This is a genomic window from Seongchinamella unica, assembly GCF_004354085.1.
Taxonomy (GTDB): domain Bacteria; phylum Pseudomonadota; class Gammaproteobacteria; order Pseudomonadales; family Halieaceae; genus Halioglobus; species Halioglobus unicus.
On record NZ_SMSE01000002.1, the window covers coordinates 172503 to 287845 of the forward strand.

A 115343-nucleotide genomic window follows, 5' to 3' on the forward strand; every position below is an offset into this window, starting at 1 on the left:
TATCGCTATTTGAAATCGGGGGCGCATCGGTAATCTCCAGTCTGGACCTGGATGGGGTGTTATCAGGTTATGCCGGTTTAGCTTACTGACTCATAAGGGCGAGCGCTACCACTTGAGCTGACAGGGATTCCGCTGAGGCCGGGGGCCATCGGCGTGGCCCAGTTCCTCCCGCTCCGGTTTGCCCGGCTGATCCAAGTGTCTATACTGCACATTGGTTTCACAATCCTGCAACACAAATCCTGGAGGGAACGATGAAAACCACGATGACAGCACTGCTGGCTGCTCTTTGCCTGTCCCTGACCGCGTTCGCCGAGGACGACAGTCACATGGAGAAGGCAAAGGAAGCGACCGGTGAGGCGTGGGAGAGCACCAAAGAAGCGTCCGGCGAGGCCTGGGAGGCGACCAAGGAAGGCACTGAAAAAGCCTGGGACGCTACCAAGGAAACCAGCGGAGAAGCCTGGGAGGCGACCAAGGAAGGCAGTGAAAAAGCCTGGGAGGCAACCAAGGAGGGGAGTGAAAAGGCCTGGGAAGCAACCAGGGAAGGCAGCGAAAAAGCCTGGGAGGCGACCAAGGAGGTTGTGGATCCCGAGTAATCGAGGCGTCAATACGCTGGTGCAGCTCGCCCTGACCAGCCGGTCCACGATGCACTGGCGCCCAAACCGTGGCCAGGACATTGTTGCCAGCTACAGGATCGGCGAAGATCGCATGGTATTTATCCTGCCGGCAGGCACAAAAGAGATACGCCAAACTCACGATAGCCTGTAAATGACTGCCGGCTATCGCCGGCAGCGGTCAGCGCGCAATAATGTCTTCGGCCAGTTTGCCGATGCCTGCAACCGGGTCCCGGCCCAGGGCGAACAGGGGCACGATCAATCGCGATACCCCGAGGTCCTCAAAGGCCTGTACCGCTTCCCGGCCACCCTTGTTGGTCCACATGGAAGTGATCTCAATACTTGCATAGTCGCGACCGGCAGCCTCGCAGGCCGCTTTCAGCGGATCCAGCATGGGTGCCAGGCCCTCCGCGTCGTTGGTCGGCGCGAACCAGCCGTCGCCCAGCCTGGCAATGCGTTCGAAGGCTTTGCCTTTGGAACCGCCCACAATGATGGGGACACCGCCTGCCTGCACCGGCAGGGGGTAGCTCTGGAAACCGGACCAGTTCAGAAACTCGCTCTGGTGCTCAACCACCTCGCCGGACCAGACTTTGCGCATGGCGGTCACGTAGTCGTCGTAGCGGGCACCGCGGCGCTCAAAGGGAACACCCATGGCGTCGAATTCCTCTTTCAGCCAGCCAATGCCGGCCCCCAGCATGAAACGTCCCCCCGAGAGCACGTCGAGGCTGGCGGCCTGCTTTGCCAGCAGCAGGGGGTTGGACTGGGAGAGAATGTTGACGCCGGTGCCCAGGCGCACGGTTTTGGTATGGGCTGCCACCGCGGTCAGGGCGATCAGCGGGTCCAGGAAGGGGTTGTCCGAGCCGCCGCCCATCTTGCCGTCCCTGCTGTAAGGGTACCTGGACTCGTACTCCACCGGCACCATGACATGCTCGAAGGTCCACAGGGACTCGAAGCCCAGTGACTCGGCGTACTGGGCCAGGCCCACCAGTTTGTCCAGGGACTCCATGCCAACGTTGATCGGTATCAGGCCCAGTTTCATGATGATGCTCCTGTTGCTGGTTATCCGCCAGAGACGCGGTTTCCGGTCGAGGTGGGGTATCATGCTATGCCGACGTGCGGAAATAAACCGCTGTCTACCAGGAGCCTTGTCGTTGCAAAAGTCAGTCAGACACATCGTGGATTTTGATCGGCCTGTCCGCCCCCACAGCGACAGCATGAAATGGAACCGCTACGCAGGCAGCGGGCCGGAAGTGCTGCCCGCCTGGGTGGCAGACATGGATTTTCTGACCCCTGCGCCGGTCCGGGATGCGGTGCAACAGCGCTTGCAGGGCGCGCCACTGGGTTACGCCGAAGCCCCCCAGGCATTGTTGGAGGTGTTCCGCGCACGTATGCAGCGACTGTACGGCTGGCAGGTCGAGCAGGAGTGGGTTGTTGTTATCCCCGGTGTGGTGCCGGGATTATTCGGTGCGGTACGCACAGCGGGTAATGCCGGTGACGCAGTCATTACCCAAACGCCGAACTACCATCATTTTTTTGGTGCGGCGGAATTCTCCGCCCAGCAGCTGTTGCCGCTGCCGAATCATCTGCAGGGCGGCCGCTGGGAAATGGACTTTGACCAGCTGCCGCAGCTGGCGGGGCAGGGCGCCCGCAGCTTTTTATTGTGTAACCCCCACAACCCGCTGGGGCGTGTGTTGACCCGGCGAGAGCTATCGCAGGTGGCGGAGTTCTGTTTACAACAGAACCTGCTGATCTGCTCCGATGAAATCCACGCGGAACTTATCCTCGATGAGGACAAGCAACACATACCGCTGGCGAGCCTCGCGCCCGAGGTGGCGGCGAAAACCATTACCCTGGTGTCCCCGAGCAAGGCCTTCAACCTCCCGGGCATTGGCGCCTTTGCCCTGGCGGTCATTCCCGACGCGTCGATTCGCGGAACCTTTGCCCAGCGTATTTACGGGCTTGCCGCCCATCCCGGCGCCCTGTCCTACGCCGCGGCCCTGGCGGCCTGGCGCGATTGCGATGACTGGCTGGGCCAGTTGCTGCAGTACCTGCGCGGCAATCGTGATGTACTGGAGCAGCGCATTGGCGCCATGACGGGTATCTCCATGGCCCATGTCGAGGCGACCTATCTGGCCTGGCTGGATGTGTCAGCGCTGGAACTGGAAAACCCGTTCCAGCATTTCCTTGCCCACGGGGTTGCCCTCTCAGATGGAACACCGATGGGCGACCGTAACTTCCTGCGCCTCAATTTTGGCACCACGCGAGCCAACCTGGAGCAGATTCTCTCGCGGATGGAGCGGGCCCTGGGTGCCGGCTAGCGCGTGGTCCGGGCCCTGCAGCCAGTAACTACTTGGGTGGCATGCGAATGCCGCCGTCCAGGCGAATCACCTCGGCGTTCAGATAGGGATTGGTGATGCACTCCATGACCGCGAAAGCGAGTTCCTCGCCGGTGCCGAGGCGCTTGGGAAACAATACCGACTGGCCCAGGTGTGCTTTGAAGGCCTCGGCGTGCTCTCCTTCACCGTAAATGGGTGTATCAATCAGGCCGGGAGCAATGGTGTTCACCCGCACACCGACCGCACTCAGGTCGCGGGCCACAGGCAGGGTCATGCCCACCACCCCACCCTTGGACGCAGAGTACGCGGCCTGGCCGATCTGCCCGTCAAATGCCGCTGCGGACGCCATATTGACAATGGCACCACGACAGCCGTCCTCGTCCAGCGGCGCCTGCTTGGCCATGGCGGCGGCAGCGCGGCTTAGCACGTTGAAGGTACCAATCAGGTTGACGTTAATCACGAAGCTGAACTTGTCCAGGTCCAGTGGAACATTGCTGCGATCGATCGTGCGTCCGGGAGCGCCCAGGCCGGCGGAGTTTACGCAGGCGCGCAGCGGGGCAAGCGCCACCGCAGCTGCGACTGCGGCATCGGCGTCTTCAGTTTTGGTGACATCACAGCGGACAAAAACACCGCCAATCTCATCGGCGATCTGCTTGCCTTTTTCCTCGTTGAGATCGGCGATGACCACCCTGGAACCAGCCGCTGCCAGTTGGCGGGCGGTGGCTTCGCCGATACCTGAGGCGCCGCCGGTAACGATAGATGAACTGTTTTCCAGGTTCATGCGTGGCATTGTTGTTTTCCTTTTTGATGGGCTTTACAAACGGTTAGGCATGGTCGACCAGGGCTTGCGGAGTGTCAACAAGGTGCCGGTTCAAACTGTGTTACCAAGGTGTCACCACATGAGGTCATCGGGTATTTCGTAGTCCTTGTACCAGTCCTTCTCTTCCTCGTTGAGCTCCGGTTCACTGGAGTCGGTGCAGTCGATGACCCGGCTGCTGTCCCGCTCGGCAATTTTCTCTGCCACCGGCCAGGGCACAATCTCGTATTTATCGCCCTGTTTGACGATAGCGAGTCTTCCCGCAGACAGTTGCTTCTGTTCCATGGGGGACACGTAGACTTTCTTGACCTTCTTGCCATCGGTGAAGTTAAAGCCTATGTCACCCTTACCGGTGGCCAGCTTGTTGGTTTCAATCAGCTGTTTGATCTGCGCGTTGATCGCCTTGCGCTCGGCCTTGCTGTTCCTGGCCTGGTTGAGTGCCCGATCGCGCTCGGCCTTTTCCGCCAGAGCCTGGCGCGCCGCTGCCTTGGCCTCGTTCACCAGTTCTACCCCGGAGCTGCGAGCCACCCGGGCCTGTTTGCGTTTTTCCTTTTCCATCTGCCGGGCCTTCTTTTCGTCGGTGAGCCCCGCTTTCAGCAGCTGATCCTTCAGTGAACCGACCATGTGATCCTCCTCTGCTGCGCCGGCGGTTCCGGCGCTTTTCATGCCGAGCATTAAGATATTTCCGCGAGCGGCTGTCAATTCCATGTTCTGTCCACCCGTCGCGGTGCAGCTTGCTCACGGTAGATTCCAATTTGGAACAATAGTATGGTGCCGGGTGTTGTACCGTTTATTGCCAGAAGAGAACAAGAACGATGATTAAAGTCCACGGTGTTTCAGCATCTCCCTTTGTGCGCAAGGTCCTGGCCGTTATGGCTATCAAGGACCTGCCTTTCGAACACATTCCACAAATGCCCTTTACCGACGACGCGGAGTTTCGCAGGATCAGCCCGCTGGGTAAGGTACCGGCGCTGGAGGATGGTGACCTGGTGGTCAACGACTCCAAGGTGATTTGCCAGTACCTTGAGGATGCCTACCCACAACCGCCGGTATACCCGACAGACTACCGGGAGAAGTCCAGGGCCCGTTGGTACGAGGAACTTGGGGGGACCCGGGTCGCGGAGTTTGCCGCGGGCATCTTCTTCCAACGATTCCTGCGGCCAGTGATGCTCAAGCAGGAGACCGATGAGGCACTGGTGGAAAGCCTGATCAACGACAAGTTGCCGCCGATGCTTGACTACCTGGAGTCACAGGTACCGGTGGACGGTTTTATGTTCGGTGATCTCGGTGTCGCCGACATTGCCCTGGCCAGTCCCTTTGTCAATGCCAGCTATGCTGGTTATAAAGTCGATGCCGAGCGCTGGCCCGGGTTTGCCGGTTTTTATCGTCGCGTTGTCGAGCATCCGGTTATGGCGCCCTTGCTGGCGGCCGATATAAAAGCGCTTGGGCTTTCGCGCTGAGGCCCTGCCCCGGCATGGCAGTAAGGACCGACTCAGTAGGCGCAACCGCTCGTCGGTAGCCCCGGCTGGGAAGAAATGCTCGAAGACAACAGGCTCGCCATGTATGCCGATGCCGGCTGAGTGGGCGTCCCGCTATCGTTCCGGATAGCTGGAAAAAACCTGCCTAACCTTGCTTTCCGGTTTTTACTTTCGGCTTTGCCGCCGGCTTGCTTTGGGCGTTGGCGGCGGTTTTTGCCCTGGCCGGCGCTGTTGCCCTGGTTTTCGCCTTCGCCCCGGCGCCGGTTTTGGGTTTCGCTTTAGCCTTAGCCTTAGCCTTAGCCTTAGCCTTAGCCTTAGCCTTAGCCTTAGCCTTGGTTTTGGTTTTGGGCCTGGTGTTGGCTTTCGCTTGAGTCCGGCCACGGCTCGTGCCGGCGCCGGTGGCATGTTTTTTCGCTGGCTTTGCCTTGATGCCAGCCGCATCCTCCAGCTCTTGCAGCGACTCTTCCATGTAATCGATCATTCGCTGAATATGGGGCAGTGAGCGACGGCAGGCAATGATGCCGAAATCGACGCTCTCGGCGTAGGTTACCAGGGTGATGTTCATGGCCATGCCGTCAGTGACAATCGACAGAGGATAGGATCCGTCCAGGCGGGCACCATTCCAGTACATGGTCTCGCGGATACCGGGCACATTGGAAATCGCCACATTATAGGGGGGCAGCTTGGACATCATGCCCAGCGGTGCGAGGATGGCAGCGGGGCTTTGCACGATCAGGAAGAACAGCTCTATTTCCCTGGGAGTCATTTCGGCGTAAAAGTCCTTGCTCACCTGTACCGAAGCCTTGATCCGCTCGAACCGCTCGATGGGATCATCGATGTTGGTTGCCAGGTCGGCGCTGATGGCAGCCACGGCGTTGCCTGAATCCACGTCTCCCGGCTGGCGCAGGGAAACCGGCACCATCGCTTTCAGAGGCGCTTGCGGCAGTTCTGCATGTACCTGCAGGTAGGTACGCAGGGCGCCTGAGCACATGGCCAGCACGGCGTCATTAAAGGTGCCGTCAAAGGCTTTGGCAACGGCCTTGATGCGCGCGAATGGCCAGGACTGGGCAACAAAGCGCCGCGCCCCGTCAATGGGCGCGTTCAGCGCGCTGCGCGGGACCCTCATGTGGGGCAGGGCCATGCCATTACCGCGGCCGACCAGGGTTCCGGCAAAGGTTTTCACCGCATTAAAGACGTGGGCGCCGCTGTCGATACTCAGTTTGAACATATCCGAGACGGAGCGCAGTTCAGAGGTGGTGTGCTCGGGTCTCTTTCCCATTTTGAGCCCCGCCTTGTACTGTTCCCACAGGTGCAGGGACAGGGGCGACTCTTCCAGCACGTGGTTCGGGTCGGCCGAAAGCATGACCCTGGAAACGTGGATCGAGCGTGCGCCGTCAACAGCAGCGTGGTGAGTCTTGTTGTACACAGCGAACTGCCGGTTGGGCAGGCCCTCGATCAGGTGCATTTCCCACAGAGGCCGGCTTCTTTCCAGCAGGGTTCCGTGCAGGCGGGAGACAAGGGTGAACAGTTCCCGGTAGCGTCCCGGAGCCGGCAGGGCGGAATGGCGGATATGGTAGTCCAGGTCCAGGGCAGGGTCAGGTTCCCAGTAGGTGTTGCCGACCAGGCCCAGGGGGCCGGTTTTGAGCCGGTCGCCGAAGGGAGGCAGCATGGTGTCGACGTTGCGCATACTGTCGGCAAGGCCGTGCAGGAACTCCTTCTCGTTGGCCCCGGGGGGCAGGGTATACAGGCTGACGCCGCCGACATGCATGGGCGTTTCCCGGTTTTCGCTCAACAGGAAAGCCTTGTCGACCATGTTCAATTTTTTCATTATTGTTCTCCCTCCATCACACGCAGTCTAGCCTGAAAGCCGACGTTTTGCCCGGCTATTAATGGGGCATGAAGCGAAAAATGTTCGTTGAGTTCCCGTTGGCTGCGATGCTATCGTCCTCCGCCAGCAGGTTAACAACGACAAGCATAAGTAACAGGAGTGGAATATGCCTACCCATCTTTTCGATCTCAGCGGCAAGATAGCACTGGTGACTGGCGCCAGCCGGGGCATTGGTGAAGAAATTGCCAAATTGCTGGCGGAGCAGGGTGCCCATGTGATTGTTTCCAGTCGCAAGATCGACGACTGCCAGGCGGTGGCTGACGCTATCACTGCCGCGGGAAACAGCGCCGAGGCATTTGCCTGCCACGTGGGTAATATGGAGGATATCACCGCTATATTTGCCCATATCGCGAGCACCCACGGCAAGCTCGATATCCTGGTGAATAACGCCGCCACCAACCCCTATTTCGGCCATATACTCGATACCGATCTGGGTGCCTACAACAAGACCGTTGACGTGAATATTCGTGGATACTTTTTCATGTCTATCGAGGCGGGCAAGATGATGCGCGAGCAGGGGGGCGGTAGCATTGTCAACACCGCTTCTGTCAACGCATTGCAGCCGGGCCCCATGCAGGGTATTTACTCCATTTCCAAGGCAGCCGTTGTCAATATGACGAAAAGTTTTGCCAAGGAGTGTGGGCCACTGGGTATCCGGGTCAATGCCTTGCTGCCCGGTTTGACCAAGACCAAATTTGCCGGCGCACTGTTCAGTAACGACGATATCTACCAGGCCGCGATCCAGGGCATTCCGCTGGGGCGGCATGCGGAGCCCCGGGAAATGGCCGGTACGGTTTTGTACCTGGTCTCCGACGCCAGCAGCTACACTAACGGGGAATGCATCGTCGTTGACGGCGGTCTCACGATTTAAATCAGCCGCCGGGGGCTCAGTCGACCAGACCCTGGTCCGCGAGGTCTTTCATAAAAGAAGCAATGAAGGCGCTGCGCATGGCCGCGACATCGCTGCCGTCCTCCATGCCTGAATTAACCTGCCAGAGCCGCTTTTCAGAACTGATCTCATAGAGCTTGGCGGTCAGGTGGACGGACTTGTGCTCGGCCCAGAAATCTGCGGACTGGCCCACCTGGTACGGTACACCGTAAACCCGGCCGCTACCGTAGTAATCCCGGCCGTAAATCGGGGCCCAGGCGTAATACTTGCGTCCGGGATGCAGTACCGCAGTTTCATCGCGTCCGGCAAACAGGGTGATCAGCACGGTATCCACCTCCGCCTCGGCCGCCATCGTGATGACATCCTCCCGGGTGATGTCGGTGCCACCCTTCAGGGGATAGCTCGCTACTGCATGCACGCCATGTTTTATCAGCGCCCCGGTAAACTCCTCCTCAAAAGCACGCCGGCCTTCGGCATTGTTGGCCATGGCGAGCACCAGTACACCCTGCAGGTCCCGGGTGTGGATTTCCTGGTTCACCCAGGATTTTTCGACGGTAGCGCTATTGCTGCAGCCGAACAGCAGGGCAAGAAAAAACGTGAGTGAGACGGTTGTCGCTCTGATGGGGACTCCTTCGGAGGCAGGCGAGGTCATGGGCTGTCCACTTTACGGCAATCCGGCCGTTTGGCAACCGTCGTCCAGCCAGGCCGCGTAACCGGACTGGTAGCTCGGATAAAGCAGTTGATAGCCTGATGACCTCAGTGCAGTATTTTTACACCGCTTGTGACTGATCGCCGTATCGGTGCCAGGCACCTGTGGGAGCGGTGTGATTCCCAGCCGCTGCGCCAGCCACGCCTCCACTTCATGGGCCGGGCAGGGACAGTCATCCACGCCGTTATAAATTGTCTCCAGCGGCTTTCCCGACTGCTCCCGGAACAGCAGGTGGGCCAAAAATCCGGCGCAGTCATCACGGTGGATTCGATTGGTATAGCGCACCGGCGTGGCCGGGCTTATCAGACCCTGCCTGATCTTTTTCACCAGCCTGCCTTCGGTAGCACCGTAAATGCCACCGCAACGGACGATAGTGGCCGGATGGCTTGCGTTCAGCAACTGTTGTTCAGCGTCGATGATGGCAACAGCGCGTCGGTCCGTGGTGCTCAGCGGTGCTGATTCGTCGATCCAGGCACCTGCCGTTTCTGCGTACACGCGGGTGCTGGACACCATGAAGCTGCGTCTGGGCCGGTGTGTGCCCAGGCCGTCCAGCAGGTTTTGCGTGGCGTCGGCGAACCCCCGCTGGTAGCCGTCAATATCCCTCGATACGGGGGTCAGTGTGGTTAGCACGTAGTCGGGCGCCAGCGCCTCTGCGAACCCCAGGCTGCCCGCCACAGTGTAGTCTCCCGGGTGCCAGATAACTCCGCTGTCATCTGCATCCGGGTGTCTGCGCAGGGCATGAATTTCCCAGTCCGACTCCAGCAGAAGCGGCGCAAGCCGGTGACCAATATCGCCGAAGCCGATAATCAGCAGGCGTGGATCAGGCATGACGGGAACCGATGCAGGCCAGTACCAGCGCCCAGAACTCGGCGAAGTCATTGACGACCACGTCGGGCTTGTAGGGATAGTGCTCGTTACCCGGGAAGATAGTGTTCAGCCACGGCAGGTCCCATTGGGCGCCATTGAAAAAAACGCTCGTTGCGCCGGCGTTTTTAGCCGCAATCGTATCGGTGGTGGAGTCTCCCACGTACCAGATGGTCCCATCCATTTCGTATCCCAGGTCTTCCACCGCTTTTTGTAACTGGTCCGGGTGCGGCTTTCTTCGCGGCGTGTCGTCGCCGCAGACCGAGGTGTGAAAATAGCCAGACCAGTTTTCGCCATCGACGTTGGACAATTCCTGGAGAAAGAATTCCCGGTCGCGGTTGGTGATAATTCCCAGTGGCATATTCAACGCCACCAGTGCTTCCAGCAGTCTCCTGACCCTGGGCTCGAAGGGAAGGGCTTTGCCGAAGTATTTTCGATAGTGCCGGTTGAAGGCCCTGTGGGCGATGCGCTTGGCCTCGTTGTCCTCGCCAAACAGTACTTCGAATATATCCGTGCGAGAGATTTTGCGGTCGGCCTTGACCCTGGGATGCAGTCGTTGTCGCTCTCGCACATAGTCTACCAGGCGCTGGTCTTCCGGTGACTTGGACGCCTCGGCCTTCACCAGGCGGTCCACCAGTCCCAGTTGGGCCAGTTCCGGCAGCAGGTCGTCTACCGCGTGATACATGGCATCCAGGGTATCCACCAGGGTCGCGTGCCAGTCGAAAAGGATCAATTGCGGCGGCGTCAGGTTGGCCACGGCGGGATGCCAGTCGGGTTCGACGTGGGGTGGTAAGGGTTCGCGCGGAGGCCGCCTTTGCGGTCGCGCCTGTCCGGTGACGCGGTCCGGTGCGGCCCGTGCCAGTGCATCGAGCAACTGTTCAAAATCATCGACCACAGCCTGTGGCCGCCCACCCCGGTTGTCGCCGGCGCTGAAGGTCTGCTTGAGTTCAGGTGGTGACAACAGGCCGGCGTTGTAGAAGACCGGGGTAAGTCCCGCCGCCCCGGCGGTGATCATGTCGGTAACGCTGTCTCCCACGTACCAGACCTCCGGTCCGGGGTCGACGCCGAGTTGTGCGCAGGCGTAGAGCAGCATATCCGGCGCCGGTTTATGGCGTCCTGCCTCGTCGCCACAGCAACTGGTGGCAAACAACGTCGGCCAGGCGCCATCGTCAAGGCGGCAGATTTCGTTGTCAAAAAATTCCCGACTGCGATTGGTGGCAACCCCCAGGGGGATGCCCAGTGTATTCAGGTATCGCAGGTAGTCGGATATGCCTTCCTGGTAGGGATAGACCTCTCCGTAGAACTTGCGATAACTTTCATTGTAGGCGCGGTGCGCGATTGACCGCGCCTCTTCGTCATCGGCAAACAGGGCGTCAAATATCTCCGTTCGGGAAATGCGCCGCTCCGCCAGGACCCTGGGGTGCAGTTTGCGGAAAATCCGGATGTAGCGAATCAGCTTTTCGTCGTCACGGCTGCTTGCTTCCGCTTCGGGTACCAGACGGTCTATCAGTCCCAGTTCTTCCAGTTGCGGCAACATATCCTCGATTGCCTGGTACATTGCATCCAGGGTATTGACCAGGGTACCGTGCCAGTCGAACAGGATGGCGCGGGGAGGGAGGAGTGGCCGGCTAGCTTCCAGTGTTGCCATAGCGCTCGACGAAGGCTGCGCACAGCCTGATTTTTTCCAGCGATTTTGCCAGGTAGCGAGGACCGGACTCGTAGTTGGCAATGACCGGTGAGAAAACTGCCGCCACCGACGCCGCGTCCGCTTCGCTGCAGAAGCTGTCGAAGTATCGGGGAGCCTGCCCCTTCTGCCAGGTGGGGATCCTGGCGATGACAGCGTCGAAATTGTCCTGCATCCACTGCCACATGGCCTGTTGGTGCTCTGGGATATCCATCTGCCCGGAAATGATATAGCCGAATTCGTTGACCGCCACGTCCGGTGACAGGATGGCGGCTCGCAGTTTTGCTGCGACCACCGGGTCCTCGCTGCGCGCCAGGGCCTGGAGGTGTCGCTCCCTCAGGGTCACGTTTTGCTGCTCGAGAAACTGCTTCCATAGCAGGTCGGTAAACGGTTTGCCCAATGTCTCGACACCGGCCAGCAGGGCGATATAGGCATAGTTGGCATCAATACGCTCGGGGTGAATCTGCTCATCGTCGCCGAAACCGGTGTAGCGTTTCGCCAGTCCGGTAAGTTCCTCTAGCAGGGCTTCATCCCTGGCTCTCAGGGCGAGGGTGGACACCATGAACATGCGGTACTGGTTCTGGTCCGGGGTCAGGGCATCCAGTGCATCGAGTTGCGCAAGCCGGGGTCGGTACCACTCGGCGAGCAGGGTGCGCAGTAGCTGTTGTTGTTCCGGCGTGGAACCGTGGTCCAGCAGGGTGTAGATAGTGTCCCGGGGCCGGATGGAGACCCGCCATGAATCAGATCCGGCGATCACCGGCGCGGCTGCGAGAAAGTCATCCATTGTCATGTTGCCAGCGGAGACCGCCGATATCACACTGCCGGCCACCGAAATCTGTTCATGAGTACTGAGCTCGTCAAAGCGTTGCAGTAATGCCTGCCACTGTTCGCCGGGCAGGTTGAAGCGGTAATAGCTGGAGCCGTTGCTGTTGGGCAGCACTGCCTCGGGGCAGCGTTCAGTGATCAGGCTGACGTTCTGGCTGGCACCCTGGGCGATAAAGCATTGTTGTTTGGGACCTGCGTCAGTGAACAGGGTGACGCAGGCCGGTATGGTCCAGCTCTGGTCGGGAGAACCGCGGGACCCCAGCGGTAGATAGCGTTGCTGAGACATGGACAACTGCGGACCATCAATCCCGCAGTCCAGGGCCATGGTGAGCTCGGGTACCCCCGCCTGTTCAATAAAACTGCGGAACGCTTCCTGTAGTACAGCGCCGTCTGCCTGGGGATTTGCCTCGGTGATCGCGGTAATGAAGTCTTTCGCAGTGGTGTTTTTCCAGGCGTATTTTTTCATGTAACGACGGATGCCGCGACGCAGGTTCTCGCGACCGAGAAACTCCTCGAACATGGCCAGTACGCCGCCGCCCTTGGCATAGGTGATTCCATCGTAAGCGGCGCCAATGTCCTCGTGATGGATAATGGGTTCGCGTATGCGCCTGGCGCTGGCCAGGCTGTCTTCGTTCATTGCCCAGGCGGAGCCATTGAACAGCGCGTCCAGGTAGTGACCATCGGGATATAGCTCATCCAGGGTGATGTGGGCATGCCAGGTGGCAAAGGATTCCTTCAACCACAGGTCGTCCCACCATGCCGGTGTGACCAGGTTGCCGAACCACTGATGTGACAGCTCATGAGCGTGAGTGTTGAAATAATTGTACTTATCAAATACTGAAGCGGACTCATCCAGCAGGATCAACTGTTCCCGGTAGGTGATAGCCCCGGCGTTTTCCATGGCGCCACTGGCAAAATCTGGAATAGCGATGACATCCAGTTTGGCGTAGGGGTAGGCCGTATCAAAATAATCCTCCATCGCCGTGAGAATGTCAGCGGTGTGTTCAAGGGCGTAGTGGATCTCCTCGCCTCTCCCGCGGGTGGTGATGCCACGGAGTGGGATCTCCCGTTCCCTGACCGCGGTTTCCGGAATCGACTCCCATTCGACGACGTCAAAGGGACCTACAGCGAATGCCACCAGATAGGAGGGCAGGGGTTTGGTGGTGGCGAAGGTCAGGGTTTTCCAGCCGTCACCTTTGACCTGTTCTGCAATCTGCGGCGTGTTGGCTATACCAATCTGGTCCTCTGGTATGGTCAACTGCACATCAAAGGGGACCTTGAAACCCGGCTGGTCAAAGGCCGGAAATGCCAACCGCGCAGAGGTGGCCTCAAACTGGGTGAACGCATAGGCGAGCTCGCCCTTGTCTACCCGGTACAGTCCTTCAAGCCGGGTATTGAAGGGTGCCCGGTAAGAGAAGGACAGGCTCAGCTCTCCCGCCGGCAACGCCTGCTCGGCAGTCAGGTTCACCACCCCGCCCTCGGTCAGCTGCTTCCAGTCCAGGTTTATCGTCCTGCCGTCGTCCAACAGGGCTTTCGCCTCACTGATCTCAAGGTCCCGCCCATGCAGGTAAAGGGTCCTGGTCGCATGCTGCAGTGAGGCCCTGATTCTCGCCTCTCCGGAGAAGGCCTCCCGCCGCGGGTCGACGGTCAGCTGCAGGCTGTAATTCAGCGGGGCGGCGTTGGCCGGCAACAGGCCATCGGGCACAGGCTCTTCGATCACCCCGCTGGTATGGGCAACCGTCGATACTGCAGCGGGTTGTATGGCCGTCCTGTCGGACTCGTCAACACCGCAGGCGGTAACTGCGAACAGCAACGCGGTGCCGAAAGCGCTCGCCATAGTCTTGATTTGCATGGGGCTATCCCTGGCAGGCTATTTGTTGGTCTTGTAAATGCAGCGCGGGCAAGTCATGGCTTGCCCGCGCTCCGGCGGGAAGAAGTATAGGCCAGTCAGGGACAATTTTCTGCTGTATTTCCCTGCAAACTATCAGGGAATATCTGCCCTGCAGGCCTAGTAGCCCCTGCCGAACACCTGGGTCCAGTAGGTGCCGTAATCGCTGCTGGCGTTGTAGTAGCGAGCCGTACCCATCTCGTCGAAAGATGGGTTCATCAGATTGGCACAGTGCCCGTCGCTGTCGATCCACCCCTGTAACACGGTGCCTACCGAACTGTATCCGGCGGCTATGTTCTCGCCCAGGGCGCTCCAGTTGTAGCCTGCAGCGGTTGCCCTGTTGCCAAGGTCAGATCCATCGGAGCCCGTGTGACTGAAAAAATTATTGTTGGCCATGTCGGCGGAGTGGGCACGGGCGGCAGTCTCCAGCTTGCAGTTCCATGCCAGTGGCGGGGCGGGAGAGAACACGCCGCGTGAGCCACAGTCCCTGGTGCCGGCGCGGAAATCATTGACTGAATCGAGCATCGACTGCGCTTCCGTGGATACCGCGCAGGCGCCAGCGGAACCCCCCGGGCCGCTGTTGTCCACGGGGTCGCAGCTATCGCCAATGCCGTCATTGTCGCGATCTGCCTGGCTGGGGTTATAGTCGTCGGGACAATTGTCGGTTGGCGAGTTTACACCGTCGTTGTCCGGGTCGAGATTATTGAAGCTGTCGCAGGCATCGCCAATGCCGTCGCCGTCACTGTCGGCCTGGGAAGGATTGGATATGCTGGGACAGTTGTCCCCGGCGTTGCTGACGTAACCTTCGGGCTGTTCAATATCGGCGATCGAGTCGGCGGCATCACCAAAGCCGTCGGCATCCGCATCGCGGTAGTAGGTGGTGGTGCTGAACCCTTCGTCGGTCAGGCCGTCACAATCGTTGTCTGTGGCATCGAACTGTTCAGGGGCGCCGGGGAATATGTCGCTGTTGTTATCGTCGCAATCACCGGCCTCGGTCGTGTAACCCGGCAGCGGTTCCAGCGACGACATGCTCCCGGTTTCGACACCGTAACCGTCGCCATCCACGTCGCGGAAATAGGTAAGCAACTGCTCGTCAATGTTTCCGTCGCAGTTATTGTCCCTGTTGTCAGCGACTTCCGGTGCGTCGGGATGTTGCCCGGCATCGTTGTCGTTACAGTCGAGATTATTTCTGACGAAGCCGCCGGGTTTGCGCCGGGACATGCGGGATACCGCGGGATCACCGAAGCCGTCGCCGTCGATATCCCGGTAGTAGGTCTCATCGACGAAGCCCTCATCAATGCGACCGTTGCAGTTGTTGTCCACACCGTCTTCCAGTTCGCTGGTCCATGGGTGGATGTCGGCGCTGTCGTCATTGCAATCGAGGTTATTAATCACGTAGCCGTCAGGTTGGCTGGCGGCAAGGAGCGAGTCATTGGCACTGCCATAGTCATCGCCATCCCGGTCGGCATACCAGGTCCTGGTACTGTTGGCCGGTTCAAACTCGGCAGCGAGCGGTATGTCGCCGTCGAACTGCTGGTACTGCTCGGCAAGTGGCGCTATGGTCGCCAGGCAGACGCTGGTGGGGGAGGGGGTGCACAGGCCGGTCCAGCGCACGAAACGATAGCCCGGTGCGGGGAGGGCGGTAAAGGTGTCAGTGGTCGATTGGGTGATCTCAAAGGCGCATTCAGCCTGGTCACAGTCCAGGCTCCCGGAGCCGGAAATGATCTCGCCCGTGGCGTCCGTGTTGACAATGAGGCGACAACTGGCCAGCAGGATCACGCTCAGGCACAGCCCCATCATTCGCGGAGCCTGCTTTACCTGCCAGTTCTTTTCCTTGCTGGTTATCACCACCAATCTTCCGGACCTGCTTCTCAGTTTCGCCACTATTGAAGTGCAAGACCGGCAGCTGCTCCATTGTTTTTACGACTTTTCTCCAGTTTTCTTCTCGAAACTGTGACCGCAGTGGAAAAAATGAGCAAGATTCGCGACGCCTGACCGGACGATCGCCCGCCGACAGCCCCCACTGCTGGTAATAGCCCGTGCGGCCGACGGCCAGCCTTGCAGCTCGATGCCGAGGTCTGTCAGCCGAGGTAGCCGGAGGTCATTTCCTCGGCGGTCTGCCACAGTTTTTTCGCCATGGCAGTATTGGTCATGTGATGTGGGCCGCTGACGATGACCGGGTTGCAGTCTTCAAAGTAAGCGCCTGATACGCCGGCCAGGGCGGGGTTGGTCGCCACGTAAAGTTGGGTGGCTGACCCCTGGGCAGGAGACTTGGCGATGAGTCCACCCAGCAGTTCAAAGGCACGGCGCACCACCAGCGGCGCGGTGCGCGCGATACTGGTCTTTACCAGTCCGGGGTGGATGGCATTGCTGGTAACGCCGGTGCCTTCCAGTCGCTGGGCCAGTTCCAGTGAGAACAGGGCATTGGCGAGTTTGGAGCGGCCGTAGGCTTCGCTCGCATCAAAGGCTTTTTCCCCCCTCAGGTTGTCGAAGTCGATGCCTTCCGGTGGCGCCTGGCGATAGCCCGAGCGACTGCTGACGTGGACCACCCGCCCCTGTCCACGCGCCATCATCGGCGGTAGCAGGTGATTCAGCAGCACGAAGTGACCCAGGAAGTTGACCATAAACATTTTTTCAATACCGTTGATCAACTGCAGGTCACCAAAGGTGTTGATGCCGGCATTGAGCACCACCATGTCAGGTGTGACACCCAGGGCAGACACTGCCGAGGCGCAGTCCACCGCAGACTGGAAATCCGCGAGTTCCAGCGCCAGTGGTGTGGTTTCGCCGGCTACGCTGGCACAGGCGGTTTCGGCCTTTGCCAGTGTTCGTCCGGTGCCCAGTACATGGGCGCCGCGCAATGCCAGTACGCGCATGGTCTCGAAGCCCAGGCCGGAATTGCAGCCGGTGACCAGTGCCACCTTGCCACTGAGGTCCAGGCCCGCAGTCACTTCCTCCCCGGTGGACTCTGCGCCAAAGTTGCTTACCGGCAGGCTGCGGTCGATACTGACTTGGTAGGTGTCGCCGCCACACGCGGAAAGCGTGCCGGCTGCACCGAGTGCGGCAGTGGAGGCTAACATCTGGCGGCGGGTCATTGGCATGGCGTAGTGCTCCGGTCGCAACTTTCAGGGCATGTTGGTATGGCTGCCGGGACTGCACTGCAGGCTGGCGGCAAGCGCATCCTCATTATAGCGGCGTTACCGTCACTGCCACGCCATTCACTGCAGCGTTGCCGGACAGGGCGTCGAGGTACTGCTCATCGGTGACATCGTTGCAACTGACGCCCGGTCGCCGGCTCGCTTCCGTCAGGCGGACTCCCGGCCGCTGGTGGCCATAGCCATGGGGCAGGCTGACCACGCCCGGCATCATGTCGGCAGAAGCCTCGGCGATTGCTTCCACAGAGCCGACCCGTGAGCTGAGCGCTACCTGGGCGCCCTCCGTGATGTTCAATTGTTCCATGTCGGCAGGGTTCATCATCAGCGTGCAGCGGTCGCGGCCTTTCACCAGCCGGTGATAATTGTGCATCCAGGAATTATTGGAGCGCACGTGGCGCCGGCCTATCAGGCGCAGCGCTTGAGCGCCATCCTGGTCGAACTCCCGGCGCAGGCGCTGCAGGTCGGCCAGTGGCTCGGGGGTATTGCAGCGGATGATTTTGTCCCTGGTGGCCAGGCGTTCCGGCAACTGCGATTGCAAGGGTCCCAGGTCCAGGCCTGAGGGATATTCCCTGAGCATTGCCAGTGACAGGCCCCGTTCGGCCCAGGGACCGTGCCGAAGCCCCATGTCGACGATCTCGGCCGGTGGCGCCGACGGCTGCTCTGGCAGGTCCAGCAGCCGTTCCAGCCGCTTCCCCAACTCGGTGAATATCTCCCAGTCATGCAGGCTGCCCTCGGGTTTATCGAATACCGGCGGGTTGTAACGGGCGGTGTTCCGGATTGCCAGCACATGGAAGGACAAATCGTAATGGTCGTGCTCCAGGGGCGAGGTGGGCGGCAGGATAATGTCTGCGTGGCGTGTGGTTTCGTTGATGTAGGGGTCCAGCGAAACCATGAAATCAAGGGTCGGCAGCGCCTCGTCCAGCCGCCTGCCGTTAGGGGTGGACAGCACCGGGTTGCCAGCCCCGGTAAATAGTACCCTGATCTGCCCGTCACCCGGAGTCATGATCTCCTCGGCCAGCGCGCTGGCAGGTAACTCGCGGTCGAATTCCGGCAGTGAACGCACCCGACTATGGTGCCTGCCGAATCCGCCCGGACCGCTGCTGGCCACGGTGTCCACAGCGGGGGTGGTGAACAGGCTGCCACCGGGCTTGTCCAGATTTCCGGTAGCGATATTGATCAGCTGGCTCAGCCACTGGCACAGGGCGCCATAGGCCTGGGTAGATATCCCCATGCGCCCGTAACAGATGCCCCGCTCGGCCGCGGCCAGCTCCCGGGCTATCTCGCGTGTGCTGTGGGCGCTGATACCGGTATGGGGCTCGGCGTACTCCGGGGTGAAATCGCTAATGCTGGCAGCGACCTCATCGAGGCCATGGGTAAAGGCCGTGAGGTGGCCCGGGTCCACGAGGTCCTCGGCGAACAGGGTATTGAGAATGGCCAGCAGGAACAGGGCATCCGTTCCCGGCCGGATAAAGTGATGCTGGTCCGCCAGTTGCGCGGTCTCGCTGCGGCGCGGGTCTACGACCACCAGTTTGCCACCCCGGGCCCGCAGGGCTTTCAGTCGCTTTTTAACATCGGGTACGGTCCAGATACTGCCGTTGGAGGCCAGGGGGTTGGCTCCCAGCATCAGAAAGTAGTCGGTGTTATCCACGTCGGGGATGGGCAGCAGTAATTTGTGCCCGTAGAGCCACAGGCCCACCAGGTGGTGCGGTAACTGGTCGACGCTGGTGGCTGAAAAACGGTTATTGGTGCGGATGTGCCGGAACAGGTTGCCCTGGTGCGTCAACATGCCGTAGTTGTGTACGCTGGGGTTGCCCAGGTAAACCCCCACCGAGTGCACGCCGTGATCGCCAATGCTTTGGGCCAGTGCCGCGGCGGTGGTATCCAGCGCCTCCTCCCAATCGATCTCCTGCCACCGGGTGCTGCCGTCTTCGGCAACGACTTTCTTGACCGGACTGCGCAGACGGTCGGGGTCCTCGTGAATGTCCCGCAGGGCGACGGCTTTGGGGCAGATATGACCGCGGCTGAGCGGGTCGTTGCTGTCCCCCTTGATGGAGACGATTTCCGCGCCATCGGTTTCGATGACCAGTCCGCAGATTGCCTCGCAAAGGTGACAGGCTCGATAGTGGGTTTGGCTCGACATGGTGGTTCCCAATTCTGATGATTAACTGACGGTTAGCCTGCTTCGGCAATATCCAGCGTGTTCTGCAGCTCGCGCTTGACGAACTTGCCACTGGCGTTGCGGGGCAGGGGCGTATCCAGAATCCAGATGTAGCGTGGAATCTTGAATGCGGCGAGCTTGTCAGCGCAGAAGTCCCGGATCTCCCCCGCGCTCAGTGCCAGCCCTTCAACTGGCACGACCGCCGCCCCCACTTCCTCTCCCAGGCGTTCGTCGGGTACCGAGAATACAGCGGCCTCGGCAACCGCGTCATGCTTGAAAATGGCGACCTCGACTTCGGTACAGTAGATGTTTTCGCCGCCTCGCAGCACCATGTCCTTGGCCCTGTCCACCAGGTGGACGAAATTGTCCTCATCGACGAAACCGATGTCGCCGGTGTGCAGCCAGCCATCGACAATGGTTTCGGCCGTGGCTTCCGGGCGGTTGAGGTAACCCTTGATGATTTGCGGGCCTTTCAGGCAGATCTCCCCGGTTTCCCCCGTGGGCAGTGTGTTGCCCTCGGCGTCGACGGCCTTGACGTCGAATACTGGCAGTATTCGCCCGGCGGCGCTGGGTTTGTCGTTGAGAAAAATCCCCCAACTGCTTGCCGCTATTCCGCAGGTTTCGGTCAGGCCGTAACCCTGGGCTGGCAGGGTGGCCCCACCGCGGCGCATGACCTTCTCTGTCAGGTCGGCATGCACTGGCGCGCCACCGCCTCCCAGTATGCGCAAGGAAGATGTGTCCCGTTGGGCGAACTCCGGGTGGTTGATGATTTCCCGGCTCATAACCGGAACGCCGGAGAAATTGGTGATTTTTTCCTCCTCGATAATACGCAGTGCGTCACCGGCATCCCATTTGTACATGTGCACCAGTTTACCGCCGGTAATGGTGAACACGTGGGCGACGGCATTGTTGGCGGTGACGTGAAACAGCGGGGTGGCGATAATAGCAGCCGGTTGTGGCTGTGACTTGCCGACAGGATTTGTGGGCTCCTTGCCTTCGATCATAGCCTGGGCATTGATCTGGCTGAGGGTGGCAAACAGGGCGCTGAAGACGTTGTTGACGCAGCCCCGGTGGGTCAGTTGCGCGCCCTTGGGCCTACCTGTGGTTCCAGAGGTGTAAAAAATACACGCGTCATCCTCAGGATCGACAGCGACCTCCGGAATGGAGGGCTCTGACTGCAGTACCGCTGACCAGGGCGTTGCCCACTCGGGCACCGTATCGGTTCTTACCGCGACCGCCCGCACCTCGGGCAGCGCCTTGCGAACCTCCGCAAAGCGTTCGAGTCGCTCCCTGTCGCAGATGATCATGCGTACCGCTGAATCCTGCAGGCCATATTCCAGTTCGTCGGCCACCCACCAGGCGTTAATCCCGACACTGACAGCACCGATACTGGCAAGTGCCCAGTAGGTGAGCAACCATTCGGGGTAGTTACGCATGGCGATCGCGACCCGGTCATGCTGGCCGATGCCGTTCGCGGTGAGCCAGCCTGCGATTCTGGCGACCTGCTCGTGGGCCTCCCGGTATGTCCAGCGTTCGTCCTGGTAAATCAGGTAGTCCTTGTCGCCATGGCTGGCCGTGCCCAGCCACATATCCCGCAGCGAAGGCGGTGCCAGCGCCCAGGTTTTCAGGGTCTGGCCGGCGACTTCCGTTTCGCGAATTTCGAACATTTCGCCGGGGGCGGTCATCTGGCTGATGACCTGTGCAAGTTGCTGGTACATGCTGAGGTTCTCTTTACTCATTATGATTCTGCTGAAGAGCATAGGCGACCTTCGACCAGATCGCGAGCGGTATCGATTGTGCAAAACGCCCCCTTTAGTGTCAAAATGGTCCCCACTCCCGTTCTGCCGTCGCCAGCTGTGCCACAGTTCGGGCGCTAACAGCCAGGTGGGACCGATCATAGAGGGGCAGGCCCGTTGGATTCCCTGCGCCGCAACCAGGTTGAGGAAACGTGTATATGGCAGTCGTCACGAAATTGCAGCTGAAGCGCTCGCTGCGCAGCGCCGCTAGCTACCAGGAGTGGCTGGATGCGGCGCAGGCCTACGACCGTTATACCGGTCAGGACCTCTGGCGCAAGAAGGACTACAGCAGCCAGTATGACTATGTCTCCATTCGCATCCGGCTCGACCGCCTGCGCGGGCTCAAAGCCAGGCACGATACCCGTGGCATGCTGTTCACCCTGAACGAGGGAATTCATGGCAACATGGGCGGCATGGGCAGGGCCGGCCTTTACAGCCGCGCCAGGTGCGGCACCAAGCATCTCATCGAGGATTACATCGACGAAATCGTGCACACGCTCGAATACCTGGCCCAGGAGGACAGTTCAGGCATCAGCCCCGAGGAAAAGCTGGACTTTTTCCGGCGCGCAAGCCACTGCTTCGGCCACTCGGCTTTTATGATGAGTGGGTCGGGATCACTGCTGTTTTTCCATGTCGGGGTGGTCAAGGCCCTGGCGGAAGCTGAATTGCTGCCCAGTGTCATGTCCGGATCCAGCGGCGGTGCCATTGTCGGCAGCATGGTGTGCAGTCACCGTGACGAGGATCTTCCCGGCCTGCTGAACTCCGGGTATTTTCTTGACCGGGTGCCCGAGTCCTCAGGCAAGCAGGGGGTTGCCGATGTCGGTGAACTGGAAGAGAGTATTTCCGCCTTTATTCCGGATCTCACTTTTGAACAGGCCTTTGCCCTCACTGGCCGGGCGATGAATGTGTCCATCGCTCCGGCGGAAACCCACCAGACGTCCCGCCTGCTGAACGCCACCACGTCACCGAGCGTGTTGATTCGCAGTGCGGTCATGGCCTCGGCGGCAGTGCCGGGTATTTTCCCGCCGGTAACCCTGCAGGCCCTGGACAGCCATGGTGAACGCAAGAGTTACCTGCCTTCGCGCAAGTGGGTGGACGGCTCAGTCAGCGATGACATGCCCGCCAAGCGTCTGGCGAGACTTTATGGGGTCAATCACTACATCGTCAGCCAGACCAATCCCCATGTGCTGCCTTTTGTCACCGACGGGCATCGTAAAAACACGCCCATGGGCCTGATCGAAAATGCCGCCCGGCGTTCCGCCCGTGAATGGTTCAATGCCATGACCCTGATTCTCGATCGTGCCGACAGGAAAAACGGCACCGTGACCCAGGCTACCAGCCTGATGCGCTCGGTGATCAATCAGGACTATGTTGGCGACATCAACATCCTGCCCGACTACAAGCTATTCAACCCACTGACAATTCTGAATTTCCCCAGTGAAAAGCAGATTGACAAGCTGATTGCGTCTGGCGAGCGCTGCACCTGGCCCAAGCTGGAGATGATCCGCCAGCAGACCCGAATCAGTCGTAAGTTGCGCGACATATTGCAGCGCTATGAGGACGTACCCGTGGTTTAGCCGACACGTCCGGCATACCAATTGGCCGTAAGCGGAGGAAACAGCATGTCAGTACAACATCGGCTTGAACTGGTTGGGGCACCAGCCTCTCCCTACACCCAGAAGATGCTCGCGCTGCTGCGTTATCGCCATATCCCCTATGCGGTAAGTTGGGGGCAGCCAGGCGAATTCTGCGAAAGCCGCGGTATCGCCAAGCCCCGGCCCGTTCTGATGCCCACCTTCCTGCTGGAAGAGGCGGGGGGCGGTGTCGAGGCTGTGTGCGATTCAACGCCCATCATCCGCCGGCTGGAAGATATGTTCACCGGTCGCTCGGTGCTGCCTGCTGACCCGGCACTGGCTTTTGTAGACTATCTCATTGAGGATTTTGCCGACGAGTGGTGTACCCGGTACATGTTCCACTACCGTTGGCATCGGCAGCGCGACGCCGAGAACGCGGGCACCCTGTTGCCACTGGGCATGGACGTTTCCCTGGCCTCAGAGACCCTGCAACAGGCCAGGCGCTTTATCACTGACCGCCAGGTTGGACGGCTGTACGTGGTCGGATCCAGCGACATCACCGCGCCGGTGATCGAAGCCAGCTACCGTCGCTTTCTACAGGCGATGGAAAGTCACCTGCAGAGTCAGCAGTTCATGCTCGGGGCGCGGCCCGGTGCGGGGGACTTCGGCCTGTTCGGCCAGCTCAGTCAACTGGTTGGCTTTGATCCCACCCCGAGGGAAATCGCCCGGGAAGTTGCGCCGCGAGTTGTGGCCTGGGTGGACCTGATGCAGGACCAGAGCGGTCACCAGCCGGATGACAGTCAGTGGCTCCCGCTGCAGGAGCAACCGGCGTCGCTGCGCAGCCTGCTGGTCGAGATCGGCCGGGTATACGCCCCCGCCCAGTTGCTCAATGCCCGCGCCGTTGAGGCAGGTGAAAAGACCTGGGCGGGCGAAATCGATGGCGCCCTGTGGACACAGCAGACCTTTCCTTACCAGGCCAAGTGCCTGAAATGGACCAATGAACGCTACCGGGCACTGGGTGCGGGTGACCGCAGTCGGGTAGATTCCCTGTTGGCGGGAACCGGGGTAGAGAGCATGCTGGTACAATCCTGAGCCTTTACCCGCACCGAGGAATCACTGCATGACCGCACGGCCCGTTTGCAATCGTATTACCGAGATGACCGGCACCGACTACCCGATTATCCAGGCCCCGATGGGCTGGATTGCCCGGGCGCAACTGGCGTCGGCGGTCAGTAACGGCGGTGGCCTGGGTATTATCGAGACCTCCTCCGGCGAGCTCGACAATATCAAGGCGGAAGTCGCCAGAATGCGGGAACTCACTGACAAGCCCTTTGGCATGAATGTGGCGCTGTCTTACGTCAAGGGCAGTAACATCATTGATTTTGTTATTGAGCAGGGCATCAAGTTTGTCACCACATCCTCGGGCAGTCCCGGGGTGTGTACCGAGGCCTTCCAGGCGGCGGGCATCAAGGTGTTTCATGTGGTGCCCACGCTGGATATGGCCCTCAAGGCCATCGACTGCGGTGTCGACGGCCTGATTGTCGAAGGCGGGGAGGGCGGTGGTTTCAAGAACCCGAGCCCGGTCTCGACCATGGTGTTGTTGCCGTTGGTCCGCTCGCGGACAGAGCTACCGATCATTGCCGCTGGCGGTATTTGTGATGGCCCTTCCATGGCGGGAGCTTTCGCCATGGGCGCCGAAGGCGTGCAAATGGGCACCCGTATGCTGTCCAGCGCGGAGTCGCCCGTGCACGACAACTGGAAACAGGCCATGCTTGTCGCACGCGAAACCGATACGGTCTTTCTCAACCAGGCCTCGCGGCCCGCGTTAAGGGCTTTGCGTACCCGGTTGACGGAAGAACTTCAGCCCAAGGGCGCGTTCAATGCGATGGGGTATTTTACCCGTGTGAAAGACCTTTACTTCGGTGGCGATATGGAGGCATCCATCCCCTTGTCTGGTCAGGTGGTGGGCAGGATTGACAGAATCACCCCGGTGGCGGAGGTCCTCCAGGACACGATGGCCGGGTTCTATCAGGTCGTGGGCGAACTTGCCGGGCAGTACGCCCCCGGCCAGGCCTGAGGCGTTCATTTGTCGCCTGACACTGAATCAATACAGCCGCTGATACTGCACGGCTCAAACATTTCCTATTTCACCGGCAAGCTGGAGAACTATTTTCGTCTGCGCGGAATCCCATACCAGCTGTGCAGCATGCAGTTTCCGGCCGATAAAAAGCGCATGGAGCAGGAAGTCGGCTTGATGCAAATGCCGGTTCTGGAGCTGGGTGACGGGCGCTGGATGACCGACAGCACCAGTATTATCCAGTGGTTCGAAGCCGAGTATCCCGGGAACGGACTGGTCCCGGAGAATCCACTGCTGGCCTATTTCTGCCTGCTGATAGAAGACTGGGCCGACGAGTGGTGGTGGCGACCCGCCATGCACTACCGCTGGCATTATGCCGAAGGCGCCATGTTGCAGTCCCGTCACCTGGTAGATGAAACCCTCGCCGGGGTACCGCTGCCCGGCGGGTTAAAACGCTGGTTCATGCGCCATCGCCAGCGCTCGGGCTACACGACCGGCGACGGCATCACGCCGCAGGGTGTCGCCGGGGTGGAAGCCCTGTTCCTGCAACTGCTGGCTCAACTGCAGGCAATTTTCAGCCGCCGGCCGTTTCTGTTGGGGGACCGACCCAGCCTGGCAGATGTGGGACTGTCAGGTCCGTTTTTTCGGCATTTTGCCCTGGACCCGGTGCCCCTGGAAATCATTCGGGTACGGGCTCCGGCCGTGCTCGAGTGGGTTGCCCGCCTGTGGAACACGCGGCTTGCAGAATGTGACGGGGCCTGGCCCCAAAGCCTGCCAGACGACATCGAGCCTCTGCTGGCAGACATTGGAGCGAGCTACCTGCCTTACCTCAATGCCAATGCCCGGGCTGTGGCAGCCGGTCATCGGCGCTTTGATTCCGAAGTCGGCGGGGTCAGCTATAAACGGGCCCGCTGTTCTCGCTACCGGGTCTGGTGTCTGAAGCAATTGCGCTCACACTACAATGCGTTGGGTGAACACGACCGGCGCGCCGGTCGAGAGGTACTCGAACGAACAGGCTGCTGGGAGCCACTATGGCGGGAACGGGACTTGCCCCTGTTGCCGGGGCAGGAACAGGGCCTGCCGTTCCGCGCGTCCACTAAAATGCTGGCGGTGAATGAGTGACATGGCTGGCCGGGAGAAACGAGTATGACTGCAGTAACCGCAACCACCCTTGAAGTTCGCAAAGCCGACTGGTCCGATACCCGCCTGGTCAGCGAGGAACTGCCGGGGGCACTGGCGGAGAACGAAGTGTTGCTCGCCGTAGACCGGCTGGCGTTGACCGCCAACAATATATCCTACGCCGCGGCGGGGGACAGTCTTGGTTACTGGCGTTTTTTCCCGACCGATGAGTCCTGGGGTCGGATACCGGCGATGGGCTGGGCAGACGTTGTTGCCTCCAGCCATCCGCAGATTTCCGAGGGTGAACGGGTCTGGGGTTTCCTGCCAATGGGAACCCACCTCAGGATCCTCGCCGGCAAAGTCACCCCGCAGGGCTTTGCCGATGTCTCGCCTCACCGGGAGGGACTTGCCCCAGTGTATGCCAATTTCGATCGCGCCTCGGCCTACCCCCTCTATGAACAGGCGCGGGAAGACCAGGACTCGTTGTTGCGTGGCCTGTTCATGACCTCCTGGCTGGTGGAGGACTTTCTTGAGGTGAACGGCTTTTTTGCTTCCCGCAGCTGCCTGATTACCAGCGCATCCAGTAAAACCAGCATAGCCCTGGGGTACTGTGTAAAGCAGCGCGGTGAACTGGAAAGCGTGGCGGTGACTTCGGCTGGCAACGCCGCTTTCTGTCACAGCCTCGATTGTTACGACCGGGTGGTCAGTTATGACCAGTTGAACGTGCTGGATAGTACCCGGCCGGTGGTGATGGTGGACATGGCGGGCAGCGCCGGGATCCTCTCCGACCTGCACCATCACTACCGAGACAATATGCAGTACTCCTGCCGCATCGGGGCTACCCATCTGGAGGGTTTTGGCCCGATAGACGACCTGCCCGGCGCCAAACCGACGTTCTTTTTTGCCCCCGAACACCTGCAGACCCGCAGCAGGCAGTTGGGGGCAGCTGAGTTCATGATGCGCCTGGGGAGTGCTTATGCGGGATTCCGCCAGTTTTGTGACGGCTGGCTCAGGATCGAACAAAGCCGCGGTGCCGATGCGGTGCAGGCGGCCTACCGAAAAGTGCTTGCGGGCAGGGCAGACCCGGCCAGCGGCCAGATCATTACGCTCAGCCAGGAGGAAAAATAAGCGTCACGCCAGTGCGCGAAGCACCACCTTGCGGGTTTCCGCGGGGTCAATAACGGCATCAATTTCCGTGGCCGCCGCCGATTCGGTGGCCTTGCCGCGCTGGTACATTTCATCCAGCAGCTGGTTGAACAGGGCCTCCCGCTCGCTGGGATCCGCCGCTGCCTCCAGTTCCTTCTTGAAGCCCAGTCTAACGGCGCCCTCAAGCCCCATCGGGCCAGTCTCGCCGGTGGGCCAGGCTGCGGTGAACACCGGTACCTTGAGACTGCCTCCCGCCATGGCCATGGCGCCAAGGCCATAGGCCTTGCGCAGGATGACAGTCACCACCGGCACCGCCAATGCTGCGCCTGCCTTGAACAGTCCGGCCATGTGCAGGGCGGCACCCTGTTTTTCGCTATCGGGCCCGACCATGAATCCGGGAGTGTCGCAAAGCGAAAGCAGCGGCAGCCCCAGTTTGTCACAGAGCCCGATAAAGCGGCTGGTTTTGGCGGATGCATCGCAATCCACGGCGCCACCCAGCACCCGGCAGTCGTTGGCCAGCAGGCCCATGGGCTTGCCCTGAATACGGATGAAACCGGTAATCACGGCGCCGCCGAAGGCACGGGTCATTTCGATAAAGCTGTCCTTGTCGGCAATGGTATGGATGATGCGTCGCACGTCGTAGGCGTAGCGGCGATCGGCGGGCATCACGGTGCGCAGTGTTTCCTGGTCGGCACATTCCCAATCCGCGATTTCGCCCTGGGTGTAGCCGAGCAACTGTTTCGCCAGTGCCGTGGCCTGGGCTTCGTCATCCGCCACCAGATCAATGACCGCGTTTCCGCTCTGCACCTCTGCCGGGCCGATCTCCTTGGGGGAAAACTGGCCCAGGCCGCCTCCCTCTATCATCGCCGGACCGGCCATTCCGATCCAGGAGTTGCGGGTGGCGATGCGGATGTCGGCGCAACCGAACAGGGCGGCATTGCCGGCGAAACAGTAGCCGTTATTCACTGCGATGGTGGGCAGGGTGTTGCACAGGTTTGCCCACTGCACAAAGGAACTCACATCCAGGGTACCGCCACTGATTTGTATATCGGTATCGCCGGGTCGACCGCCGCCACCCTCGGTATACATAACCACCGGTAAACGGCGCTCCATTGCCACGTGGATAATACGGTCGAGCTTAAGGTGGTGGAAGAAACCCTGGGTGCCCGCAAGCACCGTATAGTCGTTGACGATCACCGCAGCGGCCGCCCGGGAGTCGCCAAACTGCCCTGCGTTGATGGTGGCCAGGCCAGTGATTACGCCGTCGGCGGGGGTATTGCTGCGCAGGTCTTCAAGGCTGCGCCGGGCCCGTTGAGCGGCGACTGCCAGCTGTCCGTACTCGATAAAAGAGCCCTCATCGACGAGGTCCGCAAGGTTTTCTCTCGCCGTGCGGTAGCCACTGGCATGGCGCTTGCTGACCGCCTCCTGACGCGCGGCGTCAAGGGTCATTGCCTGTTGCGCCTGTACGTCTTCCAGCTTGCTGAGATTGCCCTTGCCGGGATTAAAGGGGTGGTCGCTATTGTTGGTCATGGACAGCCTAGAAACAGTTGGGATAGGAACGCCAGTAATACTGGCCTTCGGTGCTCTTCCAATTACGGTAAATGGATTCCCAGTTCAGTGAGGGAATACGCCAGCCGTGATGTGGCTCGAGGTTGGTGGAAAATACCGGCGCACCGTAGTCGCAAAAGCGGGTATCCACACTCAGCCTGACCTTGTTGCTGGCGGTATTGGGCTCCGCCCGGTGCACCGTAGCGGAGTTGAAAATGAGCATGTCGCCCTGTTCAAAATCGGAGACGTGCCAGTGGGTCTCATGTTCGTGGATTCGGCATTGCACGCCGCCGACCCCCTGGGCCTCGAACACCTCGCGAACACCGCCATGGTGAGAGCCCGGCAGCACGGTAACCCGTCCCATGCTGGCATCCACATCGTGCAGCGCGACCCAGACCCCCGCCATGGTCGGGCCGGCATGATGAGAATAGGCATCCTGGTGGGGCGGCGTTTCGTAGCCAAGCATTCTCGGTGTGGCGACCCGCGCCATCTTGATCGGGTATACCCAGGGTTCGCAGCCCAGGATTCTGGCCATGATTTGCAGCATCCAATCCTGGTGAAAAAACCGGTGAAAGGATTCCAGTTGCTGGATCCGGGGGTAGACCTTGTCCCAGATTTCGTCGGTCTCGTAGAACGGCTCACCGCACAATACCGGTTTGCCCTGGCTTTCGTCGAGAGCCACGTGGGGGAAAAGTGCCGCCAGCAGGTCATCCAGCAGGGTGTTGCAGTGCACCGGCGAAACCGCTCGCTTGAGCAGGAGGTATCCGTCTTCGGCGTAGCGCTGGCGCAACAGGTCATCACTCTCGTCGAGGTGAGAGCAGTGGAACTCGGAACTGGTATTCAAAATCTCTGTCTGTATCGGGGGCACAAATGCACCGGTGTCAGGTGCAGTCGATTATAACCCCATGGCCAGGGATCGCCGACAATAAATGTTATCAGGGGCTGGAGTCAGATCAGCAGGCCGCTCAGCGCAATCACCGAGACAGCCGCCAGGACGAGGGCGGCCAGTTCCAGGGTGGTGGCGCGGCGCTTCGGTTTGTCGCAGTTGGCGGCGAGCATAAAATAGTCTCGGTTGTTTCTGTTCATGGCACTCAGTTTAGGTGGCGCGTAACCGGAATCCAGCGATTGGGATGAAAATTGTGAAACAGTTCCGCCTAATCTTCGAAAGTGTGAAGTGGGTCAGGTTTTTTCGCCCCGGCAAGCCTTGGGTGAACCGGGGTTTATTTGAGTGGTCTATACTGTTAGCGGTAGAAACTGGGGTGGCGCCGGCAATGAAAAAACTGATTCCTGCACTGTTTCTGGGCGTGGCCATGGCCCACGCACAAACGGTGTACCGCACCGTAGATGATTCGGGCGTCGTCAGTTTTTCCGATACTCCTCCCACCGGTGACGAAGACGTCGAGGCGTTGGCCATAGAGGTGGTTCCCCCCCAGGACCCGGAAGCATACAGCCAGCGCCTTGAGGACATGCGCAAGACCACTGATCGCATGGCCGAGGACCGCAGGGCCCGGGAGAAGCACCGGGCGGAGTTACGTGAAATCGCCGCCCGTGAAGCCCCCCGGCAGTCGTATCAGCCGGACCTGGTCGACCACTACCGTAGCGTATGGAGCGGCACTGGCGGTTATTACTACCGGCCCGGCCGCCCGCCCTGGCGACCGGGACACGGCCCGCCGCCTGTCCACCGGCCACCCGGGCCTGTGAAACCCGCGCCGAGCCACCCGCTACAGGGTAATTCACAGTTGATGCGGCCCATCCTGCCCCGGTAGTGCTTTACTCGCGCAGTGGGTGTTCCGGACAGTGGGATGTGGTCTGTGCGATACTGGCTGTTGTTGCAAACTCGCCGAATCTGTCGTGAACTGGATCTGCCCCAACTGCCGCCAGCCTCTTGCTCCGCGTGATCGTTCTCTCGTGTGTCCCGCCAATCACTGTTTCGACCAGGCCAAAGAAGGCTATGTGAACCTGCTACCGGCTCATCGCAAACGGAGCAGGGACCCGGGCGATAATCGGGAAATGATTGACGCCAGGCGGCGAGTGCATCAGTCGAAACTCTACCAGCCATTAGCAGACCGGATTTCACGGGAGCTGGGCAAACAGGTACGTGACGAAGCCAGTTTGCTCGACCTTGGCTGTGGTGAGGGTTACTACAGCGGCGAGTTGTTACGCCAGCTGGCAGGCGTTCGCCTGCACGGCGTGGATATATCCCGGCCCGCCATCAGGCTTGCGGCCAGGGCCTGTCCGGATGGCGAGTTCGCCGTCGCCAGCAGCTTCGATGTGCCCCTGGCGGATGCCAGCGTGGATGTTGCTTTGAGCGTCTTTGCACCCACCGCCGAGGCGGAACTGAGGCGCCTGGTAGCCCCCCTTGGCTGCTTCCTCAGGGTCACTCCGGGGCCATTGCATCTCTGGGAACTGCGCCAGGCACTTTATGCCCGGCCGCGTCCACACCCGGCGCCCACCACCCGGCTCGCGGGCTTCGAGGATGCCGACCAGCAGTCGCTTCAGTTCGAGATGCAACTGCAGGGCCAGCAATTGCAGGATGTTATTACCATGACACCCTACGCTTACGGCGGACGGCGGGAGCACAAACAACAACTTGCCGGCTTGCAGTCCATGCGGCTGCAGGCAGACTTTGTGCTTAGCTTTCACCGGCGGCTGCCAGCCTGAATTTCGGCCCTGAGTGCCATCCGTTGCCGCGGCGCCGGAGATAGTCTAGACTTCGTTGCTTCCTAAGGGGCGGCCAGTGCGCCTGAGATGTTGCCAGCAACAGACCCTTTGAACCTGATCCGGATAACACCGGCGTAGGAATAGGTATCTGACCGGTGCCCAGACTCCGGCCTTTAGCTCTCCACCGCTATCCGGGTCTCTGATTTTCCAATGGAGACCACGATGAACTCATACTCCCGTCCCTCTATTTTTTTGGCTCTAGCGCTTGCGGCCAGCGTCACCCAGGCTGCCGACGAGCTGGAAGAAGTGATTGTTACCGCCGACTTCCGCGCCAGCGAACTGATGAATAGCGCTGCCAGCGTCAGTGTACTGGGCGAGTTGCAGATTCAGGAGCGCGGTGCCCGGCACCTGGAGGACATTCTCAGTGCCGCTCCCAACGTCAGCTGGTCAACCGGCGCCTCCCGCAGTCGCTTTGTCCAGATTCGCGGGGTCGGTGACCTGGAGCAGTATGCTGAACCCAAGTATTACCCCTCGGTCGGGGTTATGGTGGATGAACTGGAACTGGGCAGTGCGGCCAATGCCGGCATGTTGTTCGATATATCCCAGGTAGAGGTGCTGCGAGGACCCCAGGGTACCCGCTTCGGGGCCAGCGCCCACGCCGGCATGATCAAGATTAACAGCAACGCGCCGACCGATGAGTTCGAAGCCCTGCTGAGCGGTGGGGTGGGCAATTACGGCGCCTACAATTACGGGGCGGTTATCAGCGGACCGCTGGGGGACAGCGTTACCGGCAGAATAGCACTGCAACAAAACCAGGGTGACGGATATATCGAGAACGAGCACCTCGGAGAGGACGACACTGCCGGATACGATGAACTCACCGGGCGGGCGCGACTGCGCTGGCAGCCCGACGACGGCAGCCGCTATGAACTGGCCCTCTTCAGCTTCGATGCCGAAAATGGTTACGATGCCTACTCGCTGGATAATGAACGCAAGACCTGGTCGGACCAGCCCGGCGCGGATGAACAGGATACCCTGGCGGTCAGTGCCCGGGGAGAGTGGCAGCTTGGCGTGAGCACCACCCTGCAGGCCGTCGTCAGCGACCTGGACGCGGATTTGCTGTACAGCTATGACGCCGACTGGATTTCAGCGGAAGTCTGCCAGATCAATACCTGCTCCTTCGGGCATGATACGGCTCGCGAGATCTTCGACCGCCGGCGTGACCAGAGCACCCTCGATGTGCGACTACTGGGCGGTGCAGAGGCGATGGCGGCCGGTGAATGGCGCTACGCATTGGGATTTTACGGCAACCAGAGCCGCGAAAAGCTCAACTACGCCTACCCGAGCGCCTGGTATGGGCTCTACGAAAGCGCCAGCAGGTATGAGACTGATCGCTATGCGATTTATGGTGAGCTCGAATATGCTTTCAGCAATCGCCTGAGCCTGACCGGCGGGTTGCGGCTGGAGCGTTTCGAGGATGACTACCGCGACAGCAATGGCGTCGGCCACGATAATAGCGAGGATCTCTACAACGGCGAGTTGAGCCTGCAATACGACTTCAGCGACAACAGTTTCGGTTACGCGACACTGGCCCTGGCCAGTAAACCCGGCGGCGTGAACGTGGCTGCCAGCTCCCAGTACGGTTTCATGAGTCCGGCTTTCCAGGGCTTTATGCAGGGTAAACTGCGCTTTGATGACGAACGTCTGTTAAACCGCGAGATCGGCTTCAAGAGCCGGCAGCTCGATGGTCGCCTGGAACTGCGCGCGGCCCTGTTTTACGCGACCCGGGAAAATGCCCAGTTGGAAAACTGGATGTGGGATGACAGTGCGGGCCTGTGGATAGGCTACCTGGACAGTAACTCCGATACAGACAGCTATGGTCTGGAACTGGAGACGACCTTCGTCGCCAGCGAGGCCATCGAACTGGTTGCCAACATTGGCTGGCTGGACACCGAAGTGGATACCGTTACCACCTTCGACCTGGATCGCTGGGACTTTGTCAGCAAGAAGGACCGCGAACAGACCAAGTCTCCCGGCTACCAGTACAACGCCGGGATGCGTACGGCCTTGCCGGCCGGGTTCTCTGGCGTACTGGAGCTGGAGGGGAGGGACGAGAGTTATTTCGGCTACTATCACGATGGCCAGTTGGAAGCCTACAATCTGTTAAACGCCAGCCTGTCCTGGAGCAATGCGTCGCTGACCCTGAACCTGTGGGGCAGGAACCTGACCGACGAGGAATACGCCACTCATGGCCTTTATTTCGGTGCTGACCCGCGCGATGATTTCGGCGCCTGGAGTAACCAGACCTATTACCAGTTCGGTGCACCCCGAACCTACGGTCTCGATATATCCTGGCGGCTGTAGCCGGTGTCGTCCCACTGACTGAGGTGAAGTCGATACCAATCCTCGGTGCTGATGGTTGCACCCGCGATACTGTGGAGACTGGCGCCCGGTTGCGGTAGCGAGAACAGGGCGAAGGAAAACCGCTCGCTGTCGTTGGGCTGTTGCCTGACGCGGTGCCGCAGTGCCGGAACGGTGCCGTCGCTCAGCCACTCGAGAAGTTCACCGGCAAACACGGTCACCGTGTGGGTGACCGGGGCATCGCGCCAGCAACCCGTCGGGTCACGGTATTGAAAACCGTGGCCGAGGCCCTGGACGAATACAGTGAGCAGTGACACGTCCGGGTGTGCTGACAGCCGCAGTGGCGATGAACCGGGCTGTACCGGGTTTCCAGCGGGGTAGTAGTTTGCCGACATCATGTGGCCGAAGTGACGCTGGTGTTGGCTGGCGACGGGGGCAAGCCCGAGGGCCAGGAGGAGGGACTGCTCCAGCGCGTGTACCTGCCGGCACAGGGGCGCCCAGCAGGTACTGATGAACGCCTGGAACTCGGGCGGATATTTTTCTTGGGGTGAAAAGTCCGAGAATACAAACGAGTGCAGCCTGTCCTCCGGCCCCTGGTTACGGCTGTCCTCCTGGCCGGGGTACGAGTAGCCGTCAAAGGCCACGTCGTAGCGACTTTGCAGGTGATTGAGCCGGTAGGACAAAGGCCTGTGACAAAAGGCCCTGAGAGCCGCGGGTAAACCGGCCACGGACACTGCCGGGATATCGGTTACCAGCGGTCGGTGACAAAAATCAGGGTGTTTTGGAATCGCAGTCATTGCAGCTGTCAGTCGGACTTTATTGAGAACACTATATGGGAATCAATACCGGGATAGAAATTATCGCCACGCTGGCGGGACTGCTCTACATCATACTGTTGATTCGGGAGAATATAATCTGCTGGCCTTTCGGCATCGTGGGCTCCTTGCTCTCCATCTACCTGTTCATCGATGGCAAGCTCTACTCGGAGGCGTTTCTGTACTCTTACTATGTCATCATGGGTGCCTGGGGCTGGATGCGCTGGAGTCAGCGCAATGCCGCTCACGAGAACCCTGTGGTGCGCTATGGTTTACCGGCGCATTTCACAATTATCCTGGTTTCTGCCGCCGGGGCATTGGCACTGGGCAGTTTTTTCAGCGCTTACACTGATGCCCATCACCCCTACATTGACGCCTTTACCACCACCTTCAGCTTTGCCGCGACTTACATGGAGGTGAAAAAGGTGCTCGAAACCTGGGTGTACTGGATCGCCCTGAACCTGGTCTCCATCTGGTTGTACATGGACCGTTCACTGGATATTTATGCTGCGCTGATTTGCGTTTATGCGGTGATGTCGGTCTGGGGGCTGGTGCAGTGGACGCGCGTCTATCGGGGACAACAAGTGGTCAGCTGATGTTTTTCGCCGCGGCTTGGCCGCGTTGTTCATTAACGGTAAATAACAGCAGCAGGCCCGCAACAAAGAATGTGAGGGTGGAAATCAGCGACAGCTGGTGGTCTCCACCACCGATACGGTTGATAAGCCCATAGCTGATGGGGCCGATAATAGCGGCTGAGCGATTGGCCAGGCCCCACAAGCCAAAGATCTCGCCATTGTGAGACGGGGGTGTTAACTGGCCGATCAGCGCGCGGCCACCGGCCTGTGTTGCTCCCATGGCCAGCCCGATCAGGTTACCCGCCAGCCAGACATCCGTCTGCGATTCTGCCTGCAGAGCCACTGCGATGGCCGCAATCCACACCAGCAGAGCGCCCGCCAGGCTGTTGACCGAGCCAAAGTGATCTTGCATGAAACCGAATAAAAAGGCGCCCACCGCGGCGGTCAGGTTAACCACCATAATCAGTACGATCAGCTGTTGACTGTTGAACTGCATCACTTCCTGGGCGTAGATGGCCGCGATGACTACCACCGTGGCCACCCCGGCCTGGAATAAGATGATGCACAGCAGGAAGCGAAACAGGTCGGGCAGGTTCCTGGCGTGCCCCAGGGTATGTTTAACCTGGGCCAGGCCCGCGCCAAGCCAGGTTATCCCCGCGGCCGGTGGGCGGGGTACGGCCCGCTCCCTGAGCCAGAGGAAGGTGGGCGTGGCGGTAATCGCGAAAATGACCGCAGTCAGCACCAGGCACACCGGTACATAGTGATCCGCCGCCAGGCCCTGGCCGGTAGCGTAATTGATGTAGGCGAGACAGCAGCCGAGGGTGAGCAGGCCGCCAAAGTAACCAAGGCTCCAGCCGTAGCCGGATATCCGGCCCATGTTGTCGCTGCTGGCGATTTCAGGCAGGAAAGCGGCGATCAGGTTTTCTCCACTGGCGAAGGCTACCGAGGATATTGTCACCAGCACCACCGCCAGCGCCACCTGCCCCGGCGCTGCACCCGCCAGCATTGCCGTTGACGCGATACAGAGTATCGACGACAACAGCAGGAAATGCTTTTTACTGGCGCGGAAGTCGGCGATCGCGCCGATTATCGGCCCGCTGACCAGTACAATCAGGTTGGCCGCACTAATGGCCAGGGTCCACAGCAGGGTAGCCGCACCCGGCTGCCCGCTGTCGAGCTCTGTCGCCACGACCCCGACAAAATAGGCGCTGTAGATGGTGGTGAGGACGACGGTGGTGTAGCCTGAGTTGGCAAAGTCGTAGAATGCCCAGGCGATGATTTCGCGCCGGCTGGCGGGGGTCTTTTCAGGTGAAGAGGACACGGCTGCCGGGCTATTTGGGCAACAGGGGGTAGAACAGGTTGAAAGCATTGCTGCAGAAGCTGGCCATGGACCTGGTGGATATGTTCATGGCGCTCATTCCTCGAGCTGTACCTTCGGCCGCGGCGCTGCGCAATTGCAAAATCGTCTCCCATCGCGGCGAACACGATAACCGCCGTGTCATGGAAAATACCCTGCTTGCCTTTGATATTGCAAGGGCTGCCGGCGTCTGGGGAATCGAATGCGACATTCGCTGGACTCGCGACCTGGTGCCGGTTATTTGCCACGATGCGTCTGCCGAGCGGGTGTTCGGTCAACCGGTGCTGATCGAGTCCCTGGCATTCAGCGATCTCAGGCAGCAACTGCCGGCGATCCCTTCTCTGGAGGAGGTGGTCGCCCGTTATAGTGGCAATACCCACCTGATGCTGGAACTCAAGAGCCTGTCCGCAGAGCACCTGTTGCAGCAACGCGAGACCCTGGCGCGGATCCTGGGTAGGGTCACCGCCGGCGAGGACTACCACATACTGGCGCTTGATCCCGGCCTGTTTACCCTGGTCGATTTTATTGATCCGGGTTGCCTGTTACCGGTGGCGGAAACCAATGTCCGTCGCTTGAGCGATATCAGCCTGCAACGGGGCTACGGCGGGCTGGCTGGTCATTATTTGCTGCTGGGGGAGGGGGTTCGGCGCCGGCATCTGGCCGCGGGGCAGGATATCGGAACCGGGTTCCCGCGCTCAAGGAATTGCCTCTGCCGCGAGCTCAATCGCGGGGTGCGGTGGATCTTCAGCAATGACGCTGTGTATCTGCAGGGCGCGGTCAATTCCCTGCTGGCCCGGCAGGGGGATTAAGGGGCGGTATCAATTTAAGCGCCGATGCAGTAAGATGCGCGCCCTTCGCCGGCGCCATACCCTGCACGGCAGTATTTCCAGACAAGAGATCACTCATGACATTCGAGCAACTCGGCCTGTCACCCGCACTGCTGCAAGCAGTTCAGGAAAAAGGCTATACCACGCCGTCGCCCATTCAGGTCCAGGCCATTCCCGCAGTACTCACCGGCAAGGACGTGATGGCCGCAGCCCAAACCGGCACCGGCAAAACCGCAGGCTTCACCCTGCCCATATTACAGCGCCTGCAGGAAAGTGCGCCGCTCAAGCCGCACCGTGTGCGTGCCCTGATTCTCACTCCAACCCGTGAGCTCGCGGCGCAAGTCGGAGAGAGCGTTAACGTCTATGGTGCTCACTTGCCGTTGAAGTCTGCGGTGGTATTCGGCGGCGTGAAAATCAATCCGCAGATCGCCAAACTGCGTCGCGGTATCGACATACTGGTCGCCACCCCCGGTCGCCTTCTGGACCTGCACGGCCAGGGAGAGGTAAGTTTCAAGGAGCTGGAAATCCTGGTGCTGGATGAGGCTGACCGAATGCTGGATATGGGCTTTATCCACGACATTCGCCGGATACTGAAACTGCTGCCGGAAAAACGGCAGAATCTCCTGTTTTCCGCGACCTTTGCCCCTGAAATTCGCGAACTGACCGGCAAGTTGCTGCACCAGCCGGTGGAAGTGGAAGTCGCCTCCCGCAACGCCACTGCCGACACGGTGGAGCAGTGGGTTTACCCGGTGGACAAAAAACGCAAGAGCGCCCTGCTGCGGGAACTGGTGGAAGAAAACAACTGGACCCAGGTACTGGTGTTCACCCGCACCAAACACGGTGCCAATCGCCTTGCCCAGCAGCTGGACAAGGCGGGTCTCGAAGCGGCCGCGATTCATGGCAACAAGAGCCAGGGTGCACGTACCCGGGCCCTGGAGGGGTTCAAGAAGGGCAAACTGCGGGTGCTGGTGGCGACCGATATTGCCGCCCGTGGCCTGGACATTGCCGAGCTTCCGCAGGTGGTGAACTTCGACTTGCCCAATGTGGCAGAAGATTATGTCCATCGTATCGGTCGCACCGGCAGGGCAGGGGCGACCGGCAAGGCCTACTCACTGGTCAGCGCTGATGAGATCAAGCAGCTCAATGGTATTGAACAGCTGATTCAGCGCCACCTCACTCGCGACTACATTGGCGGCTTCGAGCCGGAGCATGAGGTACCTGCCAGCGCGCCGCTGCGCAAGCCGCCGCAGCCGGGACAGCGGCCAAAACATGCCGGCGGTGGCAAGGGTGATGGCAAGCACACCGCCCGTGGCCGCGGGAGTGAGGGGCACAACCGTCCCCGCCGCCGGCGTTCCCGGTCCGGCTCCGGCAACCAGCGGGCCCAGGGCTGAACTGGCGGGGTTTTTGCGCTCATAACCAATGGGCATAATCTTTCCAGCTTGCCGGGAAAAAATTCTATATCTCTGGGCCTTGAAGAGGCCCCCTGCTGACCTCATGTTGTTCCTGTCGGGGAGGTCAACCTGACCCCCGGCAAAGATTGAATTTGTTTTATATTGCTTCTACTGGAGGATATATCATGAGCTCAATTGACCTCAGCCCCTTCTATCGAAACAGCATCGGTTATGATCGCGTCGGCGCGTTGATAGACAGCGCCCTGCGCAGTGCCGACAGTACTTCCGGGTATCCGCCCTACAATATCGAAGTTCTCGACCAAGACCGCTATGCCATTACCCTGGCAGTGGCCGGGTTCAGACATGAAGACCTGAAAATCACCGTCGAGAATAACGTTCTGACGGTAGCTGGCAGCAGGGACAGGGACGTCGGTGATCGGCGCTATCTCCACCAGGGGATTGCCAACCGGGCCTTCGAACGGCGCTTCAACCTGGCCGAACATGTCGAGGTGACTGATGCCGATCTCAGCGACGGTATGCTCAATATCAGCCTCAAGCGCGAGGTTCCTGACGCCATGAAACCCCGGACGATTCCCATCGGGGGTGGCGACAGCAATGTACTGGAGCATAGCGACCAGGCCGCCTGAACCGGTTGAGGGACTGCAACAGAGCAGGCTCCGCAGTCCCTCCTTACCCGGCGATCAGGGTTGCTCCCCCGGGTCCAAACACGTCCTGCCTGTCGGCGGTCAGCGGCCGGGGAGAGCAGCAGGCTTGTGTCCGCATGGACTCAATAGCCCGCCTCACCAGCCAGCACTTTCGTCGCGAAATCCCGGGTGAGTGGTTCGTAGCGTTCTGATCCTGGTTTAAGAACATACAGCGGATCGCTGACCTTATCGGGGTCATAGCGCTGTTCACGCAGGTCCCCCTTGAGCATCTTGAAGGTACCTGTAGTGTCTATTTCCGGTAACACGCGCAGAAACAGCGGCCGGGCATAGGCGGGTAGCTGCTCGCACACCAGCGCCGAAAAACTGTCCAGGTCCAGTTCATCCTCGCCATCCTCCAGCAGTAGGGCTGCCATGCCGGCGCGACCGTTGGTGTTGGGAAGTTCGACGCCGTACACGTTGCTGAATGCGATCTGCGGGTGGGTGTTAATGGTCTCGCCCACCTCGTTGGTCGACACGTTTTCACTCATCCAGCGGAAGGTATCGCCCACCCGGTCGACGAACTGGTAGTGAGGCAGGCCCAGGGCAAATCCCACGTCGACACTTTTCAGCAGGTCGCCGGTGTTAAACCATGCGTCACCCGGCTCGTACACATCGCGCATGATTTTCTTTTCGGTAGCCTCAGCGCTGGTATAGCCTTCGAATTCAGTCATTTTGGTGATTTTACCCAGTAGCAGTCCGGCTTCACCGGGGTCCGCCTTGATGCAAAAGCCCTGGTCGTTGCGGATAACCTCGTCTGCGTCTACATCGTACTTCACCAGGGTGTGGGGGAGACTGCCGGTGCCCACGGTACAGTCTTTGTTGAGCAGGTTGATGAAGCCCATGTTGCCCTCGCTGGAGCCATAGAACTCGGCGACACGCTGGATACCGAAACGCTGTTTGAATTCCATCCAGATGTCGGGGCGCAGGCCGTTGCCCATAATCGTGGTCAAAGGACTCTGGTAGTCGTCAGGCGCCTCCGGGGTGCTCATCAGGAAACGGCATATTTCTCCGATATAGAGAAAACATGTGGTGCCGTGTTCACGCACTTCCGGAAGGAAACTGGTGGCAGAAAATTTGCGCCGCAGGAACATACTGGCACCGGTGATGAAGGCGGACCCGGCGCCCAGAAAGAGGGCCGTACCGTGGTACAGGGGCAGGCACAGGTAAATCCGGTCATTGATGTCACAGCGCAATCCGGCGTGTGCAGCCACCGTGGATGTCTGCAAAAAGCGCCGGTTGCTCATAACCGCGGCCTTGGGCAGGCCAGTAGTCCCCGAAGTGAAGATATACAGCGCTTTGTCCTGCAAGCTGCAGTCGGCGGTGTCCGGCGGATTCAGCGGTGTTTCATATTCACTTTCTTCGGCGAGATCTGTTGCCCAGTTGGGGCAGGGCGTTTGCGCGCTGTCGGGTGCGAAAATCCAGGCTTTTACCGTGGCCGTTCCGGGATTAAGCCGGATCTCGTCGATGGCCGCCAGGCGTTCTTCACCGAACAGGCACCAGCGGGCGTCGGTGACCTCGAGGCAATGAGCCAGTGCCTTGCCCTGGAGGTTGGTATTGATCAACGCCGCGATAGCCCCCAGTTTGTTGAGTGCAATCAGGCAGGCGAGGAAGTCCACCCGGTTTTCCATGAACAGTGCACAGCAGTCGCCGCGTTTCACTCCTGTGCCCTTCAGGGCTCTGGCGTAACGGTTTGCCAGGCCATTGAGCTGGCGCCAGGTTAACTCCTGGCCCTCTGACACCACAGCACTGCGATCCCCGTTCCTCTGGGCGAGGGTTTCGACGCGGGCTGCAAAGCAATCGGGGGTGGATGGTGGCCTCGGTTTGAGGTGTCTTGCCGCCGCCAGAAGCGCCGGCACCTGGGCGAGGGTGCTCCTCATATCTCGTAGTGTCATGTCAGGTCAAAGACTCCAAACAGTGCTGCATGGTCAGAGAGATCCCGCCAGTGCCCGGTCGCAAGGCGCCGGCAGGAGCGGGGGCTGAGCCCCCGAAAATACACCCGATCTACGGGTAGCATTGGCGCCCAGACGGGAAATGTCCTGGCGTGGCGTCCCTGCAGGGTGACAAACAGCTCCTCGAGACCGAGGTCGTCGTGCAGGTGGTTTTCGGCCCGGCGGCGCCAGTCGTTGAAGTCGCCGGCGATTATCATTGGCTCGCTTCGGGGTACGTGCTGGTCGATGCGTTCGGTCAGCGTATGGAGCTGTTCTCGCCGTTCCTGTTCCAGTAAGCCAAGGTGCACGCAAAGTGTGTGCAGGCGGGTGTTTTTGCCGGGCAGTTCCATCACGCCGTGGAGAATACTGCGGCTGGAGCGGGGAAATATGGAGACGTCGATGTTTTCCCAGCTGATGAATGGGTATTTGCTGAGTATGGCATTGCCGTGATCGCCCTTGCGATAGATGGCGTTGCGGCCGTAGGCAAAATGGGGCCAGGCCTGGTCCGCCAGATACTCAAAATGGGGCTGGTCGGGATAGGAAAATTTGCGTTTTTTGGCCTCGCTCTTGATCGCGTGGCCGTGGATTTCCTGCAGGAAAACAATGTCTGCGCCGGTCTCGGCTATCCGCTCGCGCATGGAGTCGAGCATAAAGCGGCGATTGCCGCTGCAGTAGCCCTTGTGGATGTTATAGGTCAGGATGTTGATACGGTCGCTCATGGCTTCACTGCCTGCCCCGGTTTTGCCATGCCCTGCGGGACCAGGTGTTGATATAGTCGATGCCGCTGGCCAGGGCACTGATCACCACGACCGCCGCGGCACCGGCAATCAGCAGGGGTGGCACTGCCACCAGCTGGGCGGCCAGCAGCAGCACGCAGAACGCGATCTGGATCGCCATGTTCAGCTTGCTCAGCGGGGTGGCGCCAAACTCGAACGGTCCGATCAGCGCGCGATAACACAGCGCCCCGAGCACGATGACGATATCCCTGCCGACCACCACTGCCGCCAGCCACCAGTCAATCAATCCCGCGCTGGCCAGGCAGCAGAAGGTAACGAGAATAAGCAGTTTGTCGGCGATAGGATCGAGGGCAGCGCCAAAGCGGGAAAAATAGCCCAGTTTGCGCGCACTGAACCCGTCCAGCGCATCGGTAGCGCCGGCGAGGAATCCCACCGCCAGGGCCCAGCCATACTCCTGGCGCAGAATCAGCAGGCCCAATGGCATGGCCAGCAGGAGTCGGCTGATCGTCAGCGCGTTGGGCAGGTATCTGAGTATCACCTGGTCAGTGTACCTTACCCCAGTTCCCCGCTTTCAACAGGAAAACGCTGAGTGCCCGCAACTGCTGTTCATCCAGTGGCAGCAGGGGCATGGGTGGGGGTGGGGCTCGCAGCGTGTCCATCACTGCAGTGTAGTCCATGCGTGTGGCCAGGCCTTCAAGGGATACCGGGTTTTCGCCCTGTTCGTGACAACTGGCACAATGGTACTGCCGATACAGCGCTTCACCCACCGCGCTCATTTCAGGCAGGTCGTTGTCGCTGAGCCAGGCCGGCGGAGATGTCCCCGTTCTCGATGATGACCTGGGGACGATCGCCGGGGCGCTTGACAGCGGGCTGTCGGTAGATACCCGGTATATGGCTCCCGCGTAGTCATCCGAAATGTAGATGGCGCCATCCGGTCCCTGCACCACGTCGACCGGTCGGCCAATGATCTTCCCGTCCCGGTTGAAGCCGCTGAGGAAATCGCGCTCTTCGATGCCCGCCTCCCCGAAGTGAAGGGAAACGACCTTGTAGCCGTCCGGTGTACTCCTGTTCCAGGAGCCGTGCAGTGCCACCAGCGCGATTCGCTCGTAGTTGCCGGGCCAGCTGCTGCTGTCGACAAAGCTGATCCCCAGTGGCGCATTGTGCGCTGCGAAGCCGTGGACCGGTGCGGTAGCCTGGCGACTGTCGGCCTGCGGGTCGGCGCCCATGTCCGGATCCGGTACGTTGTTGTCATTAAAGTAGGGCCAGCCATAAAACCGGCCCTGCTCAATCCGGTTCAGTTCGCAAACCGGGAAGTCATCTCCGAGCATGTCCCGACCATTGTCGGTGGCGTAGAGCGCGTTGTTCCAGGGCGCCCAGTCAAAGCCCACGCTGTTGCGCAGCCCGGTGGCGAAAATCTCGCCATTGCTGCCGTCCGCCTTGAATCGCATGATGGTCGCCCGGCGTTCATCGTCCTCCACGCAGATATTACAGGTAGATCCCTGGGCCAGGTATAACAGGTCGTCGGGCCCGAAGCGCAGGGTTTTACTCCAGTGGTTGCCATTGCCTGTGAGTCCGGTGATGACTGGCTGGTAGTCACCCCGCGGGCCCTTGTCATCGAAGCGGATGCGCCCTACCTGCTTCCGCTCGCCGACATAGAGCCAGCCATCATGAAAATCCAGCCCGTGGGGACGATCAAGGCCCTGTAAAATGGCAACCCTGCCGTCGTGCCTGCCATCGCCATTGGCGTCCTTGCGCAGCAGGATGACTTCTCCGGCATGGCTCCTGCTGACGACCAGGTCGCCGTTGGGTGCGAAGCGCATGAATCGGGCCCTGGGTACATCGTCGGCATACAGCTGCAGACTGAACCCTGGCGGCAGGGTGAAGGTGGCGCTGGTGCGCTCATCGGCTGGCGGGCCGCCAATACCCAGTGCGGTATTGGCAATCATGGCCAGGCTGGAAGTGCTGATGGTGCCGCTGCCCAGCGCGATACCGAATGCCGCAAGCGTCAGCACCGCCAGGGCGGCAACAAGGGCCATTAAAGCTTTCACCGAATACCTCAGGCTGTCTATTTGAGGCAAACCTTAAGCCAAAGTGTTTCGGAGATACAGCCCCGGATCCTGCTTCCCGGATCAGCGCCGGGTTTTGCCCAGGTTACGCTTGATTTCCCGCAGGTGTTCGCTGAATTCCTCTGGCTGCCGCAGTGCCAGGCAGGTCGCGATGATGTCGACGATAACCAGCTGGGCGATGCGGGATGTCATCGGGGTGTAGAGATCGGTGTCCTCGCCGGTCTCCACGCCCAGCACCAGCGAGCAACTCCGGGCCAGGGGAGAGTCTGGTGAGGTGATGCCCACCACAGGACAATGCCGTTCGCGGGCCAGTTCAGCCAGCTCGATAATGTCCTTGGTGCGCCCGGTGTAGGAAATGCAGATTAACAGGTCGTCGGGGGAGAGACCGACCGCCAGCATTCGCTGGTTGATGATGTCCGTGTGGGCCATAACCGGTATGGGGAAGCGCAGCAGCTTGTGTTGGGCATCCAGCGCCACCGAGGCGGAGGCTCCGAGCCCGCAAAAGGTCACTGAGCGGGCATTTCCCATCGCCTCTACCACATCCTGCAGGGCACCCAGGTCAAGATGGTCCTGGGTATTGCAGAGACTGGCATGGGTACTTTCGAATATCTTTGCCACCACTTTACCGGCGGAGTCGTCCGGATCGATGTTGTGTGTGATGCGCGGCTGTTTGCGGGCCAGTTCCGCCGCCAGCGCCAGTTTGAAATCCGGAAATCCCTTGTATCCCAGGCCGGTGCAAAATCGATTCACCGTGGGTTCGCTGACCCCGGTCTTGGCCGCGAGTGAGGCCGTGGTGGTGGAGAGGATGGCTTCCGGGTCTGCTACTACACAGGCGGCGATCTTTTGCGCCGATTTGCTGCGCTTGCTTCGTGGGTCTGCGAGGTCGGAGAGTATTGTCATGAGATATCAACCCGGTGGAGCATAAAAATGTAATAAAAATACTATAGTGCCGGACGCTATTCTGTCCACAGCGAAAGCGCTAAAATAGAGCAATAGTGGTGCTTATAATGCATCACTGGCTAATTTCACCGCCATGTAAGCACGACCGGCAGTTATTTTCCCGTGGGCTTGCAGTCAGGCGAATTTGGGTCTAGAGTTTGCAAAATGTAATAAAATTTCATTAAGGCGCGCCATGCGAGACCATAATCTAGCCGAATTCAGAGTGCTCCCGGTGGTAACCGCCAGGGACGCAGCCTCTACCGTCGCCCTGTCACGGGCGCTGCTGGCCGGCGGGATGAGGGCGATAGAGATCACTTTGCGTACCGACGCCGCTCTGGACGCTATCGCCGCAGTGCGACAGGAGGTGCCGGAAATGCTGGTGGCCGCCGGCACCGTCACCAACCCGACGGAACTGGAGCAGGTTGTCGCGGCCGGGGTCTCGCTTGCCCTCAGCCCCGGAGGTACCGACCAGCTGCTGGCTGCCGCTGCCGAGGCGCCGCTGCAGTTTATACCCGGGGTGGCCACTGCATCTGACGTCATGCGGGCGATGGACTATGGTATGTCGGTGTGCAAGCTGTTTCCCGCCACGGTGGTGGGTGGTGAGGCCATGCTCAAGGCGCTGGGGGGTCCTTTCCCGAACATGAAATTCTGTCCCACTGGCGGCCTTGGGCCGAACAATTTTCGCGACTTTCTGGCGCTTCCCAATGTGGTCTGTTGCGGTGGATCATGGATGGTGGCCGCCGACCTGGTCGACAATGGCCGCTGGAATGAAATCGAACGACTGGCCCGCGAGGCCATGAGCTAACAAGAGCCGTATTGAGGAGAACAAAGATGACTCAGCGAGGCCCCATCAAGGTGGGTATTATGGGATTCGGCCAGACCGGTAGGCAGATATTTGAGCTTGCCTCTCACAGCGACGATGTTGAAGTGGTGGCCATTGCCGATATCGGCAAACCGGAAATTCTCCACTACCTGCTCTGTTCCGAGGTTGAGCAGCCGGGGCGTCATCGCCTGGAGGGTAATTTCCTGGTCAACGAAAGCTGTCGTGCCCGGCTAATGGAAATCGATCGACCTGCGGAGATGCCCTGGGACATTTTTGGCGTCGACGTCGTTATCGATTCCACCGGTAAATACCGTGACCGTGAGCGTATGGAGGATCATCTGGCGAACGGTGCGCCGCGGGTGCTGCTGCGCACACTGCCCACCGATCATATAGACCGGATTATCATTCCCGGAATCAATGAGTATAGCGCCAGTGCAGACGATCGGATGATCTCTGCCGGTTCGGCCACCACCAGCGCCCTGGCTTTGCTGCTGCACAGCCTGGCGGGCAGCTTCAAGATTGAGTGTGGCAGCATGACGACTATTCACGCGTTTACCTCGGACCAGGCGCTGCAGGACTATGCCGGGTCAGATTTTCGTCGCAGCCGTTCCGCCGCCAAGAACATCATTCCCAACAGCCATGAGGCCAGCCTCTGGTTAGGCAACATCCTGCCTGAGTTCGACGGCAAGATCCTCACTTACGCGCTCAACGTGCCGGTGCAGGAAGGCTGTCTGCTGGACGTCAACCTGGTCATGGCTGACAGCTCGGTCGACGCGGAGTCGGTGAACGAGGCCATGCGTGCCGCAGCGGCCGGCAGCCCCGGAATCATCGGTGTGGTCGAGGACCCGATTGTCTCGTCCGACGTGATTGGCAGCCCGCTGTCGCTACTGTTTGATACCAAGGGCACGATCAAGGCCGGCAGCAACACCATTAAAACCCTCAGCTGGTATGAAAACCTGGGTCACGCGGCACGCCTGCTGGACGTGGTGAGGCTCTACAGCAAGCTGGATCAGCAACAGGAGGCCGCGTAATGAGAGTCGGTATCAATGGTTTTGGTCGCATAGGCCGCTCGGTCTTTCGGATTCTCGAAAACGTGGAAGGTGTGGATGTCGTAGCCATCAATGACCTGTTCGATAACGACGCCCTGCGCTACCTGCTTAGCTACGATACGGTGATGGGCCCCTTCGGCAAGAACCTGAAACTCGAGGATGATCACTTCGTGACGGACAAGGGTCGGGTAAAGCTGACCAACGAGCGCAACCCGGCTGATATTCCCTGGGGAGACCTGGGCGTCGATGTGGTCGTGGAAGCTACGGGTGTGTTCCGCGCCAGAGAGCAACTGATGCAGCACCTGCAGGCCGGGGCAGGGCGCGTGGTGCTGACCGTGCCGTCCAAGGACCCGGTGGATTACACCGTGGTGCTGGGTGTCAACGATGATGGGCTGAATAAAGAGCACCGCATTATTTCCAATGCCAGTTGCACCACCAACTGCCTTGCGCCCATGGCGAAAGTGCTCAATGATGCCTTTGGTATCGAGGAAGGGGTCATCAACACGGTGCACGCCTATACCAACGACCAGCGGCTTGCCGATGTGCCGCACTCGGACTGGCGCCGCAGTCGCGCTGCCGCCGAGAACATCATTCCAACCTCTACCGGTGCTGCCAAGGCGGTGGGGGAAGTGCTGCCCCAGCTGCAGGGCAAGTTGCACGGAATCGCGGCGCGGGTGCCTGTGCCCGACGGCTCTGTGGTTGACCTGTTCGTCAAACTGGGCAAGCGGGTAACCGTCGACGATGTCAATGCGGTGGTGCGCGAAGCCTCCGAATCCGAGCGGCTCATGGGTATTCTGCAGTACAGTGATGTGCCCGTGGTTTCCTCCGATATCATCGGCAATTCCCACTCCTCAATCTACGACGCGGGTTTTAGCGGGGTCACTGCGGATCGCTATCTGCGGGTGCTGAACTGGTACGACAACGAATGGGGCTATTCCTCCAGGGTTTGCGATCTGCTGGGGAGAATCGACGCCTGGTGACCACTTCTGGACCACAACCTGATTACAGCTCGCTGCGCAGCAATGTCAGCGAGCTCGGGCGCATCCTGGGCGACACCATGGCCAGCGCCGAGGGTGATGACTTCCTCGAATTGATCGAACGGATTCGCGGTTTGTCCAAGGGCGCCCGTGAAGGTTCCGGGCAGGACCAGGCACAGCTGCTTGAGCAGCTGCGTGCGCTGGATAACGACCAGCTGGTGCCGGTGGCGAGGGCGTTCGCCCAGTTCCTGAACCTCGCTAACATTGCCGAGCAGCATCACCTGGTTTCCCGGGAAATGGACCCATTATTGTCCGCCTCCCGGAATCTCAGTAACAGCCTGGGGGAATTGCGGAAAGAGGGCGTAGCGATTGCCGACATCGAGCAGGCAATCTCCGCCCTCAAAATCGAACTGGTGCTTACCGCCCATCCCACCGAAATCACCCGGCGCACCCTGATTCACAAACACAGTGAGATCGGGGAGTGCCTCGCCCGCCTGGAACTGGGCGGCCTGACATCGCGGGAGCAATCCCAGTTGCAGTTGCGGCTGCGGGAACTGGTGGCGCAAATCTGGTACGGCGATGATTTTCGCCGAGAGCGTCCCACCCCGGTGGACGAGGCCAAGTGGGGGTTCGCGGTGGTAGAGGAGTCCCTGTGGCGCGCTGTTCCGGAATTTCTGCGACGCCTGGACGAAGCCCTGGAGCAGCACTGCGGCCTGGCTTTGCCCCTGGAGGCGGCTCCGGTCAGCTTTGTTTCCTGGATGGGCGGTGACCGTGACGGCAATCCCAATGTCACTGCCGAGGTGACTCGAGAAGTGATGCTGCTTTCACGCTGGCAGGCGGCAGAACTGTACCTGGGAGATGTCACCCAGTTGCTGGAAGAGCTCTCCATGACTCGCTGCAGCGATGATTTGCGCCAGCTAGCGGGCGATGCCCACGAACCTTACCGGGCCATCCTGCGCCAGCTGCGCAGTTTATTGCGCGACACTCTCGCCAGTATCGAGGCGCAATTGCGCGGCGAGCCCGCCCTGGAACTGGAAACCCTGCAGTGCCAGGAGCAACTGTGGCAGCCTCTGCTGGCCTGCTACCACTCGCTGATGGACTGCGGCATGGATATTATCGCCCGCCGTACCCTGCTGGATGTGTTGCGCCGGGTGCGCTGTTTTGGCGTTCACCTGGTGCGCCACGACATTCGCCAGGACAGTGCCCGCCATACGGAGGCGCTGTCCGAGATTACCCGTTGCCTGGGCCTGGGCGATTACGCCGACTGGGACGAGGATACGCGACGCGCCTTTCTGCTGCGCGAGCTGGGCAATACCCGGCCGCTGGTGCCGCGACACTGGCAGCCCTCCGCCGATGTCCGGGAAGTGCTGGACACTTGTGCGGTGGCCGCAGAACAATCTCCGGAGGCCCTGGGAGCTTACGTCATATCCATGGCGAGACAGGCCTCCGACGTCCTGGCCGTGCATTTGCTGCTGCAGGAAGCCGGGGTGCAGAAACCGATACCCGTGGCCCCGCTGTTCGAGACCCTGGACGATTTGTCCAGGGCCCGCGAGGTGATTGGGGATCTGCTCGAGAACCACTGGTACCGGGGCCAGACCGGCGGCAGACTGATGGTGATGATTGGCTATTCCGACTCCGCCAAGGATGCCGGGGTGATGGCCGCCTCCTGGGCCCAGTACCGGGCTCAGGAAGAGTTGCTGGAGGTCTGTAAGCATCACGAGGTAGAACTGACCCTGTTTCACGGTCGCGGCGGCACCATTGGCCGTGGCGGCGCGCCTGCACACCAAGCGCTGTTATCGCAACCGCCCGGGTCGCTGAAAAATGGCCTGCGGGTAACAGAACAGGGAGAGATGATCCGCACCAAGTTGGGCTGGACCTCGCTGGCGGTCAAAACCCTGGCGCTCTATACGGTGGCGATCTGCCAGGCCAACCTGCGCACCCCACCTGCGCCGCGCAAGGAATGGCGGGAAGTCATGGAAGAGCTGTCCGTCGAGTCCTGTAAAGCCTATCGGGCGGTGGTCCGCGAGGAACCGGATTTTGTGCCCTATTTTCGCCATGCGACGCCGGAACAGGAGTTGGCCAAGTTGCCCCTGGGTTCCCGTCCAGCACGGCGCAAGGCCGGTGGCGGCATAGAGAGCCTGCGGGCGATACCGTGGATTTTTGCCTGGTCGCAGAATCGCCTCATGCTGCCGGCGTGGCTGGGGGCGGGAGCGGCCCTTGCCAGTGCCTGCAGCAATGGCAGGGCAGCGCTTATCGGCGAAATGGCGGCCAGCTGGCCGTTCTTTGCCACCCGCTTATCCATGCTGGAGATGGTGTATGCGAAGGCGGACGTGGAGCTGTCAGCCTATTACGATCAAACGCTGGTGCCCGAGGAGTTGAGTTTTATTGGTGAGAGGCTGCGTCAGCAGCTGCAGGCGGACATGGCCACGGTGCTGGAAATTGACGGTAGCGACCAGTTGCTGGCAAACCAGCCCTGGACGGCGGAATCCATCCGACTCCGGAATATTTACACCGACCCCCTGAACTTTCTGCAGGCGGAATTGCTCAAACGCAACAGGCAGCAGGAAGAGCCGCGGCTGGAGCGCGCCATCATGGTAACCATTGCTGGTATCGCCGCGGGAATGCGTAACACCGGCTGACACCCTTGACCGGGTCGCGGTAGCTGCCGACAATAGCGTGCCCCATGCCGGGGCCTATTCTCCCCATTCAGAGGTTTAGCATGCAACGACTTTTCAAGCTTACATTCCTGCTTTCATTCCTGATGCTGCTGGGCCAGGGCGCCTGGGCACAGGACAGTTATGACAAGGCCATCGCGGCGTTCAAGTCCGCCGGTGGCAGTGCTGCCTATTTTGACAGTGCCTATGGCTATGCGCTTTTCCCCACAATTGGCAAGGGTGGCATCGGTATCGGAGGCGCCCACGGGAAGGGTCGGGTATACGTGGGCGGGCGCCATGTGGGTGATACCACCATGACCCAGCTCACCGTGGGACTGCAGTTGGGCGGCCAGGCATTCAGCCAGATCATTTTCTTTGAAGACCAGCGGGCATTCCGGGAGTTCACCACCGGCCATTTTGAATTCAGCGCCCAGGCGACAGCGGTGGCGATTACCGCCGGCGTCTCCGCCGAGGCCAATACCGGTGGTGGCGTAGCCGCGGGTGCCAGCGGAGGGCAGAACAATGCCAGAACGAGCCATGGCGGTTACCGCAAGGGCATGGCGATATTTACCATCGCCAAGGGCGGGCTGATGTACGAAGCGGCCCTGGGCGGCCAGAAGTTTGCCTACACGCCGCTGTAGATTCGCGCCAGAACCCTCCCGGCCGCAGCCTTAACTGCCGCCGGGATTTTTTTTGCTGGAGAGAACGTCCAAGGCGGTATCCAGTTGCTCCTGGCGAACCTCGCCGGTCAGGATGACATGCCAGGCCCTGGGTCCGTGAGCACCACAGACGAGCTGCGCCTCGATATCCGCGGTGCTGGATGGTCCGGCAATACAGAACAGGGCCCGGGGTCGCTCGGCTCCGGTGATTGCCGGCTCAAGCTGTTGCCAGAGTGATTCCAGGTCCGGCAGCAACTGGTTCACATCGAGAACCACCAGGTGGTGTTCAGGCAGCAGGTTGTTGCGAGCGGGGTTATTTCTGCCGCTGAGGAATATCGTGGCCCCGGTTTCTGCCACGCCCCACTGGGCATAACTGAGCGCGACGGGCTCGCCCGGTTCAATCTCGCCAAAGCGCGGCAGCACGCCGCCATCGCGCCAGGGCATGGCGGCGAGATGGGGGTCGTTACCCGCCACCAGCCGGTGACTGCGGTAGTGCCGGTAGATGTACTGGCCCACTGCCTTTACTACATCGACCCGCTGGGGGGCGACATCGATGCTGCCCTGGTTGCGCAGGACATTGATCATGAAGGCGACACAGGTGTCATCGTGGGGCAGTTCCGCCGCCGGGGCGACGCCAAAGTCATCCAGTTGTGCCTCGATGGCGGCAGCATTCTGCCCGAGGCTGGCGTGGCGCACCCGGGCCATGATCCGGGACCGGCTCTCACTACTCACGATCGTCCCTCCGGGCCTTGTACTGCTGCATGAAACTCTCACCCTGGGGGCTGGGGAAATCCCGTTGATCGGTCCAGCCCGAGGCGAAAGGGAGCTTGTGGAAGCTGCCTTTCCTGCGTCCCAGTTTATTCAATATCGACATGACTCTGGTGGTCAGGAACTGGTATAGGCCGGGCCTGGCCGCCACCCAGGCGTGCAGGCGTAATCCCATCCGCCAGCGCGGCGAACCGATGTTTTCCTGGCTTTGCTGGTGCCTCAGGTCGCGCAGCAGATCGGGCAGGGGGATATCTGCGGGGCAGACTTCTGCGCAGCGGCCGCAGCTGGTGCAGGCATTGGGCAGGGCTGCTGTGTCCTCGAGCGAGTTGAGCAGCGGCGTGAGCACAGAGCCCATCGGCCCCGGATATACCCAGCCGTAGCTATGGCCTCCGCTGGCGGTGAAGATCGGGCAGTGATTCAGGCAGGCACCGCAGCGGATACATTGCAGCATCTCACGGTAGTCGCTGGCGAGAATATCGCTGCGCTGATTGTCCAGCAGCACAATATGCGTTTCCAGCGGGCCATCAAGCTCGGTTTCCCGGCGGGGGCCCGAATAAAAACTGGTGTAACAGGTTTGCGGTTGTCCTGTCGCGGAGCGCACCAGCAGCCGTTGTACGGCGGTCGCATCCTCCCCTCGTGGCAGTATCCGATCCAGGGTGGTGCAGATGATCAACACCCGGGGCAGGTTGGCACAGAGGTCGCCGTTACCCTCATTGGTCACCAGCATGGAATAACCGGTTTCGGCAATCAGGGCGTTGGCGCCAATGATGCCAATGTCCGCTTGCAGGAAGTGGTCGCGCAGAACTGATCTGGCCTCGCCAACCAGGTCGCTGATGGATTCCAGCTCGCGTTCGCCCAGGGCATGCTTTTCCAGGAACAGTTCCCGTACCTGCTCTTTGGATTTGTGCAACGCCGGGCCGACAATGTGACTGGGTGTTTCTCCCGCCTGCTGGATGATGTATTCGCCCAGGTCGGTTTCGATCACCTCGAGGCCACCGCGTTTCAGGTAGTCGTTGAGGCCGGTTTCCTCGGTGACCATGGATTTTCCCTTGGCCACCTTACGGGCGTCGTGCTGCTGGCAGATGTCGAGGACAATCGAGTTGAGTTCAGAGGCAGAATCCGCGTAATGGACCTGGTTGCCGTTGTTGGTGGCCTCCAGTTCAAAGCGCGCCAGGTAGTAATCCAGGTTGTCCAGGCTATGCCGGCGAATGCGTTTAACATGCTGCCGCAGGGCTTCGAAATCACCGAACTGTTGTACCGCAGCCTCGCGCACAACCGGGGTAAACAGGGCCATCGCGTCACGTTGTGCCGCCGCCGCTTCGTCCGCCAGCGCAGCTACCGCTTTACGGGTGAAATGTTGGCTTTGCAATTCCACCGGAACTACTCTCCCTCGCCGATAGCGGGGGAATAAAGTTCGCCAGCCAGGATTTCCGCGACATGCCGGACTTCAATATCGATGCCCTGGCGGCGGGCACGGCCGGCGATGCTCAGCAGGCAGCCGAGATCGCCGCCGGCGAGCATGGCGGCACCGGTAGCGGTGGCGTTGCGCAGTTTGTCGTCGGTCATTTTCGCGGAAATTTCCGGCATCTTGGCGCAGAATGTGCCGCCAAAACCGCAGCAGACCTCAGTTTGTTGCATCTCCCTGACTTCGACCTGGCACAGTTTGCGCAGTAGTTCCCGGGGTTGTTCCCTGATGCCCAGCTCGCGCAGGCCGGCACAACTGTCGTGGTAGGTGATGGTCGGTAGTTCGGTCATCACCGCAGGGGCTTTGTCCAGTTGGACGACGTCAGAGAGGAAACTGGTCAGCTCATAGGTTTTTTGTGCCAGCGCCAGGGCCCGTTGCCGCCACTCCCCGTCCAGTAATTTCGGGTAGTGCTCGCAGACCATGCCGGCGCAGGAGCCGGAGGGTGCGACCACGTACTGCGCGTCTTCGAACTGCTCGATAAACTGTTTGGCGAGCACGGAGGCGGATGCGTATTCACCCGCGTTGTAGCTCGGCTGGCCGCAGCAGGTTTGCCGTTGCGGTACATCGACGATACAACCGGCCTGCTCCAGCAGGCGGATGCTGGCGAAAGCGACGGAGGGACGCATGAGGTCGGCAAGGCAGGTGACGAATAGGGATACGCGCGGGGCGCTGGAGTCGCTCATGCTGGTACGGGTCCGGAAGACATGGGCCCCAGTATATCTGATTCACGCCGAGGCTCTAGCCCTGCCAGGGTAGTTGCCCCAGAATCATTACCAGCAGGCCACTGGCCAGGCAAAAACCGACCGCCTGTCCCGCTCGGGCGACGGGGTGGCGGCTTTCCAGTAGTTTGACGAGCACGGTTTTGCGATCAACCCGGACCCCCGCCCTGGCCAGGGGGGCCACCTCCTGGTTGATCGACTTTCCGTCCATTGCCGGCAACAGGGGGGTGCCGGTGAAAATCACCACATCGTCTATCAGTAAAAAGGGACCGCGATACTGGATTCTGGCGCCGCTGGCCAGCTGGTACAGCTGGCGGTGATCCACCACCACCAGGTGGTCGTCCCAGGTACCCAGGTATTCGCGCTCACTGCGCAGCAATAACTGCAGTGCAACCACCGGTCCACACAAGGCCAGCATGGCCCCGACCAGCGTGGCAAGGGATACGCCAAGCCCGATCAGTACAATGATGACAGCCAGCGACAGCACGGCAACACCCACATTGGCATGTCTGAGTTGTTGCTTGCGGGCAGCGACGGCATTGACCCAGTGGATATCGTCGGCAATATCGTCCAGTGGTGCGGCGCCGCGCGCAGGCCGGCTTTTGTAGACCAGGGCGCGTGAAGCCTGCAGGTAGGCGAAGGCGAGGCTGGCGATAACCGTCCCGGTCAGCAGGATCAGGACAACTGACCAGGCTGCGTTCCCAAGTCGACGCTCTGCCGCCCTGCTGTCGATCATACGTTGCAATGAGTCTGACAGCAGTGGAACCTCGGCGTTGCCGGTGGCGCTGAACCGAAGTATCTGCGCCTGTTGGGGATGGTATTGCAGTATCTTGTTACCCCAGTTAAGCAGTTGTCCGGGGCTGCCAGGCAGGGAGCCGGGCAATTGCCTGATGAATGTCCAGTTGGCGTCGAAAAGATACAGCCCACTGTCGCCACTGCCCGGGTTATACAAAGTCACCCACCAGTGACTGCCGCTGGTGGCGAAGTCCCAGACTCGCGTCTGCTCGGCTTCCAGGGCGGCTGGTGGCAGCAGCAATATCTCGTCCAGTTGTTGGCCAAAGGCCTGGTCTTCATAGCGCAGTACCGACACCGCGGGCCCGTCGCTGCCGTTGACAAACAGCAACCCCGCGTCCAGGCGCAGTACCGGGTGGTCAGCAATGGGCCTCGCGGCGTCAGCCATGAGCTCGCCGCCAGCGGCCAGCTTCGCCAGGGCCTGGCCTGCCATATTGGCAACAAACAGCTCGCCCGTCAGTGGATGTACGGTGAGTGCGTCGGGCGCTAGTGCTGGCGCGATGGGGGTGCAAAGCCTTTCGTCCAGTTGGCACTGCCACAACTGCGGTTGTGCTGAGGAATGCTCCAGCGATTTGGCGCTCAACAGCAAATCCCCCGATGGGGTGTATGCGAGGGGAGGGGACAGTGCCGTCAATCCCAGGTCCCTGGCGACGATAGATTCCCTGCTTACCCCGGCACGGTCGTGCAGCAGTAATTCGTTGCCCGCCAGGATAACCAGCTCCCCGGCGCTGCTGGCGGCAACCGCGCTCGGGCCTTCCACGTTCCCGGGCGGTGTAAGACTGACAAACCGCCCCAGCAGGATTAGCAGCAGGGCGAGTGCGGTTATCCCGGTCAGCAGGCCTTTGCGCATTTTTTGCCTGGCAATGGCGGGACGCTCCCTGACCTGGGCAGTATTGCGAAATGGCCGCAGGCGATACAGGTTCGGGGCCGCCGGGGAGTGGCTGGCTTTGCCCGAGTGGTAGGCCGTGTTGCGGCGAGGCAGTTCCAGTCGTGATCTGACACTGGCCTGTGTTGCCTTGATAGCGTTCGATTCAGCGAGCGCCCTGGCGCCGCGCTCGATGGCTCTTTCTTCCAATTCCCGTTCCCGACGCAGAGCCTCTTCCTCTGCCCGGTGGCGCGCCTGCTCCTGTCTGGCCTGCTCCGCCAGTTCCGCTTCCCGTTGCCTGCGCCGGATTTCTTTTTGCTCTGCCTCGCGCTGCTTGCGTTGCGCTTCCGCTGCGGCCTTTTCCTTTGCCGCCGCCTCGGCCGCCCTGCGACGTTTTTCCTGCTCAGCCGCTTTCTTTCGTGCGGCTGCCTCCGCCTTGCGTTGTTTCTCGGCCTGCTTCTCAGCCTTGATGCGAGCGGCTTCTTCGGCCTGGCGCTTTTTCTCCGCCGCCTGCTCGGCTTTGCGTCGCGCGGCTTCCTCGGCCCTGCGTTTGCGTTCGGCTTCCTGTTCTGCCTTGCGCTTGGCAGCTTCTTCGGCCTGGCGCTCTTTCTCCGCGGCCTGCTCGGCTTTGTGTCGCGCGGCTTCCTCGGCCCTGAGTTTGCGTTCGGCTTCCTGTTCTGCCTTGCGCTTGGCAGCTTCTTCGGCCTGGCGCTTCTTCTCCGCCGCCTGCTCGGCTTTGTGTCGCGCGGCTTCCTCGGCCCTGCGTTTGCGTTCGGCTTCCTGTTCTGCCTTGCGCTTGGCAGCTTCTTCGGCCTGGCGCTTCTTCTCCGCCGCTTGCTCGGCTTTGCGTCGCGCGGCTTCCTCGGCCCTGCGTTTGCGTTCGGCTTCCTGTTCTGCCTTGCGCTGGGCAGCTTCTTCGGCCTGGCGCTTCTTCTCTGCCGCCTGCTCGGCTTTGCGTCGCGCGGCTTCCTCGGCGCTGCGTTTGCGTTCGGCTTCCTGTTCTGCCTTGCGCTGGGCAGCTTCTTCGGCCTGGCGCTTCTTCTCCGCCGCCTGCTCGGCTTTGTGTCGCGCGGCTTCCTCGGCGCTGCGTTTGCGTTCGGCTTCCTGTTCTGCCTTGCGCTGGGCAGCTTCTTCGGCCTGGCGCTTTTTCTCCGCGGCCTGGTTGCTGGCCTCCTTTCGCTGCTGCGCTTCCCGGTTTCTTCTCTGCAGTGCCTCGCGCTCGGCCTGCTGCCTGGCGATTTCCCAGTCGGATTCGGTGTTGTTGCTGTTGCTGGCGGGTTCGGCCAGGGGTACCTCGCCGGTCACCTTGACCAACTCGGCCTCGACGCCCAGTTTGTGGAGTTTGTGGTAGTACTCGCCTGCGACTTTGCGATCGAGGTTGCGACGCAGAATGATTGTTTCGCCGGTGAAAAAGTGTTCCAGGCGCTCGGGGTCGGTGATATCGAAAAGCCTGGCAAAACGAGCCTTTACCTGCTCCGGATCCTTGCCCGGCAGGATTTCGCCCCAGAACGTGAGGTTAAACCTGTTCACCTCGCGTCAATGTCCCCTGTTTGTTCTAGTTTATGGTTTCAATGTAAGGGGATAGAGGCGACTTTGCCAAGACTTGATCTGGTGATTAGTGCACTCCGTGCATCATCTTGCGCAGCAGCGGGGATAACAGCAACAGCAGAACCGCAAAACCAAGGCCGAAATACAGCAGATCACTGAACAGGGTGGTGTAGCTCGCCAGGGCTGCGTTTACGTCGCTGACACTGCCACCGCTGGTTTCGATAGCGGCGAGCTTGGACAATTGGGCGGCGACAAATTCGGAATAGGCTGTCGCCAGGAACCAGGCGCCCATCATCACCCCGACCACGCGGGGAACCGCCAGCTTGGTAACAGCGGAGAGGCCGACCGGCGAAAGGCACAGTTCGCCGCTGGTGTGCAACAGGTAGGCCAGCACCATCCAGTAGCCGGTAACCATGCCTGCCTGATCTGGGTTGGCGGCGCCCAGTACCAGCGCACCAAAGCCAAGGCCCGCCTGGCCAATACCGAGGGCGAACTTAACCGGCGTGCTGGGTTCCAACCCCCGGCGCCCCAGCGCAGTCCACAGCCAGGCGAAAATCGGCGCAAGCAGGAAAATAAACAGGGAGTTGAGGGAACCGTACTGCGCGGCGGTGAGCTCCAGGCCAACGATTTTGCGGTCCATCACCCTGTCTGCGAACAGCGTCATGGAGCCCGCGGCCTGCTCGAACAGTGCCCAGAACACAACGGTGGACAGGGTCAGTATCACCAGGGCGATCATTCGCTGCCGCTCGACGACGTCACACTGGGTCGTCACAAACCAGGTCAGACCCAGCAGCACGGCGACTGACATGAGGTTGAGGGTCAGGCCCACGGCTGCGTGGAATTGCAGCATTTGCCAGATAACCGCGACACCTGCAATGGCACTCAGGTATATCGTCCACTCGCGGTTGATGCCTATGGGCGACTTTTCTTTCAGTGATTGCGGGTCGTGTGGTTCTGCGTGGCCATGCAGGTGTTTCTGGCCGGTGATAAAAGTAACCAGTCCCAGCAGCATACCAATGCCGGCTGCGCCAAATCCGTAGGCCCAGCCGAGGGTCTCACCAAGGTAGCCGCACAGCAGGGTAGCGGCGAATGCGCCCAGATTGATACCCATGTAGAAGATGGTAAAGCCGGAGTCCCGGCGCGGGTCATCCTCGGTGTATAGCCTGCCCACAATCGTGGAAATGTTCGGTTTGAGAAAGCCGACACCCACGACGATGAGCGCCAGCGAGAGGTAAAAGACCTGCAGGGCGGCGGTGTCCCTGACAATCTGGTCGCCCACCTGGCGCGCCTGTTCACCTTCCACGGCCATACCCAGGTGACCCAGCACCAGCAGAAGACCACCGAAAATGACCGCTTTGCGCATTCCCAGGTAACGGTCTGCCAGCAGGCCCCCGATGACCGGCGTGGCGAATACCAGCGCGGCGTAACCGCCGAGCACATCCAGGCCGTTGGCGTCGCTGAAGAGGTGGTACTTGGTCAGGTAAAGCAGCAGCAGGTACTTCATGCCGTAGAAGGAAAAGCGTTCCCACAGTTCAGTGGCGAAGCAAACGAACAGGCCCCTGGGGTGGCCGAAGAATCCCGTATCCGTGACCGGGTCGACGGCAATACTGGTGGTCATAAGGTTTTCCTGTGTGGCCAGTCCTGCTGGGCAAGGCGGGTGCAGCGCGTATTAAACGCCACAGGCGCCGGCTGAAGCAAACCCTGGGCCGGCCGTGCGAATCGCTGCGATTGTCAGTACCATAACGCTCCTGGTTGTTGTTTTAGGGGATTTTCATGCGAACCACACTGTTGCTGGCCAGCGCGTTGCTGGCACTCACCGCCTGCTCCGGGGAGAATCACCCGTCCAGCCCGCCCGCTGTTGGCGCCGACGTTGCCGCGGTGAGCCCGGACCCGGGAGAAAAGATCAATACAGAGTTGCATCGCCATATCGCTGAACTCGCCTCAGACGCCTACCAAGGGCGGGAGCCCGGCACAGCGGGTGAGGACAAGACCATAGCCTACCTGGTCGGGGAATTCGAGGCCCTGGGCCTGCAGCCCGGCAATCACGGAGACTGGTTCCAGGAAGTTCCCATTACCGCAGTGAAAACCGCCCACGACGCGGTGTTGTCCCTGCGCGGTGAAAACTACACTGCCGATCTCAGCTTCGGTGATGAGATGGTGGTGTTCACCCAGCGACAGGTGCCGGTTGCCGAACTGGTCGAGTCGCCCCTGGTATTCGCCGGCTATGGTATTAACGCCCCGGAACGCAACTGGAACGATTACGCCGATATCGATGTCACCGGCAAAACCGTGGTCGTGCTGATCAATGACCCCGGTTTTGCGACCCAGGATCCGGCGTTATTCAATGGCAATGCCATGACCTATTACGGGCGCTGGAGCTACAAATTCGAGCAGGCTGCCCGGCAGGGCGCCGCAGGTGTGATTATTGTTCATGAGACGGCCCCGGCCGCCTATGGCTGGGACGTGGTGCGTAACGGCGGTATGTCCGCCAAGATTGGCCTGACGGCCGAAAACAGGAAAGCAGACACCGTGGCCGTGGAAAGCTGGATTCCGCTGGAGCAGGCCCGGGCCTTGTTTGCTGCGGCAGGGGTCGACTATGCCCAGGCCAGCGCCGCGGCAGCCAGGCCGGGCTTCAAGGCATTTCCGCTGGCAGGCATCACTGCGTCGGTGACGCTCAATAACGAGGTCAGCAACAAAATCAGCCATAACGTGGCGGCGCTGCTGCCGGGCAGCAAGTACCCCGATGAAGTGGTGATCTATACCGCACACTGGGACCATTTGGGAGTGCGACCGGGCACCGAGGGCGACAATATTTACAACGGAGCCAGCGATAATGCCTCCGGTACCGCGGCATTATTCTCCCTGGCGAGGATGTTTACAGAGCAGGCGCAGCGGCCTGAGCGCTCGGTCTTGTTCCTGGCGGTGACTGCGGAGGAATCCGGTCTGCTGGGGTCGCGGTGGTATGGTGAAAATCCGATCTTTGCGCTGGACAAAACCGTGGCCAATTTCAACATGGATAATATCGCCGCGGGCCAGATTGGCCCCACCAGCGAGGTCGCGGTAGTGGGATTCGGCAACAGTGAACTGGAAAACTACCTCGCCAGGGCGGCGGAGAAGCAGGGGCGCAAGCTGGTTCAGGAGCCCTTTCCGGAAAAAGGCTTTTACTACCGCTCCGACCACTTTTCCCTGGCACGGGTCGGTGTGCCGGCACTCTACCTGACCCGGTCCACTGCCAGCGAGGAGCATGGTCGCGAGTGGGGCGAGAAACGCCTGCAGGGCTACATCGAGAATCATTACCACAAGCCTTCCGATGAGTATGATCCAGGCTGGGACCTGCGCGGCGCGGTACAGGAAGTGCAGCTGCTCTATCACATGGGCAGCGAGCTTGCCTCCAGTCGCGACTTCCCACAATGGACGGATGGGGTTGAGTTCAAGGCAATTCGGGATGCCATTATGGCAGCGGTCCCCGACCGGGAGTAAAGCCGTATGGACGGGACAAGGAGCCCTGGCTTGCAGACCCGGTAGTCCCCGGGGTTTGTTGCTGCACCTGCCTGCCCGATTGTCGCCCGCAGCCATGCGGGTGGCGCGGTCGGCAATGCCGGACGGGCTCTGACTCGGGCCAAATACACAGTCAGATAAAACTGTGATTTCCGGAGTCAGAAAATGAAGATGTTTACCCGTCTGTTTGGTCGCGTCGGTGGCGACCATCGTGAACTGGATTTTCTCCAGGCCCAGCGCATGGTGCTGGATTACGCCCGTTTCCTTGAGCACTCGGCCCCCATGCCCGGACGGATTGCTGACCAGTCCCGATTACCGCATCCCAAAGCCAGGCTGAAAAGCGCCCTGTTGCTGTGCATCGGCAACAGCTCCGACGAACGCCTGTCGGAGCATCTCAGGGCAGGTTACCTGATGCTCAGTGCATTCCAGCCGGACGTTGGCGAGCAGGCCCTGGGAACCGATTTCACCTCGCTGGATCTGGAGGGCGATATGCTGGATGTCGCCCTGCAACTGGAGCAGGACGACGCGGCCGCAAGTCCGCTGCGCCCCAAAGTGCGCCGCGAACTGGAAGAACTCAAGCAGGAGTTGTATGCGTTGGAACTGGAATTGGCGCAGTCCGAGCGCCTCACCGCCTAGGGCCTGATCACGCTGAATGAGTGGGCCCTGTGGTGACAGAACACGCACCAATCGAGGCAGCAGGGTCAGCTCAGTTAATGTGACCAGGCCCCGGGTCGTTGCGTCAGGCGGCCGTCAGCCGGCAACCCTGGACTGCGGCTTCACTGTGCAGGCATGCTTCTATCGCCTCGGCGTCTCGCAGGCGCTTGATCTTCTCGAACAAGAGGGCCGCGTGAGGGTAATAGGTACGCAGGTAGACCAGCCATTGCTTGATCGGGTTGCCCACATGGCTGGCGTCGTAGTGAGTGAGGGTCAGTTGATAGAACGCCAGTAGCAGCGGAACCACCTGCTGCCACTGCAGCGGGTCCATCTCCTTGCCGGCAACAGTGGCGCGGACCAGTCGCGGCAGGTCGGGACGGCACAGGGCTCCTCTGCCCAGCATCAGATCCTCTGCGCCACTGAGCTCGCGGCAGCGCAGGGCGTCGCTGGTATTCCAGATTTCACCATTGGCGATCACCGGGATGCTGGTGGTCTCCCTGGCACGGGCAATTTCCTCCCAGTAGGCCGGCGGGCGATATCCGTGGCGCTTGGTCCTGGCGTGCACGGTCAGTTCGGTAGCGCCCGCCTCTCCGATACCGCGAACGAGCTCAAGAAACCGTTGCTGGTCCTCGTAGCCGAGACGGATTTTGACAGTGACCGGAATCCCTGAGGGCACAGCCTTCCTTGTGGCAGCGGTAATCGCCGCGACCCGCTCCGGTTCCCGCAGCAGAATCGATCCACCATCGGATTTGTTGACCGTTTTCGCCGGGCAACCAAAATTGAGGTCTATGCCCGGTGCCCCGAGCTCAGCCGCGCGAGCTGCGTTCTCAGCCACCACGGTGGGATGGCCACCCAGCAACTGCAGGTAGACCGGTACCCCTGAAGGCGTCTTGCCGCCGGCCTTCAGCTCCGGGCACAAGCGGTAAAAGACCCGCGCCGGCAGCAGCCGTTCACTGACCCGGACAAACTCGGTGACGCAGCGATCCAGCCCCCCCAGGCCAGTGAGCAATTCGCGCATTGTGTGGTCTATCACCCCCTCCATGGGGGCCAGCATGAGTCTCATGGCGTCTCAACCGGGTTGTCTGGCGGCGGATTATACGCCAGCGGGCCGGGCCCCTCCATCGCTTAAGTGCCCCGGGGAGATGGCAACCAGCCCGCAGCTGCTTTATAGTTGGGGCATTCTTGCTCCGCCCGACAGGTGGAGCTCAGTCGGGACTTGCGAGTAGGGACAAATGCAACAGGATATTGTGGCGCAGGGTGTGGAGCTAATGCTGTTTGGCATGGGCACCGTCGTCGTGTTTCTTGCGCTTCTGGTCGTGGCAACCAATGCCATGTCGGCTTTTGTCAGTCGCTACTTTCCCGAGACCCAGCCGGCGCCTGTCGCCGGCAGCAAGCCTTCTGCCGCTGCTGCGTCGCCCGACGCAGAGGTGGTTGCCGCGATAACCGCAGCGGTTCATCAACACCGTAAGCGCAAGCCCTGATCAGCAATTTGATGTAAAGAGGTTCCTCTATGGACGAGAGCAAACGCCCTCTGGGTATTACCGATGTGGTTCTCAGGGATGCATCGCAATCCCTGCTTGCCACGCGGGTCCGTATCGACGATATGTTGCCGATCGCAGCCAAATTGGATGAGATCGGATTCTGGTCCCTGGAATCCTGGGGCGGAGCCACTTTCGACGCCTGCATCCGTTACCTGGGTGAAGATCCCTGGGACCGGATTCGCGAGCTGAAAAAAGCCATGCCCAACACCCCGCAGCAGATGTTGTTCCGGGGCCAGAATATTCTCGGCTACCGCCACTACGCGGATGATGTGGTGAGGAAGTTCGTTGAACGCGCAGCCAGCAACGGTGTTGACGTATTCCGGGTGTTCGACGCGATGAATGACATGCGCAACATCGAGGTGGCGCTGCAAGCGGTCAAGGAGGTGGGCAAGCACGCCCAGGGGACCATTTCCTATACCATCAGCCCGGTGCACGACATCGAAACCTGGGTGGCCCAGGGTAAACGCATCGAGGACATGGGCGCCGATTCCATCGCCATCAAGGATATGGCGGGTCTGTTGCATCCCTACGATGGTTATGAACTGGTCAAGCGGCTCAAAGCCGCCTGTGATATCCCGATCCACATGCAATGTCACGCCACCACAGGTCTTTCCACATCGACCATCCTGAAGTGCGTGGAAGCGGGCATTGATAACGTGGACACCTCTATTTCCTCCATGTCCATGACCTACGGCCACTCGCCCACCGAGACCGTGGTCGCCATGCTCAAGGGCACAGATCGCGACACCGGCCTTGATATCCAGAAGCTGGAAGAGATCGCCTCCTACTTCCGTAAAGTGCGCAAGAAGTACGCAAAGTTCGAAGGGGCACTGCGCGGGGTGGATTCACGCATCCTGGTCGCGCAGGTGCCCGGTGGCATGCTCACCAACATGGAAAACCAGCTGAAAGAGCAGGGGGCTGCCGACAAGCTGGACGAGGTGCTGGAAGAAATTCCCCGGGTGCGCGAGGACCTGGGATTTATCCCACTGGTTACCCCCACCTCGCAGATCGTCGGCACCCAGTCGGTGATCAACGTGCTGACCGGCGAGCGCTACAAGTCGATCTCCAAAGAGACAGCGGGCGTCCTCAAGGGCGAGTACGGTGCATCGCCGGCCCCGGTCAACGAGGATCTGCAGGCGCGGGTGCTGGAGGGCGGCGAGCCGATCACCTGTCGTCCGGCGGACCTGCTGGAGCCGGAACTGGAGACCCTGAGCGCCGAGCTGCGGCAGCTGGCCGCCGAGAAGAACATTTCCCTCAGCAAGGGGGACGGGGAAATTGACGATGTCCTGACTTATGCACTGTTCCCCCAGATCGGCCTCAGGTTCCTCGAGAACCGCGGCAACCCGGATGCCTTCGAGCCGGCTCCAGGCGAGGAGCCAGCGCCTGAGGCCGCAGCCACTGCGGCACCCGCGGCCACTGCTCCCGGTGCCGCCGAGGTCTATACGGTGTCTGTCAACGGCAATCGCTACGTGGTGGAAGTCGCCGAAGGTGGCGATGTATCGGCCGTGAGCCCAGCCGCGACCCGCGCCGCAGCGGCGGCGCCAAGCACCGCCACAGCCAGCGCGGCGGAACCCCTGCCAGCACCGCTGGCGGGCAATATCTTCAAGGTGACGGTCAGCCCGGGTGATGCAGTGAACGCCGGCGATGTCATTGTCATCCTGGAGGCCATGAAAATGGAAACCGAGGTTCGGGCCAGTCGTGACGGCACCATTGCCTCGGTGGATGTCAAGGTCGGCGACACAGTCGCGGTCGGCGACACCCTGATCAGCATAAGCTGAGCGCCATGGATAACCTGTTACAGCTTTGGATTTCCTCAGGGCTCGCCCAGATCACCCCCGGGCAGGCCTTTATGATGCTGATTGGCCTGCTGCTGTTGTTCCTGGCCATACGCAAACAGTTTGAGCCCCTGTTGCTGGTCCCCATCGGCTTTGGTGGCATTCTGGCCAACATTCCCGGTGCCGGCCTGGCCTACTCGGCGGTGGAGAATGCCCTGCAGGGGGCCGATCCGGCGCTGCTGCTGGAATTCGCCCGGGTCCTGGGCGTGAGCGCCACCGACAACGTCAAGGAACTGATGGCCGCTTATGACGCCACCGATGCGGCGGGCCACATGGCCGTGCAGCAGTTGGCGCTGGATTCAGGGTTTGGCAATGGCATGCTCTATAACTTCTACTCGGTGGCCATCGCCAGCGGCGTGGCCCCCCTGGTGATTTTCATGGGTGTTGGCGCCATGACGGACTTTGGTCCGTTGCTGGCCAATCCCAAAACCCTGTTTCTGGGAGCCGCCGCCCAGTTTGGCATTTTCGCGACCGTCATCGGTGCCGTGTTCCTGACCTCCATCGGCTGGATGGATTTCAGTATCGCCGATGCTGCAGCGATTGGCATTATCGGCGGCGCCGACGGTCCCACGGCCATTTACGTCTCCAGCGTACTGGCCCCCGACCTGCTCGGGGCCATCGCTGTGGCCGCTTATTCCTACATGGCCCTGGTGCCCATGATCCAGCCGCCGATCATGCGAGCCCTGACCACTGAGGACGAGCGCAAGATTGAAATGGTGCAGTTGCGCCCGGTGTCCCAGCGCGAAAAAATCGTCTTTCCGCTGGTGCTGCTGATTCTGGTGGCACTGTTGCTGCCTGATGCGGCACCGCTGCTGGGTATGTTCTGTTTCGGCAATCTGATGAAAGAGTGTGGTGTGGTGGAGCGACTGTCATCGACGGCCCAGAATGCGCTCATCAATATCACAACGATTTTCCTCGGCCTGTCCGTGGGATCCAAACTGGTGGCCGACAAATTCCTGGACCTGAATACCCTCGGCATCCTCGGTCTGGGTATCATCGCCTTCGGTATCGGGACTGCGTCCGGGGTGCTTATCGCCAAGCTGATGAATCGCTTCGGCAGCACGCCGCTCAATCCCCTGATCGGCTCTGCGGGCGTTTCCGCGGTTCCCATGGCGGCCCGGGTCAGTAACAAGGTTGGCCTGGAAGCCAACCCGCACAACTTCCTGCTGATGCACGCCATGGGACCCAACGTCGCCGGGGTGATCGGTTCGGCGGTGGCAGCGGGGGTCATGATTACCCTTGTAGGCGGTTGAGTGGTGTCGGATTTCAGCCTGACCATCACCCCCCGCTTTTATGAGACGGACGCTCAGGGCCACATCAGCAATGTCACTATCGCCGGTTGGTTTGAGGTCGCAAGAACCGCGTTGCTCGGCAGGGTGCTGGCAGACGACATGAGCTCCCAGGTGCAGTGGCTGCTGGCTAACGTCAATATCGATTACCTGGCGGAAACCCACTTCGGCAGCGATGTCACTGTCACCCTGGAAAAACTGCAGGTAGGTAACACCTCGCTTACCATGAGCTGTGTGATGACCCAGCAGGGCAGGGAGTGCGTCCGTGGCAAGGCCGTGTTGGTGAATATCGACCCGCATGGTCGGGGCAAGTGCACGATATCCGATGAGTTGCGAGGCCAGCTCAGGGCGCTGTTTCCGCAGGAGACGTAGAGCCCGGTAGTCAAGAAGCGGCTATAGACGATGGTTCGATACCTCAGCGCCGACCAGAGAGGAATCGGGTGGGGCAAACCTTTGGGTTTTATGCCTGGCGATTGGAGCCTGCAGCCAAACCTGAACCGGGTCTATCGCTGACCCCATTTGAACAGGCGGAAGAATTCGTATGAGGGGTCATCAGGCCCCGGTTTGCCAATATGCGAGCCCTGCACCAGCGGGTGATCCAGCTGCACGGTGGAGGGCGAGTTAACCGTGGCCCAGTCGGCGACCACGGCCTTGGCGCTGAACTTCCAGATACCGTCGCGTTTCTCGTAACGGTCGAAATAGCGGCCACCGATCAGCAGGTCCATAGGTTCGGCATCAGTGCGAATACGATGAAATGCCAGCACGTAAATTTCACCCTCCGCATAGTCGCCATCCAGGGCGATGTTCAGGTTGGTGATGTTGTGGTGCAGGATTTCCATCGGTGCCTGGATCTCGGGCAGCCGATCGATGAACTCGCTGGCCAGCCCCTTAAAAAATCCGCCGTGATCGTCAGTGGCGTCGGGGTGGTAGAGGGCGCGAAGCCTGGCGTGATCGTGCCGGTCCGAGGCACTGCAATAGGCATACACCAGATCGGTAATCGCCTGCTTGTCGAGCAGTGCCTGCAACCGCGCGTCCATATTACTTCCCCAGGGCCTTCTGGTAAGCCGCAACGGCATTGGCCAGGCCCATGCGGATGGCGTCCACGGTCAACGCGTGGCCGATGGAAACTTCCAGCAGACCCGGAATCGCGGCGAAGCGCGGCAGGTTATCCAGATCCAGGTCGTGGCCGGCGTTCAGTCCCAGGCCTTCCCCGGCGGCCACTTCGGCGGCAGTGACGAAGCGAGCGAACACGGCGTCCACATCCTTGCCCGATTTGCAGGCGTCGGCGTAGGACTCGGTATAGAGTTCGATGCGGTCGGTGCCGGTCTGGGCCGCCAGCCGGATCTGTTCAGGATCCGGGTCCATGAACAGGCTGGTGCGGATGCCCAGCGACTTGAGTTCAGCCACCAGCGGTGCCACCCGGTCTCCGTCGCGGGTCAGGTCGAAGCCGTGATCCGAGGTCAGCTGGCCATCGGTATCGGGTACCAGCGTGCACTGGGCCGGACGTATTTCCCGCACCAGCTGCATAAAGCCCGGATAATCGCTGACGCCTTCACGCTCACTTTTGCGCGGGCCGGTGAAGGGGTTGCCCTCGATATTGAATTCCACCGACAGCATTTCGGCCAGGTCAAAGCAGTCCTGGGCGCGGATGTGGCGTTGGTCCGGTCGCGGGTGCACGGTGATGCCGTCGGCGCCGGCGTCGATACACATCTGCGCATGTTCGGGCACACCGGGATTGGTGGTGTCCCGGGAATTGCGGATCAGGGCGATCTTGTTGAGGTTGACGGATAGCGCAATCACAGGGCGGACTTGCGGCTGACTTCGATAATGGTGATCGGCTCCACGGGCACATTCTGGTGCCCCCCCACCGAGGTGGTGGGGGCGGTGACGATATAGTCCACCACGCTCATGCCGCCGATCACCTCGCCGAATACCGTGTAACCGGGATTGCCGGGTGCCCAGTCCAGGCGCATGTTGTTACGCACATTGATAAAAAACTGGGAGGTGGCGGAGTCGGGGTCGTTGGTGCGCGCCATGGCCACGGTACCGCGCATATTGTGCAGTCGGTTTCTGGATTCGCTGACAATGGGGTCGCGCGTCGGTTTCTCGCTCATATCAGGCAGAAATCCGCCGCCCTGGACCATAAAGTCGGGAATGACCCGGTGGAAAATGGTGCCGTTGTAGAACCCGTCGTCGACGTAGGCCATAAAGTTTTCGACGGTGACCGGGGCCTTGTCGTGGAACAGCCGCAGGGTGAAGGTACCCTCTGAGGTTTTGACATCCACCACCGGGTTCGGCAGGTGGGTGTCTTCAGCGCTGGCCAGTGGGGCCAGAGCGAGCAGGCAACAGGTAATCAGTGTGCGTAGCATGGTGTTCTCCTGGTGGTGATCCGGGTTCAGGCCCAGCTTGAGCTCTTGCGGCGCTTGGGCCAGAGGCGCGGTACCACCAGGGTGATGAATACACCCAGCAGTACGGCCAACGCGCCGTTAAGAAAATCTTCGCTCCCGAGCTTGTCCTGCAGGCGCATGTTTTCGGCCTTCAGCATCTCAACTTCAGAGCGCAGGTTCTCAGACTCTTCCACCAGGCGGCGATTGTCAGCGTCCAGCTGCACAGCGTTGCCAGAGATCTGTTTCAGGTTGGCCAGCTCCTGTGACACGTCCCCGAGTTCCGAGTCGGTAGAATTGACTTTGTTCAGCAGGTCGAGCTTTTCCGCCTGCAGTGTTTTGACCTGGCCGGTAAGCTCCGCGTTTTTTGCTGCCAGCTGTTCGGCGCGAGCCTCTGCCGCGGGCAGTTTCACCTGGGCTGTCGGCTCGGCGGTGAGAAACTCGGTGCCCACCCAGCCACTGGTGCCGCGCGAGGTGGTGACCTGGGCCCATTTCCCGTCCGCCGAGAGGTCGGCGACTTCCATACGGGTACCCGGGGTAAGTTTGGCGGCCCAGCGATACTCCTTGCCGGGGCCGGTGTGCAGGACGACAAAAACCTCGTCGCTCACGTAACGGGTGTCCTGGGCTGAGGCCGGCAGGATGGCGACGAGCAGCAGGGCTAGAACAGACAGGTAACGCAACAAAACAGACTTCCTCGACAGCATGGTGAAAAACGGCGCTAGTGTAACGCCGAACCCCGGTTTTTTGTAGAAAACAGACAGATATGACCTGGCCAGATAGCAATACTCAGGATGTCTCTTCCTTGAGGTGCGGGCTGATCAGGATGGCGGTAAGCACCGTCAGCAGCAGGGTGAAACCGATGGCCGAGTAGAGCTTGTAGCTGACCCAGGTCGCTTCGGAGAAGCCATAGGCCACCACCAGGTTCAGCGCCCCGACGATGGCGAAGTTGCTCACCCACAGCAGGTTCAGTCGGGTCCACACCGGTTTCGGCAGTCGTATCTGGCTCCCCAGGGTGCGCTCCATCAGGTTTTTATCGCCGATGAACTGGGAGGCGCCAAAGGCCAGCGCCAGCACCCAGTTGAAGATAGTCGGCTTCCACTGGATAAACATCTGGTTGCGCAGCAGCAGGGTGGCGCCGCCGAATACCAGCACCGCCAGCAGCATCCACACGGCACGTTTTTCCAACTCGCGGGTGAGGGCGTAGGCGAGGGTCACCTGTACCACTGTCGCCAGCATAAGCACCGCCGTGGCGCTGAATATGCCGTCAAAGGTGTAGCTCCACTCGCCCAATGACACGGTTTCTCCGTTCAACTGGTAGACGATGAAGAACAGGGCGATGGGAACAAATTCTAACAATTGCTTCATGGTGTGGCGGGTACCTGGGCTGTTACCATAGGGAACTATCCCCTGATTATTGTGTACCGCATTTGCCAGTGCAGGCGTCGCGGCCACTAAGTGTAAAGATTGTGCTGATTGACTTCCACACCCATACCACCGCTTCTGATGGTGCCCTGACTCCCGCCGAGATGCTCGGTCGGGCCGCCGCAGCCGGTATCGGCTTGCTGGCGATCACCGACCACGACACCGTGCGGGGATATCGCGCGGCCCAGGCTATCAGTTCTGACTACCCGGAGGTACATCTGGTTCCCGGGATCGAGTACTCATGCCGTTGGTCCGCCACCACCATTCATATTGTGGGCCTGGGGATGGATTGCGATCATCCGGCTATGGTCGAAGGGCTGGCGGTGCTGGATGCGGCTCGCATCGAGCGCGGTGAGAAAATTGCCCAGCGGCTGGAGCGTCGTGGGTTTGAAGGAGCCCTGGCCGGCGCCGTGGCCGAGGCCGGGGAGAGCCAGCTGGGCAGGCCGCACTTTTCCGCGTGGATGGTAGCCCAGGGTCATGTCAGGGATCACAATGAAGCCTTCGACAAATACCTTGGCCAGGGCAAGCCGGGCGATGTCAAAGCCTTCTGGCCGGAGCTGGCCGAGGTGGTCCAGTGGATCGCCCAGGCCGGCGGGGTGGCGGTAATTGCCCATCCCCTCAAGTACAGTTTCACCCGGATGAAACTGCGCCGCCTGGTCAAGGATTTTGTTGCCGCCGGCGGGCAGGCGATGGAAGTCTTGAGCGGCCGCCAGACCCCGGACCAGAGCCACCGCTTACAGCGCCTGGCCGACGAATTCGGGCTGCAGGTATCAGCCGGCAGTGATTTTCATCGCGATGGACCCTTCAACCCGGATCTGGGTGTAGAATTGGGCCGCCTGCAGGCCGCCACCGGCGTGTGGCAGCGTTGGCTGGACGACAAGCACGGGAACCGACAGTGAGCCAGTTTTTCCAGATACATCCCGAGAACCCACAGGCGCGACTGGTGAGCCAGGCTGCCGACATCATCCGCGGCGGTGGCGTGGTGGTTTACCCCACGGACTCCGCCTATGCCATCGGCTGCCACATCGGGGACAAGAACGCCCTGGATCGTATCCGCCGGATTCGCAAGCTGGATGCCCGCCACAATTTCACCCTGGTATGCCGGGACCTGTCCGAAATTGCCACCTACGCACGGGTGAACAACGCGGTCTACCGCTTGCTCAAGCACTGTACCCCGGGCCCCTATACTTTCATCCTGCGGGCGACCTCCGAGGTACCCCGTCGGCTGATGCACAGCAAGCGCAAGACCGTCGGATTGCGGGTGCCGGATAACAATATTGCCCAGGCCCTGCTGACTGACCTGGGCGAGCCGATGATGAGTGTGACGCTGATCATGCCGGGCGACGAATACCCGCTGATTGATCCCTACGATATTCGTGAAACGCTGCAGCATGACGTTGACCTGGTCATCGACGGCGGCTACTGCGGCATGGAGCCAACCACGGTGGTTGATCTGGTAGACGAAACGCCACTGGTCATGCGTGCCGGCAAGGGAGATATTGCCCCATTTGAGGATTGATCAGGTATACTGCCCACTCATTGACCACAGGTAGGCCCGTGTCAGTAAACGAACCCAATTCTGAAGCGCAGGCCGGGGCCGGGGAATCCCCCTCCCAGGCAGCCCCGCAGGCGCAAAACACGCAGCCGGACACGGCCGCCCAATCTCCCCGGAGCCAGTCCCAGGTCAACCCCCAGCAGGGAGAAATGCCCTTTGCCGTGGTCATGGGCCAGGCGATGACCGAGCTTCCCAAGGACCTGTATATCCCGCCCCAGGCCCTGGAAGTATTCCTGGAGGCCTTCGAAGGGCCGCTGGACCTGCTGCTGTACCTGATCAAGCGCCAGAACCTCGATATCCTGGAGATCGATGTCTCCAGGATTACCGAGCAGTACATGCACTACGTCGAGCTGATGGATGCCATGCAGTTCGAGCTGGCTGCGGAGTACCTGCTGATGGCAGCCATGCTGGCGGAGATCAAGTCGCGGATGCTGCTGCCACGTTCCACCGAGGTCGATGAGGACGAGGAAGATCCCCGGGCCCAGCTGATTCGTCGCCTGCAGGAATACGAGCGCTTCAAGAAGGCCGCCGAGGACATCGAGGAAATGCCGCGCATGGAGCGCGACACCTGGGTGGGCAGCGCCAATCCGCCGGACATCAATCGCTCCCGGCCGGACCCGGACGTGGACATGCGCGAGTTGCTGGTGGCCCTGTCGGAAGTATTGCGCCGGGCGGATATGTATGAGAGCCACCACGTTCAGCGCGAAGCCCTGTCCACACGTGAGCGCATGTCCGATGTGCTGGAGGCGCTGTCGGGACAACAGTTTGTGCCGTTTGTGTCCCTGTTCAGGGCGCAAGAGGGTCGCCTCGGGGTGGTCGTCACTTTCCTCGCGGTGATGGAATTGATCAAGGAATCACTGGTGGAAATTGTCCAGACCGACTCGTTCGGTCCCATCCACGTCAAGGCAAGGTCGGAATAACATGTCGGAAACTGGTCTGGTACAAATTCTCGAAGGGGCGTTGCTGGCGGCGGGCAAGCCGCTGAGCGTGGCGCAAATGGCCGAGCTGTTCGAGGAGCATGAACGGCCCGAAACCGCCGCCATCCGGGACGCCATGAAAGAAATTGCAGAACGGTGTAATGACCGCGGTTTCGAGCTGGTGGAAGTAGCCAGCGGCTTTCGTTTCCAGGTGCGCCAGGCCCTGAGCCCCTGGGTGGCCCGGCTGTGGCATGAGCGCCCGGCGAAGTACTCCCGCGCCCTGCTGGAAACGCTGGCCCTGATCGCCTATCGGCAGCCGATCACCCGCGGCGAAATCGAGGAAATTCGCGGTGTGGCGGTCAGCTCCAATATCATCAAGACATTGCACGAGCGCGAATGGATCCGGGTGGTGGGCCACCGTGACGTACCCGGCCGGCCGGCGATGTACGCCACCACTCGCCAGTTCCTGGACTACTTCAACCTGAAGAACCTGGACCAGTTGCCCGCCCTCGCCGAGATCCGTGACCTGGATACCCTCAATGCGGAACTGGGTTTCGCCGAGCCCCTGCCGGAAGAGGCAAAACAGGAAGGCGGCGATGCGCCGGGATTGACCGTTGTCGGTGGCACGGACCACGTACCCGCCGGTAGCGCGGATGACGCTGTGGCAGGGCCATCAGCGAACGGGGCGGCGGAGTCCGACGCATCGGAGCCGGCCGCTGAAAACGGGCTGGAACAAGTCGAGCCCGACAGTGTCGAGGCGCTGGCCGAAGCGGCGGGCGAACTGGGCCTGCAGGCGGAGGATGGCAGTGGTGAAGTCGCGGACGCGGAAACCGATCGGGACGCCGAGGCCGTAAAGCCCGAGAGTCAGGCCTGAGTATATCCAGTCATGGCAGATAATCCCAAGGCGGGGTCGCCTCAAGACACCCCGGCGAAAGCACTACCCGGCGAAAAATTGCAGAAAGTCCTGGCCCGCAGCGGTCTTGGCTCCCGGCGTGAAATGGAGCGCTGGATAGAGCAGGGCAGGGTCACTGTCGACGGCAAGCCCGCACGCCTGGGCGACCGTGTCACCCAGCGAGCGCGTATTAACGTGGACGGACGTCCGCTGAGTACCGCCCCCGCCCAGCAGACCCGCTGTATTCTTTACCATAAGCCCACCGGTGAAGTGTGCTCGCGCAAGGATCCCCAAGGGCGCAGGACCGTGTTTGAACGACTTCCCAAACTGAAATCCGGGCGCTGGATTTCTATTGGTCGCCTCGACTACAACACTTCGGGCCTGCTGTTGTTCACCACCGACGGTGAGTTGGCCAACAAACTCATGCACCCTTCCTCAAATATCGAGCGGGAGTATATGGTGCGGGTGATGGGCGAGTGGGATGAGGCCATGCTGCAACGGCTGCTGGAAGGGGTCATGCTGGAAGATGGCGTGGCTCGCTTTAGCGATATCCAGGATGGCGGAGGCGACGGCATCAATCACTGGTTCTACGTGGTAATCATGGAGGGGCGTAACCGCGAGGTTCGCCGGCTGTGGGAGTCCCAGGGCCTCACCGTATCGCGACTCAAGCGGGTACGTTATGGCGACGTCTTTATCCCCTCCAAGGTCAAGCAGGGTCAGTGGGTGGAGTTGGACAACAAGGAAGTGAAATCACTCTACCGGATGGCCGACCTGCCGCTGAAAGACCTCAAGCGCGGCAGCGTCAAGGAGCGCGAGCAGATGGAGCGCCAGTTCAGCAAGCGCAAGGGACCAGGAGCGGCCTCCCGCCCGGGACGCAAGCGGCGCTAGTCCCGTTTGCCGGGAGGCCGGTTACTGGGCGTTGAAAGAAACCCCGGTAACGCCGATGCTGTCCGCACCCATCAGATACAGGTAAACCCCCATGATGTCATTTGCCGACGGGTTGTCGTCCGGATTTTCCGCCGGGTAGGCCGCGCGGCGCATGGCGGTGTTGGTGGCACCGGGATTGATACAGTTAACCCGGATATCGGAGGTGTTCTCCAGCTCTTCCGACAGCACCTGCATGAATCCCTCGGTGGCAAATTTGGAAACCGCATAGGCTCCCCAGTAGGCGCGTCCGGTTCGCCCCACCCCGGACGAGGTGAACACGATGGACGCCGAAGGCGCCGCCTGCAGCAGTGGCAGCAAATGGCGGGTCAGTGCGAACTGGGCGTTGACGTTCACCTGCAGCACCTCCTGCCAGGCCTGGTAGGAAGCGTTTTCGATGGGGCAACGCTCACCCAGCAGGCTGGCGTTGTGCAGCAGGCCGTCGAGCTGGCCAAATTCTTCCGCCAGGCCCTGGGCCAGGTGGATACACTGTTCATCGGTCACGGTGGCCAGGTCCATGGGCACCAGGGCCGGCTTCGGGTGGCCGGCGGACTCAATGTCATCATAAACCGCCTCCAGTTTGCTCTCGGTGCGACCCAGCAGGATGACCGTGGCCCCGTGGGCGGCGTAGGTCAGCGCGGCTACCCGGCCAATGCCGTCACCCGCGCCAGTAACCAGGATTGTCTTACCCGCAAGCAGGTCGGGGGCGGCGCGGTAATCGGCGGGTGCAGGTTGAACATTCATGGGTCGTGTCCGTATTCAGGAGTTAAAAATCAGCCCGGCCAGTTGAGTGCTGTCGTCGGTCAGCAGGTCGGCGCCCCAGGCCGCGGGATCGTCGCCGGACTCAATGTAGCCGTAGGCCGCTGCGATGGTGCGCATGCCCGCGCGCTTGCCGGCTTCAATGTCCCGCAGGTGGTCGCCGATGTAAATGGCCTCGTGGGGAGCACAGCCCAGGTCACGGCAATTGCGGTACAGGGATTCCGGGTGCGGTTTGCGGTCTTTGACATCATCAGGGCACACCAGGCTGGGGCAGGGCGGCAGGTCGATACGCGCCAGCAGCGGTTCAGCGTAGGCCCTGGGTTTGTTGGTGGCCACGCCCCAGCTGATACCCCGTCGATCGAGTTCCTGGAGGAGCCCGGTAATGCCGGGATAGGGCCTGGCTGACGTTCCCAGCACCCCGCTGTAGAGTTCCAGAAGCCGCTGGCGCTTGTCCTCGAATATCGCGTCTTGCGGATCCAGGTCGAGGCCGAGTGCCACCAGGGCTCTCGCGCCATTGGAAACCGAGCGGCGGATTCGCGCCGGCTCCATGGCCGGCAGGTCGTGTTCCGCGCGCAGTTGCTGCACCACCACCACGAACTCATCGGCGGTGTCTACCAGGGTGCCGTCCAGGTCGAACAGCACGGCCTTGAGCCGGACCGGGCTCACGCGGGTTTTACCGCGTGAACGAGGTAGTTGACACTGACGTCCCCGGGGTTGAGCCGGTAGTTGCGGGTGATCGGGTTGTAGGTGAGTCCGGTCATGTCTTCCAGCACCAGGCCGGCGTCACGCAACCAGCCTGCCAGTTCGGAGGGCTTGATGAATTTGTCATACTCGTGGGTGCCCGCCGGCAATAGCTGGAGAATATGCTCGGCGCCGACAATGGCGAACAGGAAGGCCTTGGGATTTCGATTAATGGTGGAGAAGTACAGCGCTGCCCCGGGTCTGGCCATGTCCGCGCAGGCCTGTATGACCGCACCCGGGTCGGGCACATGTTCCAGCATTTCCAGACAGCAGACGATGTCGAAACTTTCCGGCTGGCCGGCGGCCAGCGTCTCGGCGGTGCTGTGCAGGTACTCAACTTCAACCCCGGACTCCAGCTGGTGCAGCCTGGCTACCGCAAGGGGGGCTTCCCCCATGTCGATACCCGTCACCCGGGCGCCGCGCTGGGCCATGGCTTCCGCCAGTATGCCGCCGCCGCAGCCGACGTCTACCAGCCGTTTGCCGGCCACCGGTGAAAGCCGGTCAATGTAGTTTGCCCGCAGCGGGTTGATGTCGTGCAGGGGTTTGAATTCGCTGTTACGGTCCCACCAGCGTGAGGCGAGGGCTTCAAACTTGGCGATTTCCGCCGGATCGACATTGGCTTCAGAGGTCATGTGCTCAGGCCTGTTGGCTGTTGATTTTCTGCTGCCAGCGCGCGCAGCGCGAGAGCAGGTCAGTGATGTTGATACGGGTCAGGTTGCCCTCCCGGACCAGCACGTGGCCCGCCACCCAGCTGTGCGTCACCTGGCTGCCGTTGCAGGCGTAGACCAGTTGCGACAGCGGGTTGTAGAGCGGCTGGCACTCGGGGCCGGAGAGATTCACGGCGATCAGGTCGGCCTGCTTGCCGGTCTCCAGGCTGCCGATATCGTCGGCCAGCCCCATTGCCCGGGCTCCGCCCATGGTGGCCATGTACAGGCTGTCCTCGGCGGGCACGGCGGCGGCGTCCGCAGCGGACAGTTTGCCCAGCAGGGCGGCTGACTGCATTTCCATGAACATATTGAGACCGTTGTTGCTGGCCGCACCATCGGTGCCCAAAGCGACGTTAATGCCCTTGTCGAGCAATCTGGCGGCAGGGCAGGCGCCGGAGGCCAGCTTCATATTGGATTTGGGGCAGTGCACCACATGAGCGCCGGTGGCCGCCAGCAGGGCCATGTCCTGGTCACCCAGGTCGGTCATGTGGACACACTGGGTGCGCGGCCCCAGCAGGCCGATGGCGTTGAGTGTGTCCAGCGGGCGCTCGCCGTTTTCTTCCACCGCGGCCAGTACCTCGCCGGTGGTCTCGTGCAGGTGAATCTGCACCGGCACGTCCAGCTCCGCCGCCAGGGTCGCTACTTTCTGCAGGTTGGGCCTGGACACGGTATAGGGCGCGTGGGGCCCGAAGCCGACGGTCACCAGCGCCTGGTGCTTGAGGTCGTCACGCAGGCGCAGCCCCTTGCTGATGTATTCGTCGGCATCCCGGGCCCAGGCGGTAGCGAAGTCCAGTACCGGGAAGACGAGCTGGCTGCGGATGCCGCTGCTGATGGCCGCGGCCGCGGCCGCGTCGGGAAAAAAGTACATGTCGCTGAAGGTGGTGGTGCCGCTGCGCAGCATTTCCGCAATGGCCAGTTCTGTGCCGTCACGGACGAACTCGGCGCTGACGTGCTGGCCCTCGGCGGGCCAGATATGTTGTTCCAGCCAGGGGATCAGTGGCAGGTCGTCGGCGAAGCCGCGCAACAGGCTCATGGCAGCGTGGCCGTGCAGGTTGACCAGCCCCGGCATCAGCGCCTGACCGGGCAGTTCCAGCTCCTCGTCCGCCTGCAGATCGCGGGCCCGGTCGCGGGGCAGTATGTGGCTGATACGCCCGCCGCTAATCGCCAGGCTGTGCTTGTCCAGGACCACGCCCCGGGGCACAACCGGTACGATCCAATCCGGGTGTAGCAGGGTGTCGACGATGTTTTCTGGCGCGCTCATAGGCTCCCGTTTGCAGGTTCAGGCCGTTTCGATTTGCACAAAATTTCGCCACTTGTGAGGGCGTCGGCGGCAAACCCTCGAAGCGGGGCAAAGTATAACCCCTGGCACCGCCGATTGTCGGCGAAATTCTTTAAAAACATGGTAGTTAGGGGGTGAATTCCGTATAATTGGCGGTTTGTGTTTCGGGGCGCGCAACGTTGTTTTTGCCGCTCTCCCAGGGTGTCTGCGGGCGCCTCTTCCCGGGAGCGCGGCAACCATAACTCACACGATAAAAAGGCCTTTTTGCTGGACCTGAAGGAAACAGTGCTACATGGGTGATTTAGCCAAAGAAATTCTTCCCGTCAATATCGAAGACGAGATGAAGCAGTCGTATCTCGATTACGCCATGAGCGTCATCGTGGGCCGGGCTCTGCCGGACGTCAGAGACGGTCTGAAGCCGGTGCATCGCCGGGTCCTGTTCGCGATGAACGAGCTGAATAACGACTGGAACAAGGCCTACAAGAAGTCGGCCCGTGTGGTGGGTGACGTGATCGGTAAGTACCATCCCCACGGTGACTCGGCGGTGTATGACACCATTGTGCGGATGGCCCAGCCCTTCTCCATGCGTTACATGATGGTCGATGGCCAGGGTAATTTCGGTTCCATCGACGGCGATAACGCCGCCGCCATGCGTTATACCGAAATCCGCATGCAGAAGATCTCCCACCAGATGCTGGCAGATCTCGACAAGGAAACCGTGGATTTCGTCGACAATTACGACGGCACTGAGCAGATTCCCGCGGTGTTGCCTACCCGCGTGCCCAACCTGCTGGTCAATGGTTCTTCCGGTATCGCCGTGGGTATGGCGACCAATATTCCACCCCACAACCTGACCGAGGTTGTCAGCGGCTGCCTGGCTCTGCTGGCCGATTCCGAGCTGACCGTGGATGAGCTGATGGAGTACATCCCGGGCCCTGACTTCCCCACCGGCGCCATCATTAATGGCCGCGCGGGCATCATCCAGGCCTATCGGACCGGCCGCGGTCGCATCTATGTCCGTGCTCGCGCGGAGGTGATTACCGACGAAAAGCGCGGCAAGGACATCATTATTATTCACGAAATTCCCTACCAGCTGAACAAGGCACGTTTGATAGAACGCATCGCCGAGCTGGTGAAAGAGAAAAAAATCGAGGGCATCACCGAGCTGCGGGACGAGTCCGACAAGGATGGCCTGCGTGTGGTCATCGAGCTGCGGCGGGGGGAAGTGGGCGACGTGGTCCTCAACAACCTGTACGCCCAGACCCAGTTGCAGGCCGTGTTCGGTATCAACATGGTGGCGCTGGTGGATGGCCAGCCGAAAATCCTCAATCTAAAGGAAATACTCGAGGCCTTTATCCGCCACCGTCGCGAGGTGGTGACCCGGCGCACGGTCTACCTGCTGCGCAAGGCGCGTGAGCGGGGCCATATTCTGGAAGGGCTGGCCATCGCCCTGGCCAATATCGATCCGGTGATCGAGCTGATCAAGGCCTCGCCGAGTTCCGCGGAGGCGAAAGAGAAACTGATTGCCCAAGCCTGGGAACCCGGCGATGTCACCGGCATGCTGGAGCGTGCCGGCGAGCATGCCTGTCGGCCGGAGCATCTGGAGCCCCAGTACGGACTGCACGAGGGGCTCTACCACCTGTCGCCGGCACAGGCCCAGGCCATCCTGGAATTGCGCCTGCACCGCCTCACCGGCCTGGAGCACGAGAAGCTGCTCAGCGAATTCGAGGAAAAACTGCGGGAAATTGGCGAGTTCCTGGAAATCCTCTCGGATCCCGAACGCCTCAAGGCGGTGATCCGCGAGGAACTGGAAGAGATCGCCACCGAATACGGTGACGAGCGCCTGACCGAAATCACCGCCTCCCAGCACGATCTTACCGTCGAGGATCTGATTACCGAGGAAGACCGGGTGGTCACCATCTCTCACGGCGGCTATGCCAAGACACAGCCCTTATCCGATTACCAGGCCCAGCGTCGTGGCGGCATGGGCAAGTCGGCCACGGCAGTGAAGGACGAGGACTTCGTCGAACACCTGTTGATTGCCAGCACCCACGCCACGATCCTGTGCTTTTCCAACCTGGGCAAAGTTTACTGGCTGAAGGTGTACCAGATCCCGCTGGCCGGTCGGAACTCCCGCGGCCGGCCCATGGTAAACCTGCTGCCGCTGGAAGAAGGGGAACGGGTAACCTCTATTCTGCCGGTGGAAGAGTATACCGAGGGCCACTATATCTTCATGGCGACCGCCAACGGCACCGTGAAGAAGACAGCCCTCACCAACTTCGCCCGCCAGCGCAGTGTCGGCCTGCGTGCCCTTGAACTGGAGGAGGGTGACGTGCTGGTGGGCACCGCAATCACCACCGGCGACTGCGACGTGATGCTGCTGTCCAGCGAGGGCAAGGCGGTGCGTTTCAGGGAAGATGATGTGCGCGCCATGGGCCGAACCGCCAGGGGTGTGCGCGGCATCAAGCTGGGCACTGGCCACGAAATGATTTCACTGATTATTCCGCGCGAGGGTGGCCGGGTGCTGACGGTGTCGGAGCACGGGTACGGCAAGCGCACGGAAATTACCGAATTTCCCACCAAGGGCCGGGGCACCAAGGGTGTTATCGCCATGCAGACCTCCGAACGGAACGGCAAGCTGGTGGGCGCGGTGCAGGTATTCGACGGTGATCAGCTCATGCTGATCTCCAACCAGGGTACCCTGGTGCGCACCCGGGCCGACGAAGTGTCCGTGCTGGGGCGCAACACCCAGGGCGTCAGGGTCATTCGCACCAAAAGTGATGAGTCGCTGGTGAGTGTGGAGCGCATTGATGAGCCGGAAGAAGATCCGGAACTGGAAGGCGCAGTAACTGCCGAATCGGGGGAGCCCGGTTCCGAGACGGGAGAAGCTTCTGCTGCGGATGATGCCAGCGACGATGCCGAAACCCATTAACGCTGCGGGGGTGGTTATCCCGGCGCGGTCCTGTGGCGATAAGGGCCTGAATGACGATTAGGGGCTGAATAGTCTGGCAATACAGGACAATGCAGAGCTACCGTCATCCCGGCGTACGCCGGGATCCATTTGGTCGGGTCCTTGCTGGCCGCCCGCGATACAACAACACCTTGATGTAAAGAGAACGTGATTATGACCCGCTGTTACAACTTTTGCGCCGGCCCCGCCGCATTACCGCAAGTGGTACTGGAAAAGGCCCGCGATGAAATGCTGGACTGGCACGGTGCCGGCCTGTCCATCATGGAGATGAGCCATCGCAGCCCGGAGGTCGTTGGGGTTGCCCAGCGTGCCGAGGCAGACCTCAGGGAGTTGCTGGGCATTTCCGATGACTATGCCGTGCTGTTTCTGCAGGGCGGAGCCAGCACCCAGTTCGCCGCGGTGCCTTTGAACCTGGCAGGTGAAAATGACCTGGCTGACTACGTCAACACCGGGCAGTGGTCAAAAAAGGCAATTGCCGAGGGCAGGCGTTTCACCCGGGTGAACGTGGCCGCCAGTTCCGAGGACAGCAACTTCTCTACCATACCGCCGCGGGAAAGCTGGCAGCTCTCCGCCGACGCGGCCTACCTCCATTACACGCCCAATGAAACCATTGGCGGCGTGGAATACTTCTGGGTGCCGGAAGCGTCGGCGCCACTGGTTGTGGACATGTCCTCTACCATCCTGTCCCGCCCGGTGAACGTGGCCGATTATGGCGTGATCTACGCCGGGGCACAGAAAAACATCGGTCCGGCGGGCCTGACGCTGGTCATCGTTCGCCGTGACCTGCTGGGCAGGGCAGGCGACAAGTGCCCAGCGATGCTCAACTGGCAGACTGCCGCTGACAATGATTCCATGTATAACACGCCGCCCACTTTTGCCCTGTACCTTGCGGGCCTGGTGTTCGAGTGGCTCAAGGAGCAGGGCGGCCTGGCAGCCATGGAACGGCTTAATCGCCGCAAGGCCGGGAAACTGTACGCCGCCATCGATAGCTCCGCCTTCTACGCCAACCCGGTTGAAGTGCAGAGCCGCTCGCTGATGAACGTGCCCTTCACCCTGGCAGACGACGCGCTGGACAAACAGTTCCTGGCAGAGGCAGACGCCGCAGGGCTGCTCAACCTCAAGGGGCATCGGTCGGTCGGGGGTATGCGGGCCAGCATTTATAACGCAGTGGGCGAGGACGCCGTCGATGCGCTGATCGCCTTCATGCAGGACTTTGAGCAACGCAACGGGTAAGCCATGGCTGAATCTGGAGATAACAGGAGCCTGGAGCAGGTCAGGGCGGACATTGACGCCATCGACCGGGAAATCCAGCAACTGATCAGTCGTCGGGCCCGCTGTGCCCAGCGCGTGGCCGATATCAAACTGGCGGAGGTACAGGCAGCCCGGGAAGCGGGTGAGGCTGAGACCGAAGTCGTGTACTACCGTCCGGAACGCGAGGCCCAGGTGCTCAAGCGCATCATTGACCGCAACGAAGGCCCGCTGGAAGGGGAGACAGTCGCCCATATTTTTCGCGAAATCATGTCCTCCTGCCTGGCGCTGGAAAAACCCCTGCAGGTGGCCTTTCTTGGTCCTGAGGGCACCTTCACCCAGGCGGCGGCCATCAAGCATTTCGGTCACGCGGCACTGTGCGTGCCCCAGGGCACGATCGATTCGGTATTTGCCCAGGTCGAGTCCGGTGAGTGTAATTACGGCGTGGTGCCGGTGGAAAACTCCACCGAGGGCATGGTCAGCCATACCCTGGATAATTTCATGGATTCCGGACTGAAAATTTCCGGCGAGGTGGAGCTGGCCATTGCCCATCACCTGCTGGTTGCCAGCCACACCGGCAAGGACGACATTACCCGCATCTGCGCCCACCAGCAGGCCCTGGCCCAGTGTCGCAACTGGCTCGATGGCCACTGGCCCCACGTGGAACGGGAGGCGGTGAGCAGCAATGGCGAGGCCGCGCGCATGGCGCTGGAAATCCCTGGCGTAGCGGCCATCGCCGGTGATATGGCGGCGGACCTGTATGGCCTGGAAAAGCTCGCGGAAAACATCGAGGACTATGCCGATAACACAACCCGCTTCCTGGTCATCGGCAGGGAAGAGGTACCGCCCTCGGGGCGCGACAAGACCTCCATTATCGTTTCCAGTCGCAACAAGCCGGGCGCCTTGTTCACCCTGCTGGACCCCTTCCGCAAGGCGGGGGTGAGCCTGACCCGGATCGACACCCGGCCCTCGCGCACGGAGAAGTGGGCCTATGTCTTCTTCATCGAATTTGAAGGGCACCTGCAGGACGAAAATATCGCTGCCATCGTTGCCGAACTGGAAGAGCAGTCGATCCTGCTCAAGCCCCTGGGCTCCTATCCCCGGGCTGTATTGTAACTGGCCATGGCTGAACGGGTAGATACAGTTGCTATTCTGGGCCTTGGCCTGATTGGCGGGTCCCTTGCCAGGGCACTGCGGGCCAATGGTTTTTGTCGTCGGGTTATCGGCTACGGTCACCGGGAGCCTTCCCTGCGCCGCGGCGTGGAACTGGGCGTCATCGACGATTTCACCCTGGATCTCGACGAGGTCATCAGCCAGGCCGACATTCTGGTCATCTGTACCCCCACCCTGGTGGCTGCCGAGGTCCTCGCCGCCATCCTGCCCCGCTTGCAGGGCCTGGCGAGGGCACCGGTGATTACCGACGCCGCCAGCGTCAAGGGCAGCCTGTACCGGGCGGCAAAGGCGGCCTGTGACGGCAGTTTTCCTCCCGGCTTGGTTCTCGGTCATCCCATCGCCGGTTCGGAGCGCAGCGGGGTGGAAGCCTCGAAAGCGGACTTGTATGAGAATCACCGGGTCATACTGACCCCGGTGGCCGAGAACGACAGCGAAGCTGTCGAGCTGGTGCGCGATATGTGGCTGGCTACCGGCGCCGAAGTTGTCGAGATGGAGGTTGAGCAGCACGATGCCGTGCTTGCCGCCACCAGTCATCTGCCCCATGTGCTGGCGTACGCCCTGGTTGACGCCCTGGCCCGGTCGGATTCCAGCGAGGAGATTTTTCGCTGTGCCGCCGGTGGCTTTCGTGACTTTACCCGTATCGCCTCCTCGGACCCGGTGATGTGGCGGGATATCGCCATCGCCAACCGTTCGGCCTTGCTGGACGCTATTGACCTGTTCAGTGAGCACCTCGGGCAGTTGCGCGAAGCTGTGGCCGCAGAGGACTCGGAAGGAATGCATGCGACGTTTACCCGGGCCAAGGCGGCGCGGGATGATTTTGCGGCGATCCTTGCCCAGAGAGGGCAGGGGAAGCAGGGCTAGAGTCTTGCGTTTGCCATCGCGGCGATTAATTTAAAGTATCGTCATCCCCGCGAAAGCGGGGATCCAGTAGCTTTCTGGATTGCTGGAATCCCGCCTTCGCGGGAATGACCCGGTTGGAAACAGGAATATGGAATTCAAACTACTCCCAGGCGGAACCATCAACGGTGAAGCCCGCGTGCCCGGTGACAAGTCCATGTCGCACCGGTCGATGATGCTCGGTGCGCTGGCGGAAGGCACTACCCGGGTTACCGGTTTCCTTGAAGGTGAAGACGCCCTCGCTACCCAATCGGCATTCCGTGCCATGGGTGTGGAGATCGAACGGCTGGGAGAGGGCGAGGTACTGGTGCATGGTGTGGGTCTGCGTGGACTGAAAGCCCCCTCCGGGCCTCTGGATCTGGGCAATGCCGGCACCGGAATGCGTTTGATGTGCGGCCTCATGGCCGGCCAGACCTTTGATACGGTACTCACCGGTGACGCCTCACTCTGTTCCCGCCCCATGGGTCGGGTTATCGACCCGTTGACCTTGATGGGGGCGGAAATTGCCTCGGAGGAGGGTGGTCGACCCCCCCTGGTTATCAGCGGCGGCAATTCCCTGCAGGGCATCCACTACGACCTGCCCATGGCCAGCGCTCAGGTGAAATCCTGTGTGCTGCTGGCTGGCCTCTATGCCCGGGGCCGGACCTCCGTCACTGAGCCAGCCCCCACCCGTGATCACACCGAACGCATGCTGCGCGGTTTCGGCTACGAGGTCAGCAACGAAAACGGCGTGATCAGTTTGCAGGGCGGCGGTCGTCTCAAGGCCACGGACATCGATGTGCCTGCGGATATCTCCTCGGCCGCCTTTTTCCTGGTGGCGGCCAGCATCACCCCGGGGTCTGATTTACTGCTGACCCACGTGGGTATTAACCCCACCCGCACCGGGGTACTGAATATTCTCCGCCTGATGGGCGCGGACATTACCCTGAAAAATGAACGCGAGGTCGGCGGTGAGCCGGTGGCGGACATCCGGGTTCGTTATGCGCCCTTGCAGGGCATCGATATTCCCGAGGACCAGGTGCCCCTGGCCATTGATGAGTTTCCGGTGCTGTTTATTGCCGCGGCCTGTGCCGAGGGACGCACCGTGTTGCGCGGTGCCGAGGAGTTGCGGGTCAAGGAGAGCGACCGTATCGCCGCCATGGCCGAAGGGCTGGATACCCTGGGCGTGCCCAACGAGGTACTGGACGACGGCATTATCATCGACGGTGGCAGTCCGATTGGCGGCGGTGAAATTCGCACCCATATGGATCACCGTATTGCCATGGCCTTTGCCATCGCCGCACTGCGTGCCGAAAAGGAAATCTACGTGCTGGACTGCGATCACGTGGCCACATCTTTCCCCGGTTTCGATGCGCTGGCCCGGGGCCTGGGCCTGCAGATCACCGTGCAGGCGGATTGATGAGCGCACCTGTTATTACCGTCGATGGCCCCAGTGGCGCCGGCAAAGGCACCATCAGCCATAAGCTGGCGGATCGCCTGGACTGGGGATTTCTGGACAGCGGTGCCCTGTACCGGGTCACCGGCCAGGCCTGCCTGATCGAGGGAGTCAGTTGGGACGACGTCGATGCGGTCACCGAGATCGCCCGCCACCTCGATGTGAGTTTCGCCAGTGCGGCCAATGGCGAGGTCCTGGTGGCCTACAAGGGGCAGGACGTTTCCCGCGCCATTCGCACCGAAGAGGGCGGGCGCGGCGCCTCGACCGTGGCGGCAATTCCCAGCGTGCGTGAAGCACTGCTGGCGCGCCAGCGTGACTTTCGCCAGCCCCCCGGACTGGTGGCCGATGGTCGCGATATGGGGACGGTGGTTTTCCCCGACGCACCGCTCAAATTTTTCCTTACCGCCTCCGCCGAAGAGCGCGCCAGGCGGCGCTATAAGCAGTTGATTTCAAAGGGGGAAAGTGTTAGTCTCCCGCGCCTTCTTGAGGACATCAAGGAGAGAGATGCGCGCGATTCAAGCCGATCCGTCTCTCCGCTGGTGCCCGCAGGGGACGCCATTGTCATTGACAGCACCGCCACATCCATCGACCAGGTGTTCGATCAGGTGATGCAGAAAGTGAGAGAAAAGGGTCTCATCTAGCGGACAAATTCCGCAAACTCCTTTTAAATGGCACAACATTGTTTCGTTGGCTGAATCCAGTCAGGGCCGACTTCACAGTGTACTTTAACAACCCCGCACCGGCTGGAGGCGCGGATGACCAAACCAACAGGTAATGTGTAATGAGCGAATCTTTCGCCGAACTATTTGAAGAAAGCCTTAAAACCGTCGACATGCAGCCCGGCGCCATTGTTACCGGCGTTGTTATCGACATCGACAGCGATTGGGTAACCGTACACGCGGGCCTCAAGTCCGAAGGTGTGATCCCCCGTTCCCAGTTCACCGACGCTAACGGTGAGTGCTCCCTGAGCATTGGCGACGAGGTACAGGTGGCTCTGGAGTCCGTGGAAGACGGATTCGGTGAAACCAAACTGTCCCGCGAGAAGGCCAAGCGTGCCGAAGCGTGGAAAGAGCTGGAAGCTGCCTACGAGGCAGAAGAAGTCGTCAAGGGTGTGATCAACGGCAAGGTCAAGGGTGGCTTTACCGTGGATATCAACACCATCCGCGCCTTCCTGCCCGGCTCGCTGGTTGACGTGCGTCCCGTTCGCGAGACCACGCACCTCGAAGGCAAGGAACTGGAATTCAAGGTCATCAAGCTGGACCAGAAGCGCAACAACGTCGTGGTTTCACGTCGCGCTGTCATGGAAGCTGCCAACTCCGAGGAGCGCGAGGCGCTGCTGGAGACCCTGCAGGAAGGCATGTCCGTCAAGGGCATCGTCAAGAACCTGACCGACTACGGCGCGTTCGTAGACCTGGGTGGCGTAGACGGCCTGCTGCACATTACCGACATGGCCTGGAAGCGCATCAAGCATCCGTCCGAGATCGTGGAAGTTGGCCAGGAAATCGATGTCAAGATCCTCAAGTTCGACCGCGAGCGCAACCGCGTGTCCCTGGGTCTGAAGCAACTGGGTGAAGATCCCTGGGTGGAAATTACCGGTCGCTACCCCGAGGGCAGCCGCGTCAAGGCCAAGATCACCAACCTCACCGACTACGGCTGCTTTGCCGAGCTGGAAGAGGGCGTTGAAGGTCTGGTGCACGTGTCCGAAATGGACTGGACCAACAAGAACGTACACCCCTCCAAGATCGTCCAGCTGGGCGACGAGGTGGAGGTTATGGTCCTGGACATCGACGAAGAGCGTCGGCGTATTTCCCTGGGTATCAAGCAGTGCCAGCAGAATCCCTGGGACGCATTTGCATCGCAGTACAGCAAGGGCGACAAGATCTCTGGTTCCATCAAGTCGATCACCGACTTCGGTATTTTCATCGGCCTGGAAGGCAACATCGACGGCCTGGTGCACCTGTCAGACATCAGCTGGAATGAGACTGGCGAAGAAGCGGTTCGCAATTACAAGAAGGGCGACGAGATCGAGACAGTTATCCTGTCCATCGACCCTGAGCGCGAGCGCATCTCCCTGGGCATCAAGCAGCTGGAAGACGATCCCTTCGGTAACTACGTGTCTGCCAACGATCGCGGCTCCATCGTTACCGGTGAAGTGATCGAAGTGGATGCCAAGGAAGTGATCATCAAGCTGGCCGACGAAGTGGAAGGCATCCTGAAGGCCTCCGACATCTCTCGCGACCGCGTGGAAGATGCTCGCAACTCCTTCAAGGTTGGTGACACCGTTGAAGCCAAGATCGTCTCCGTGGATCGCAAGAATCGCGGCGTGGTACTGTCCATCAAGGCCAAGGACTACGACGACGAGAAGGAAGCGGTCAAGTCCCTGAAAGAGTCCGAGCAGGAATCGGCTTCTCCGGGCACTATCGGCGACCTGATCAAGGCGCAGATGGGCGACAAGTAAGTCGTCCACCCCCCGGGGACAGAATTCAATTCTGCCCCCCGGTTATCTCGGAAAGGGCTCACTTCGGTGGGCCCTTTTTTGTTGCGGTTCGCTTAGCTTGATTTTGGTAGTGAAATTGCTTGCTAAGCGGGCGCCCCGGGCGGGGAAGACCTTGCTCGGTCGAAAAGCACACTCCCTCTCAAGGTATTCCCCGCCCGGGTCACCCTCCGTCCAATTCGACTCCACTATCCATTACCTATACTCCCGGTGACGTTCCAAGTCGCTGCTAAAGTGCCTGCATTTCCCGTCTTGTACACGCGGCCCTCCGGGCTACCCTCAGTCGGTCGCGAGCCAGATAAACCCTGTCTCGCTCCACTCCTTCAGCGCGCACTTGCGACCGAAAATGCAGCCGCTTTAGCCGCTCGCCAGTGGTAAAGCTACAGGGACCGGTGTAATCGGGATCTGTGGATTGCTCGATGTGGAGGCGGGTGAGCGGCTGAATCGGCTCTCGCAAACATGGTGCCGAGAGAGTGGAGGGAGACGGCGCTTTTCCGGCTCCCGACCGACCGAGGGGACCCCGGAGGGGCGCCAATGTAAGAGAGTCGATGCAGGCACTCGTCCGGCGACCTGGAACGTCACAGGGAGTTATAGGTAGTGGATAGCGATGTCAAAGCGAAAGGAGGGCGCCTCGGGTGGGGGATACCTTGAGAGGGAGTGTGCTTTTCGACCGATCAAGGTATCCCCCACCCGGGGTGCCCGCTTAGCAAGAAAACTCACCAATCGTCGACCTTCCCCCCGATCCCGGGTCAAATACCGTTAAAATTGTGACTAAATCCACACTTTTTCTTTATAAAATAACAACTTGCGATATATCCTGTCTCGGTCCACAATTAAGCACCGGTGAAAACAAGCCATAAGACCGATGACCAAAAGTGAATTGATAGAAACGATTGCAGCCCGGCAGAGCCAGCTGTCCGCCAAGGACGTGGAACTGGCGGTGAAAACGATCCTCGAACACATGTCCCAGTCCCTCTCCGAGGGTGAGCGCATCGAGATTCGGGGCTTTGGCAGTTTCTCCCTGCATTACCGGGAGCCCCGGCGCGGTCGCAATCCCAAGACCGGTGATGCGGTGGAACTCACCGGAAAATACGTCCCTCACTTCAAGCCGGGCAAGGAATTGCGTGAGCGTGTCAACCTGGGGCTGCAACAGGGGCTGTGAGCTTGCCCCTGAAAATACAGACGGTATGATCGAGCGGTCATACCGTTTTTTTTTTTGACCTTCCGAACCGGACGTTCCTATGAAGCTGCTGCGCAACCTCCTGTATCTCGCTCTCGTTGTCGCCATGGCCGCGGTCGGTGTGTTGTTTGCGCTGCAGAATGAAATGCCGGTGCCCCTCGACCTGCTTATCGTCAACTTTGAACCGCGCAGCCTGGCACTGTGGCTGCTGATCGCCTTTGCCCTGGGTGGCCTGCTGGGCATGCTGATGTCGTCGCTTCTGGTGTTGCGCACCCGCGCAGCCCTCGCGTCGACCAATCGCCAACTGGCCCGGAGTCGCGCCGAGTTGAACAAGCTGCGCACAGCAGGTCTCAAAGACGGTGAATGATTACCTTGTCTTCGGCCTGTTTTTTGTTGCGATCGCCATTGGCTGGTTCCTGGGCCGTCGCGGCCAGGCCAGGTCCAAAGTCCGCTCGGCGCGCTTGCCAGGCCAGTATTACCAGGGGCTGAACTACCTGCTGGACGGCAAGCCCGACGGCGCGGTGGACGCGTTCATCAACGCCCTGGAAGTCAATAGCGAAACCCTGGAGACCCACATTGCGCTGGGTAACCTGTTGCGCAAGCGAGGAGAAGTGGACAGGGCGATCCGGATCCACCAGAATCTGCTGGCCCGCCCCAGCCTGCCGCGTACCCAGGTGCACCAGGCTCACCTGGAACTGGCGCGGGATTACATCAGTGCCGGCCTGCTGGACCGGGCTGAGCGCCTGCTGCTGGACCTCGTGCAGGAGTCCCCCACCCAGCGCAGGGCAAGTCAGTGGCACCTGCTGGATATCTACCAGAGTGAGCGCGAGTGGCAACAGGCCATTGATACTGCCAGGCAACTGCTGCCCCGCAAAAGCCTGCTCGGCAGTGGCGGAGCGGACCACGAGGAGGTGCCGGGGCAGTCGGTTCACGTCGTACTGTCACATTACTACTGTGAGCTCGCGGCGGAACGGCGTGAGTCGGGTGATTTGCAGCAAGCCCGCAACCTGCTGCAGGAAGCGGTGAACCAGGACCGGAAGTGCGTTCGTGCCTCACTGATGCTGGGCGAGGTAGAGTGCGACGCGGGTCGTTTCAAACTTGCCATCAAGGCCCTGCGCAAGGTTCGTCAACAGGATCCGCTCTATATCAGCGAATCGGTCCCCACCCTGCGCAAGTGTTACCGCGAACTGGGTGACGAGAAAGCCCTGCTTGCCTATCTGCGCGACTGTCTGGACAGCGCGCCTTCACCGCCTTTGTTGCTCGCCGCAGCCGAGGACATTCGTGAGATGGAGGGGCTTGAGGTAGCGGAGGCATTCATGGTCAGGCAACTGGACAAGATGCCTTCCCTGCGAGGGCTGGAAAAACTGGTCAGCCTGCAAGGCAGTGTCAGCGAGGGCAAGGCCCGCGATGATTTCGGGCTGGTGCGGCAACTGGTGCAGCGACTGATAGAACAGCGCCCGTCATACCGATGCAGCCACTGCGGATTCGCTGCCCGGCACCTGCACTGGTTCTGCCTCGGCTGCAAGTACTGGGGCACAGTGCGGCCCATTCGCGGCACCAGTATGGAATAATGGCGGCCCGCTTCAAGAGAACAGATTATGAGTGATAACCCGGTCATCGTCGCCCTGGATTTTCCCGCTGCCGAACCCGCACTGGAGCTCGCTTCGCAGCTCACTCCCGAGCTGTGTCGGCTGAAGGTGGGCAAGGAGATGTTCACCCGCAACGGTATCGGCCTGGTCGAGGCCCTGCAGGACATGGGCTTTGACGTGTTCCTGGACCTCAAATTCCATGACATTCCCAATACGGTGGCCGGCGCGGTGCGATCAGCGGCAGAGCTGGGGGTGTGGATGGTCAATGTGCACGCCAGCGGCGGACGCAGGATGATGGAGGCTGCAGTGGAGGCCCTGCAGGGCTGCCAGAGCAAACCCCTGCTGATCGCAGTGACCGTATTGACCAGCATGTCCGACGAGGACCTGGCGGAACTGGGGTATACCGAAACCGCCGCCGAGCGGGTGATGCGGCTCGCGGCCCTGACCGAGGACTGCGGTCTCGACGGGGTCGTGTGTTCCGCCATGGAAGCACCGCAGTTGCGGGCCGAGCGCGGCCAGGGCTTCTGCCTGGTGACACCGGGGATACGGCTTGCCGGCGATGCCGCGGGCGACCAGCGCCGGGTGCTGACGCCCGCGGACGCGATTGCCAATGGTTCCGATTATCTGGTGATCGGTCGCTCTGTCACCGCCGCTGAAGATCCCCTTGCGGCCCTGGAGCGGGTTCACCGCGAACTGGGCCGCCACTGAAAACCATCAGATGCGGCCGCAGGCCCATCGCCTGCCCCCTTTGTTGCTAGACTCCCTATCGGTACGGATGCCTGCACGGATGCAGAGAGCTGATCAGGGAGATCAATCATGACCAAATCAATTGTTAGCAACACTGCCAGGGGCAGTGCACACCGATTCCAACCCGTCAAACAACTGGCGACACTGCTGGTGCTGTTGTGCGCCCTCGTGGCGATGCCCCTGCAGGCGCAGGAATCGCCACCGGATCCGCCAGCGGTGGCGGCGGTGAATATCAATACCGCGGATGCGTCGGCACTGGCGGCCGGGCTGACGGGAGTGGGTCCGTCCCGGGCCGAGGATATTGTCCGCTACCGGGAAGCATTCGGGCCTTTCACCACTGTCGAGCAACTGGCAGAGGTGAAAGGTGTTGGCCCATCGACGCTCGAGAAGAACCGGGCGCGGATAACACTGGATTAAGGGCAGCGCATCCGTATCATGTGGGGGCTTATGCCCCCTTTTTCATACATCCCGGCGTGAAATACCTGGTAACCGGCGCAACCGGCTTTATCGGCGTGGAGTTGTGCCGGCAAATCATGCAGGCCGGCGATGAACTGTCGGCCTGCAGCGCCAGTGGTCGCCTGCTGCCCGATGGCACTGCGACCCGGGCCCTGGATTTGCGCGGCGAACAGCCCGACAGCCATGCGCTGGTCGGTATCGACGCCGTCGTCCACCTGGCGGGCATTGCCCATCGCAGTGCCGGTGCCCAAGAGTACGAACTGGTCAATCATCAGGCGACTGTTGCGCTGGCCAGGCGCGCGGCAGAGGCCGGCGTGGGCGCTTTTGTCTTTCTCAGCAGCGTCAAAGCGATGGGTCCCGCGATAACCGACCAGCCCCGGGCCGAGTCACAATGCAGCCTCCCCGATGACGCCTACGGGCGCTCGAAACGCGATGCTGAACGGGCCCTTATCGATGAATGTTCCGGCGGCCCCATGTCGGTCACCATTCTGCGTCCCGCACTGGTGTACGGAGAGGGCGCCAGGGGCAACCTCGCCCTCTTGTCCCGCGCGGTTGCGAACGGGCTGCCCAGGCCGCCAGCCGACGGCGGGCGATCGATGATCGACCGCGGGGACCTGTGTCGGCTCATTCGCCTCCTTGCGGCGAGAGATGAACCGGGGATCCACACCTATATCGCGGCCGATGGCGAGGTCTACAGTACCCGGCGAATATACGATGCCCTGCGGGGTGCGATGGGTCTGCCCCCGGGACGGAACTGGTGTCCCCGCTGGGGCTGGCGGCTGGGCTGTGGGCTGCTGGACCTGATGTCGAGCAACCCGGAACCGGCCTGGCAACGATTGTTCGGGGTGGAAACCTACAGCAGCGAGGCCCTGCGCAGGGAACTGGGATGGCAGCCGCGGCAGACCCTGGAAAAAGCGCTCCGGGGAAGTGGGGAACCGGCGTGACGGTGCTGCTTGTTACTCTCTTGCTGTCTCTGGCCTTGTGCGGTGCCTACCTGAGGTTCGCCCGTCGCCTGCAGATACTGGATCGACCCAATGAGCGCAGCTCGCATACCCGGCCCACCCCCCACGGCGGTGGCGTACCCCTGCTGCTGGCGATGGGACTGGGCGTGGCCATGGCGCCTGTGGCATGGCAGGCGCAGTACCTGCTGCTGATGGCGCTGGCGTTCGGCTTGTCCGCATTGGGTGTGCTGGATGATTTACGCGGGCTCAGTGTGCGTCTGCGCTTTTCCCTGTATTGCCTGGCCTGTGTGCTGGCGGTGCTGGTGATCCAGAACCCCCTGGCCACTCCCGGCCCGGCGAGCCTGCTGATCGCCCTGGTCTCGGTCGCTGCCCTGCTGTGGATGCTGAATCTCTATAACTTCATGGATGGCATCGATGGCTATGCTGCGACGCAGTGCATTATCGCCTGCGCCTGCGTGGTGTTGTTGGCGTGGGGACAGGGCGCCGCGCCGCAGTACCTGCTGTTCTGCCTGTTGCTGGCCGCCGCCCAAGTGGGTTTCCTGTTCTGGAACTGGCCGACGGCGAGGCTGTTCATGGGCGATGCCGGTAGTGTACCGACTGGCTTTCTGCTGGGCGCGCTGGCTCTGTACGGCCATGCCCAGGGTTACCTGCCGCTGGCCTGCTGGCTGATCCTGTTGGCGGTATTTGTTACCGATGCCAGTGTGACCCTGCTGTGGCGCGTGGCCACCGGCCAGGCGTTTACCCAGCCCCACAGGCTGCACGCCTATCAGCGACTGAGCCGCCATCTGGGGGGGCACTTGCCGGTGGTGTTGCTACTGCTGGCCCTCAATGGGCTGTGGCTCTTCCCCCTGGCCCTGGCCTCAGCTGTTTTCCCCAAGTATTCAATTTTATTGGTAATTTTGGCATATGTTCCGCTGCTGGCAGGCATGGCTAAAGCCCGGGAATTCGGCTAGTATCTCTCTTTGGGCCGTATCAAAAACTAAACCAAAACGGCCAGTAACAGAAGACCATCAACGAGTGAGGTAAGAAACTTGCTGAAGTTTCTGGGCCGTATTGTTTCGCGCTTCCTATCCGGAATTCTCGGAGGTGTGCGCGGCGGTCTGGAAAAGTTGATCGAACTGCCCCGCAACATCAAGCAATCGGGCCTGCTTGCCCTGGACATGTGCTTCGTCACGTTCTCCATGTGGGCGGCGGTCGCCTTCCGCTACGGTCATCTTGAATTCAACCTGGGCCCGGTAGAACTGTTCTGCGCTGTGTTTACCGTGCTGGTCAGTGCCTTCATCTTTTTGCGCCTGGGGCTTTACCGTGCTGTCATCCGGTTCATGGGGCAGCAGGCCATCTGGGCGGTTATTACCGCCGTCAGCTATTCAACCCTGGTGCTGGGCGCTACCGTTTTCTTCACCCAGGCCGATGTGCCCCGGTCCATGCCGTTCGTTTACTGGGGTCTGGCCATGCTGGGTATTGGTGGCACCCGGCTCAGTGTCCGCGCCTACTACCAGGCCAAGCTCCGCTCGCTGTCCGAGAATGTCATTATCTACGGTGCCGGGGAGTCCGGCCGCCAATTGTTGACCGCGCTCAATCACGGCGACCAGTACCGGGCGGTGGTGTTCGTCGACGACGATCCCCGATTGCATCACTCGGTGATCAACGGCCTGCAGGTGGCCCCGCCGGAACAGATTGAGCAACTCATCGCCGAACACGATATTACCCAGGTATTGCTGGCGATTCCGTCAGCCTCACCTGAACGCCGCAAGGAAATCATCAACTCCCTGGTCGGGCTGCCGGTGTATGTGCGTACCGTGCCCCGTATTGCCGAGTTGCTGGCGGGCGAGGCCAGTGTGATCCAGATCCAGGACGTGGACCTCGACGACCTGCTGGGGCGCGAGCCGGTGCCTCCCAAGCCCGAGTTCATTGACCGCTGCATTACCGACAAAGTGGTAATGGTCACCGGCGCCGGCGGTTCCATCGGCTCGGAGCTGTGCCGGCAGATCGTCAAGTCCGGCCCGCGCGAGCTGGTTCTGCTGGACAATTCGGAGTACGCGCTCTACAACATCGAGCGCGAGTTGCGTGAGCTGATGGCGTCACTGGAGCTGGATTTCCCCATGGTGGCCCTGCTCGGGTCAGTCCAGGACGGCCGCCGGCTGGAGAGCGTCTATCGCACCTTCCAGGTTGAGACGGTTTACCACGCGGCCGCCTACAAGCACGTTCCCATGGTGGAATACAACGTGGCCGAGGGGGTTGCCAATAACGTGTTTGGTACCTGGTATGCCGCCGAGGCGGCCCGCAAGGCCGGGGTGGATACCTTCGTCCTGGTCTCCACCGACAAGGCCGTGCGCCCCACCAATATCATGGGCGCCTCCAAACGGTTCGCGGAGATGATTCTGCAGGGCCTGGCCCAGCGGGAGACCAGCACTCGCTTTTGCATGGTGCGTTTCGGTAATGTCCTGGGCTCTTCGGGCTCGGTGGTGCCGCTGTTCCGGGAGCAGATCGAGGCCGGCGGTCCGGTGACCGTCACTCACCCTGAGGTGACCCGCTACTTTATGAGCATCGCCGAAGCCGCCCAGCTGGTATTGCAGGCGGGCGCCATGGGCACCGGCGGTGATGTGTTTGTGCTGGATATGGGCGAGCCGGTGCGTATCGTCGACCTGGCCCGGCGGATGATCCGTCTCAGCGGCTACGAAATGGACCACGACACCCACGTCGGCCACCACATAGATATCGAGTTTATCGGCCTGCGCCCCGGCGAGAAGCTGTACGAAGAGCTGTTGCTCGGCAGCAATGTGACCGGGACCGGCCACCCGATGATCATGCGTGCCGAGGAAGAGTGCCTGTCCTACGGCCAGATTCACGGCTATGTTACCGAGCTTGTGCGCTACTGCGACGCCATGGATTGCGCCGGCATTACGTCGGTGCTGCGTAAAGCGGTCAGCGGCTTCAGCGAGCACGAGGTGCGCCACGACTACATCTGGAACAAGCAGGCGGAGCAGGATGCCCAGCCCCGTGCACCGGTAGTCACCTCCAACGTGAAAGAGTTGTTCCCCGAAAAATCTTCCTGAAGCGCCCCGGATCGGGGTCGCCTAGTCTTCTACATCGTCTACCGAGTACTGGCCGCTCAGGCGGCGGCGGATGTGCGCCCAGGACATGCCCACCGCCAGCAGCATGGCGACCAGTAACAGGGCGATCCAGGTGATGGCGCCGGGTGACTCAAGGCTAAGCCAGCCCAGGTCTACCAGTAGCCAGATGATGGCGCAGAACAGGGCGGTGCCGAGAATGATTCCCAGCGGGCCAAGGGAGTTGAAGCTGGCCCGCAGGAAGATAATCCAGCCGATAATCAGCACGATGCCGACCAGCGCCGTCACCGGCCCGAACTCAGTCCCTTCGGCGAACACCCAGCCGATGTAGGACCACTCCGTTGGATTGTAAGTGCCGAATACCAGCACCGCGGCAAAGACAAAGCGGCCGAGAAAACTGACCGCGTTGAACTCCTTGGACATGTGGCTCTCCTGTAACTGGGATCCCGGCGGCCAACAGTAAGTGGCTCAAGCCGCTGAAAGCAAGCCGCGCACGATGGTGGTAATTTCCACGTCCGACATATAGCGGGGCACGGGGTAGAGGTCCCCGGCCTCGGTGATCGCCTCTTCGACAATCGTGGGAATATCCGCTGCCTGCAGCCCCTCCGGCTTGAGCGGCAGTTCCAGTTCTGCACGCAGGTCGATGATGGCCTGGATAAACCCCCGGGCCAGCTGAGAGGGGGCATCGCTTGCGTTGCCTAGCCCTACCAGCAGGGCGAGGTCGGCCAGGCGCTGGTGGGTGCAGCTGCCATAGGCGGCCAGCACCTCCGGCAAGACCATGGCGTTGGCATTGCCGTGGGGCGTGTGGCAGATGCGGCCCAGCTGGTGGGCGATACCATGGACATAGCCAACCGAGGTACGGCCGAAAGCGGCACCGGCATAAAATGAGGCAACGGCCATGCCGTCCCGCGCTTCCATATCACCGCCGTCGTGCCAGGCGCGAGCGAGGTACTTGAACACCAGCCGCACGGCCGCCTTTGCCTGCAGTTCGGTGGCCGGCGTGGCGGCCTTGGACAGGTAGGATTCCACCGCGTGGGTGAGGGCGTCCATGCCGGTCGCCGCAGTGATACCCTTGGGCATGCCTTTCATGATGTCCGCGTCCAGGGCCACGTATCCAGGGATTAATTTGCTGTCGACCACCGGTACCTTGCGGTGGCTCTCGGGATCAGTAATAACCGAAGCCAGCGTGATTTCCGAACCGGTACCAGCGGTGGTGGGAACAGCGAACAGGGGAAGGCCGGGTTTGCTGGCTTTCTGGATGCCGTCAAAGGATGCCAGGTCACCGGGATTGGTGTGCAGCAAGGCGATGAGTTTGCCCGCGTCGAGCACCGAGCCGCCGCCAACGGCCATCACCGCTTCACAGGCCTCTGTCCGCAGCAGCGCCTCGCCGGCCTGCACCTGGTCAAACGTGGGATCCGGCAATACTCCGTCGAAGATGGCAAATTCGACACCGTCCTTTTCCAGTTGCTGCTTGATGCCGTCGAGGATGCCGGAACCTGCCAGGAAGGCGTCGGTAACGATTAATACCCTGTCGATGCCGAGAACGGCAAGTTGCCCGGCGAGGGTAACGGCCGAGCCTTCGCCCTTGTAGACCAGCGGCGAATGTCGGGGTAGCAGGCGAAGCAACCAGGTGACTACAAAGGCTCTTATACGGTAGTAAAGCGTTTTCACTAAGGGGAATCCTGTTGCTGGTATAGGGCAGGCCATGATACCCACCGGGCAGGGTTTACGCTACTTTTGCCCGGCTTGTTTGCGCTGCCAGCGGGTGACGCTGGCCAGTGCCCTGATTCGCTTCTGGCGCATGGCCCTCGCCAGGTTTTCATTGACGAAGCGGGTCATCGCCGCGGTAATCTGCCGGGCCATGTTGTTGCCCTCGCGGTTGGTAGACATGACCAGCAGGTGCGGGTTGAGCGGATCCAGGGACAGTTCGTCCTGTTCGCGGGGAAGAATAACCAACCGCGCCGGGACCGTAAGCTCATCCTCGCTGCTTACCCCTTCCTTGCGCAGGCGGCCAGCCAGCAGGTATTCGTGTTCCTCCCGGTGGCGACCTGGCGACACCAGAAAGTCATCCTGGTGCACAATGCTCAGGAACGGAATATCGTAGGCGAGAATGATGTCCAGCGCTTTCAGGTGCCGCCGTTGGTACTCCACCGGATCGTGCAGTGCCGCGTTGACTTCCTTGGCCATACCGTAGAGTGAGGCCGTTTTCAGCAACCGGCTGCCGACCAGGCGCATGACATAGGGCAGGTCGGCGTTGAGCAATCGCTGCTGCACGCTGCGCTGCTCCAGCAGCTTGCGCAGCCCGACCGTCATGCCGTTGATCAGCGGTCGCGACATTCGCTGCGACAGGAACCGGTCGAGGCGTTGCAGGTTTCTGGCGCTGTCGGCAAGCGCATCAGCCTGTGCCGGCAACAACCGGCCCTGTTCGTCCCGTTGGTAGATGTGCTCGAAACCGCTGTAGTCCAGGTCCGCCTTGCGCCGCAGGTGGGACAGCAGCGACTTAACATTTTCCCCGGTATTGGGCCCGTCACAGGGCGACCAGCTGGCAAGGTGGATGATGCCGCCGGTGCGCAGCGCATCGACCAGTTGTCGATCTTCGGCCCTGAGCTTCCGGTAAGGCGGAATCTCACTGTCATAGCTCTTCAGCAGCGACAGCAACAGGTGATCGGAAATCACACCGGCAATGGAATGACCGGCAATGGGGACCGGCCGCCCCTGGCGCCACTGGCTGAGAATGGCTTTGCGCAGGAAGCGGGCATAGTGGGGGAAAATGGCGTCGTTGGCCATGAACTTGGCACGGCTGCCGCGGTGCAGGGCCGACACCGTCCAGGAACTGGGCAGGCGTATCAGCAGGTTGGCAAAGCTGAACAGCCCCATAAAGCCGTGCATCAACAGAATGTGTACGCCGTTTTCCTCGTCGCCCGCCCGGGTTTCCGCCTTGTTCTCTATCCGTTGACCGCGCTCGCTGTATTCAAACCGGGTTTCATCGAAATGCAGCGCCTGTTCATCGGCCAGGATGTACACTCTCTCGGCGATGTCCCGGGTCTCGCGCAGCAGGCGCAGCGGCGTTTCCATCACCGTTTGTTCGAAGTCAGTGGTCTCCTCCATCTCGAACCGTCCCAGCGCCTTCAGCTTCAGCGAGCCGGACACGATCAGGTAGATTTGCTCGGCATTGACCAGGACCCCCCGGTTGAGGGCGATGCGGAAAGCGCCGGCGCCTTTTTTCAGCAGCAGTGCGGCCGGCTCCCGAACGGCCAGCTCGGGTGTGTAGGGCGATAGGGCGCCGATGGTGCCGTCCTTGCCAATGCCGCTGACAATACAGTGAAAAGCCATGGTGGCTCCGAGCTTTTCCTGGATGTTCTGCTGGTAGCGCCGGCATTCCTCACGCGCCAGTTGCAAGGCCTTGCGCGGACGGTTATTTTTCAGCGCCTGGCGGGCGGTGGCGAGGTTGATCGGGTGAACCATGGTGGTGGCCATGGCGTCGACGATGTCGTCCAGATCTGCGTTTGCGGCCAGGTTCAGGGTGCGCGCGAGTGTTCGAATGCCACGCTGGCGGCGCAATTTGCTGGCCAGGGGCACCAGGAAGTTGATCAGCAGTGACTGTTCGGCGCTTTCCCAGCCCGGTTCTCCGGTGGTCTCCTCAAGAAAGAAGAAGCGGACATGGCGCAGCCAGTCGATACTGCTGTGGTGCTGCTCCAGCCAGGCCCGGTATTGCGCTTTTACCGTGTTCCCGCCGCCCAGGGCGATGGTGAAGTGCTCGCGTTTAAACGCGCCCCAGGCCTGGAAACGGTCCCTGCTCAGCCACTGGTCGTACTGGCGCTGCAGCAGGCTGGCGGCGTGCCGGCCCGCCTGGGGCAGGGTGGCCGATATCCCCACGTGCACGCCAGAGGCTTCCTGGATGAGGGCAAAGTCACGCCCTGTTTTTGTGCCAACGTTCATCCCCCGATACTAGCGCGAAACAGCCGCGCCGGCAGTGTTCCCCGGGAATTAAAGGCCTAAACAGGCCAGCTGGCATGCTAATTTGCACTGGCAGGAGCAGGGCGATGGTCGTCGTCGCTGGATCAATACCAGTAAAGCCTGAAACCGGTGGAGAACGCCCAGCCCTTGTAGCTGCCACCATCCGCGGCACTATCCTCCATCCGCGCCCATTGCAGCCCTCCCTGCCACTTGAGTTTGTGGCCGTAGAAGAGGTAATTCACCCCCAGGTAGACCTCGTCGTAGCCATCGCCTCGACCCCCGACCACATCCCGCTCATAGCGACCCAGGCGCAGGCCATTGGCCTCATCGCTGTCCAGGTAGGTGTAGCGTGCCACCCACTGTACATTGTCCGAGCTGTGGTAGAAGGGCATCACCACCAGGCCCCAGATATCGCTTTGCCCGGCGAGTCCCCGACCCGCCGAAAGGTCGGTCCACAGTCCCCAGTTTTCCGTCCCCCATTGGCTGACCAGGTTGAAAACGTGAGAAAAATCCCGTGTGTTGTTATCCGGATCCTCGTCCTGGTAGACATAATCGATACGAACGGTGGCGGTCTCCATGCCCGTCCCGGCGGCGAAGTCCCAGCCCAGGGAGGCGAGGGTAAAGTAGCTGCCGTCCTGGAATTGTATCTCCTCGTCGGGATCGCCGGAGAATACACCCGCCCGGTAGCTCAGGCCGTTGTCCAGTTTGCCCTGGGCGCTTACGCCGGAAAAGTATTCCGCGGTAAACCACAGGTTGTTGCTGAGATTGTTGCGCTCCATGGTGAGTAATTTCTTGGAGGAGGTAGCGCCATCGAGGGTAAAGCCCGCCGAGTGTTTGAGAAAACGCAGGTCCAGGGCATCGCCGGGGTTCCAGCCGATGTAGGCGTCGGTCAACCCTCTATAGAGATCGGTACCTGTCTGATTGAGATCAAAATCGCCTTCCAGTTGCAGCACCCAGTCGTTGGCCAGTAGCGACTTGAAGCCAAAGCGAAAGCGGCGCCATAACTGGTCATTGAAATTACCCTGGTCGGCATTGACCCAGGCCAGGTCTCCCTGTAGCCGACCGGCCAGGGCGAAACTGCGGATCAAACCCTCGTCTTCTGATTCATAGAGGATGAAGTGAGACCAGATCTTGTCGTAGTCGGCTTGGGCCAGGGTGACCGGGGAGGGGAGCGTGATCAGGCACAGGACTGGCAGGAGTCTGGTGGCAACAGTCATCTTGTCGGTTGTACTGGGAGGCGATAGGTCAGGAGTGTAACAGGGAAATGTGACGGCGCATTGAGGTTTTGGTCAGGTCCACTTGTATTGCCCCTGGGCCCGGGTGGGATTATCGTATCGGATGACATCGGATAACAAGCAAACAGGCGCAGCGAATGAAATCGATCATGTTGACTGGATTACTGGTAGCCGCCGTCGCCCTGTCCGCGCCGTCCCGGGTAACGGCGGCAAGTGGGCCATCCCCGGCGGTGAAGCATCTGGCCCAGGCGATCCAGTTCCAGACAGTCAGTTTCCAGGAGCGCTCGCAAATCGACTATGCGCAGTTTCGGGCCTTCCAGCAGTTTCTCGCAGAGACCTATCCGCGAACATTCAGCGCCCTGCAGGTGGCTACCGTGGCGGACTACAGCCTGCTGCTGACCTGGCCGGGTCGGCAGCCGGAACTGAAACCCGTGCTGCTGGATGCCCACTACGACGTGGTGCCGATTGAACCCGGTACCGAGCAGGAGTGGACCCAGCCGCCGTTTGCCGGCGCGATCAGCGATGGCTACCTGTGGGGACGCGGCGCCCTGGATGACAAGGCCTCGGTGATAGCAACCCTCGAGGCAGTAGAGACGCTGGTTGGCGAGGGCTTTCAACCGGAGCGGACGCTGTTGTTTTCCTTCGCCCATGATGAAGAGATAGGCGGTACCGAGGGGGCGGCCAATATCGTCAGGCACCTGCAGGACAAGGGTATTGAGTTGCAATACATGATTGCCGAAGGAGGACTGATAGTTGAGGGTAACCCCCTGTTGCCGGGCAGGGCTATGGCCATGATCGGGCTTGCGGAAAAAACCTACGTGACCCTGACGTTGCGAGCGAAGGGGGCGGGCGGCCATTCCTCCATGCCGGTGCAGGATAACGCCATTGTTCGTTTGTCCCGCGCCCTCACCAGGCTCCATGAAAATCCGTTTGCGGCACAATTGAAGCCGCCGGTCAGTGACATGCTGAAAATTGTCGGCGCGGAGTTGGGGGGACTCAAAGGCTTTGTACTGCAAAATCAGTGGCTCACCAGACCCCTGTTACTGGCGACGATGGCGAAAGACTCGATGACCAACTCAATGATCCGCACAACCACAGCAGTGACCATGTTCGATGCCGGCATCAAGGAAAACGTGATTTCCCAGCAGGCCGAGGCCAAGGTGAATTTCCGGCTGATGCCGGGCTTCAGCCCTCAACAGCTGCTGGATGCTGTGACCGAACTGGTTGACGACGAGAACATCGAGATCGAGTCGCAACAGTGGAAACCGGGCCCACCGGTCGCTGACATCGAGGGAGAGGGGTATCAGCGGGTCAAAAGTGCAATTAATGAATCCTATCCGCAGGCGCTGGTCGTGCCGGGGCTGTTGACGGCGACCACCGATAGCGCCCACTACGTGGAAGTGGCACCGCAGATCTATCGCTTCCACCCGTTTTCACTGCCAGTGACTGATACCAAAACAATCCACAGCACCGATGAGCGTATTTCCCTGGAGGCGGTGGAGCGTTCAGTGAGGATATCGCGTGCGCTGATAGAAGCTGCGGCGCAGCGGTAAAACAAAAAAGGGCCGCACAATGTGCGACCCTGTTCATGTTTGGCTCCGCCTGCTGGGCTCGAACCAGCGACCCAATGATTAACAGTCATTTGCTCTACCAACTGAGCTAAGGCGGAATTGATCTCTTCAGAGGCCGCGTATATTAATGATCACGGGGGGTGGGGTCAACAGCAAATTGGGGATTATTTTGTAATCTGGACAGGGCGTGGATTCAGGCTGCAATTGATCGCTATGTGGATGATAATAAACGGCTATTTTTCATTCAGGATCAGGTGCAGCGCCGGTGTCACGTCCCTTTCACGTCGAGTCCAAATTCCAGCCCGCGGGTGACCAGCCGGAGGCTATCCGGCAGCTGGTGGAGGGGGTGCAGGCAGGGCTCGCCGCCCAGACCCTGCTCGGGGTGACCGGCTCCGGCAAGACCTTCACCATGGCCCATGTGGTGGAGCAGTTGCAGCGACCGACCATTGTCATGGCCCACAACAAGACTCTGGCGGCCCAGTTGTATGGCGAGTTCAAGGAGTTCTTCCCCAATAACGCGGTGGAATACTTCGTCTCCTACTACGACTATTACCAGCCCGAGGCCTATGTGCCGTCTTCGGACACCTTCATCGAGAAAGACGCCTCGGTCAACGACCATATTGAACAGATGCGCCTGTCCGCCACCAAGGCCTTGATGGAGCGCGAAGATTGCCTGGTGGTGGCGACGGTCTCGGCGATCTACGGCCTGGGCGACCCGGATTCCTATTACAAGATGCGCATGCACCTGTCCCGGGGCGAGTTTATCGACCAGCGCGGAATTCTGCGCCATCTGGCAGACCTGCAATACACCCGCAATGATGTGGATTTTGCCCGCGCCACCTACCGGGTGCGCGGTGACGTGATCGATATTTTTCCGGCGGACTCGGAGCGCGAAGCGGTGCGGATCGAGCTGTTCGACGAGGAAATCGAGAACATCTATATATTTGATCCGCTGACCGGCGCGGTGGAGAGTAAGGTGCCGCGCATCACTATCTTCCCCAAGAGCCACTATGTCACGCCCCGGGACACCATGCTGAACGCAGTGGAGCAGATCGAGGAAGAGCTGGAAGTGCGCTTGGAGCAGCTCAAGGGCAACCAGAAACTGGTGGAGGCCCAGCGTCTGGCCCAGCGCACCAAATACGACATGGAAATGATCCGCGAGCTGGGCTATTGCCAGGGGGTGGAGAACTACTCCCGCTACCTGTCGGGGCGCAAGGCGGGGGAGCCGCCGCCGACGTTGTTCGAGTACCTGCCGGACAACGCCCTGGTGATCGTCGATGAATCCCACGCCACCATTCCCCAGATCGGAGCCATGTACAAGGGCGACCGTTCCCGCAAGGAGACCCTGGTGGAGTATGGCTTCCGGCTCCCTTCAGCGCTGGATAACCGCCCGCTGCGCTTCGAGGAGTGGGAGCGGCTGGTGCCCCAGGCGATATTTGTCTCGGCAACACCTGGCGCCTATGAACAGTCGCACGCGGGAAGAACTGTCGAGCAGGTGGTGCGTCCCACCGGGCTGATCGACCCGGCGCTCGAGATCCGACCAGCCACCACCCAGGTGGACGACCTGCTGGGCCAGATCAGCGAAACGGTGGCCAGGGGGGAGCGGGTTCTGGTAACCACGCTGACCAAACGCATGGCCGAGGACCTCACCGAGTACCTGGCAGACAATGGTGTACGGGTGCGCTACCTGCACTCGGATATCGATACCGTGGAGCGGGTGGAAATCATCCGCGACCTGCGCCTGGGCGAGTTCGACGTGCTGGTGGGTATCAACCTGCTGCGAGAGGGCCTGGACATGCCCGAGGTCTCGCTGGTGGCCATTCTCGATGCCGACAAGGAGGGCTTCCTGCGTTCCGAGCGCTCGTTGATCCAGACCATCGGCCGCGCCGCCCGCAACCTCAACGGGCGGGCCATTCTCTACGCCGACCGGGTCACCGGCTCGATGGAGCGGGCGATCGCTGAAACCGAGCGTCGCCGGGCCAAACAGCTGGCCCACAACACCGAGCACGGCATTGTGCCCAAAGGCGTGGAGAAGTCGGTCCAGGACATTATGGAAGGGGCCAGGCGCATGCCCACTCGCGGCAAGACCCGGGCGAAGGCCGTCGCCGAACCGAAACTTGCCTTCGGCGCGGAGGTGGCACAGCTGTCGCCAGCGGCCCTGTCGCGCAAGCTCAAACAGCTGGAATCCCAGATGCAGGACCATGCCAGGAACCTCGAATTCGAGGAAGCGGCGGCCCTGCGGGACCAGTTGACGGAGCTCAAGCAGCTGGCCTTTCTGGGGGACTGAGTCTCAGCAACTTTGCAGTGCTGTTCGAGTGGCTCCGAACAGGTCCGGTTTCGGGCGAGCCGGTCGTCAATCGATTCGTATGTGTGGCCGGGAGTTATCCAGTCCGGGTGCGGTAAACGTCAATTTTTTGTCCGAATGTAATCTCTCCCGTCGCTTGCGGGCCCCTCCTGCTGGTCTATAGTTGCAAGGGGCGGCGATCCCCTCAAATTTTGCCAAAGGAGCTCTCAATGCTGAGATTAACCAGGTCGCTTGTGGTTGGCGCTTTAGCCAGCGTCGCGATAAGTGTTCAGGCCGCCGACAAACCCAATATCCTGGTGGTATGGGGTGACGACGTCGGCCAGTCGAATATATCTGCCTACACCATGGGGATGATGGGTTACCAGACTCCCAACATCGACCGGATTGCCAATGAAGGCATGATCTTCACCGATTACTATGGCGAGCAGAGCTGCACCGCAGGTCGCTCCTCGTTCATCATGGGCCAGTCCGTGTTCCGTACAGGGCTGAGCAAGGTCGGCTTGCCGGGTGCGGAATTGGGTATGCGAGAGGAAGACCCAACCATTGCCGGACTGCTGAAAAATCACGGTTATGTCACCGGCCAGTTCGGCAAGAACCACCTGGGCGACCGGGATGAGCACCTGCCTACCAACCACGGTTTCGACGAGTTTTATGGCAACCTGTATCACCTTAACGCAGAGGAGGAACCGGAAAATGCCGACTATCCGACTGATCCCGCGTTCCGTGAGAAGTTTGGCCCCCGCGGCGTTATCCGCTCATCGGCTGATGGCAAGATCGAGGACACCGGCCCCCTGACCAGGAAGCGGATGGAAATAGTTGACGACGACACCTCCGCCGAAGCGCTCAAGTTTATTGAGAACGCAGTGAAGGCCGACAAGCCTTTCTTCGTATGGTGGAGTGGCACCCGCATGCACTTCCGCACCCACGTCTCTGACGAAAAGATGAAGTGGTGTCAGGAAATGTACCCGCGTCGGGGTAAGGACCCTTACACCTGCGGCATGCTCGAGCACGACGCCCATATCGGCCTGTTCCTCGACAAGCTGGATGAACTGGGCGTTGCCGACAACACCATCGTGTTCTACTCCACGGATAACGGTCCGCACATGAACACCTGGCCTGACTCTGCAATGACGCCGTTCCGTGGTGAGAAAAACACCAACTGGGAAGGCGGCTGGCGAGTGCCTGCCATGGTGCGCTGGCCGGGTAAAATCGAAGCCGGCAGCATCTCCAATGACATCATGCACCACATGGACTGGCTGCCCACTTTCCTGGCGGCAGCGGGCGAGCCTGACGTGAAGGAGAAACTGCTCAAGGGGCATCGCGCGATTGGCCGCAATTACAAGGTGCACCTGGACGGCTACAACTTCCTGCCCCTGTTGACCGGCGAGGCCGAGAAGGATCCGCGAGACGAGATATTCTATTTCTCCGACGACGGTGACCTGACGGCGCTGCGTTACCGTGACTGGAAACTGGTGTTCATGGAGCAGAAAACCCAGGGTGGCTTCCGGGTATGGATGGATCCGTTCGTGCCGTTGCGCGTGCCGCTGATCTTCAACCTGCGCCGTGACCCCTACGAGCGTGCACCCCTGACATCCAATACCTATTATGACTGGATGATCGACCGTGCCTACATGCTGGTACCTGCCCAGGCGTATGTAGGGGAGTTCCTGGAGACCTTCAAGAAGTACCCGCCGCGGCAGAAAGCGGCCAGCTTCTCGCTCGACCAGGTCATGGAAAAACTGTCCGATCCGGGCGGCGCCCAGTAAGGTCGCAAATCAGACAAAAGGCCTCTTCGGAGGCCTTTTTTATGTCCGTCGTTTGAGTTCAGCCTGTTTCCCAGCCCTTGATGTTCAGGTGGTTGATGTCGCCCGGGGGAACCACATGTGCACCGTCACGCCAGGTGGATTTACCAGGTTGCTGGCCGTTACCCGGCCCTGGTGGTATTCACAAATCAGCCGCACCACGTGCAGACCCAGCCCAAGGTGAACGGTATCGCCCGCGCTTGCGCGTTGCGACACCATGGGATCGAACATGGACTGGGCCAGGGCGGGAGATAGCGTGGGCCCCACGTTACTCACCGCCAGTTCCCAGCCTCCCTGTTTGCCGCCCAGCGAGAGGGTGATGGGTGCACCCGGTTCGCTGAAGGACACGGCGTTATCCATCAGTTTGTCCAGCGCCTGGATAATCAGCTCCGGGACACCGTTAATCCGGGCCTGCACGGTGTCCACTGCCAGTCCGATCGCATATTGCGGGTAAACCGCCTGATAGGCCTTATGGACTTCCTGTAGCAGCGGCACCAGGTCCAGCAGTATCAGCGGATTGCTGCGAATGCTCTCTTCCAGTCGCGATGCCTCGCTCATGGCATCGAGAATTCGCCGCAGGCGATCCAGCCCGTCACGGGCGCGATTTACATACACCGCCTGGTCCGGCTGGTGCTCCTGCTCCAGGTTTTCCAGCGAGGTCTGGATAATGGCGATGGGGGTCCGCAATTCGTGCGAGAGCTTGCGGCTCAACGTGCGCAGATAGTCGTTGTACTCGCGCAGCTTTTCCAGCAGGGCCGCATAGTGACGCGAGAGCTCACCGATTTCATCAGCTGCCCCGCTCGCCGGGAAGGCGCCGCTGATGGAACCATCAGGCGCAATCACCCGACTGGCGGCCTGGCTCAGCCTCCGTATGCGCAGGGACAGCACGCTGGCATAACCGAGCAGTCCCAGTGCGCCGAGACCAATGGCAAACAGGCTGTAACCCAACAGTCGGCTGAACGCCTGGTCGGTCAGTGACAGGTACTGTTCACCGGACTCACTGACCAGCACGCTGCCGATCACCTGGCCCTGGTGGCGTATCGGCGCAGCGGCGCTGAGCAGGGTGTGGGTACTGCTGCCAGTCGCCCGGTAACGATAGCTGCCCGGATTGCCCGCCAGGGCGCCTGCCACGCCCGGGCCGGCCATTTTTCCCGCCTGTGCGGCAACGGGCGGGGAGGGCAGATCGGTCTCGGCGAGCACACTGCGGTAGATCAGGCGCAGCAACCAGAAGGTGTCCGGGATGCTGGCGTCGCTGGCCGCCGGTGCCAGTTCGCCGACCCGCCAGCGCTGATTGTCACTGACCTCGATTTTACGGCCGCCATGGGCGAAGGGTGCCAGCGCAGTTTGCAGCGCGTCACTGCTGTAAATCAGCCATGGGGGTGCCCGGGTTTCCAGCGGCGAGACATTACCCAGGGTTTCAACGGGACCGCTTGCCCGGGCACCGGTGTTAATCACGTAGAAACCCAGGCGCTCTCCGGTGTAGGACAGGGGAATCTCCAACTCCAGGGTGTAGCCGCCCCGGGCATCCTGCCAGAAACCGGCGATTCGGCCCGGGTCGATGCCCCGCAGGCGGCGACCGGCGGCCTGGGCCCGAACACTGCCCGGTGCGGCGGTGGCGATCACGTACTCCTGGCGTCTGCCATCGCGCCAGGTGCGCAGTATCAAGCGGTCGCCATTGGGTTCGCGGGACAGACCCGGGTTATGGTAGATCACCTCGGGATCCTGAACCTTGAGTAGCAGGAACAGGGAGTTGCCCCGGGTCAGCGCCCGGTAGCTCAGCGCCAGCGGCGCCGTCAGGTCCGGGTTACTCAGCGTGTATTCCGCAATGTCCTCCCAGCCATCGGCGTAGCCGTCTACTGAAATGTAGTGCTGTGCGGGCAGGGCATACACGGAGGGGCGCGGGTCCTCGCGGGTGACGATACGGGCCGGGTCCGGATATATCAGCTCCTGACGGGCGCCGATCACCGCCGCAACGGCCTCGGCCGTGGCCTGCAGGGCCTGCTCCTGGCCGTGGCGCAACGCGCCCTCCATCTCGCGGATAAACTGGCAACCCGCCCAGGGCAGTGACAGCAACAGCACCGATACCAGTATTAGCTGCCGGCGCAGGCTGAAGGTCAGCCTTTCCATCGGTAGCCCATGCCGTAGGCCGTTTCGATGTGCTCAAACGCCGGATCCAGGGCCTGGAATTTGCGACGGATGCGCTTGATGTGTGAGGTAATCGTGTTGTCGTCCAACACCACGTTGGCCTGGTCCATCAGCTGCTGGCGATTTTTAACATGGCCGGGGTGCAGCGCCAGGGTGTGGACGATCCAGAATTCGGTGACGGTGAGTTCCAGCGCCTGACCGCGCCAGCTGGTGGTCATGCGTTCCCGGTTCAGCTCCAGCTTGCCCTGGCGCACCAGGTGCTGCTCCTGTTCCGGTATGCGCAGCGCATCGACCCGGCGCAGCAGGGCATTGATCCGCGCACTGAGTTGCGCCTGGCTGATGTCCTTGGTCAGGTACTCATCCGCCCCCAGCCGGAAGCCGGAGATAATATCCAGTTCGGAATCCCTGGCGGTGAGGAAGACGATGGGTAGCACCGGCGATTGTGCCCGTAATTCCCGGCACAGCTCGAATCCACCTTCCATTTCCTCACCCAGGCCCACATCGATGATGGCCAGGTCGGGCAATTGCCGGGTAAATGCCTCGGCGGCGGTGGCTTTACTGGGGTACAGGGATACGCGAAAACCCTGGCGCTGAAGGTGGTCGCGATAATTGGCGGCAATCGCAGCCTCGTCCTCGACGATGGCGATGTGCTTCTGCATCTGGGCTTCCTGGGTATTGCCGATGTGTCCATGGTTTCAAATAACACCCGGCGGCTCAAGCGGGCGCCACAATTGATCACAATTGGCCATCCCCGTGCCACTTTCCGTCCCCGATTTTGCCACTTCCGTTCGCTGTACTGGGGCAAATGAACTCGGAGACACGGCGATGCCAACCTTGCAACTGAATCGGATTCTTGCCCGGGATATACAGCGCTTTGGCCGCCTTTCCTGGTGGCTGCTGTTCCGCTGCCTGCCGGCGTTGATACTGGCCGCCTTGAGCCTGCTGGTTCTCGGTGCTGCCGCGGTGAGGGCGCAAGCTTCCCTTGCGGAGGTGGAGGGTGGGCAGCTCATCCTGCGCGATGAGTCAGGGCAACGCACGGCAGCCCTGGCCCAGCGAACGAAGGTTGATGTGGAGGTGACCGGCATGATCGCCATCGTCACCCTGGAGCAACAGTTCCGCAACAGGGGCGGCGAATGGATGGAGGGGGTCTACGCCTTTCCGCTGCCTGAGCAGGGCGCAGTCCGGCACCTGGAGATGCGGGTGGGTGAGCGGCGGATCGTCGGCGAGATTCGCGAGCGGGCACAGGCACAGCAAATTTATCGCGAGGCCAGGGCGGCGGGAAAGAAAAGTTCGCTGGTGGAGCAGCAAAGACCCAACCTGTTCACCAGCCGGGTGGCAAACATCGCCCCGGGCGAGTCTGTCAGCGTGAGGCTGGAGTATGTCCAGCAGGTGAACTTTGACGGCGGCCGCTTCTCCCTGCGACTGCCTACCACGATCACCCCCCGTTACATTCCCGGCATCAGTCCGGCCCGGCAGGTGGAGCAGGGCAGCGAAACACTGAGCGTATTGCCCGGCCTCGGCTGGGCGAAGCCGACCGACCGGGTAGTTGACGCCGACCAGATTACCCCCCTGTTGCATCCCCGGCCGGGGAATGATGACGATCCACGCAATGCCCTGGAACTGCGCGTCCGGCTGGACATGGGTATGCCATTGACCGAGGTCCATTCCCCCTATCATGACATTGCCCTCAGTCGCCGGGCCGGAATCTATGAAATTGTCCTGGCCCGCGGCGTGGCTGAAATGGACAGGGACTTCGAACTGCAGTGGACTCCCGTGTCCGGTAGTGCGCCTTCGGCGGCATTTTTCATCGAGAAATTCGCTGGCGAATACTACGGCCTGTTGCTGCTGGTCCCCCCTGGGCCGGAGCGGGCACCGGCGCCCACCCCGCGGGAGATCGTGTTTGTCGTTGACACCTCCGGCTCAATGGGCGGAGTCTCCATCCGCCAGGCACGGCAAAGCCTGGCGCGTGCGCTTCAGCATCTGCGCCCGGAGGATCGCTTCAATATCATTCAGTTCAACTCCAGCCACCATGCCCTGTTTCGACGGGCGGCCCCGGCGACCCGGCATAACCTGCAACTGGCGGGGGAATATGTACGCCACCTGCGGGCCACCGGGGGCACCGAGATGATGCCCGCGCTGCAGGCAGCGCTGGCGCCTGCCGCAGCAGCGGATGAATTCAGCCCGCAGCCGGCGCTGCGCCAGGTGATTTTCATTACCGACGGCGCGGTGGGCAACGAGCAGGCCTTGTTCGAGGTGATCGTGCGGGAACTGGGGCCAAGCCGGCTGTTCACGGTGGGAATCGGTTCCGCGCCAAACAGTTGGTTCATGCGTAAGGCGGCCGAATTCGGCCGAGGGACCTATACCTACATCAGTGACGTCGCCGAAGTGGGTGCCACCATGGATGCCCTGTTCCGTCAGCTGTCGTTTCCCATAGCGACCTCGTTAACCGTGGACTGGCCGGACGGAGTGGAACCGTGGCCATCAAGAATACCCGATCTCTACCTGGGTGAGCCCCTGCTGGTCGCTGTCAGGCTGGGTGCGCAGTTGCCCGATGCAGACCTGCTGGTGCGCGGCCGTGTGGGCGAGCGGGAGTGGGCAACCACGCTGGAATTTTTCCAGGGTTCGGACCCCGTCCACGTGGACGATCACCGGGGCGTGGCTGCGGTCTGGGCGCGCAGCAAAATTTCCGCACTGCTGGACATGAAGGCTCATGGCAAGGACGATGACTGGGTGCGCGACCGGGTGCTGCCCCTGGCGCTCGAGCACCGCCTGATGAGCCCCTACACCAGCTTTGTCGCCGTGGAGCAGCAGCCGAGCAGGCCCGATGCCCGCGCCCTGGACAGTAACCCGGTGCCGAATACACGCCCCCGTGGCCAGAGCCCGCAGACCTTCGCCTACCCGCACACCGCGACAACTGCCGCGGCAAATGTCTGGCTGGGCAGCTTCCTGTTGCTGCTGGCGCTGTTCGCAAGGGCATTCCGGGAGGAGGAACAGGATGGTTAGCCCGCTGTCGCGCATCTCTGCCCTGCTGCTACTGCTTGCCGCCAGTCACCAGCTCGGCACTGCGCTGCTTATCCAGCTCAAGGCGCAGCTGGCCCCTCGGCTGGTCGAACGGGCCTGGGCCCAGAGTCTGGCGCAGGACGGCCGGCCGGTAAAACCCTGGCCCTGGGCTGACACCTGGCCGATGGCCAGGCTGGAGATTCCCGCACTGGCGGAATCGCAACTGGTGCTGGCCGGGGACACGGGCAACGTGCTGGCTTTCGGGCCCGGTCATCAGCGCGCCAGTGCGATGCCGGGGACCCGTGGGGTTGCCGTCATCGGCGGTCACCGGGACACGCATTTCCGCTTTCTCAGGCACATCGTTCCCGGGCAGCGAATAGTGGTGCAGCTGGCATCCGGCAGGGCCATACATTACCGGGTCGTGGCGACAGACATTGTCGATGCGTCAAAGGGCGGGATTGCCATTGATTCGGGTGACAACTTGCTGCTGTTAGTGACCTGCTACCCCTTCGACGCGCTCTCAAGTGACGGTCCCCTGCGGTACCGGGTCATCGCGACACCGGAGCCCCGGCAGGAGGCGTTCGCGCCATCAGCATCAGCAGGCGCCGGCCGATTCATGCTGTAGCGGACAGGGTGCTGGCTGCAATAACACGGACTGCTATAATCCCCAGCCCCTGACCTGGACCGCGAACACCTATGTCGGCAATTACCCTGAAACCGCTCGATGCCATCTGGCTGATGCTGGAGTCGGATGAAACACCCATGCACGTCGGCGTGCTGGCCACCTTCCGCAAGCCGGCCAACGCCGGGAACAACTTTTATGCCGAGATGGCCAGGCAGATGCGGGATGCCGAAGTGGTGGCGCCCTGGAATCTGCGCCTGGGCAGCGGACCGATGCCGAAGCTGGCAGAAGACCGAGGGTTTGACATCGACTATCATTTCCGTCGCTCGGCCCTGGCGCAGCCCGGCGGTGAGCGGGAACTGGGCCGAATGATCTCGAGGCTGCACAGTTACCCGCTGGACCGACGTCGCCCACTGTGGGAGTTTCACCTCATCGAGAGGCTCGAGCGCAACCGCTTTGCCTTTTACATCAAGATCCATCACGCCCTGGTGGATGCCGTCAACGGTGTGCCGATCCTGCTGTCCACCCTGGCAGCCAGTGCCAGGTCGCGCAACACCCGGCCGCTGTGGGCGCAGCCCATCGCTGCCGCCGGCGCCGGGGACCTGGTCGAAGATTTCAATGTGCCGGGCCTGGGGCAGACGATGGAGTCACTGGGCGCCATGGCTAAAGCCGCGGCCGGCATGCTGCAGAGCGCCATCCGACCCAGCGAACGCAACACCTTCCTGTTTCCTCGTGGCACCCCGAGAAGTACCCTCAACCGGCGGATCAATTCCCAGCGCAGGTTTGCCACCCAGCAGTTATCCGTTGCCCGCTGCGTTGCCCTGGCGGAAAATACCGGGAGCACGGTCAATGAGATGTTGACCTATTTGTGCGGCTCAACCCTGCGGCGGTTTTTCAAGGAATACAACGCGCTGCCCGATCATTCACTGATCGGGATGATGCCCGTCTCCCTGCAGGAGCGTGGCCAGCACATCGCCGGCAATGCCATTGCCGGTTTCCGGGTGCCATTGTGCACTGACGTTGGCGACCCCCTGGCCAGGCTGGCCGCCGTGAAGGAGGGGATGAAAAAGGTGCGTGAAGATCGCGCATCCCTGCCGGAAGACGCGGTCACCTCCTACGTGATGATGCGCGCCGCGCCCCTGTATGCCAGTCAACTGGGAGGGCTGGGGAGGTGGATTCCGCCGCTGTTTAACCTGGCTGTTTCCAATACCCGGGGCGCGGACAAACCACTGTATTTCAACGGGTCAAGAATGGAGGCAGTCTACCCGCTGAGCCAACTGATGCAGTTCAGTGCCCTGAGTATCGATTGTGTGAATTATGCGGGTACCTTCAACGTCGGTTTCACCGGGGCACGGGACACTCTGCCGCACCTGCAACGCATGGCGGTGTACTTCGGCAAGGCCGTGGACGAACTGGAAGAACTGGTGGCGCAAGGGGAGGTGGTCGAATGAACAAGTTAGCCAGAATTGCCCTGGACCAGGGCCTCGCTCTGAACCAGCGGCTGGCGGCGAGCACGGCCAACAGTATCGACTGGCTGTTCAAACGTGACACCCTGATCCAGTCCGGCAGGACCTGGTTCGAGCTGGTACACGACGGCGACCTGATGGCGGTGCGCTACTACGAACTGCCGGAAGAGGACGAAATCGAACTGGTGAACGGCAGCACCATGCCTATCGAGCGCGAGCAGCACGCGGTACCGCTGGTGCTGGTGCCGCCATTGGGCGTGACGACCGAGACCTTTGACCTGATGCCGCAGCGCAGCCTGGTGCGATACATGGTGGCCCGGGGTTTCAAGGTCTACCTGCTGGACTGGGGCAAGCCGAAAAAAGAACATGCCCGCCTTGGCATACTGGACTACTGCGACGACATGATGGGCACCGCGCTGGAAAAAATCCGCCGTCATTCGGGGAGCAAGGACCTGTCATTAATGGGCTGGTGCATGGGCGGGCTGCTCTGCCTGTTTTACCAGGGAATCAACCGGGACAGGCACATCCGCAATATCGTCACCGTCGCCAGCCCCATCGATGTGGAGACGGGTAAGGGCGTGATTGCCCGGGTTGCCGGGGTAGCACAGGCGCTGGATGGGCCGGCGCAACTGGTCAGCAATTACTCCAACCTGCGGCTCAATACCCTTGATCCCGCGCGGCTGTCGCTGCCGGATTGGGCCACCACGATCGTGTTCAAGATGACCGACCCGATTGGCAGCGTGACCACCTATTGGGACCTGGTGACGCGGCTTTGGGATCGCGAGTTTGTGGAGTCACACTCCACCACGTCCGACTACCTCAACAACATGCTGCGCTATCCCGGCGGGGTGTTACAGGACATGGCTGGCGGCGTCGTGATGGAGAACCAGATCGCCGGCGGCAAGGTAAAGATTCGCGACAAGGTGGCCGAGATCGACCGCATCGACTGCAACCTGCTCGCGTTCGCCGGAGAGAGCGACAACCTGGTGCCTGCGGAGGTCGCCGAGCGCAGTGTCGAACTGGTGGCCTCCCGTGACAAGGAGTTTCGGGTGGCGCCCGGCGGTCATATGGGGGTCATTATTGGCAGCAAGGCCCCGGGAGCCGTCTGGGCCGAGTCCGCAGACTGGCTGGAGCCCCGGTCACAAAGTACGCCGATGAAACAGCGCAAGACCGCGACCGGGCGCAAGCCGAAGGCGAGGCCCAGGGCAAAGCCAAAGCTGAGGGGCAGGGCGAGCGCCGCCAGCTAGTACCGACAGCAAGCAACAGGGGGGTATTTCGGGTGAAACAACTGATAGCGCTGGTACTGCTGGTGCTGGCCAGCGGGGCGCAGGGTGCACTGACGGTGGATGATTACCAGAAAATGCAGAAAAAGCACGGC

Annotated in this window: 98 protein-coding genes, 1 tRNA gene and 1 riboswitch (1 of these 100 only partly in view); of the genes, 55 read left to right on the forward strand and 44 right to left on the reverse strand. The window is 61.0% G+C overall.

All coding sequences use genetic code 11. The annotated features are described in order from the left end of the window. Positions 1–251: 251 nt before the first annotated feature. Positions 252–593 carry a hypothetical protein gene (locus tag E2F43_RS07885; RefSeq protein WP_133211437.1) on the forward strand — a complete coding sequence of 114 codons (342 nt, stop codon included), beginning with the start codon at positions 252–254 and terminating at the stop codon, positions 591–593. 199 nt (positions 594–792) lie between these two features. Here E2F43_RS07885 and E2F43_RS07890 read toward each other — a convergent pair whose 3' ends face one another. Beyond that, positions 793–1650: an LLM class F420-dependent oxidoreductase gene (locus tag E2F43_RS07890; RefSeq protein ID WP_165954236.1), complete on the reverse strand. Its 858-nt coding sequence runs from the start codon at positions 1648–1650 to the stop codon at positions 793–795. A gap of 112 nt (positions 1651–1762) precedes the next feature. Here E2F43_RS07890 and E2F43_RS07895 point away from each other — a divergent pair, with 112 nt between their 5' ends. Then, complete coding sequence (locus E2F43_RS07895) at positions 1763–2929, forward strand: MalY/PatB family protein (protein WP_165954237.1); 1167 nt, start codon at positions 1763–1765, stop codon at positions 2927–2929. Positions 2930–2957: 28 nt separating this feature from the next. On the opposite strand, the gene E2F43_RS07900 is transcribed toward E2F43_RS07895, so the two are convergent. After that, positions 2958–3737 (reverse strand): SDR family NAD(P)-dependent oxidoreductase, encoded by a 780-nt coding sequence (locus E2F43_RS07900; RefSeq protein WP_133211443.1) that lies wholly within the window; start codon positions 3735–3737, stop codon positions 2958–2960. 102 nt (positions 3738–3839) lie between these two features. Beyond that, positions 3840–4439, reverse strand: a complete 600-nt coding sequence (locus tag E2F43_RS07905; protein WP_238946803.1) for a DUF2058 domain-containing protein — start codon at positions 4437–4439, stop codon at positions 3840–3842. A gap of 140 nt (positions 4440–4579) precedes the next feature. Between E2F43_RS07905 and E2F43_RS07910 the strand changes: the two genes are divergently transcribed. Continuing rightward, positions 4580–5224 carry a glutathione S-transferase family protein gene (locus tag E2F43_RS07910; protein WP_133211445.1) on the forward strand — a complete coding sequence of 215 codons (645 nt, stop codon included), beginning with the start codon at positions 4580–4582 and terminating at the stop codon, positions 5222–5224. 163 nt (positions 5225–5387) lie between these two features. On the opposite strand, the gene E2F43_RS07915 is transcribed toward E2F43_RS07910, so the two are convergent. After that, positions 5388–7070, reverse strand: a complete 1683-nt coding sequence (locus E2F43_RS07915) for a WS/DGAT/MGAT family O-acyltransferase (protein WP_133211447.1) — start codon at positions 7068–7070, stop codon at positions 5388–5390. A 166-nt stretch (positions 7071–7236) separates the two neighbouring features. On the opposite strand from E2F43_RS07915, the gene E2F43_RS07920 reads away from it, so the two are divergent. Continuing rightward, the gene (locus E2F43_RS07920) at positions 7237–8001 is read left to right on the forward strand and encodes an SDR family oxidoreductase (RefSeq protein WP_133211449.1); all 765 of its coding nucleotides are present in this window, start codon (positions 7237–7239) and stop codon (positions 7999–8001) included. Positions 8002–8017: 16 nt separating this feature from the next. On the opposite strand, the gene E2F43_RS07925 is transcribed toward E2F43_RS07920, so the two are convergent. The 8 genes from E2F43_RS07925 to E2F43_RS07960 all read right to left on the reverse strand — a co-directional run bounded on the left by E2F43_RS07925 (position 8018) and on the right by E2F43_RS07960 (position 21041). Then, a complete protein-coding gene (locus E2F43_RS07925; protein ID WP_133211451.1) occupies positions 8018–8671 on the reverse strand; it encodes a hypothetical protein in 654 nt (217 codons plus the stop codon). 12 nt (positions 8672–8683) lie between these two features. Then, a complete protein-coding gene (locus E2F43_RS07930) occupies positions 8684–9556 on the reverse strand; it encodes an NAD(P)H-binding protein (protein ID WP_165954238.1) in 873 nt (290 codons plus the stop codon). Continuing rightward, positions 9549–11240, reverse strand: coding sequence for an HAD family hydrolase (locus E2F43_RS07935; RefSeq protein WP_133211455.1), 1692 nt, complete (start codon positions 11238–11240; stop codon positions 9549–9551). Before E2F43_RS07935 ends, E2F43_RS07930 begins: the two co-directional genes overlap by 8 nt. Then, complete coding sequence (locus tag E2F43_RS07940) at positions 11221–13953, reverse strand: M1 family metallopeptidase (RefSeq protein WP_133211457.1); 2733 nt, start codon at positions 13951–13953, stop codon at positions 11221–11223. The genes E2F43_RS07935 and E2F43_RS07940 overlap by 20 nt, the downstream gene beginning before the upstream one ends. Before the next feature lie 156 nt (positions 13954–14109). Beyond that, entirely contained in the window at positions 14110–15837 is a 1728-nt protein-coding gene (locus tag E2F43_RS19225) for a CAP domain-containing protein (protein WP_133211459.1), read from the reverse strand. A gap of 233 nt (positions 15838–16070) precedes the next feature. After that, on the reverse strand, positions 16071–17090 hold the full coding sequence (locus E2F43_RS07950; protein ID WP_133211461.1) for an SDR family NAD(P)-dependent oxidoreductase: 1020 nt from the start codon (positions 17088–17090) through the stop codon (positions 16071–16073). Between the two features lie 85 nt (positions 17091–17175). After that, complete coding sequence (locus E2F43_RS07955; protein ID WP_133211463.1) at positions 17176–19284, reverse strand: molybdopterin-dependent oxidoreductase; 2109 nt, start codon at positions 19282–19284, stop codon at positions 17176–17178. 32 nt (positions 19285–19316) lie between these two features. Further along, a complete protein-coding gene (locus tag E2F43_RS07960) occupies positions 19317–21041 on the reverse strand; it encodes a class I adenylate-forming enzyme family protein (RefSeq protein WP_238946804.1) in 1725 nt (574 codons plus the stop codon). 215 nt (positions 21042–21256) lie between these two features. Between E2F43_RS07960 and E2F43_RS07965 the strand changes: the two genes are divergently transcribed. The 5 genes from E2F43_RS07965 to E2F43_RS07985 are packed head-to-tail and all read left to right on the forward strand — an operon-like array spanning position 21257 to position 26996. Next, entirely contained in the window at positions 21257–22675 is a 1419-nt protein-coding gene (locus E2F43_RS07965; protein WP_133211465.1) for a DUF3336 domain-containing protein, read from the forward strand. Between the two features lie 45 nt (positions 22676–22720). After that, complete coding sequence (locus E2F43_RS07970; RefSeq protein WP_133211467.1) at positions 22721–23764, forward strand: glutathione S-transferase N-terminal domain-containing protein; 1044 nt, start codon at positions 22721–22723, stop codon at positions 23762–23764. A 28-nt stretch (positions 23765–23792) separates the two neighbouring features. Then, complete coding sequence (locus tag E2F43_RS07975; RefSeq protein WP_133211469.1) at positions 23793–24749, forward strand: NAD(P)H-dependent flavin oxidoreductase; 957 nt, start codon at positions 23793–23795, stop codon at positions 24747–24749. A gap of 9 nt (positions 24750–24758) precedes the next feature. Beyond that, a complete protein-coding gene (locus E2F43_RS07980; protein ID WP_133211471.1) occupies positions 24759–25871 on the forward strand; it encodes a glutathione S-transferase family protein in 1113 nt (370 codons plus the stop codon). A gap of 24 nt (positions 25872–25895) precedes the next feature. Beyond that, positions 25896–26996, forward strand: a complete 1101-nt coding sequence (locus tag E2F43_RS07985) for a DUF2855 family protein (RefSeq protein WP_133211473.1) — start codon at positions 25896–25898, stop codon at positions 26994–26996. A 3-nt stretch (positions 26997–26999) separates the two neighbouring features. Here the strand turns inward: E2F43_RS07985 and E2F43_RS07990 are convergent, their stop codons facing one another. From E2F43_RS07990 to E2F43_RS19025, 3 genes are all read right to left on the reverse strand, one after another. Continuing rightward, complete coding sequence (locus E2F43_RS07990; protein WP_133211475.1) at positions 27000–28544, reverse strand: acyl-CoA carboxylase subunit beta; 1545 nt, start codon at positions 28542–28544, stop codon at positions 27000–27002. Between the two features lie 7 nt (positions 28545–28551). Beyond that, the gene (locus E2F43_RS07995) at positions 28552–29406 is read right to left on the reverse strand and encodes a phytanoyl-CoA dioxygenase family protein (protein ID WP_133211477.1); all 855 of its coding nucleotides are present in this window, start codon (positions 29404–29406) and stop codon (positions 28552–28554) included. A 104-nt stretch (positions 29407–29510) separates the two neighbouring features. Next, positions 29511–29648: a hypothetical protein gene (locus tag E2F43_RS19025; RefSeq protein ID WP_165954239.1), complete on the reverse strand. Its 138-nt coding sequence runs from the start codon at positions 29646–29648 to the stop codon at positions 29511–29513. 185 nt (positions 29649–29833) lie between these two features. Here E2F43_RS19025 and E2F43_RS08000 point away from each other — a divergent pair, with 185 nt between their 5' ends. The 3 genes from E2F43_RS08000 to E2F43_RS08010 all read left to right on the forward strand — a co-directional run bounded on the left by E2F43_RS08000 (position 29834) and on the right by E2F43_RS08010 (position 33587). Next, a complete protein-coding gene (locus E2F43_RS08000) occupies positions 29834–30328 on the forward strand; it encodes a DUF4124 domain-containing protein (RefSeq protein ID WP_165954240.1) in 495 nt (164 codons plus the stop codon). A gap of 85 nt (positions 30329–30413) precedes the next feature. Beyond that, positions 30414–31223 (forward strand): putative RNA methyltransferase, encoded by an 810-nt coding sequence (locus E2F43_RS08005; RefSeq protein WP_338054586.1) that lies wholly within the window; start codon positions 30414–30416, stop codon positions 31221–31223. Between the two features lie 55 nt (positions 31224–31278). Continuing rightward, positions 31279–31381: riboswitch (TPP riboswitch) on the forward strand. A gap of 64 nt (positions 31382–31445) precedes the next feature. After that, positions 31446–33587: a TonB-dependent receptor gene (locus E2F43_RS08010; protein WP_165954241.1), complete on the forward strand. Its 2142-nt coding sequence runs from the start codon at positions 31446–31448 to the stop codon at positions 33585–33587. Here the strand turns inward: E2F43_RS08010 and E2F43_RS08015 are convergent. Further along, positions 33557–34381, reverse strand: a complete 825-nt coding sequence (locus E2F43_RS08015; RefSeq protein ID WP_133211485.1) for a 2OG-Fe(II) oxygenase family protein — start codon at positions 34379–34381, stop codon at positions 33557–33559. The genes E2F43_RS08010 and E2F43_RS08015 overlap by 31 nt on opposite strands. 35 nt (positions 34382–34416) lie before the next feature. Here E2F43_RS08015 and pnuC point away from each other — a divergent pair, with 35 nt between their 5' ends. Beyond that, complete coding sequence (gene pnuC / locus E2F43_RS08020) at positions 34417–34995, forward strand: nicotinamide riboside transporter PnuC (protein WP_133211487.1); 579 nt, start codon at positions 34417–34419, stop codon at positions 34993–34995. Here pnuC and E2F43_RS08025 read toward each other — a convergent pair. Continuing rightward, complete coding sequence (locus E2F43_RS08025; protein WP_238946805.1) at positions 34988–36295, reverse strand: MFS transporter; 1308 nt, start codon at positions 36293–36295, stop codon at positions 34988–34990. The genes pnuC and E2F43_RS08025 overlap by 8 nt on opposite strands. 38 nt (positions 36296–36333) lie before the next feature. On the opposite strand from E2F43_RS08025, the gene E2F43_RS08030 reads away from it, so the two are divergent. The 3 genes from E2F43_RS08030 (at position 36334) to E2F43_RS08040 (ending at position 39196) form a co-directional block, all read left to right on the forward strand. Next, the gene (locus tag E2F43_RS08030; RefSeq protein ID WP_133211491.1) at positions 36334–37140 is read left to right on the forward strand and encodes a glycerophosphodiester phosphodiesterase; all 807 of its coding nucleotides are present in this window, start codon (positions 36334–36336) and stop codon (positions 37138–37140) included. A gap of 95 nt (positions 37141–37235) precedes the next feature. After that, entirely contained in the window at positions 37236–38549 is a 1314-nt protein-coding gene (locus E2F43_RS08035) for a DEAD/DEAH box helicase (protein ID WP_133211493.1), read from the forward strand. Positions 38550–38734: 185 nt separating this feature from the next. Then, the gene (locus tag E2F43_RS08040) at positions 38735–39196 is read left to right on the forward strand and encodes an Hsp20 family protein (RefSeq protein WP_133211495.1); all 462 of its coding nucleotides are present in this window, start codon (positions 38735–38737) and stop codon (positions 39194–39196) included. A 140-nt stretch (positions 39197–39336) separates the two neighbouring features. On the opposite strand, the gene E2F43_RS08045 is transcribed toward E2F43_RS08040, so the two are convergent. The 5 genes from E2F43_RS08045 to hexR all read right to left on the reverse strand — a co-directional run bounded on the left by E2F43_RS08045 (position 39337) and on the right by hexR (position 44884). Beyond that, positions 39337–41145 (reverse strand): long-chain-acyl-CoA synthetase, encoded by a 1809-nt coding sequence (locus tag E2F43_RS08045; protein WP_133211497.1) that lies wholly within the window; start codon positions 41143–41145, stop codon positions 39337–39339. Then, positions 41142–41900 (reverse strand): endonuclease/exonuclease/phosphatase family protein, encoded by a 759-nt coding sequence (locus E2F43_RS08050; RefSeq protein ID WP_133211499.1) that lies wholly within the window; start codon positions 41898–41900, stop codon positions 41142–41144. Before E2F43_RS08050 ends, E2F43_RS08045 begins: the two co-directional genes overlap by 4 nt. A 4-nt stretch (positions 41901–41904) precedes the next feature. Continuing rightward, a complete protein-coding gene (locus E2F43_RS08055) occupies positions 41905–42456 on the reverse strand; it encodes a CDP-alcohol phosphatidyltransferase family protein (protein WP_133211501.1) in 552 nt (183 codons plus the stop codon). Positions 42457–42460: 4 nt separating this feature from the next. After that, complete coding sequence (locus E2F43_RS08060; RefSeq protein WP_133211503.1) at positions 42461–43954, reverse strand: PQQ-dependent sugar dehydrogenase; 1494 nt, start codon at positions 43952–43954, stop codon at positions 42461–42463. Positions 43955–44047: 93 nt separating this feature from the next. Beyond that, positions 44048–44884, reverse strand: a complete 837-nt coding sequence (gene hexR, locus E2F43_RS08065; protein ID WP_133211505.1) for a transcriptional regulator HexR — start codon at positions 44882–44884, stop codon at positions 44048–44050. Between the two features lie 232 nt (positions 44885–45116). On the opposite strand from hexR, the gene eda reads away from it, so the two are divergent. From eda to E2F43_RS08090, 5 genes are all read left to right on the forward strand, one after another. Next, positions 45117–45728, forward strand: a complete 612-nt coding sequence (gene eda, locus E2F43_RS08070) for a bifunctional 4-hydroxy-2-oxoglutarate aldolase/2-dehydro-3-deoxy-phosphogluconate aldolase (RefSeq protein ID WP_133211507.1) — start codon at positions 45117–45119, stop codon at positions 45726–45728. Between the two features lie 26 nt (positions 45729–45754). Continuing rightward, positions 45755–46777 (forward strand): type I glyceraldehyde-3-phosphate dehydrogenase, encoded by a 1023-nt coding sequence (locus E2F43_RS08075; RefSeq protein ID WP_133211509.1) that lies wholly within the window; start codon positions 45755–45757, stop codon positions 46775–46777. After that, entirely contained in the window at positions 46777–47775 is a 999-nt protein-coding gene (gene gap, locus E2F43_RS08080) for a type I glyceraldehyde-3-phosphate dehydrogenase (protein ID WP_133211511.1), read from the forward strand. Before E2F43_RS08075 ends, gap begins: the two co-directional genes overlap by 1 nt. Next, positions 47772–50411 (forward strand): phosphoenolpyruvate carboxylase, encoded by a 2640-nt coding sequence (gene ppc, locus E2F43_RS08085; protein ID WP_275259599.1) that lies wholly within the window; start codon positions 47772–47774, stop codon positions 50409–50411. Before gap ends, ppc begins: the two co-directional genes overlap by 4 nt. 80 nt (positions 50412–50491) lie before the next feature. Continuing rightward, complete coding sequence (locus tag E2F43_RS08090) at positions 50492–51067, forward strand: lipid-binding SYLF domain-containing protein (protein WP_133211515.1); 576 nt, start codon at positions 50492–50494, stop codon at positions 51065–51067. Between the two features lie 30 nt (positions 51068–51097). Here E2F43_RS08090 and E2F43_RS08095 read toward each other — a convergent pair whose 3' ends face one another. From E2F43_RS08095 to E2F43_RS08115, 5 genes are all read right to left on the reverse strand, one after another. Beyond that, on the reverse strand, positions 51098–51817 hold the full coding sequence (locus E2F43_RS08095) for a LutC/YkgG family protein (protein ID WP_133211517.1): 720 nt from the start codon (positions 51815–51817) through the stop codon (positions 51098–51100). Continuing rightward, complete coding sequence (locus E2F43_RS08100; protein WP_133211519.1) at positions 51810–53228, reverse strand: LutB/LldF family L-lactate oxidation iron-sulfur protein; 1419 nt, start codon at positions 53226–53228, stop codon at positions 51810–51812. Before E2F43_RS08100 ends, E2F43_RS08095 begins: the two co-directional genes overlap by 8 nt. A gap of 5 nt (positions 53229–53233) precedes the next feature. After that, a complete protein-coding gene (locus tag E2F43_RS08105; RefSeq protein ID WP_133211521.1) occupies positions 53234–54001 on the reverse strand; it encodes a (Fe-S)-binding protein in 768 nt (255 codons plus the stop codon). A 55-nt stretch (positions 54002–54056) separates the two neighbouring features. Then, positions 54057–57224, reverse strand: coding sequence for a hypothetical protein (locus tag E2F43_RS19030; protein ID WP_165954242.1), 3168 nt, complete (start codon positions 57222–57224; stop codon positions 54057–54059). An 85-nt stretch (positions 57225–57309) separates the two neighbouring features. Next, on the reverse strand, positions 57310–58860 hold the full coding sequence (locus E2F43_RS08115; RefSeq protein WP_133211523.1) for a peptide MFS transporter: 1551 nt from the start codon (positions 58858–58860) through the stop codon (positions 57310–57312). A gap of 155 nt (positions 58861–59015) precedes the next feature. Here E2F43_RS08115 and E2F43_RS08120 point away from each other — a divergent pair, with 155 nt between their 5' ends. Beyond that, positions 59016–60722: a M28 family metallopeptidase gene (locus tag E2F43_RS08120; protein WP_133211525.1), complete on the forward strand. Its 1707-nt coding sequence runs from the start codon at positions 59016–59018 to the stop codon at positions 60720–60722. Positions 60723–60905: 183 nt separating this feature from the next. Beyond that, complete coding sequence (locus tag E2F43_RS08125; protein WP_133211527.1) at positions 60906–61376, forward strand: hypothetical protein; 471 nt, start codon at positions 60906–60908, stop codon at positions 61374–61376. A gap of 103 nt (positions 61377–61479) precedes the next feature. Here E2F43_RS08125 and E2F43_RS08130 read toward each other — a convergent pair whose 3' ends face one another. Further along, positions 61480–62457, reverse strand: a complete 978-nt coding sequence (locus E2F43_RS08130; RefSeq protein ID WP_133211529.1) for a tRNA dihydrouridine synthase — start codon at positions 62455–62457, stop codon at positions 61480–61482. Between the two features lie 169 nt (positions 62458–62626). Between E2F43_RS08130 and E2F43_RS08135 the strand changes: the two genes are divergently transcribed. The 4 genes from E2F43_RS08135 to E2F43_RS08150 are packed head-to-tail and all read left to right on the forward strand — an operon-like array spanning position 62627 to position 66431. Then, entirely contained in the window at positions 62627–62875 is a 249-nt protein-coding gene (locus tag E2F43_RS08135; protein ID WP_133211531.1) for an OadG family protein, read from the forward strand. Positions 62876–62904: 29 nt separating this feature from the next. Continuing rightward, positions 62905–64713 (forward strand): sodium-extruding oxaloacetate decarboxylase subunit alpha, encoded by a 1809-nt coding sequence (gene oadA / locus E2F43_RS08140; RefSeq protein ID WP_133211533.1) that lies wholly within the window; start codon positions 62905–62907, stop codon positions 64711–64713. A gap of 5 nt (positions 64714–64718) precedes the next feature. After that, complete coding sequence (locus E2F43_RS08145; RefSeq protein ID WP_133211535.1) at positions 64719–66023, forward strand: sodium ion-translocating decarboxylase subunit beta; 1305 nt, start codon at positions 64719–64721, stop codon at positions 66021–66023. A gap of 3 nt (positions 66024–66026) precedes the next feature. Then, positions 66027–66431, forward strand: a complete 405-nt coding sequence (locus E2F43_RS08150) for an acyl-CoA thioesterase (RefSeq protein WP_165954243.1) — start codon at positions 66027–66029, stop codon at positions 66429–66431. Positions 66432–66562: 131 nt separating this feature from the next. Here the strand turns inward: E2F43_RS08150 and E2F43_RS08155 are convergent, their stop codons facing one another. The 5 genes from E2F43_RS08155 to E2F43_RS08175 form a co-directional block, all read right to left on the reverse strand. Continuing rightward, entirely contained in the window at positions 66563–67096 is a 534-nt protein-coding gene (locus E2F43_RS08155) for a nuclear transport factor 2 family protein (RefSeq protein ID WP_133211539.1), read from the reverse strand. 1 nt (position 67097) lies between these two features. Then, a complete protein-coding gene (locus tag E2F43_RS08160) occupies positions 67098–67859 on the reverse strand; it encodes a pyridoxine 5'-phosphate synthase (protein ID WP_133211541.1) in 762 nt (253 codons plus the stop codon). Then, complete coding sequence (locus E2F43_RS08165) at positions 67856–68428, reverse strand: peptidylprolyl isomerase (RefSeq protein ID WP_133211543.1); 573 nt, start codon at positions 68426–68428, stop codon at positions 67856–67858. Before E2F43_RS08165 ends, E2F43_RS08160 begins: the two co-directional genes overlap by 4 nt. Positions 68429–68454: 26 nt before the next feature. Next, entirely contained in the window at positions 68455–69126 is a 672-nt protein-coding gene (locus E2F43_RS08170) for a TIGR04211 family SH3 domain-containing protein (RefSeq protein ID WP_133211545.1), read from the reverse strand. A 103-nt stretch (positions 69127–69229) separates the two neighbouring features. Beyond that, positions 69230–69808: a septation protein A gene (locus E2F43_RS08175; RefSeq protein ID WP_133211547.1), complete on the reverse strand. Its 579-nt coding sequence runs from the start codon at positions 69806–69808 to the stop codon at positions 69230–69232. 101 nt (positions 69809–69909) lie between these two features. On the opposite strand from E2F43_RS08175, the gene E2F43_RS08180 reads away from it, so the two are divergent. Genes E2F43_RS08180 through rluB form a run of 5 tightly spaced genes read left to right on the forward strand, consistent with a single transcriptional unit; the run spans position 69910 to position 74117 of the window. Further along, complete coding sequence (locus E2F43_RS08180; protein WP_238946806.1) at positions 69910–70764, forward strand: PHP domain-containing protein; 855 nt, start codon at positions 69910–69912, stop codon at positions 70762–70764. Beyond that, on the forward strand, positions 70761–71384 hold the full coding sequence (locus E2F43_RS08185) for an L-threonylcarbamoyladenylate synthase (RefSeq protein WP_133211549.1): 624 nt from the start codon (positions 70761–70763) through the stop codon (positions 71382–71384). The genes E2F43_RS08180 and E2F43_RS08185 overlap by 4 nt, the downstream gene beginning before the upstream one ends. Before the next feature lie 38 nt (positions 71385–71422). Further along, positions 71423–72340: a segregation and condensation protein A gene (locus E2F43_RS08190; RefSeq protein ID WP_238946807.1), complete on the forward strand. Its 918-nt coding sequence runs from the start codon at positions 71423–71425 to the stop codon at positions 72338–72340. A 1-nt stretch (position 72341) separates the two neighbouring features. Beyond that, positions 72342–73211: an SMC-Scp complex subunit ScpB gene (gene scpB / locus E2F43_RS08195; protein ID WP_133211551.1), complete on the forward strand. Its 870-nt coding sequence runs from the start codon at positions 72342–72344 to the stop codon at positions 73209–73211. A gap of 12 nt (positions 73212–73223) precedes the next feature. Next, entirely contained in the window at positions 73224–74117 is an 894-nt protein-coding gene (gene rluB, locus E2F43_RS08200; protein ID WP_133211553.1) for a 23S rRNA pseudouridine(2605) synthase RluB, read from the forward strand. A gap of 21 nt (positions 74118–74138) precedes the next feature. Here rluB and E2F43_RS08205 read toward each other — a convergent pair whose 3' ends face one another. The 4 genes from E2F43_RS08205 to E2F43_RS08220 are packed head-to-tail and all read right to left on the reverse strand — an operon-like array spanning position 74139 to position 77621. Further along, positions 74139–74897, reverse strand: a complete 759-nt coding sequence (locus tag E2F43_RS08205; protein ID WP_133211555.1) for a YciK family oxidoreductase — start codon at positions 74895–74897, stop codon at positions 74139–74141. A gap of 15 nt (positions 74898–74912) precedes the next feature. Then, on the reverse strand, positions 74913–75578 hold the full coding sequence (locus E2F43_RS08210; RefSeq protein WP_238946808.1) for an HAD family hydrolase: 666 nt from the start codon (positions 75576–75578) through the stop codon (positions 74913–74915). Then, positions 75575–76285: a bifunctional 2-polyprenyl-6-hydroxyphenol methylase/3-demethylubiquinol 3-O-methyltransferase UbiG gene (ubiG, locus tag E2F43_RS08215; RefSeq protein ID WP_133211557.1), complete on the reverse strand. Its 711-nt coding sequence runs from the start codon at positions 76283–76285 to the stop codon at positions 75575–75577. Before ubiG ends, E2F43_RS08210 begins: the two co-directional genes overlap by 4 nt. 4 nt (positions 76286–76289) lie before the next feature. Next, positions 76290–77621 (reverse strand): TRZ/ATZ family hydrolase, encoded by a 1332-nt coding sequence (locus tag E2F43_RS08220; RefSeq protein WP_133211559.1) that lies wholly within the window; start codon positions 77619–77621, stop codon positions 76290–76292. 310 nt (positions 77622–77931) lie between these two features. Here E2F43_RS08220 and gyrA point away from each other — a divergent pair, with 310 nt between their 5' ends. From gyrA to E2F43_RS08290, 15 genes are all read left to right on the forward strand, one after another. Further along, positions 77932–80571 carry a DNA gyrase subunit A gene (gene gyrA, locus E2F43_RS08225; RefSeq protein ID WP_133211561.1) on the forward strand — a complete coding sequence of 880 codons (2640 nt, stop codon included), beginning with the start codon at positions 77932–77934 and terminating at the stop codon, positions 80569–80571. Positions 80572–80763: 192 nt separating this feature from the next. Then, on the forward strand, positions 80764–81843 hold the full coding sequence (gene serC / locus E2F43_RS08230) for a 3-phosphoserine/phosphohydroxythreonine transaminase (RefSeq protein WP_133211563.1): 1080 nt from the start codon (positions 80764–80766) through the stop codon (positions 81841–81843). A 3-nt stretch (positions 81844–81846) separates the two neighbouring features. Continuing rightward, complete coding sequence (pheA, locus tag E2F43_RS08235) at positions 81847–82974, forward strand: prephenate dehydratase (protein ID WP_133211565.1); 1128 nt, start codon at positions 81847–81849, stop codon at positions 82972–82974. 6 nt (positions 82975–82980) lie between these two features. Further along, complete coding sequence (locus E2F43_RS08240; RefSeq protein WP_133211567.1) at positions 82981–83892, forward strand: prephenate dehydrogenase/arogenate dehydrogenase family protein; 912 nt, start codon at positions 82981–82983, stop codon at positions 83890–83892. A gap of 127 nt (positions 83893–84019) precedes the next feature. Then, entirely contained in the window at positions 84020–85327 is a 1308-nt protein-coding gene (aroA, locus tag E2F43_RS08245) for a 3-phosphoshikimate 1-carboxyvinyltransferase (RefSeq protein ID WP_133211569.1), read from the forward strand. Then, positions 85327–86004, forward strand: a complete 678-nt coding sequence (gene cmk, locus E2F43_RS08250) for a (d)CMP kinase (protein ID WP_133211571.1) — start codon at positions 85327–85329, stop codon at positions 86002–86004. Before aroA ends, cmk begins: the two co-directional genes overlap by 1 nt. 140 nt (positions 86005–86144) lie before the next feature. Beyond that, entirely contained in the window at positions 86145–87821 is a 1677-nt protein-coding gene (gene rpsA / locus E2F43_RS08255) for a 30S ribosomal protein S1 (RefSeq protein WP_133211573.1), read from the forward strand. Positions 87822–88722: 901 nt separating this feature from the next. Next, positions 88723–89019 (forward strand): integration host factor subunit beta, encoded by a 297-nt coding sequence (ihfB, locus tag E2F43_RS08260; RefSeq protein ID WP_117953468.1) that lies wholly within the window; start codon positions 88723–88725, stop codon positions 89017–89019. Positions 89020–89098: 79 nt separating this feature from the next. Continuing rightward, positions 89099–89404: a lipopolysaccharide assembly protein LapA domain-containing protein gene (locus tag E2F43_RS08265; RefSeq protein WP_133211575.1), complete on the forward strand. Its 306-nt coding sequence runs from the start codon at positions 89099–89101 to the stop codon at positions 89402–89404. Next, positions 89397–90608, forward strand: a complete 1212-nt coding sequence (lapB, locus tag E2F43_RS08270; RefSeq protein ID WP_133211577.1) for a lipopolysaccharide assembly protein LapB — start codon at positions 89397–89399, stop codon at positions 90606–90608. Before E2F43_RS08265 ends, lapB begins: the two co-directional genes overlap by 8 nt. Before the next feature lie 27 nt (positions 90609–90635). Beyond that, entirely contained in the window at positions 90636–91334 is a 699-nt protein-coding gene (gene pyrF, locus E2F43_RS08275; protein WP_133211579.1) for an orotidine-5'-phosphate decarboxylase, read from the forward strand. Between the two features lie 108 nt (positions 91335–91442). Further along, on the forward strand, positions 91443–91790 hold the full coding sequence (locus tag E2F43_RS19035; protein ID WP_238946809.1) for a ComEA family DNA-binding protein: 348 nt from the start codon (positions 91443–91445) through the stop codon (positions 91788–91790). A 56-nt stretch (positions 91791–91846) separates the two neighbouring features. Beyond that, entirely contained in the window at positions 91847–92773 is a 927-nt protein-coding gene (locus E2F43_RS08280) for an NAD-dependent epimerase/dehydratase family protein (protein ID WP_165954244.1), read from the forward strand. Beyond that, a complete protein-coding gene (locus tag E2F43_RS08285; RefSeq protein WP_165954245.1) occupies positions 92770–93744 on the forward strand; it encodes an MraY family glycosyltransferase in 975 nt (324 codons plus the stop codon). The genes E2F43_RS08280 and E2F43_RS08285 overlap by 4 nt, the downstream gene beginning before the upstream one ends. A gap of 78 nt (positions 93745–93822) precedes the next feature. Continuing rightward, positions 93823–95847: a polysaccharide biosynthesis protein gene (locus E2F43_RS08290; protein WP_133211585.1), complete on the forward strand. Its 2025-nt coding sequence runs from the start codon at positions 93823–93825 to the stop codon at positions 95845–95847. Between the two features lie 21 nt (positions 95848–95868). On the opposite strand, the gene E2F43_RS08295 is transcribed toward E2F43_RS08290, so the two are convergent. From E2F43_RS08295 to E2F43_RS08310, 4 genes are all read right to left on the reverse strand, one after another. Next, positions 95869–96285: a DUF6524 family protein gene (locus tag E2F43_RS08295; protein ID WP_133211587.1), complete on the reverse strand. Its 417-nt coding sequence runs from the start codon at positions 96283–96285 to the stop codon at positions 95869–95871. A 45-nt stretch (positions 96286–96330) separates the two neighbouring features. After that, entirely contained in the window at positions 96331–97533 is a 1203-nt protein-coding gene (locus E2F43_RS08300) for an iron-containing alcohol dehydrogenase (RefSeq protein WP_238946810.1), read from the reverse strand. A gap of 60 nt (positions 97534–97593) precedes the next feature. Continuing rightward, complete coding sequence (locus tag E2F43_RS08305) at positions 97594–99801, reverse strand: 6-phosphogluconolactonase (protein WP_133211591.1); 2208 nt, start codon at positions 99799–99801, stop codon at positions 97594–97596. Positions 99802–99923: 122 nt separating this feature from the next. Then, the gene (locus tag E2F43_RS08310; RefSeq protein WP_133211593.1) at positions 99924–101036 is read right to left on the reverse strand and encodes a porin; all 1113 of its coding nucleotides are present in this window, start codon (positions 101034–101036) and stop codon (positions 99924–99926) included. A gap of 167 nt (positions 101037–101203) precedes the next feature. Between E2F43_RS08310 and E2F43_RS08315 the strand changes: the two genes are divergently transcribed. Next, on the forward strand, positions 101204–102607 hold the full coding sequence (locus E2F43_RS08315) for a M20/M25/M40 family metallo-hydrolase (RefSeq protein ID WP_165954246.1): 1404 nt from the start codon (positions 101204–101206) through the stop codon (positions 102605–102607). A 40-nt stretch (positions 102608–102647) separates the two neighbouring features. On the opposite strand, the gene E2F43_RS08320 is transcribed toward E2F43_RS08315, so the two are convergent. After that, positions 102648–102723: transfer RNA gene (locus E2F43_RS08320), tRNA-Asn, on the reverse strand. A gap of 167 nt (positions 102724–102890) precedes the next feature. Here E2F43_RS08320 and uvrB point away from each other — a divergent pair. Beyond that, a complete protein-coding gene (gene uvrB, locus E2F43_RS08325; protein ID WP_133211597.1) occupies positions 102891–104912 on the forward strand; it encodes an excinuclease ABC subunit UvrB in 2022 nt (673 codons plus the stop codon). Between the two features lie 227 nt (positions 104913–105139). After that, entirely contained in the window at positions 105140–106696 is a 1557-nt protein-coding gene (locus E2F43_RS08330) for an arylsulfatase (protein WP_133211599.1), read from the forward strand. Between the two features lie 84 nt (positions 106697–106780). Here E2F43_RS08330 and E2F43_RS08335 read toward each other — a convergent pair whose 3' ends face one another. Both E2F43_RS08335 and pdsR read right to left on the reverse strand, forming a co-directional pair. Beyond that, positions 106781–108859: an ATP-binding protein gene (locus tag E2F43_RS08335; protein WP_133211601.1), complete on the reverse strand. Its 2079-nt coding sequence runs from the start codon at positions 108857–108859 to the stop codon at positions 106781–106783. Continuing rightward, on the reverse strand, positions 108847–109536 hold the full coding sequence (gene pdsR, locus E2F43_RS08340; protein WP_133211603.1) for a proteobacterial dedicated sortase system response regulator: 690 nt from the start codon (positions 109534–109536) through the stop codon (positions 108847–108849). The genes E2F43_RS08335 and pdsR overlap by 13 nt, the downstream gene beginning before the upstream one ends. Before the next feature lie 166 nt (positions 109537–109702). Here pdsR and E2F43_RS08345 point away from each other — a divergent pair, with 166 nt between their 5' ends. The 5 genes from E2F43_RS08345 to E2F43_RS08365 all read left to right on the forward strand — a co-directional run. Next, positions 109703–111880, forward strand: a complete 2178-nt coding sequence (locus tag E2F43_RS08345) for a marine proteobacterial sortase target protein (protein ID WP_133211605.1) — start codon at positions 109703–109705, stop codon at positions 111878–111880. Beyond that, positions 111873–112502 carry a class GN sortase gene (locus E2F43_RS08350; RefSeq protein WP_165954247.1) on the forward strand — a complete coding sequence of 210 codons (630 nt, stop codon included), beginning with the start codon at positions 111873–111875 and terminating at the stop codon, positions 112500–112502. Before E2F43_RS08345 ends, E2F43_RS08350 begins: the two co-directional genes overlap by 8 nt. Positions 112503–112573: 71 nt before the next feature. Next, the gene (locus E2F43_RS08355; RefSeq protein ID WP_133211609.1) at positions 112574–113950 is read left to right on the forward strand and encodes a wax ester/triacylglycerol synthase family O-acyltransferase; all 1377 of its coding nucleotides are present in this window, start codon (positions 112574–112576) and stop codon (positions 113948–113950) included. Then, entirely contained in the window at positions 113947–115212 is a 1266-nt protein-coding gene (locus E2F43_RS08360) for an alpha/beta fold hydrolase (RefSeq protein WP_133211611.1), read from the forward strand. Before E2F43_RS08355 ends, E2F43_RS08360 begins: the two co-directional genes overlap by 4 nt. 32 nt (positions 115213–115244) lie before the next feature. Further along, positions 115245–115343: the beginning of a Rap1a family protein gene (locus E2F43_RS08365; protein WP_133211613.1), read on the forward strand. The gene runs 279 nt beyond the window's last position; 99 of the gene's 378 nt are visible here — the first part of the coding sequence; its start codon is at positions 115245–115247; its stop codon lies off the right edge, out of view.

What these genes read in the sequence shown, in the direction of transcription:
- E2F43_RS07885 (WP_133211437.1), top strand. Translation starts at nt 252, where the DNA reads ATGAAAACCACGATGACAGCACTGCTGGCTGCTCTTTGCCTGTCCCTG.
- E2F43_RS07890 (WP_165954236.1), bottom strand. Translation starts at nt 1,650, where the DNA reads ATGAAACTGGGCCTGATACCGATCAACGTTGGCATGGAGTCCCTGGAC.
- E2F43_RS07900 (WP_133211443.1), bottom strand. Translation starts at nt 3,737, where the DNA reads ATGCCACGCATGAACCTGGAAAACAGTTCATCTATCGTTACCGGCGGC.
- E2F43_RS07905 (WP_238946803.1), bottom strand. Translation starts at nt 4,439, where the DNA reads ATGCTCGGCATGAAAAGCGCCGGAACCGCCGGCGCAGCAGAGGAGGAT.
- E2F43_RS07910 (WP_133211445.1), top strand. Translation starts at nt 4,580, where the DNA reads ATGATTAAAGTCCACGGTGTTTCAGCATCTCCCTTTGTGCGCAAGGTC.
- E2F43_RS07915 (WP_133211447.1), bottom strand. Translation starts at nt 7,070, where the DNA reads ATGAAAAAATTGAACATGGTCGACAAGGCTTTCCTGTTGAGCGAAAAC.
- E2F43_RS07920 (WP_133211449.1), top strand. Translation starts at nt 7,237, where the DNA reads ATGCCTACCCATCTTTTCGATCTCAGCGGCAAGATAGCACTGGTGACT.
- E2F43_RS07925 (WP_133211451.1), bottom strand. Translation starts at nt 8,671, where the DNA reads ATGACCTCGCCTGCCTCCGAAGGAGTCCCCATCAGAGCGACAACCGTC.
- E2F43_RS07930 (WP_165954238.1), bottom strand. Translation starts at nt 9,556, where the DNA reads ATGCCTGATCCACGCCTGCTGATTATCGGCTTCGGCGATATTGGTCAC.
- E2F43_RS07935 (WP_133211455.1), bottom strand. Translation starts at nt 11,240, where the DNA reads ATGGCAACACTGGAAGCTAGCCGGCCACTCCTCCCTCCCCGCGCCATC.
- E2F43_RS07940 (WP_133211457.1), bottom strand. Translation starts at nt 13,953, where the DNA reads ATGCAAATCAAGACTATGGCGAGCGCTTTCGGCACCGCGTTGCTGTTC.
- E2F43_RS07950 (WP_133211461.1), bottom strand. Translation starts at nt 17,090, where the DNA reads ATGCCAATGACCCGCCGCCAGATGTTAGCCTCCACTGCCGCACTCGGT.
- E2F43_RS07955 (WP_133211463.1), bottom strand. Translation starts at nt 19,284, where the DNA reads ATGTCGAGCCAAACCCACTATCGAGCCTGTCACCTTTGCGAGGCAATC.
- E2F43_RS07960 (WP_238946804.1), bottom strand. Translation starts at nt 21,041, where the DNA reads ATGAGTAAAGAGAACCTCAGCATGTACCAGCAACTTGCACAGGTCATC.
- E2F43_RS07965 (WP_133211465.1), top strand. Translation starts at nt 21,257, where the DNA reads ATGGCAGTCGTCACGAAATTGCAGCTGAAGCGCTCGCTGCGCAGCGCC.
- E2F43_RS07970 (WP_133211467.1), top strand. Translation starts at nt 22,721, where the DNA reads ATGTCAGTACAACATCGGCTTGAACTGGTTGGGGCACCAGCCTCTCCC.
- E2F43_RS07975 (WP_133211469.1), top strand. Translation starts at nt 23,793, where the DNA reads ATGACCGCACGGCCCGTTTGCAATCGTATTACCGAGATGACCGGCACC.
- E2F43_RS07985 (WP_133211473.1), top strand. Translation starts at nt 25,896, where the DNA reads ATGACTGCAGTAACCGCAACCACCCTTGAAGTTCGCAAAGCCGACTGG.
- E2F43_RS07990 (WP_133211475.1), bottom strand. Translation starts at nt 28,544, where the DNA reads ATGACCAACAATAGCGACCACCCCTTTAATCCCGGCAAGGGCAATCTC.
- E2F43_RS19025 (WP_165954239.1), bottom strand. Translation starts at nt 29,648, where the DNA reads ATGAACAGAAACAACCGAGACTATTTTATGCTCGCCGCCAACTGCGAC.
- E2F43_RS08000 (WP_165954240.1), top strand. Translation starts at nt 29,834, where the DNA reads ATGAAAAAACTGATTCCTGCACTGTTTCTGGGCGTGGCCATGGCCCAC.
- E2F43_RS08010 (WP_165954241.1), top strand. Translation starts at nt 31,446, where the DNA reads ATGAACTCATACTCCCGTCCCTCTATTTTTTTGGCTCTAGCGCTTGCG.
- E2F43_RS08015 (WP_133211485.1), bottom strand. Translation starts at nt 34,381, where the DNA reads ATGACTGCGATTCCAAAACACCCTGATTTTTGTCACCGACCGCTGGTA.
- pnuC (WP_133211487.1), top strand. Translation starts at nt 34,417, where the DNA reads ATGGGAATCAATACCGGGATAGAAATTATCGCCACGCTGGCGGGACTG.
- E2F43_RS08035 (WP_133211493.1), top strand. Translation starts at nt 37,236, where the DNA reads ATGACATTCGAGCAACTCGGCCTGTCACCCGCACTGCTGCAAGCAGTT.
- E2F43_RS08040 (WP_133211495.1), top strand. Translation starts at nt 38,735, where the DNA reads ATGAGCTCAATTGACCTCAGCCCCTTCTATCGAAACAGCATCGGTTAT.
- E2F43_RS08045 (WP_133211497.1), bottom strand. Translation starts at nt 41,145, where the DNA reads ATGACACTACGAGATATGAGGAGCACCCTCGCCCAGGTGCCGGCGCTT.
- E2F43_RS08050 (WP_133211499.1), bottom strand. Translation starts at nt 41,900, where the DNA reads ATGAGCGACCGTATCAACATCCTGACCTATAACATCCACAAGGGCTAC.
- E2F43_RS08060 (WP_133211503.1), bottom strand. Translation starts at nt 43,954, where the DNA reads ATGGCCCTTGTTGCCGCCCTGGCGGTGCTGACGCTTGCGGCATTCGGT.
- hexR (WP_133211505.1), bottom strand. Translation starts at nt 44,884, where the DNA reads ATGACAATACTCTCCGACCTCGCAGACCCACGAAGCAAGCGCAGCAAA.
- eda (WP_133211507.1), top strand. Translation starts at nt 45,117, where the DNA reads ATGCGAGACCATAATCTAGCCGAATTCAGAGTGCTCCCGGTGGTAACC.
- E2F43_RS08075 (WP_133211509.1), top strand. Translation starts at nt 45,755, where the DNA reads ATGACTCAGCGAGGCCCCATCAAGGTGGGTATTATGGGATTCGGCCAG.
- gap (WP_133211511.1), top strand. Translation starts at nt 46,777, where the DNA reads ATGAGAGTCGGTATCAATGGTTTTGGTCGCATAGGCCGCTCGGTCTTT.
- E2F43_RS08090 (WP_133211515.1), top strand. Translation starts at nt 50,492, where the DNA reads ATGCAACGACTTTTCAAGCTTACATTCCTGCTTTCATTCCTGATGCTG.
- E2F43_RS08105 (WP_133211521.1), bottom strand. Translation starts at nt 54,001, where the DNA reads ATGAGCGACTCCAGCGCCCCGCGCGTATCCCTATTCGTCACCTGCCTT.
- E2F43_RS08115 (WP_133211523.1), bottom strand. Translation starts at nt 58,860, where the DNA reads ATGACCACCAGTATTGCCGTCGACCCGGTCACGGATACGGGATTCTTC.
- E2F43_RS08120 (WP_133211525.1), top strand. Translation starts at nt 59,016, where the DNA reads ATGCGAACCACACTGTTGCTGGCCAGCGCGTTGCTGGCACTCACCGCC.
- E2F43_RS08125 (WP_133211527.1), top strand. Translation starts at nt 60,906, where the DNA reads ATGAAGATGTTTACCCGTCTGTTTGGTCGCGTCGGTGGCGACCATCGT.
- E2F43_RS08130 (WP_133211529.1), bottom strand. Translation starts at nt 62,457, where the DNA reads ATGAGACTCATGCTGGCCCCCATGGAGGGGGTGATAGACCACACAATG.
- E2F43_RS08135 (WP_133211531.1), top strand. Translation starts at nt 62,627, where the DNA reads ATGCAACAGGATATTGTGGCGCAGGGTGTGGAGCTAATGCTGTTTGGC.
- oadA (WP_133211533.1), top strand. Translation starts at nt 62,905, where the DNA reads ATGGACGAGAGCAAACGCCCTCTGGGTATTACCGATGTGGTTCTCAGG.
- E2F43_RS08145 (WP_133211535.1), top strand. Translation starts at nt 64,719, where the DNA reads ATGGATAACCTGTTACAGCTTTGGATTTCCTCAGGGCTCGCCCAGATC.
- E2F43_RS08155 (WP_133211539.1), bottom strand. Translation starts at nt 67,096, where the DNA reads ATGGACGCGCGGTTGCAGGCACTGCTCGACAAGCAGGCGATTACCGAT.
- E2F43_RS08165 (WP_133211543.1), bottom strand. Translation starts at nt 68,428, where the DNA reads ATGCTACGCACACTGATTACCTGTTGCCTGCTCGCTCTGGCCCCACTG.
- E2F43_RS08175 (WP_133211547.1), bottom strand. Translation starts at nt 69,808, where the DNA reads ATGAAGCAATTGTTAGAATTTGTTCCCATCGCCCTGTTCTTCATCGTC.
- scpB (WP_133211551.1), top strand. Translation starts at nt 72,342, where the DNA reads ATGTCGGAAACTGGTCTGGTACAAATTCTCGAAGGGGCGTTGCTGGCG.
- rluB (WP_133211553.1), top strand. Translation starts at nt 73,224, where the DNA reads ATGGCAGATAATCCCAAGGCGGGGTCGCCTCAAGACACCCCGGCGAAA.
- E2F43_RS08205 (WP_133211555.1), bottom strand. Translation starts at nt 74,897, where the DNA reads ATGAATGTTCAACCTGCACCCGCCGATTACCGCGCCGCCCCCGACCTG.
- ubiG (WP_133211557.1), bottom strand. Translation starts at nt 76,285, where the DNA reads ATGACCTCTGAAGCCAATGTCGATCCGGCGGAAATCGCCAAGTTTGAA.
- E2F43_RS08220 (WP_133211559.1), bottom strand. Translation starts at nt 77,621, where the DNA reads ATGAGCGCGCCAGAAAACATCGTCGACACCCTGCTACACCCGGATTGG.
- gyrA (WP_133211561.1), top strand. Translation starts at nt 77,932, where the DNA reads ATGGGTGATTTAGCCAAAGAAATTCTTCCCGTCAATATCGAAGACGAG.
- serC (WP_133211563.1), top strand. Translation starts at nt 80,764, where the DNA reads ATGACCCGCTGTTACAACTTTTGCGCCGGCCCCGCCGCATTACCGCAA.
- pheA (WP_133211565.1), top strand. Translation starts at nt 81,847, where the DNA reads ATGGCTGAATCTGGAGATAACAGGAGCCTGGAGCAGGTCAGGGCGGAC.
- E2F43_RS08240 (WP_133211567.1), top strand. Translation starts at nt 82,981, where the DNA reads ATGGCTGAACGGGTAGATACAGTTGCTATTCTGGGCCTTGGCCTGATT.
- aroA (WP_133211569.1), top strand. Translation starts at nt 84,020, where the DNA reads ATGGAATTCAAACTACTCCCAGGCGGAACCATCAACGGTGAAGCCCGC.
- cmk (WP_133211571.1), top strand. Translation starts at nt 85,327, where the DNA reads ATGAGCGCACCTGTTATTACCGTCGATGGCCCCAGTGGCGCCGGCAAA.
- rpsA (WP_133211573.1), top strand. Translation starts at nt 86,145, where the DNA reads ATGAGCGAATCTTTCGCCGAACTATTTGAAGAAAGCCTTAAAACCGTC.
- ihfB (WP_117953468.1), top strand. Translation starts at nt 88,723, where the DNA reads ATGACCAAAAGTGAATTGATAGAAACGATTGCAGCCCGGCAGAGCCAG.
- E2F43_RS08265 (WP_133211575.1), top strand. Translation starts at nt 89,099, where the DNA reads ATGAAGCTGCTGCGCAACCTCCTGTATCTCGCTCTCGTTGTCGCCATG.
- pyrF (WP_133211579.1), top strand. Translation starts at nt 90,636, where the DNA reads ATGAGTGATAACCCGGTCATCGTCGCCCTGGATTTTCCCGCTGCCGAA.
- E2F43_RS19035 (WP_238946809.1), top strand. Translation starts at nt 91,443, where the DNA reads ATGACCAAATCAATTGTTAGCAACACTGCCAGGGGCAGTGCACACCGA.
- E2F43_RS08295 (WP_133211587.1), bottom strand. Translation starts at nt 96,285, where the DNA reads ATGTCCAAGGAGTTCAACGCGGTCAGTTTTCTCGGCCGCTTTGTCTTT.
- E2F43_RS08305 (WP_133211591.1), bottom strand. Translation starts at nt 99,801, where the DNA reads ATGAACGTTGGCACAAAAACAGGGCGTGACTTTGCCCTCATCCAGGAA.
- E2F43_RS08310 (WP_133211593.1), bottom strand. Translation starts at nt 101,036, where the DNA reads ATGACTGTTGCCACCAGACTCCTGCCAGTCCTGTGCCTGATCACGCTC.
- E2F43_RS08315 (WP_165954246.1), top strand. Translation starts at nt 101,204, where the DNA reads ATGTTGACTGGATTACTGGTAGCCGCCGTCGCCCTGTCCGCGCCGTCC.
- E2F43_RS08330 (WP_133211599.1), top strand. Translation starts at nt 105,140, where the DNA reads ATGCTGAGATTAACCAGGTCGCTTGTGGTTGGCGCTTTAGCCAGCGTC.
- E2F43_RS08335 (WP_133211601.1), bottom strand. Translation starts at nt 108,859, where the DNA reads ATGGAAAGGCTGACCTTCAGCCTGCGCCGGCAGCTAATACTGGTATCG.
- pdsR (WP_133211603.1), bottom strand. Translation starts at nt 109,536, where the DNA reads ATGCAGAAGCACATCGCCATCGTCGAGGACGAGGCTGCGATTGCCGCC.
- E2F43_RS08345 (WP_133211605.1), top strand. Translation starts at nt 109,703, where the DNA reads ATGCCAACCTTGCAACTGAATCGGATTCTTGCCCGGGATATACAGCGC.
- E2F43_RS08350 (WP_165954247.1), top strand. Translation starts at nt 111,873, where the DNA reads ATGGTTAGCCCGCTGTCGCGCATCTCTGCCCTGCTGCTACTGCTTGCC.
- E2F43_RS08355 (WP_133211609.1), top strand. Translation starts at nt 112,574, where the DNA reads ATGTCGGCAATTACCCTGAAACCGCTCGATGCCATCTGGCTGATGCTG.
- E2F43_RS08360 (WP_133211611.1), top strand. Translation starts at nt 113,947, where the DNA reads ATGAACAAGTTAGCCAGAATTGCCCTGGACCAGGGCCTCGCTCTGAAC.